This is a genomic window from Spirosoma aureum (assembly GCF_011604685.1).
In the GTDB taxonomy this organism is placed as follows: domain Bacteria; phylum Bacteroidota; class Bacteroidia; order Cytophagales; family Spirosomataceae; genus Spirosoma; species Spirosoma aureum.
This window is the reverse complement of the sequence record NZ_CP050063.1, coordinates 4,448,821-4,564,163: the sequence shown is the minus strand read 5'-3', so window position 1 is coordinate 4,564,163 and position 115,343 is coordinate 4,448,821. Positions and strand designations below refer to the sequence as shown.

At 48.4% G+C, this 115,343-nt stretch carries 87 protein-coding genes (2 of these 87 only partly in view); 39 read left to right on the top strand and 48 right to left on the bottom strand.

The features are described from left to right. Positions 1-1,779 carry the 3' portion of a sensor histidine kinase gene (locus G8759_RS17955; protein WP_167210330.1) on the top strand. It extends 1,209 nt beyond the left edge of the window, so 1,779 of the gene's 2,988 nt are visible here — the last part of the coding sequence; its start codon lies off the left edge, out of view; it ends in the stop codon at positions 1,777-1,779. Between the two features lie 193 nt (positions 1,780-1,972). On the opposite strand, the gene G8759_RS17950 is transcribed toward G8759_RS17955, so the two are convergent. From G8759_RS17950 to G8759_RS17925, 6 genes are all read right to left on the bottom strand, one after another. After that, positions 1,973-2,422 (bottom strand): hypothetical protein, encoded by a 450-nt coding sequence (locus G8759_RS17950; RefSeq protein WP_167210328.1) that lies wholly within the window; start codon positions 2,420-2,422, stop codon positions 1,973-1,975. Positions 2,423-2,514: 92 nt separating this feature from the next. Then, a complete protein-coding gene (locus G8759_RS17945; protein ID WP_167210325.1) occupies positions 2,515-4,977 on the bottom strand; it encodes an outer membrane beta-barrel protein in 2,463 nt (820 codons plus the stop codon). Between the two features lie 293 nt (positions 4,978-5,270). Next, positions 5,271-6,341: a M23 family metallopeptidase gene (locus G8759_RS17940; protein WP_167210323.1), complete on the bottom strand. Its 1,071-nt coding sequence runs from the start codon at positions 6,339-6,341 to the stop codon at positions 5,271-5,273. 98 nt (positions 6,342-6,439) lie between these two features. Beyond that, entirely contained in the window at positions 6,440-7,396 is a 957-nt protein-coding gene (trxB, locus tag G8759_RS17935; RefSeq protein ID WP_167210321.1) for a thioredoxin-disulfide reductase, read from the bottom strand. A 200-nt stretch (positions 7,397-7,596) separates the two neighbouring features. After that, positions 7,597-9,603: an OmpA family protein gene (locus G8759_RS17930; protein WP_167210319.1), complete on the bottom strand. Its 2,007-nt coding sequence runs from the start codon at positions 9,601-9,603 to the stop codon at positions 7,597-7,599. Continuing rightward, complete coding sequence (locus G8759_RS17925; protein ID WP_394353256.1) at positions 9,558-10,208, bottom strand: 7-carboxy-7-deazaguanine synthase QueE; 651 nt, start codon at positions 10,206-10,208, stop codon at positions 9,558-9,560. The genes G8759_RS17930 and G8759_RS17925 overlap by 46 nt, the downstream gene beginning before the upstream one ends. Before the next feature lie 196 nt (positions 10,209-10,404). On the opposite strand from G8759_RS17925, the gene G8759_RS17920 reads away from it, so the two are divergent. Continuing rightward, positions 10,405-11,457 (top strand): SMP-30/gluconolactonase/LRE family protein, encoded by a 1,053-nt coding sequence (locus tag G8759_RS17920; protein WP_232073857.1) that lies wholly within the window; start codon positions 10,405-10,407, stop codon positions 11,455-11,457. A 14-nt stretch (positions 11,458-11,471) separates the two neighbouring features. On the opposite strand, the gene G8759_RS17915 is transcribed toward G8759_RS17920, so the two are convergent. Continuing rightward, entirely contained in the window at positions 11,472-11,840 is a 369-nt protein-coding gene (locus tag G8759_RS17915; RefSeq protein ID WP_167210314.1) for a VOC family protein, read from the bottom strand. Between the two features lie 161 nt (positions 11,841-12,001). Between G8759_RS17915 and G8759_RS17910 the strand changes: the two genes are divergently transcribed. From G8759_RS17910 to msrB, 3 genes are all read left to right on the top strand, one after another. Continuing rightward, positions 12,002-12,499, top strand: coding sequence for a MarR family winged helix-turn-helix transcriptional regulator (locus tag G8759_RS17910; protein WP_167210312.1), 498 nt, complete (start codon positions 12,002-12,004; stop codon positions 12,497-12,499). Between the two features lie 147 nt (positions 12,500-12,646). Beyond that, on the top strand, positions 12,647-14,533 hold the full coding sequence (locus tag G8759_RS17905) for a heparinase II/III domain-containing protein (protein WP_167210310.1): 1,887 nt from the start codon (positions 12,647-12,649) through the stop codon (positions 14,531-14,533). A gap of 38 nt (positions 14,534-14,571) precedes the next feature. Next, a complete protein-coding gene (gene msrB / locus G8759_RS17900; protein WP_167210308.1) occupies positions 14,572-15,084 on the top strand; it encodes a peptide-methionine (R)-S-oxide reductase MsrB in 513 nt (170 codons plus the stop codon). A 120-nt stretch (positions 15,085-15,204) separates the two neighbouring features. Here msrB and G8759_RS36190 read toward each other — a convergent pair whose 3' ends face one another. Continuing rightward, the gene (locus tag G8759_RS36190; protein WP_262890614.1) at positions 15,205-15,339 is read right to left on the bottom strand and encodes a hypothetical protein; all 135 of its coding nucleotides are present in this window, start codon (positions 15,337-15,339) and stop codon (positions 15,205-15,207) included. Positions 15,340-15,351: 12 nt separating this feature from the next. Between G8759_RS36190 and G8759_RS17895 the strand changes: the two genes are divergently transcribed. Beyond that, positions 15,352-15,768 carry an element excision factor XisH family protein gene (locus tag G8759_RS17895; RefSeq protein ID WP_167210306.1) on the top strand — a complete coding sequence of 139 codons (417 nt, stop codon included), beginning with the start codon at positions 15,352-15,354 and terminating at the stop codon, positions 15,766-15,768. After that, the gene (locus G8759_RS17890) at positions 15,756-16,097 is read left to right on the top strand and encodes a XisI protein (RefSeq protein ID WP_167210304.1); all 342 of its coding nucleotides are present in this window, start codon (positions 15,756-15,758) and stop codon (positions 16,095-16,097) included. Before G8759_RS17895 ends, G8759_RS17890 begins: the two co-directional genes overlap by 13 nt. Positions 16,098-16,104: 7 nt before the next feature. Here G8759_RS17890 and G8759_RS17885 read toward each other — a convergent pair whose 3' ends face one another. Continuing rightward, on the bottom strand, positions 16,105-17,166 hold the full coding sequence (locus tag G8759_RS17885) for an NAD-dependent epimerase/dehydratase family protein (protein ID WP_167210302.1): 1,062 nt from the start codon (positions 17,164-17,166) through the stop codon (positions 16,105-16,107). Between the two features lie 103 nt (positions 17,167-17,269). Further along, positions 17,270-19,222, bottom strand: a complete 1,953-nt coding sequence (locus G8759_RS17880) for a KUP/HAK/KT family potassium transporter (RefSeq protein ID WP_167210300.1) — start codon at positions 19,220-19,222, stop codon at positions 17,270-17,272. Between the two features lie 199 nt (positions 19,223-19,421). Here G8759_RS17880 and G8759_RS17875 point away from each other — a divergent pair, with 199 nt between their 5' ends. The 5 genes from G8759_RS17875 (at position 19,422) to G8759_RS17855 (ending at position 26,420) form a co-directional block, all read left to right on the top strand. Beyond that, entirely contained in the window at positions 19,422-20,162 is a 741-nt protein-coding gene (locus G8759_RS17875; protein ID WP_167210298.1) for a DUF2064 domain-containing protein, read from the top strand. Between the two features lie 160 nt (positions 20,163-20,322). Continuing rightward, the gene (locus G8759_RS17870; RefSeq protein WP_167210295.1) at positions 20,323-23,385 is read left to right on the top strand and encodes a TonB-dependent receptor plug domain-containing protein; all 3,063 of its coding nucleotides are present in this window, start codon (positions 20,323-20,325) and stop codon (positions 23,383-23,385) included. A gap of 231 nt (positions 23,386-23,616) precedes the next feature. Continuing rightward, positions 23,617-24,825, top strand: a complete 1,209-nt coding sequence (locus tag G8759_RS17865) for an ABC transporter substrate-binding protein (RefSeq protein WP_232073856.1) — start codon at positions 23,617-23,619, stop codon at positions 24,823-24,825. Then, positions 24,809-25,666, top strand: a complete 858-nt coding sequence (locus tag G8759_RS17860) for an ABC transporter permease subunit (protein WP_232073855.1) — start codon at positions 24,809-24,811, stop codon at positions 25,664-25,666. The genes G8759_RS17865 and G8759_RS17860 overlap by 17 nt, the downstream gene beginning before the upstream one ends. Further along, positions 25,656-26,420 (top strand): ABC transporter permease, encoded by a 765-nt coding sequence (locus G8759_RS17855; RefSeq protein ID WP_167210291.1) that lies wholly within the window; start codon positions 25,656-25,658, stop codon positions 26,418-26,420. The genes G8759_RS17860 and G8759_RS17855 overlap by 11 nt, the downstream gene beginning before the upstream one ends. A gap of 79 nt (positions 26,421-26,499) precedes the next feature. On the opposite strand, the gene G8759_RS17850 is transcribed toward G8759_RS17855, so the two are convergent. After that, a complete protein-coding gene (locus tag G8759_RS17850; RefSeq protein WP_167210289.1) occupies positions 26,500-27,960 on the bottom strand; it encodes a M20 family peptidase in 1,461 nt (486 codons plus the stop codon). Positions 27,961-28,416: 456 nt separating this feature from the next. Between G8759_RS17850 and G8759_RS17845 the strand changes: the two genes are divergently transcribed. Further along, the gene (locus G8759_RS17845) at positions 28,417-29,175 is read left to right on the top strand and encodes an ABC transporter ATP-binding protein (protein ID WP_167210287.1); all 759 of its coding nucleotides are present in this window, start codon (positions 28,417-28,419) and stop codon (positions 29,173-29,175) included. Here G8759_RS17845 and G8759_RS17840 read toward each other — a convergent pair whose 3' ends face one another. The 9 genes from G8759_RS17840 to G8759_RS17800 all read right to left on the bottom strand — a co-directional run bounded on the left by G8759_RS17840 (position 29,176) and on the right by G8759_RS17800 (position 43,302). Continuing rightward, a complete protein-coding gene (locus G8759_RS17840; protein WP_167210285.1) occupies positions 29,176-30,138 on the bottom strand; it encodes a hypothetical protein in 963 nt (320 codons plus the stop codon). It abuts the gene before it with no gap. Between the two features lie 664 nt (positions 30,139-30,802). Beyond that, the gene (locus tag G8759_RS17835) at positions 30,803-32,332 is read right to left on the bottom strand and encodes a TROVE domain-containing protein (protein ID WP_167210283.1); all 1,530 of its coding nucleotides are present in this window, start codon (positions 32,330-32,332) and stop codon (positions 30,803-30,805) included. Between the two features lie 201 nt (positions 32,333-32,533). Beyond that, on the bottom strand, positions 32,534-33,346 hold the full coding sequence (locus G8759_RS17830; RefSeq protein WP_167210281.1) for an endonuclease/exonuclease/phosphatase family protein: 813 nt from the start codon (positions 33,344-33,346) through the stop codon (positions 32,534-32,536). A 38-nt stretch (positions 33,347-33,384) separates the two neighbouring features. Then, positions 33,385-34,611: a metallophosphoesterase family protein gene (locus tag G8759_RS17825; protein ID WP_232073854.1), complete on the bottom strand. Its 1,227-nt coding sequence runs from the start codon at positions 34,609-34,611 to the stop codon at positions 33,385-33,387. Between the two features lie 125 nt (positions 34,612-34,736). Continuing rightward, positions 34,737-36,467 (bottom strand): RagB/SusD family nutrient uptake outer membrane protein, encoded by a 1,731-nt coding sequence (locus G8759_RS17820; RefSeq protein ID WP_167210279.1) that lies wholly within the window; start codon positions 36,465-36,467, stop codon positions 34,737-34,739. A 22-nt stretch (positions 36,468-36,489) separates the two neighbouring features. Next, positions 36,490-40,083 (bottom strand): SusC/RagA family TonB-linked outer membrane protein, encoded by a 3,594-nt coding sequence (locus G8759_RS17815; RefSeq protein ID WP_167210277.1) that lies wholly within the window; start codon positions 40,081-40,083, stop codon positions 36,490-36,492. Between the two features lie 36 nt (positions 40,084-40,119). Continuing rightward, on the bottom strand, positions 40,120-41,130 hold the full coding sequence (locus tag G8759_RS17810; RefSeq protein ID WP_167210275.1) for a FecR family protein: 1,011 nt from the start codon (positions 41,128-41,130) through the stop codon (positions 40,120-40,122). Between the two features lie 95 nt (positions 41,131-41,225). Then, positions 41,226-41,807 (bottom strand): RNA polymerase sigma factor, encoded by a 582-nt coding sequence (locus tag G8759_RS17805; protein WP_167210273.1) that lies wholly within the window; start codon positions 41,805-41,807, stop codon positions 41,226-41,228. 160 nt (positions 41,808-41,967) lie between these two features. Then, a complete protein-coding gene (locus G8759_RS17800; protein WP_167210271.1) occupies positions 41,968-43,302 on the bottom strand; it encodes an Nramp family divalent metal transporter in 1,335 nt (444 codons plus the stop codon). A gap of 213 nt (positions 43,303-43,515) precedes the next feature. On the opposite strand from G8759_RS17800, the gene G8759_RS17795 reads away from it, so the two are divergent. The 9 genes from G8759_RS17795 (at position 43,516) to G8759_RS17755 (ending at position 54,322) form a co-directional block, all read left to right on the top strand. Further along, a complete protein-coding gene (locus G8759_RS17795) occupies positions 43,516-44,169 on the top strand; it encodes a metal-dependent transcriptional regulator (RefSeq protein WP_167210269.1) in 654 nt (217 codons plus the stop codon). 108 nt (positions 44,170-44,277) lie between these two features. Next, positions 44,278-45,354: an LptF/LptG family permease gene (locus tag G8759_RS17790; protein ID WP_167210267.1), complete on the top strand. Its 1,077-nt coding sequence runs from the start codon at positions 44,278-44,280 to the stop codon at positions 45,352-45,354. A gap of 79 nt (positions 45,355-45,433) precedes the next feature. Further along, positions 45,434-46,366: a DMT family transporter gene (locus G8759_RS17785; RefSeq protein WP_167210265.1), complete on the top strand. Its 933-nt coding sequence runs from the start codon at positions 45,434-45,436 to the stop codon at positions 46,364-46,366. Positions 46,367-46,376: 10 nt separating this feature from the next. Next, positions 46,377-47,807 carry a DUF6056 family protein gene (locus G8759_RS17780; RefSeq protein WP_167210263.1) on the top strand — a complete coding sequence of 477 codons (1,431 nt, stop codon included), beginning with the start codon at positions 46,377-46,379 and terminating at the stop codon, positions 47,805-47,807. 146 nt (positions 47,808-47,953) lie between these two features. Further along, entirely contained in the window at positions 47,954-48,436 is a 483-nt protein-coding gene (locus G8759_RS17775) for a glycosyltransferase (protein WP_232073853.1), read from the top strand. 251 nt (positions 48,437-48,687) lie between these two features. Continuing rightward, positions 48,688-50,373: a hypothetical protein gene (locus G8759_RS17770; protein WP_167210261.1), complete on the top strand. Its 1,686-nt coding sequence runs from the start codon at positions 48,688-48,690 to the stop codon at positions 50,371-50,373. A gap of 108 nt (positions 50,374-50,481) precedes the next feature. Continuing rightward, entirely contained in the window at positions 50,482-51,450 is a 969-nt protein-coding gene (locus tag G8759_RS17765) for a glycosyltransferase (RefSeq protein WP_197933028.1), read from the top strand. A gap of 57 nt (positions 51,451-51,507) precedes the next feature. Continuing rightward, the gene (locus tag G8759_RS17760; protein ID WP_167210259.1) at positions 51,508-52,800 is read left to right on the top strand and encodes a glycosyltransferase family protein; all 1,293 of its coding nucleotides are present in this window, start codon (positions 51,508-51,510) and stop codon (positions 52,798-52,800) included. After that, complete coding sequence (locus G8759_RS17755) at positions 52,790-54,322, top strand: MBOAT family O-acyltransferase (protein ID WP_167210257.1); 1,533 nt, start codon at positions 52,790-52,792, stop codon at positions 54,320-54,322. The genes G8759_RS17760 and G8759_RS17755 overlap by 11 nt, the downstream gene beginning before the upstream one ends. A gap of 128 nt (positions 54,323-54,450) precedes the next feature. On the opposite strand, the gene G8759_RS17750 is transcribed toward G8759_RS17755, so the two are convergent. From G8759_RS17750 to G8759_RS17735, 4 genes are all read right to left on the bottom strand, one after another. Beyond that, a complete protein-coding gene (locus G8759_RS17750; protein ID WP_167210255.1) occupies positions 54,451-56,163 on the bottom strand; it encodes a GMC oxidoreductase in 1,713 nt (570 codons plus the stop codon). 84 nt (positions 56,164-56,247) lie between these two features. Further along, complete coding sequence (locus G8759_RS17745; protein ID WP_167219060.1) at positions 56,248-56,763, bottom strand: gluconate 2-dehydrogenase subunit 3 family protein; 516 nt, start codon at positions 56,761-56,763, stop codon at positions 56,248-56,250. A gap of 123 nt (positions 56,764-56,886) precedes the next feature. Next, positions 56,887-58,419 (bottom strand): M20/M25/M40 family metallo-hydrolase, encoded by a 1,533-nt coding sequence (locus G8759_RS17740; protein ID WP_167210253.1) that lies wholly within the window; start codon positions 58,417-58,419, stop codon positions 56,887-56,889. Between the two features lie 25 nt (positions 58,420-58,444). Next, positions 58,445-60,001, bottom strand: coding sequence for a serine hydrolase (locus G8759_RS17735; protein WP_167210251.1), 1,557 nt, complete (start codon positions 59,999-60,001; stop codon positions 58,445-58,447). A gap of 165 nt (positions 60,002-60,166) precedes the next feature. On the opposite strand from G8759_RS17735, the gene G8759_RS17730 reads away from it, so the two are divergent. Continuing rightward, a complete protein-coding gene (locus tag G8759_RS17730; RefSeq protein WP_167210249.1) occupies positions 60,167-61,672 on the top strand; it encodes a M28 family peptidase in 1,506 nt (501 codons plus the stop codon). 74 nt (positions 61,673-61,746) lie between these two features. On the opposite strand, the gene G8759_RS17725 is transcribed toward G8759_RS17730, so the two are convergent. Beyond that, a complete protein-coding gene (locus G8759_RS17725) occupies positions 61,747-63,084 on the bottom strand; it encodes a DUF3300 domain-containing protein (RefSeq protein ID WP_167210247.1) in 1,338 nt (445 codons plus the stop codon). A 323-nt stretch (positions 63,085-63,407) separates the two neighbouring features. Here G8759_RS17725 and G8759_RS17720 point away from each other — a divergent pair, with 323 nt between their 5' ends. The 6 genes from G8759_RS17720 to G8759_RS17695 all read left to right on the top strand — a co-directional run bounded on the left by G8759_RS17720 (position 63,408) and on the right by G8759_RS17695 (position 70,657). Then, positions 63,408-64,583 (top strand): serine hydrolase domain-containing protein, encoded by a 1,176-nt coding sequence (locus tag G8759_RS17720; RefSeq protein ID WP_167210245.1) that lies wholly within the window; start codon positions 63,408-63,410, stop codon positions 64,581-64,583. A 196-nt stretch (positions 64,584-64,779) separates the two neighbouring features. Beyond that, complete coding sequence (locus G8759_RS17715) at positions 64,780-67,455, top strand: MGH1-like glycoside hydrolase domain-containing protein (protein ID WP_167210243.1); 2,676 nt, start codon at positions 64,780-64,782, stop codon at positions 67,453-67,455. 139 nt (positions 67,456-67,594) lie between these two features. Continuing rightward, on the top strand, positions 67,595-68,164 hold the full coding sequence (locus tag G8759_RS17710) for a GNAT family N-acetyltransferase (RefSeq protein WP_167210241.1): 570 nt from the start codon (positions 67,595-67,597) through the stop codon (positions 68,162-68,164). Positions 68,165-68,295: 131 nt separating this feature from the next. Beyond that, on the top strand, positions 68,296-68,844 hold the full coding sequence (locus tag G8759_RS17705) for a Sua5/YciO/YrdC/YwlC family protein (protein WP_167210239.1): 549 nt from the start codon (positions 68,296-68,298) through the stop codon (positions 68,842-68,844). 80 nt (positions 68,845-68,924) lie between these two features. Beyond that, positions 68,925-70,442 (top strand): CCA tRNA nucleotidyltransferase, encoded by a 1,518-nt coding sequence (locus tag G8759_RS17700; RefSeq protein ID WP_167219058.1) that lies wholly within the window; start codon positions 68,925-68,927, stop codon positions 70,440-70,442. Between the two features lie 8 nt (positions 70,443-70,450). Continuing rightward, complete coding sequence (locus G8759_RS17695) at positions 70,451-70,657, top strand: hypothetical protein (RefSeq protein WP_162384027.1); 207 nt, start codon at positions 70,451-70,453, stop codon at positions 70,655-70,657. Positions 70,658-70,696: 39 nt separating this feature from the next. On the opposite strand, the gene G8759_RS17690 is transcribed toward G8759_RS17695, so the two are convergent. Both G8759_RS17690 and G8759_RS17685 read right to left on the bottom strand, forming a co-directional pair. Beyond that, on the bottom strand, positions 70,697-71,512 hold the full coding sequence (locus tag G8759_RS17690) for a M23 family metallopeptidase (RefSeq protein WP_167210237.1): 816 nt from the start codon (positions 71,510-71,512) through the stop codon (positions 70,697-70,699). Between the two features lie 102 nt (positions 71,513-71,614). Beyond that, the gene (locus G8759_RS17685) at positions 71,615-72,463 is read right to left on the bottom strand and encodes an AraC family transcriptional regulator (protein WP_167210235.1); all 849 of its coding nucleotides are present in this window, start codon (positions 72,461-72,463) and stop codon (positions 71,615-71,617) included. Positions 72,464-72,621: 158 nt separating this feature from the next. Here G8759_RS17685 and G8759_RS17680 point away from each other — a divergent pair, with 158 nt between their 5' ends. Then, a complete protein-coding gene (locus G8759_RS17680; RefSeq protein ID WP_167210233.1) occupies positions 72,622-73,614 on the top strand; it encodes a phytanoyl-CoA dioxygenase family protein in 993 nt (330 codons plus the stop codon). Positions 73,615-73,622: 8 nt separating this feature from the next. Here the strand turns inward: G8759_RS17680 and porG are convergent, their stop codons facing one another. The 6 genes from porG to G8759_RS17650 form a co-directional block, all read right to left on the bottom strand. Next, positions 73,623-74,294 carry a type IX secretion system protein PorG gene (gene porG, locus G8759_RS17675; RefSeq protein ID WP_167210231.1) on the bottom strand — a complete coding sequence of 224 codons (672 nt, stop codon included), beginning with the start codon at positions 74,292-74,294 and terminating at the stop codon, positions 73,623-73,625. Positions 74,295-74,297: 3 nt separating this feature from the next. Next, entirely contained in the window at positions 74,298-75,320 is a 1,023-nt protein-coding gene (locus G8759_RS17670) for a DUF6089 family protein (RefSeq protein ID WP_167210228.1), read from the bottom strand. A 191-nt stretch (positions 75,321-75,511) separates the two neighbouring features. Further along, positions 75,512-76,387, bottom strand: a complete 876-nt coding sequence (locus G8759_RS17665; RefSeq protein WP_167210226.1) for an NAD kinase — start codon at positions 76,385-76,387, stop codon at positions 75,512-75,514. Positions 76,388-76,487: 100 nt separating this feature from the next. Further along, positions 76,488-77,156, bottom strand: coding sequence for a CBS domain-containing protein (locus tag G8759_RS17660; protein WP_167210224.1), 669 nt, complete (start codon positions 77,154-77,156; stop codon positions 76,488-76,490). A 158-nt stretch (positions 77,157-77,314) separates the two neighbouring features. After that, positions 77,315-78,130, bottom strand: coding sequence for an alpha/beta fold hydrolase (locus tag G8759_RS17655; RefSeq protein ID WP_167210222.1), 816 nt, complete (start codon positions 78,128-78,130; stop codon positions 77,315-77,317). Between the two features lie 13 nt (positions 78,131-78,143). Continuing rightward, complete coding sequence (locus G8759_RS17650; RefSeq protein WP_167210220.1) at positions 78,144-78,758, bottom strand: anthranilate synthase component II; 615 nt, start codon at positions 78,756-78,758, stop codon at positions 78,144-78,146. A 220-nt stretch (positions 78,759-78,978) separates the two neighbouring features. Here G8759_RS17650 and G8759_RS17645 point away from each other — a divergent pair, with 220 nt between their 5' ends. Together G8759_RS17645 and G8759_RS17640 are read left to right on the top strand one after the other, a co-directional pair. Further along, complete coding sequence (locus G8759_RS17645; protein ID WP_167210218.1) at positions 78,979-80,292, top strand: NAD(P)/FAD-dependent oxidoreductase; 1,314 nt, start codon at positions 78,979-78,981, stop codon at positions 80,290-80,292. Positions 80,293-80,395: 103 nt separating this feature from the next. Beyond that, positions 80,396-81,889 (top strand): flavin-containing monooxygenase, encoded by a 1,494-nt coding sequence (locus G8759_RS17640; protein ID WP_167210216.1) that lies wholly within the window; start codon positions 80,396-80,398, stop codon positions 81,887-81,889. 5 nt (positions 81,890-81,894) lie between these two features. Here G8759_RS17640 and G8759_RS17635 read toward each other — a convergent pair whose 3' ends face one another. After that, a complete protein-coding gene (locus tag G8759_RS17635; protein WP_167210214.1) occupies positions 81,895-82,068 on the bottom strand; it encodes a hypothetical protein in 174 nt (57 codons plus the stop codon). On the opposite strand from G8759_RS17635, the gene G8759_RS17630 reads away from it, so the two are divergent. After that, positions 82,067-82,888, top strand: coding sequence for a hypothetical protein (locus G8759_RS17630; protein WP_167210212.1), 822 nt, complete (start codon positions 82,067-82,069; stop codon positions 82,886-82,888). The two genes, G8759_RS17635 and G8759_RS17630, sit on opposite strands and share 2 nt — an antisense overlap. A 42-nt stretch (positions 82,889-82,930) precedes the next feature. Here G8759_RS17630 and G8759_RS17625 read toward each other — a convergent pair whose 3' ends face one another. Continuing rightward, on the bottom strand, positions 82,931-83,878 hold the full coding sequence (locus G8759_RS17625; protein ID WP_167210210.1) for a hydrogen peroxide-inducible genes activator: 948 nt from the start codon (positions 83,876-83,878) through the stop codon (positions 82,931-82,933). A 132-nt stretch (positions 83,879-84,010) separates the two neighbouring features. Between G8759_RS17625 and G8759_RS17620 the strand changes: the two genes are divergently transcribed. From G8759_RS17620 to G8759_RS17610, 3 genes are all read left to right on the top strand, one after another. Beyond that, positions 84,011-84,799 carry a hypothetical protein gene (locus tag G8759_RS17620; protein ID WP_167210208.1) on the top strand — a complete coding sequence of 263 codons (789 nt, stop codon included), beginning with the start codon at positions 84,011-84,013 and terminating at the stop codon, positions 84,797-84,799. Positions 84,800-84,939: 140 nt separating this feature from the next. Next, the gene (gene hemH / locus G8759_RS17615; protein ID WP_167210206.1) at positions 84,940-86,001 is read left to right on the top strand and encodes a ferrochelatase; all 1,062 of its coding nucleotides are present in this window, start codon (positions 84,940-84,942) and stop codon (positions 85,999-86,001) included. Positions 86,002-87,147: 1,146 nt separating this feature from the next. Continuing rightward, the gene (locus G8759_RS17610; protein WP_167210204.1) at positions 87,148-92,973 is read left to right on the top strand and encodes a hypothetical protein; all 5,826 of its coding nucleotides are present in this window, start codon (positions 87,148-87,150) and stop codon (positions 92,971-92,973) included. Positions 92,974-93,074: 101 nt separating this feature from the next. On the opposite strand, the gene G8759_RS17605 is transcribed toward G8759_RS17610, so the two are convergent. From G8759_RS17605 to G8759_RS17595, 3 genes are all read right to left on the bottom strand, one after another. Next, positions 93,075-93,662 (bottom strand): carboxymuconolactone decarboxylase family protein, encoded by a 588-nt coding sequence (locus tag G8759_RS17605; RefSeq protein ID WP_167210202.1) that lies wholly within the window; start codon positions 93,660-93,662, stop codon positions 93,075-93,077. Positions 93,663-93,748: 86 nt separating this feature from the next. Beyond that, entirely contained in the window at positions 93,749-94,303 is a 555-nt protein-coding gene (locus G8759_RS17600) for a peroxiredoxin (protein WP_167210199.1), read from the bottom strand. Positions 94,304-94,595: 292 nt separating this feature from the next. Next, a complete protein-coding gene (locus G8759_RS17595) occupies positions 94,596-95,645 on the bottom strand; it encodes a hypothetical protein (RefSeq protein WP_167210197.1) in 1,050 nt (349 codons plus the stop codon). A gap of 229 nt (positions 95,646-95,874) precedes the next feature. Between G8759_RS17595 and G8759_RS17590 the strand changes: the two genes are divergently transcribed. Then, positions 95,875-96,858 carry an OmpA family protein gene (locus tag G8759_RS17590; RefSeq protein ID WP_167210195.1) on the top strand — a complete coding sequence of 328 codons (984 nt, stop codon included), beginning with the start codon at positions 95,875-95,877 and terminating at the stop codon, positions 96,856-96,858. A gap of 68 nt (positions 96,859-96,926) precedes the next feature. Here G8759_RS17590 and G8759_RS17585 read toward each other — a convergent pair whose 3' ends face one another. Both G8759_RS17585 and nadE read right to left on the bottom strand, forming a co-directional pair. Next, complete coding sequence (locus G8759_RS17585) at positions 96,927-97,820, bottom strand: DMT family transporter (protein WP_167210193.1); 894 nt, start codon at positions 97,818-97,820, stop codon at positions 96,927-96,929. Between the two features lie 15 nt (positions 97,821-97,835). After that, positions 97,836-99,965 carry an NAD(+) synthase gene (gene nadE / locus G8759_RS17580; RefSeq protein WP_167210191.1) on the bottom strand — a complete coding sequence of 710 codons (2,130 nt, stop codon included), beginning with the start codon at positions 99,963-99,965 and terminating at the stop codon, positions 97,836-97,838. A 492-nt stretch (positions 99,966-100,457) separates the two neighbouring features. On the opposite strand from nadE, the gene G8759_RS17575 reads away from it, so the two are divergent. Beyond that, positions 100,458-101,957 (top strand): capsule assembly Wzi family protein, encoded by a 1,500-nt coding sequence (locus G8759_RS17575; RefSeq protein ID WP_167210189.1) that lies wholly within the window; start codon positions 100,458-100,460, stop codon positions 101,955-101,957. Positions 101,958-101,988: 31 nt separating this feature from the next. On the opposite strand, the gene G8759_RS17570 is transcribed toward G8759_RS17575, so the two are convergent. The 8 genes from G8759_RS17570 to G8759_RS17535 form a co-directional block, all read right to left on the bottom strand. Continuing rightward, positions 101,989-102,945: a phosphatase domain-containing protein gene (locus G8759_RS17570; RefSeq protein WP_167210187.1), complete on the bottom strand. Its 957-nt coding sequence runs from the start codon at positions 102,943-102,945 to the stop codon at positions 101,989-101,991. Between the two features lie 136 nt (positions 102,946-103,081). Then, positions 103,082-104,356 (bottom strand): DUF5690 family protein, encoded by a 1,275-nt coding sequence (locus tag G8759_RS17565; RefSeq protein WP_167210185.1) that lies wholly within the window; start codon positions 104,354-104,356, stop codon positions 103,082-103,084. A gap of 79 nt (positions 104,357-104,435) precedes the next feature. Further along, positions 104,436-106,685, bottom strand: coding sequence for a TonB-dependent receptor (locus G8759_RS17560; protein ID WP_167210183.1), 2,250 nt, complete (start codon positions 106,683-106,685; stop codon positions 104,436-104,438). Between the two features lie 200 nt (positions 106,686-106,885). Further along, entirely contained in the window at positions 106,886-107,407 is a 522-nt protein-coding gene (locus tag G8759_RS17555) for an HD domain-containing protein (protein WP_167219056.1), read from the bottom strand. Between the two features lie 57 nt (positions 107,408-107,464). Then, positions 107,465-108,385 (bottom strand): metallophosphoesterase family protein, encoded by a 921-nt coding sequence (locus tag G8759_RS17550; protein WP_167210181.1) that lies wholly within the window; start codon positions 108,383-108,385, stop codon positions 107,465-107,467. Positions 108,386-108,410: 25 nt separating this feature from the next. Next, positions 108,411-109,493, bottom strand: coding sequence for an alkaline phosphatase family protein (locus G8759_RS17545; RefSeq protein WP_167210179.1), 1,083 nt, complete (start codon positions 109,491-109,493; stop codon positions 108,411-108,413). Positions 109,494-109,545: 52 nt separating this feature from the next. After that, a complete protein-coding gene (locus tag G8759_RS17540) occupies positions 109,546-111,144 on the bottom strand; it encodes a SusD/RagB family nutrient-binding outer membrane lipoprotein (RefSeq protein ID WP_167210177.1) in 1,599 nt (532 codons plus the stop codon). Positions 111,145-111,187: 43 nt separating this feature from the next. Further along, positions 111,188-114,508, bottom strand: coding sequence for a SusC/RagA family TonB-linked outer membrane protein (locus tag G8759_RS17535; protein WP_167210175.1), 3,321 nt, complete (start codon positions 114,506-114,508; stop codon positions 111,188-111,190). A 297-nt stretch (positions 114,509-114,805) separates the two neighbouring features. Here G8759_RS17535 and G8759_RS17530 point away from each other — a divergent pair, with 297 nt between their 5' ends. Further along, positions 114,806-115,343, top strand: partial view of a glycoside hydrolase family 95 protein gene (locus G8759_RS17530; RefSeq protein ID WP_167210173.1) — the 5' portion only. 2,000 nt of this gene lie beyond the right edge of the window; only the first 538 of its 2,538 coding nucleotides appear in the window; it begins with the start codon at positions 114,806-114,808; the stop codon falls past the right edge of the window.

Here is a 115,343-nt window from a genome sequence, read left to right as displayed (position 1 = left end):
TGTGATGCCGATGGCGTTTTCAAATTCAGTAGCAGTCAGATCAACAAAATAACGTCGACCGGAAAATTCTGTTCGGCCTTCCTGGAAGATACCCTTCACGACATCATTTGGATGGGCAACCGGGAAAAATTATTTAGATACCAGCAGGGTCAATGGACGACGATTGATTCACCCCCGGCTATGGCCGTCGATGATATCCTGGCCCTGTATCAGGACAAGCAAAATCGAATATGGATTGGCACGTACGGTCTACGCATTTTCGACGGTAAACGCTGGACGGATGTGTCTAAAAAAACAAATACTGAACAGGTATTTATTCAGTCCATAAAAACTGACTCCGAAGGCGCTATCTGGGTGGGTACGATTGGCAAAGGCATCCGCAAAATAAGGTTAGACGAGAAGGGAGCCATCGTTTCGGTTGAGACAATTACGACACGCCAGGGTCTACAGAATGACAGTGTCCTCGATCTGGAATTTGATCATGAAGGGCAATTATGGGTAGGATCATTTGGCGGTATTATGCGTATTGACCTGAAACGGCCTAAAGAAAAAGGGCAGTTCAGATCCCGAATTTTTAACCGGAATAGTGGCATTCTTGACAATACATGGCAGATCGTATCCTTCCTGAAAGACAATGACGGCAACCTATGGGCAGGCACTTCAAAAGGAGCCATGCGGTTCGTTCTATCAGCAATTCCAAAGACTTCGATGAGCCCTCCAGTCCATATTGTTTCAGCTCAGTTGGCGCAAAACACGCATGAACCGTCGACCGGTGCCAGCACTATAGTTGCCAACGAGGAATTGCCTTATTTTCAGAATTCGCTCAATTTTCAATTTACAGGTATCAGTTTAAGCGACCCATCCGGAATTCGTTATACCTATAAGCTCGCTGGCCTGCCCGGAGCTTCCTGGTCGGCATTGTCGAGCCAAAACAGCATTACGGCCAATAACCTATCGCCAAATGCCTATGTTCTGCACGTAAAAGCCATCAATGCCGATGGGGTAGAGAGTCGTCAGGAGGCAACATTTGCGTTTACCATTACTCCCCCTTTCTGGCAAACCTGGTGGTTCCGTAGCCTGCTTGCCTTATTGGTAGCCAGTGCAATTTGGGCGATCGTTCAGATTAGAATTCGCTTCCTGAACGAAAAGCATAAAACAGCGCTCCAGATTAGCGAGTGGAAGCTAAAAGCGCTCCAGAGTCAGATGAATCCGCACTTTATTTTCAACTCCCTCAATTCCATTCAAAATTTCATTATTACCAATAAAGCGATTGAAGGCGTGAAATATCTCTCTAAATTTTCTAAACTAGTCAGGAAGATTTTAGAGAATTCGAATTACCAGCAAATGAAACTAGAGCAGGTGATCGAAACCCTGAAAATGTATGTCGAACTGGAAGCCATGCGGTTCAATAATGAGTTTAGTTATCAATTTATTATCGACGACGCGGATAGTCTCTATGATACGTTACTACCGCCCATGCTGTTTCAGCCTTTTGTGGAAAATGCGATATGGCACGGATTAATGCCCAAAACTGGCGACAAACTACTCCGCATACAGGTTGAAAAACAAGCCGATACCCTACTTTGCATTATTGAAGACAATGGTGTTGGTCGAGCCAAAAGCAGTAAAAAAGAAGGACACACCTCCCGTGGTGAATCGATCACCAAAGACACATTCGATGCCTTTAATCAGCAGATGGGGAAAGAGGCAACGCTGACCATCATTGATAAAGTAGAACCATTGACCGGTACCAGGGTAGAAATCAGAATTCCTCTGTAAACAACCTCTAAACAGTCAGACTACACGAACGAGTGCAAGAGCTTATTGACAAAGATTTGTACTTGTTTCTGAGTTCACTTTCATCAAGTTGATTTAAAATTGGCATTTAGAATCATCAAAATGCATAAGCGGCTCGCTATGACCTCCTTTCGAACGACTAATCAGCTCTTACCAACTGGTCAAAGTCAATCCATTATATGTGAACGCTGTCGATCCATTCGTATGCTTTTTGTGGGTCAGTGAAAAAGTGTTCATTTTCTCTGCCAAAGCGTTGTTCGTAGGCATCAATCTTCGTAGAATCCTGATGCGTGTGCGCAGCCGCCATGCAGGTAATTCCTCTGGTATTCGTGAAGCGCATATTGGCGGCCTCCCCGAACAAATCCACGTAGCCGACTTTCCAGCCGTATCGGGCTAATGTTTCCGGAATAATTCCCCTAAATCGTTTGTGGGTAGCGATATCGGTTGCCGTGAAACCATGGAGGTTAACAAAAATCTTGAAACTACGGTGATCGCCTATTTGGGACAGCGCATCCTGAAGCGATTTCTCCCAGAGAACTACGTCAGTTTCTTTAATGTCTCCACTGAGTTGAGTGATTATTAGTTTTTTACCTGGGTACCATTCACTCATTGCCACTTTAGTCATAGTAAAACCATTTATAGTTGATAGGAACGATCTGATGAACACCTCACTTGACCTGTTTTGGATCTAGTGTTTCCGGATCGAAAATTTATTCATTAGTTTATGCGACGTTGTTCATCTTCGGAAACCGTTCGACGGTTACCAGCACCTTTGATCTCCCGATTACCAAAAGTGTACGTAAATGTCAGCCGGGCAACGCGGGTTTCGCTGTAGGTCGCAAAGTTGAAATCCATATTCTGGAATTGAACCGTTCCCCGAAACCGTTGCGTCTGGAACAAATCGCTCCAGTTAAATCGTAACGTCGCTTTCTTTTGCCAGATGCTTTTCTGAACACCAACGCTTAGTTGACCAAATGCCTGCATTTTATTCTGGCTATAGACATAGGGCGAATTGTAAGATGCTGACAGTTCGGCTGTGATTCCATTCGCAAAAACGAACGAATGATTACTATTCAGATTCATAGCTAACCAGCTATAATCCAATGGAGTACCGCCGATTTCGGCCTGATAGGCAGTATGAAATACGCTCGCCGAATTTCGGGATGACCACCAGGGCGTAATTCGGATGGGAGCACTCACATTGATACTCATGTTCGTTTGCTCGGCCAGGTTTGTAAACGTGATCCGGGTCTCGCCCGTTGCATCGTTCTGTTCATTAATATCGACAATTACGTCTCGGGTTCGGTTGTAGCCAAAACTAATCGTCGTTTCTTCTTTATAACTGTAGGCAACCTGGAAGGCGTCAGTGAATTGAGGTTTCAGGTATGGGTTCCCCTGCTGATAGGCGTAGGGGCTAAATATTCGGATGAACGGATTCAGATACTGGTAATCCGGACGGTCGATTCGACGGCTAAACGAGTACAGAAACTGATGTTTATCGCCCACCGTTCGTGTAAGCGACACCGTTGGGAACAGATTCAGATAGGTTCGGTCAACGGTATTCTGGGCTGTAACCGAATAAGCTTCCGTCTGCGTTCGTTCTGCACGAATGCCCACCTGTAAAGTCCAGTCGGTCCAGGTACGACGACCCGTAAGGTAGGCTGCGTGGATGAGCTCCCGGTATTCGAACTGATTTGTTCGACCGTTATCTACCTGCCAGGGAACATTTTGCCCATTTTCAACACGTTTAGTCTCAACCAGCAAATCGTTATTCAGCGTTACATAACTGCTTTTCCATCCTGCCTCAAGCCTCGTTTGCTTATCGATGGGGTGACTATAATCGGTTTTTGCGGCTCGAATCAGCGCCTTTGAGTTTGTAGTCAGTCGCTGAAAATCCCGTGGCCCTGTTTCTATTTCCTGGGCATTCAGAAAGCGCGTTTCGAACTGCTCGGTCGGCCGAAACGACGCATCTGAATAATCGACATCTACCATAAGCTCCCGCCCTTTACCACCCCGACCTGTCGTGTCGAATCGATGCCGGAAATTCAGGTTTGCTGCCAACCGATCAATGCTCCGTTTGTTGTCATTCTGCGTTCGCTCTGAGGATGTCAGAACGCCGGATTTGAAAATGTCACTTTCTGTTCCTCCCTGCGATTTGTTACTGACGTTTGTGCCATTCAGCAAAACACCGATCGTATTGCGTTTATCCAGCGAATAATCAGCACCCAGCCGGAAGGTATGGGTCGTATTCTGAATGGGTCGATAGCCGTCCTGCCGGATTAGCGTAGGTTGCGCGGCTGATGCAAACCGCCGGTCAATGGTAGCCACTGACCAGTAATCTCGCTGGTCGAAGGCATAGTTACCGAACAGGCTCCACTGGTCTTTTCGGGCGTTAAGCGTAAGTGCCGTATTGTATTTCAGGAAACGCCCCTGCCCCACCCCGGCGGTCAGATTGCCGTTTAGCGGCTGACTCGATTTGTTGCGTTTCAGGCGAATATTGATAATGCCAGCCGTTCCGGCAGCATCGTAGCGAGCGGGTGGATTCGTAATCAGCTCAATGGTCTCGACGGTATTACTGGGGGTATTACGCAACAGATCCAGAACCTGATTGCCAGACAGGTAGGTCGGCTTCCCGTCGATCATGACCAGCACATTTTCACGTCCTTTCAGGCTAATGCGGTCTGACTGAAGATCGACAACAACGCCGGGTGCCTTTTCGAGCACTTCAAGTGCCGTTCCGCCACTCGCCACAATACTATTCTCGACGTTCAGTATCGTTTTGTCTATCTGCTGTTCAATGAATGGCTTTTGTGCTTTTACGGTCACATTGGTCAATTGTCGGGTTTCTTCCTGCATGGTCAATGGCAACAGCTGGAGTTTCCATTGCTCATCACCAACTGTGAATACTTCGGAATAGACTTTCTGATAGCCCACCTGTGAACCCGCCATGCGGTAGGTTCCGGGCGGAATTAATTCCATTTCGTAATGCCCCCGCTCATTACTGACAGCCCCTTTCACCAGGGTGGAGTCGGTGGCTTTGAGCAGCAGTAGGCTCATCATGCCTAACGGTCTACCACTCGTATCCTGCACCGAACCCATAACGATGCCAGATTTTGACTGTTGAGCCCATAGATCGCCTGGAACTAAAAGAATAACGAGCGCAAAGAGAAGTATCTTCATTATACACCAGTAAAGCAGCCCACTTATCGCCCTATGCGATTTTGATTCAGGCGGCTATTTGCTGGATAAAACTAGTCGTTCACCGGCTTCTGACCAGACAGCTTTGGCCCAATTGTCCAATTTTTCGACTGAATTGAGGAAGACGCTTACTGAAATGAAGCCATCAAATTCAGGGGCAGTGCTCATTTACTACGTAACGGGTCAATTTTAGCTGCCTCAAAAACAAGAAAAGGCCTACTCGCCCTTTTAGGAGGAGGAGGCCTTTTGGCAGGCATTATAAAATTTATGATTCTCTAATTCACTCTCAGTTTTTGCCCAGGCCGGATTCGCGACCGCGATGAAAGGTGATTTTTACGAGTCAATGCTGATACGGACATCCCATAGCGACTGGCGATTGAACTGAGTGTCTCGCCCGAACGGACGCGATGCAATACGGTTCGTTTAAATCGTGGCCGCGAGCTGGATTCGGAGGATGCCGAACGGCCTCCACGGAGATAATCCCACACGGACCCAGTCAACAGAAAGTGATCAGAGATGATCGAATTTTCCGGAAATGAGTAAATGTTTAATGGACTGAATGGGTTGCCTTCGTAGCGTGTTTCAAAGTGCAGGTGAGCCCCATAACTTCGGCCCGTATTGCCGCCTAACCCCACCTGATCACCCGCTTTCACGAGTTGATTCGTTTCTACGGTTTGCTTGGACATGTGCCCATAAAGCGTTTCAAGACCGTTGTAGTGGCGAACCAGTACATAGCGGCCATATCCATTACCATCCCAGCCGACTACGCGCACGATACCATCAAAAGCAGCGTAGACCGGATCGCCGGTTTCCAGATCGAGATCAGTGCCTGTATGCCAGCGCCCCCACCGATACCCGAAGTTTGATGTCATTTTCCCTTCGTTCAATGGAGCTGACCAGTAGCGGTTTGCAGGCGGGTCATAGAGTTTAATATCGATAGCTTCGTTAAACTCAAGTGGGTTAATATTATACGGGTCAATGGTTCGGGAATCCCAGACTGCGTAATAATCAGCGATTTTAACCCACTCATTACCAACAAGGACTGAGTCAATTACTTCAACAACGCTGGCTTCACCCTGGTCAATTGTGCTGGTATCTTCACTAACGACCTTATTAAGTTCTTTTTTGGGCTCAAACTGGCTATTAAAGCGCAGTTGGGTAGCTTCCTGCTCGAATGGGTCATCCGCTTTTTGAGGCTGTTCGACGACTGGTGCATTCGGGTTAAATTGATTTTTGGGCGTAATCGTAAGGTTTTTCTTAAATCGCCCCCGTTCCTGGGCCTGTGCCGTTACGGTAAAACACAGGCAACTGATGGCCAGGAGCCATCGAACAGCCGTTTTTCTCATCAGCATCAAAGATGAGTTTTCAGATGTTAATTTTTAGTGGCTGACGCATGCTTTCGGGTGCACTGGCCGCTGAAAATTAACCTCTGAAAACTAGTAAGTTAATGAACAAGTTGTTGTTCCTGCATTTCTACTGTGACCAGATAACGTTCAGCGTCGAGTGCGGCCATGCAACCCGTTCCGGCTGCCGTTATGGCCTGACGATAGACGTTATCCTGGGCATCTCCGCAGGCAAAGACACCGGGTATGTTGGTTCGGGTACTTCCTTTTTCTGTCAGGATATAACCACTCTCATCCATCTCAAGGTACTCCCGAAAAATGTCCGTATTTGGTTTATGACCGATGGCTACGAAAAAGCCGGTCACGTCTAAAACGCTTTCTTCGCCCGTTACAGTATTCTTCACCCGAACGCCCGACACTTCGTCGTCACCAAGCACTTCTACGGTTTCGGTGTTGAACAGAATTTCGATGTTTGGCGCGGTTTTTACGCGTTGCTGCATGAACTTCGACGCCCGCATTTCGTCACGCCGAACGAGCATATATACTTTACGGCAGAGATTAGCCAGGTAGCTGGCTTCTTCGGCTGCCGTATCGCCCGCACCGATTATGGCCACATCCTGCCCACGAAAGAAAAATCCGTCGCAAACAGCGCAGGCAGAAACGCCCCGGCCATTTAATCGCATTTCTGAGGGCAACCCCAGCCATTTGGCCGATGCACCCGTCGAAATAATGACGGAATCAGCTGTTATTTCGTGTTTATCATCAACGATTGCCCGGTGCGGATGCCCGGAGAAATCGACGCTGGTCACCAAACCATAGCGAACATCCGTACCAAATCGGCGGGCCTGGTTTTCTAAATCCTGCATCATCTGTGGCCCCTGAACACCGTCAGGATAGCCCGGAAAATTATCAACCTCGTTGGTAATGGTTAATTGGCCACCAGGCTGTGGTCCCTGATACATAACGGGTTTCATGTTAGCCCGCGATGCGTATATAGCAGCTGTATAGCCAGCCGGGCCGGAGCCGATGATCAGGCACTTTACGTGTTCGGAAGTCATGTGATTGGCACTAAGTTGTCTTCTTTATAACAAAATACCGTTCCCTAAAAAGAGATGGTATTTAGACAACATACACAAAATTGAAAAAAATCCCGCAGGAAAGCAAAAGAACGAACGGAAAGGAGCACCGTATAGCGGTTTCTGGATGTCCCTAACCGAACGCGTTCTTCTCCATGCTCCCCGCCCTTGACTTTCAGACCTCAAAGCACTCGCCACTCGATCCGCCGATTTAGTCGTCGGTTTTCGTCGGTAGTATTCGGCGCCACGGGGCGGGTTTTGCCATAGCCAACCGCTTTAATACGACTTGGATCAATACCCGCTTTGGTTAGATAAGCCACGACCGACTGCGCCCGCTTTTGAGAAAGCGTCAGGTTAGCGGTTGCTTCTCCCTTGTCATCCGTATGTCCGGCGATTTCGATTTTAACCGTTGGACTTGCCTTCATGAATGCCGATAACCGGTCGAGTTCTGTGCGCGACTTTTCGGCGAGGTCATACCGGCCCGATTCAAAAAAAAGATTATTCAGTGTTTCTTTCGCTGTCTCTCCGGCTACTGCCGGTTCAAGCGGAACGTTCAGCGACATTCCTGTACTGGCTTCCCGATCAGCTTTAGGCTTCTGGGTGAAGTCGAAGGAAAGGCTCTTGAACAAGTAGCCAGGAACACTCACGTATAGGGCGTATTCTCCCCCGCTGGGCATAACAGCCGTATATTGGCCGGTCTGGGCGTCGGCATGAACCCGCGAAACAATTTGATTGGTCTTTAAATCAATTAATTCGACCGTAGCAGCCAATGGCTTTTTCGTTTTTGCATCAGCCACCACACCCTTTAAGTAACTAACGGGCTTTACCCGCTCCCGTAAAGCCTCTGGAAGTTCGAAGGCATACAACCGGGATTTCTGGGATACGCCATCTTTCTGTTCCTCAAACGAGTAATAGGCCCGCTTTCCATTGGCCGCCACGAACAGGGATGCCTGATCTTCGGATGTGTTGATAGGATAGCCTAAATTTGTTGGTACCGTCCAGCCTGTTGTGGAGCTGTCGGACACAAACAGGTCATAACCTCCCAAACCAACATGACCTTCTGATGCAAAGAAAAGGCTTTGTCCATTCGCATGAATAAAGGGTGAGGCTTCATTGAAAGGCGTGTTGACAGGTACGCCCATATTGACCGGTTCCTGCCAGTTTCCTTCGGTATCGAGATCACTGCGCCAGATATCGCGTCGTCCTTTGCCACCTGGCCGATCAGAAACGAAATAGAGCCGACGCCCATCGGCCGATAACGAAGGCTGTGATTCATAAAAACGGGTATTGACCGTAGCACCAAGATTTTCGGGAGCCGACCAGTCATCCCCGGTTTTACGGCTCAGGTACAGATCACAACTACCAAAACCTTTTCGCCCCTGACAGGCCGTGAAAACGATCATCCGACCATCGGCGGAGAGGCTGGCCGTGCCTTCGTTATCAGGCGTATTGATACCGGATGAAATAGAAGTCGGGGGCGACCATGTTTCGCCATTAAACGTTGCCGTCATTAAATCTTCATCGCCTTCGGGTTTCAGTGCCGTAAAGACAAGTGTTTGTTCATCAGCCGTCAACACGGGAAAATACTGAGAAGGGGTTGTCTGGAGGACCGACGACAGCGGCTTGGGATCGACCGGTTGTGGGTGCTGAATAGCTTCCTGGGCAAAGCGGGCGGATTCAATCTGCCGACTAACGCGCTGTCCCTGAGCCGACTGAGGAGGAAACATCGTCTGAAATTTCTCCAGATACGGTAAGGCTTCGGCATAACGACCAAGCCGTAGCAGCGTATTGCTCAATGACTGATATGCCGTTCCGGATGCCGGGCTGTCGGGTTGAAGCCGTATCGCGTTCCTGTACGCAGCTATAGCGGGTTCGTAGCGCCGGGCGAATTCATAAAGCTGCCCCAGTTTCAGGTAAGCATCCGTAAAATTGGGGTCCTGCTTAACGGCCTGTTCCATATATGGAATGGCCTCGTTCGCTTTTCGCTCGCCAAACAGCTTAATGGACTGGGCGTAAAGCTCCTGCGCCTTTTTATCCTGTCCGATAGAACAATGGATAATGAAGAATGAACAATGAAAAATCAGGATTGTATAACGGCTTATACGAGCCATTGTCCACTGTCCTTTATTGGTTATCCGGCGATTTACGGAATGTCCAGATACTTGTGTGTCTGCAACGATATTTGCCATTGCGGATGATCTTTAACGTAATCAACGATGCGAGGCAGCATTTCATTGGAACGACTCCACTCAGTTTGCAAAAAGAGTTTGCAATCGGGGCGAAGATGCGGCACGAACGACTCGGCAAACGCAAAGTCGGACTGGTTGTAAATGATCACTTTCAGCTCATCCGCCTTATCAAAAATAGCCGGATTGGGCTTCTTGAATTTTTTGGGAGAAAAGCAGATCCAGTCCCACGAACCCGTTACGGCCTGGCATACGCCCGACGTTTCGATGTTTGTTTGGAACCCTGCCGTCTGTAGCGCATCCGTTAGATCGGTCAGGTCGTGCATGAGCGGTTCACCACCCGTAACGACCGCCATCCGGCCAGGATAGTGTAACGCTCCATCCACAATGGTCTCAATCGTTAATTTTGGGTGTGCATCGGCATCCCATGATTCTTTTACATCGCACCAGTGGCAACCGACATCACAGCCACCGAGCCGGATGAAATAGGCAGCCCGCCCTGTATGTGCGCCCTCACCCTGAAGCGTATAGAATGCCTCCATGACAGGTAGTGTAGCCTGCATGGAATCGACAGCCCCTATTTCCTGTTGTTTCTGTTCCAAAAGCATACGGCAAAGATACGCACTTATAGCCCAGACTTGTATGATTTTTGCATCCAGATTGGTCCTGCTATTCAGGCGTGATCAGACCAACATGTTTTGTTTTGTGAACCATATACGGGTGAAGTCGTTACAATAGCATCCTCTGAACTGCATGTGTATGAAGCCGTTTTCCCTATTGCCCTGCCTACTGTTATGTAGCTTTATGGCCAATTCCCAGGTAAAACCGTCGGACTCCGGCCAATCACCAGAACTCGAAACTGTTGCCGAGTTTGGTAAACACCAGCCGATTGGTGTCGGTGTATCGAAGGAAAAACGCATTTTCGTTACGTTTCCCAAAAATTCCGACAATTATGACTACGGCCTTGCCGAAATTGTCAACGGACAACGACAACCCTACCCCAACGAGGAATGGAACAAGTGGGATTCACTGAATCCGCAGAATCGCTTTATCAATGTGCAGGCTTTATTTGTCGACCAGACGGATGCACTTTGGGTACTCGATCCGGCCAGCCCTTCTGGCATGCCTGCTTTTCCAACGGGCATAAAGCTCCTGAAGATAAATCTGGCAACCAATCAGGTAGAGAAGATCTATCGATTCGAGGACCAGCCCCGCGAGCGTATGGGTCTGAACGATGTTCAGATTGATTCACGCCAACAGATCGCTTACCTGTCGGACCCCAGACGGGCAGCCATCCTTGTGCTGGATTTAAAATCGGGAAAGAGCCGCGCCGTACTCGAAGGCGATAAATCGACCAAAGCCGATCCGAATTTTGTATTGACGATTGACGGGAAAGAAGTTAGGGACAGCAAAGGAACACCGTTCAGTAGCAATGTAAATGGCATCGCTCTCACTACAGACTTTGCCTATCTTTATTTTCGCCCGATTACGCAAACTAACCTATATCGGATTGCGACAAAATACCTGACTGACCCGGCACTTAGCCCAGCTGAAGTTGCCTCACACGTTGAAACAATGGCCGAAACGGGTGTATCTCATGGTATGGTAGCCGACAAAGCAGGTACTATTTACCTGACCGATTCGCCCCGTAAAGCCGTTCGTTATTTCACAGCTGACCGCAAGCTCAAAACCCTGGTGACCGACAACCGCCTGCTTTGGCCCGACAGCTTTGCCGTGGGTCCGGATGGCTATCTGTACCTCACAGCGGCTCAGATTCAGCGGACCAAACGCTATAACAATGGTGAAGATAAGGTTGACTACCCGTTTCGGCTGTATCGGATGAAATTGCCGAAGTGACGCACGGTTAATCATCAGATTACACTGAGCACTTCTACGAGAAAATTTCCCGGAGCCAACACATAAAATGAGGTCGTTCCCCGCCCGCCCCACGTTTTGGGCTCGTGCTCAAGCGACACACCGTCGGCCTTCATCCGGGTGTACGTCTCCATAACCTGCTCAGGCGTATCGACAACCATACCTACGTGGAAATCAGACGGATACTGCGGGATTTGATTCTTAGTAAAATTGCTTAATGCCAGAATAAATCCATTTTTACCCATCAGGATAGCCAGGGCATCTTTTCCTTTCACGTCGGTGCATTCAAAGCCAAAATACGTTTCGAAGAAGGCTCGGGTTTGTGCTACATCAGGCACAGCTATGTTTAAGTGGCTTAGGGTCATGGTCGTTTATACGTTTTTTCGAAGACAATAGTAGTCATAATTGTTGACTATATAGTCAACAATTATGACTACTATTGTCTTATTTATTTAAAACAGAAATTAACTTCTCGAAAAGTAACTGAGCAATACAGGTCCTTTCGGCAAGTTTAGAAGCCTATTTTATGGAGGATCAGGAACAAATCCAGTCAGAATTAGCGGCTTACATGCGTACGAATGACCGCAACTGGGCACGGCTGATGTGGGCCGGTAAGCGTTTGTTTGAACGAAGCATTCAACAAGCTATGAACGCGTCAGGTATTGGCACGTTCAAACTATCCTATATACCTTTTCTGGCTAGTATTAGCCTGAAGAGCATTACCAATCGTGAGTTGGCGCAGCGGGCCAAAGTTCCCAAACAGGCGATGAGTCGAACGGTAAAGGAATTAGAGGAACAGGGTCTTATCTGGACTGAAAAGAATCAGAAAGACGGTCGGAGTGTAAAAATAAGCCTGACTATGGAGGGCCAAAAACACTTACTGGCTATTAAGCGGGAGCAGCATCGGCTAATGGATGAATATAAACGAATTGTGGGTGTAGAACATTTTGACATCGCCGTTGATGTCCTTCGTCAGATTATTGCTTACCACGAATCGCTTGATCAAGCGACTGATGACGAATAAACGTTGAGTTTTTATGAGCCATAACGCACTGAAATACTGTCGGCAGGCCTGGCCCTTTCCAGCCAGAAAAATAACGTTTTCAAGTAAATAAATGCCCTTTTCAACTTATCATCGTCGACTAACTTCTTATTGAACTGCGCTTCCGTTATGAAAACGGTTACTTTATTTCTGACATTTATTGTCGTCCTGGGCCTGTCATTACCGTCTGTTCGGGCACAGGTCGATCATCTGGCCACTACGCCTAAATTACCTGATCACCCGCGAATTTTATTGCTTAAGGGCGAAGAGGAAGCGATAAAACGGACAGTAGGAACGGATAAAACCTGGAACAAACTCCATCAGGCGATTCTAACCGAATCGGATGTATTACTCGAAGCCGCACCGCTGGAACGGATTCAAATTGGCCGTCGCTTACTCGATAAATCGCGGGAAGCGTTGCGCCGACTGTTTTTTCTATCCTATGCCTGGCGAATGACTCATCAGGATAAATACCTGAAACGCGCCGAAAAAGAACTGCTAACCTTGTCGGCATTCAGCGACTGGAATCCGACCCATTTTCTGGACGTAGCCGAGATGACGATGGCCGTTGCCATTGGCTACGACTGGTTGTACAAGGATTTACCCGATCAATCCCGGTCAATCATTAAGGAAGCCATCCTGAAAAAAGGCATTGAACCGTCGCTGGATTCGAAATACAACAGCTGGCTGAAAGCAAGCCACAACTGGAACCAGGTCTGTAATGCCGGAATGACCTATGGAGCCATGGCGATTTATGAAGACCAGCCCGAACTGGCCAAACGCATCATCAATCGATCCATCGATTCCATCGTGTTACCCATGGGCGACTATAACCCCAATGGTGCCTATCCCGAAGGATATGGCTATTGGGGTTACGGCACCAGCTTTAACGTTATGTTTTTAAGCGCCATTGAAAAAGCATTGGGCACTGACTTTGGCTTATCGACAAAGCCCGGTTTTCTACAGACGGCCGGGTTCATGGAAAACATGACCGGGCCATCCAGCAACGCGTTTAATTTCTCTGATTCCGGACTTAACGGAGAGCTACAACCAGCGATGTTCTGGTTTGCCCAAAAGCAGAAAAACCCTTCACTGCTTTGGGTAGAACGGAGTCGGCTGATAACCAGCGATGCCCGGCAACACATCAAAAACCGGCTGCTCCCGGCGGCCATTCTCTGGAGTAACAGCGTTGGCATCACGACCATCAAGGAACCCGAATCAACGATGTGGGTAGGTATGGGCAAAACGCCGGTTGGTCTCATGCGTACTTCCTGGTCTGATCCGAACGCGATTTATGTCGCTATGAAAGGTGGGAGTGCCTCAACGAACCATGCCCACATGGATATTGGCTCTTTTATTATGGAAGCGGATGGCGTTCGCTGGGCGATGGATTTTGGGATGCAGAACTATGAAACGCTGGAATCGAAAGGGGTGGATTTATGGAACGGCAAACAGAATTCCCAGCGCTGGCAGGTATTTCGATACAACAATTTCGTGCATAATACTCTCACGATCAACGATCAGCTTCAACGGGTTGAGGGTAAGGCACCGATCACTGGCTCGTCGAGTAAGCCCTCGTTCATGAGCGTCACTACCGACCTGACCGACATCTATAAAGAGTCACTGGCAAGGGCCAACCGCGGGATTGCGATCGTCAATAAAGACTATGTTGTTGTTCGGGATGAACTGGAAACTCTTCCGATGGAGACTACCGTCCGATGGACAATGCTTACACCAGCTACAGCAAAGATTGTTGGAGAAAACAAAATAGAATTGTCAAAGGATGGTAAAACATTGATTCTTCAGGTTCAGGAACCGGCAATAGTCACGCTAAAAACCTGGCCAACCGATCCAAAACATGACTACGATGCGCCTAACCCCGGCACTACATTAGTTGGCTTTGAAGTCAAACTTCCCGCAAATACCAAATCGGCAATCACAGTTCTGCTGATTCCGGAAAAAGCAGTGAAGAAAACGAATACTAACGTGCAACCGTTACAGCAATGGCCCCATTGACCGCTTTAGTCAACCGGTCAATTTAATGGGCGATTTCTATGAAGCAGAATAGTCTTTTCGTTTTCACGGCCCTACTGATTGCAGGAGCGATCTGGCTGTACGGTTTCTACTTTGCTACACCTAAGCCCCCACACCATCTACCCGCCGGAGCAACCTCCCCGAACGGTCGGCGGGTTGAAAAGTCGGATGCTGAATGGAAATCCATGTTAACCAGGTCGCAATATACGATTACTCGTGAGCGGGGAACCGAATGGCCCAATAGCAGCGAACTGACCCATGAACACAGGCCGGGAGCTTATAGCTGCGTTTGCTGCAGGAATCCTCTTTTCTCATCCGCGACCAAGTTCGATTCACGGACTGGCTGGCCAAGCTTTTATGCGCCGATCGTACCGAATGCCGTTTATTCGGAATCCGACGGTTACCGTACCGAAATTCGCTGTTCCGTCTGTGACGCTCATCTTGGTCATGTTTTTAATGACGGACCAGAACCGACAGGGCTGCGGTATTGTATGAACGGGGTGGCAATGGTGTTTACAGCTACAAGCCGGTAAACTGGTTTTGGTATTTCCTCCCAAATTGATTTAAGCTAATCTCGGTTTGATTACAAGACAAAGCCCACTGAACTGATTTTGTATTCATCAGTTCAGTGGGCTTTACGTATTAGCGCTCTCTTATTTCAGAATCGGCTCCAGAGCGGCCCGGTTTGCATCAAGCCAGGCATGGATGTCGGTTACGATTTCGCGGATGCCCAGTTGCGATTTCTCAACTTTATCAAACCAGGATTCGGAAAGTGGTAATTTCGGCAAAAAAAATTGACTATGCCTGCCAAAGACGCTTACCATGATATTGTTCGTACTGCTCTTGAGAAAGAATCGTGGCAGATTACCCATGATCCGTTACGACTTGTATTAGGACGAAGAAAAGGCTACGTCGATCTGGCAGCCGAAAAATTATTGGCTGCTCAGCGCGGAACTCAAAAAATTGCCGTTGAAATCAAAAGCTTCTTAGGTGCGTCAACATTGGATGAGTTCGAGGATGCTCTTGGGCAGTTTTTGATTTACAAGGTAGCACTGGAAACTGATGAACCTGACCGCAAACTTTATCTGGCGATCCCAGCCAGCGTATATACCGATTTTTTTGATGATTCGTTTTTTATCGGCATCTTAAAACGATACGCCGTGCTATTGCTTATTTTTGACGAAGATCAGCAAACAATAATCCAATGGATAGACTGAAAAAGCATAAAGCAATCGTTCGGCAGATAATCGAAGAAATTGGCCGTATGACTCCATCTGATGAGCAGTCGGAAACGCAGGTCATCATGGACGAGGAGCGTGGCCATTATTTACTTTTTTCGATAGGTTGGGGCCACAACCGCCGGGAGTATGTACCGTTCGTCCATCTAGACGTAAAACCAGATGCCAAAGTATATATCCAACATGACGGTACGGATTTGAAAATAGCTAACCGCTTAGTTGAAGAAGGGATTGAAAAACAGTACATTGTCCTTGCTTTTCAATCCCCCAACCGCCGGAAACTTATTCCAGATTTTGCACTTAGTTAGTATGTTACTATCGCAATATCGGCTCCAGAGCGGCCCGGTTTGCATCAAGCCAGGCATGGATGTCGGTTACGATTTCGCGGATGCCCAGTTGAGGTGACCAGCCGGTCTTCGCTGTTACATTCGTATTGTCGGTGATGTAAAGTCGGATATCGGCCGCCCGGTTTTCGGTTACCTCCTTAATCGGGATGGTTTTTCCGGTTATTTCCTGACAAATTTTGGTCAGTTCCTGTAACGATGCGCTACTTTGAACTCCGCCACCGGCGTTCAAAATATCACCGTTGACTTTATCCAGGTTATGTAACTCCCAATCGATCAACCGGTATAGATCGTCGATATGAAGCATATCGCGGGTTTGTTTACCCGTTCCGCCGTAGCCGATATAGGCCAGTTGTTGCTCAAAATAGTGCTTGGCGATCCAGAGAACCATGACACCCTGATCGACCTTACCCATTTGCCACGGACCGGTAATGACCCCACAGCGATTGATAACCGTTTTCAGGCCATAAAACTCGTTGTATTCCTGAATCAGCAATTCAGAGGCAAGTTTCGTTGTGCCATACAGCGACCGGGCACCATCGAGCGGGAAATTCTCGGCAATTCCGCGCGACGATACCCCCGCTACTGGTTGATCATCAGTCAATACGAAGCGGGTCTCGGCCTCCTCGAAATTCAATGTTTCGATGGTTTTGATCGGGTAGACACGGCTCGTCGAGAGAAAAATGAAATTGGCTTTGTGCTTCAGTGCGTAGTTCAGGCAATTGACCGTACCAAAGAGATTGGTATTGATGAGGTAATCGGGTGTACCATCCAGACCTGCCAGTACGGATGGCTCAGCCGAGGCTTCGATGACCGTATCGACGGCGGGTAATGAATCGAAATCTTCCTTGTTTCGAATATCGCCATGAACAAAGTCGATGCCGGCTGCTTTGAGCCGCGCCAGGCTCAGTTCTGAACCGCGTCGTTTCAGGTTATCGAGCGCAAAAATCTGGTAATCAGGGTAGTTTTTTTTGAGTGCAATAGCCAGCGATGAGCCAACAAATCCGGCCCCGCCGGTGATCAAAAGTTTCATAGTTTATAGTTTACAGCTTACAGTTAGGGGTTCATCGTTTTTGCAATCAGTCGGATTAGCCAACGCGCTTTTTGCTCAAAACTCTGACCCGAAAACTATACACTCAGGATGCGATTCGTTTAAGTTTAACGTTTTCAACTGGCCGGATAACCAGCGGTACTTTTTCGATTTTAACGGAACTGCTATCCAGCCCAAACCAGCGATCTTCGGATGTGGTGAAGCCTTTGATGCCGAAGTAAAGGTTCATGATAAATCGTTCGCGGACGGGCAGTTCGTTCTCAAAGGAGAGGAATTTTTCCAGTACCACGAACCGAAAATCACCGATAACGTTCTGACCCCGAAGTGATTCGTAACGGCTGGTAATGTCCACTTCTTTATTTTTCACCATGTCTTCAATTACTTTCCGGAAGAACAGGTTTATCCGTTGCTCGACCCGAAACCCAAGTTTGAATGTCACTTTATAGGCATCATCCGGAGCGATGGTATTCACTTTGTATTCCATCGTATAGGGATCGTCGGTGATATCGACATGGACAAACCAGTAGATATCAGCCCGTTTAGGTCGTTTCTGGAAGATCGAATAAATAATTTTAGATTCGATCTCCGATTGCCGGGCCGCATTACTCATAAAGACAAGATGGGTAGCGTATTTCGGAATACTGATGTCGCGACTCAGTTCTTTGATTGCCTGCACATAATGATCGATCCGGACGTATTCGGTCAGGCGGAGTTTGATCTGGAACGCCTGTAGCCAGATGTACATGACGCTCGCAATTGTAAACCCAATCAACAGTGATACCCAGCCACCATGCGGGAATTTGATCAGATTGGCGACCAAAAACGAGCCTTCGATACCCAGATAAACGGTCAGAAAAAGGACAACGCCCCAGGCCTGGTATTTCTTTGTATACAAGTAATACGACATCAGAAGTGTAGTCATGAGCATCGTTAGCGTAATGGCCAGACCGTAGGCTGCTTCCATATTCGACGACTCGCGGAAGTAGAGAACGACACCTACACAACCAGCCCAAAGCAACAGATTAACGCTAGGCACATAAAGCTGGCCTTTCTGAACGCTTGGATATCGCAGTCGAACTTTAGGCCAGAAATTCAGACGGATGGCCTCGCTGATGAGTGTAAACGAGCCACTTATGAGCGCCTGACTGGCAATAACCGTAGCAGCAGTGGCAATTACGATTCCAATAGTCAGGAACCAGGGCGGCATGACTTCATAGAATGGAATGCGCGCTCCCAATACTTTTCCTTCCTGGCTTACCAGCCACGCACCCTGACCGAAATAATTCAGGATCAGGCAGGTTTTAACGAAAACCCAGCTAACCCGAATATTCGCCCGGCCGCAGTGGCCCATGTCGGAATAGAGCGCTTCGGCCCCCGTTGTGCAGAGAAAAACCGACCCCAGCAACCAAAAGCCACCCGGATATTCTGACAATAGCCACCACGCATAGTAGGGATTAAGAGCCGCCAGTATGCCTGGCGCCTGCGCAATCTGAACAATGCCAAGGGTGCCCAACATGACAAACCAGACCAGCATGATCGGTCCGAAAGCTGTACCAACTACGCTCGTGCCAAAGGCCTGGATCAGGAACAGAACAGTCAGAATAGCAATAACGATCTTGATAATCAGCACTTCGGTTATTGCGGGATACAGCAACCGAAGTCCTTCTACAGCCGAAGAAACCGAAATAGGCGGAGTGATAATTCCATCGGCAAGCAAGGCTGAGCCACCAATAATGGCTGGTAGTGTAAGCCACCTGGCGTGTCGGCGAACCAGTGCATACAAAGCAAAAATACCACCTTCACCCCGGTTGTCGGCCCGTAGAATCAGGATTACATACTTAACCGTCGTTTGTAGCGTCAGTGTCCAGAACACGCACGAAAGAGCGCCCCTCACAACATCGGCCCGAATGACGTTCCCAGCTCCAATAATAGCCCTGAGTGTATACAGGGGCGATGTACCAATGTCACCATAAATAATACCCATTGCTACCAGCAGACCGGCAGCGGTGACAGAGTCCAAATGCTTCTTATCTTCCATAAAAAGGGCTAACGCCTTGTCGTTTTACGAGCGGGTCAAAACGGGGCAAAGATAGCCGATGTTTAGATTCATCAGCGTTGGTTCCTTCGAAAGTTGATATTTTGTCTGCCCTGCATGAAAACTAACCATCGAGCCATTGCGTAGGTTTACCATAAACAAGGTCTGAAGACCTGAAATTAGATTGTTAGTTTGTAACTGAATGAGTACTCGCTACCCTCGAACGGCCGTCCTGCTATTTATCTTACCGGCACACCTCGATGCTGCCCGCAAACGGCTTGCCATCGGTCAGCGGGCATCGGAGAGTAAAGGAACGCTACGCAATAGGGCATTTTGGGTTGCCATGCAACAGCTGGCTGTTGCAAAAGTACGGGCTGCCGGACTAACCTGTGTACATTCAACCGAAATAGTATCAACCACTGATTATTCGGCACCGTTTGGAGCACAATTGAGCAATGCCGTACAAGCTGTGCTAACGAAAGGCTTCGATCAGGTGATTGTCATCGGGAATGACTGCCCCGATCTGAGGGTTAGTGACCTGCGTGCAGCCGCTAATGCGCTGACTCATGGCCAGTTGCCGGTTGGTTACGACCAACGGGGAGGTGTTTTTCTCTTTGGCCTTGATCAGCGGATTCTGGAAAATCGTCCAGCTCATTTATTGGCAAACCTTCCATGGCAAACCCCACAACTCGGGGCCTCGCTGGCGAATTTCCTAAGCAATTCGTTCGATGGAGTAATGACTCTGTCAGCTATCCGAACCGATTGGAATAATCGTTCTGATCTACGGTCAGGAGTCTGGCTATCAGGCGCCTTTAGCAGTCTGGCACATAAAATATGGGTACTGATCGTTACGGCTTGGGGCCCGTTCAACACCCTTGTTTATCGTTCCATCAACAAGGCAACGCATTCCTATGGTCTGCGCGCTCCACCCGCTTCCTGCTAATCAGTTTTTTTAATCGCCATTGAACCGGTGTAGGGAGTAGGTCATATAGGATCTAAGCTCACCTACGACGGTCCTGTGTCAGTAAATAGACTGCGTAGTATCTACTCAAGCCGATTCAGTCACGCTTTACCTTGATTATTTATTTACCCCAGTACAACCTATGAGAAATTTTTCTCTTTTCTGGCTCATGATGAGCCTGGCAATAACAACTGTTGCCCAAACTGCCGACCTGGATGTTAGCGTCCGTGAGCTAACCCGTCAGCAGGCAAGCGCCGGTCAAACGGTTTATCTCGAAAATCCGTCTATTGGCCTTACTCTGTCTGCACAAACCGATGTCAATGGGAAGGTTTTATTTCGTTCGCTTTCTCTAAATGGAGTCTATCGGGTCTACACCAAAGAAACCGACCAATATGCCGAAACGAACGCCGAAAACATCATTCTCCGGGCCAATTACCGGCGGAGCGTCACGTTGCTACTACCCACAAAACGCGAAATCAACTTAACGGAAGTGAACGTCAGAAGTACGAGTGCTTCCCGTATCAATACGACCAACGCTGAAGTATCGTCGGAACTGGATGGCAAAAAAGTGGAAGAATTGCCCGTCGAAGGACGCGATATTACCCGTGTGTTGTATCGACTCCCGAATGTGAGCCAGGCAACGGGTTTCTTTGCCGAAGCCCCAAACGTGAGTATCAACGGTGCCAATGGGCTTTTCAATAACTACATGATTGACGGGATGGACAACAATGAGCGTTTTCTGGGCGGTCAGAAATTCGCCATTCCCGTTGGATTTACCAGAAATGTGACAGTGCTGACCAATAACTATTCGGCCGAATTCGGAAATACGGGGGGCGGTATTATCAACATCACGAGTAAGTCAGGCAGCAACGAAACCACTGGCGAGATCTTCCTGTTAAGTCGGCCCGGTTCCGTGATCGATGCCCAGACAAGCTATCCATTACGCGATCTGTCGGGCAATCAGGTGAAAGATGGATTCGCCCGCTACCAGGGCGGTTTTGGTATCGGTGGCGCACTGGTCAAAAACAAAACGTTCTATTACCTGAATGCAGAACACACAACCGATGTTAAAGACAATCTCCTGACCTCGCCCCAATTAGGTGTCAATGAAACGGTGCGCGGCACCAATCGATTTACCTATATTTCCGGGAAACTGGATCAGTTCTGGACCGATCGCTTTAAATCTTCGTTGCGGGTAAATATTGGGCAGGTAGCCATTGGGCGTCAGGCGGGTGGTCTTACGGGCGGTATCGCCTTTCCGTCGGCAGCCAACGCGCAGGACCGGAATTCAATGCTGATAGCCTCACGTAATACGTATACCACCGCCCGATTCGCGTCTGAAACCAACATCCAGTACAGCAGCTTCCGCTGGAATTACGCCCGCGCAACGAATCCAGACAGCCCCGACGTGACGGTGCTCAATCCAGCTGGCCAGGGCATTGCCTACCTTGGCCACCCCGGTTATCTGTTCGATTCCCACGAGAATACACTTCAGGTCCAGCAAAAGGTCTCCTTTTATCGCGGTAATCACACCATCCGGGCTGGTGCCGAGATCATCTGTGCGCGACATCGGCTGTTCGGGGGCGGCAATCCCAATGGTAGTTACACCGTTCAGTTAACGGCCGCCCAGTTAGCCGGACTCCGCGAACGAAATCTGGGAGCAGCCCTTAGTCCTGCCGACATCCCGGCTGATGCTAAAGTGCTCGGCTATTCAGTTGAACTACGTCCGGCATCATTCGGTACAACCCAAACCATTTATACAGCTTATGTTGAAGACCAGATCACGGCTGGCCCGCGCCTGAACCTGACGCTGGGTCTGCGCTATGATTACGATAATCTTTCGAAAGGTGGAGCCAGTTCGGGCGATTTCAACAACATTGCTCCGCGTGGCAGTTTCAATTATAAACTCAGTGGCCGTTCGTCCGTTCGCGGTGGTGTCGGGCTGTTTTACGACAAGATTTTGTATACTGTCTATAGCGATGCCCTACAGCAGAATAATACGGGGGCTGACTTCAAACGGCAATTGCAGTATTTTGCCGAGAAAGGCATTTTACCCGCCAACACAGACCTGAACCGGGTGACGTTTGACGGCAATCAGACGGTTGGTCCCGGCTACAACAGTGCGGGGCAGTCGTTCGGTTATTTGAAGGGGCCATCGGCGGCTTCATTTGCCGGACAACGGAATAACTTCAGTGGCGAACGTCGTATTCTGAATCCCAGTGGCTATCAGAATCCCTACACGTTTGAGTCAACGCTTGGCTATCAGTACCAGGTGAGTGACAAGTTACTGTTTTATGCCGATGTGGTTTACAATGAGTCTTATAACCTCTTCCGTACCACAAACCTGAATGTCCCGTCGGCCTGGGATTATAATGTGAGCGCTCAGCAAAAAATCGCCCGATCGACCGATGCAGCTAACCTTACCCGGCCCGTGCCCATCGCCAACAGTGCAGGAACCATTAACGGTCAGATGCTAACGGGTGTTGCGCAGAGTGTGGTAATGACCGAAGACAAGGGGCGTTCGCGCTATACGGCACTGAGTTTGAATTTACAGAAAGAACGGGCCAGCGATGCCTATGCTTACCGGCTTATTTACACGCTTTCGCGATTGTATAACGACACGGAAGATGTCAATTTCCGAGCGATGGACGCTAACAATTTCAGCGCCGAATGGGGCCCATCCGTGAACGACAGGCGGCACATTATCAACGGTATTTTTAACTACTATGTCGGCCAGCGATTTACGGCAACACTAGCCGCTTTACTTCAGAGTGGACAGCCAATCAACCGAATTCCCGACGCGACAAAATACGTAGTTGTCGATCAGAATTTAAAGCCGCTGCTTGGTCCCGATGACAGGCCACTAACCAGCAGTGATCTTAATGGTGATGGCAGTGCCTTTGGCGATACGTACAATGGGAGCACCGACCGTCAACCCGGCGAAAGCCGCAACTCAGATCGGCTACCCTGGTCGAAGGTGATTGATGTAAGCCTGCAATACAACCTGCCCGTGGGCGCTAAAACCCGACGGATTGAAATCCGGGCCGATATTTTCAATGTGCTGAATACCAATAACCTCAGTGGCTACCCAAACAATGCGACGCAAAGCAACCAGATTCAGGTTGGCCCACGTGGAAGCGGTATTGTGCAACGAAATGCAGGGCCACCACGCCAGTTTCAATTTGGTGTACGGTATTTATTTTAACAAAAATGACAAACCGGTACAAACCAAACGTCGCCTTCATTCGTAAGTACGGCTTCCACCAATCCTCCTATCTGGTTTTGTTTAATTAGGTGTGTTTGAGCAGACGGTCCGTTCACTGAGCGGACCGTCTCTATTTTTGCGAAGCGACCGGCATTTTATTTACCTTGTCAGGTTGGCCTTCCTGTGTAGTTTACAGCGACAAGTTCTCCGGCAATGTTTACCATTTTTTCCATGAAGAGAAGCATTTTTATCGTCTTTTTGATCGGAGCACTTCGCTGCTCATCGTCTGAACAACGAGATCCGGCCACCATTCTGAAGCAATCCTGGGAACAAATAGAGGAACGCGGTCGTGACCAGCCAGTCACGCTTTTTATGTGGCTCGGCGACCCATATATCAATGATTACATGAACAAATATGTTAAACCAGCGATAAGGAAGCGATACGGTATCGACTTGCAGATATCTGCCGGTCAGGGCGCACAGATTGTGCAGACATTGGTAGCCGAACACGACGCGGGCCAACCAAGCCAGATCGATCTGGCCTGGATCAACGGCGAAACGTTTTACCAGCTTCGGCAGATCGATGCCTTACTCGGTCCTGTAACGGATAAGTTGCCCAATGCCCAATACATCGATTTCTCGAACCCATTTATTGGCACCGATTTTCAGCAACCTGTTTCCGGCATGGAATGTCCGTGGGGAAACGTGCAACTGGCCGTTATTTACGACTCTCAGAAGGTTCCGGCCCCGCCAAAGTCGTTTGCCGATTTTCCGGCTTATATAAAAGCACATCCCGGCCAAATGACCATACCCAATGAGTTTACGGGAATGACACTCCTGAAATCCTGGATGATTGCCCTTTCGGGTGATCCGAAACTGTTTCAGGGTAAGTTTCGCGAAGACGTTTATACCAAATGGTCGGGCGAACTTTGGAAACAGCTCAATACGTTAAAACCGTATTTCTGGAAACAGGGGCAAACGTTTCCAGAACAACTTTCAACATTGCACCAGCTGTTTGCAAACGGCGAAGTCGCTTTTACGTTCTCCAACAATGATGCTGAAGTGGACAATAAGGTAAATCTTGGTTTTTTCCCAAAAACAGCCCGTGCCTACGTGCCCGCACCCGGCACCATTCAGAATTCGCACTATATGGGCATCATCAAACAGGCCCAGCACCCCGAAGCGGCCATGCTGGTAGCTAACTTCCTGATGTCGCCGGAAGCTCAATTGAAAAAAATGGACCCTAACGTCTGGGGTGATCATACGGTGCTGGACCTAAAAAAACTCCCTGCCAGTTACCGCGCCAGGTTCGAGAATTTACCGACCCGCCAGCATGCTCCCAAACGCGAATCGATTCTGGGAATGGCTTTCCAGGAGCCCGCGCCGGCGTATATGACCAGACTTTATAAAGATTTCCGGACTTATGTTATCGAGAAATAATATAATTCGGAAAGGTACACTTGTCTTCTATGCCTTATTCATTTTAGGCTTTCCGCTGGCAGGACTGTTCAATGCCTTCAGTACTAGCATTGGTCTGACAGGTCCATTGGCCACAGGGCTTACCGGGCGATACTGGCAACAACTTCCCACTGAAGCATCGCTGCTCTTTTCGCTGGGCTTTAGCCTGTACGTGGCGATTATTTCGGTAGGACTGGCCGTAGTGATCGCACTGGCTCTGGTTCTAAAACGGCAGTCTATGCTGAAACTTACCCCCTTTCCGACACTCCTTTACGTGCCGTTGCTGTTTCCGTCGCTGGTGGTGGCGTTTTATCTGTTTCAGTTGCTGAGCGGGTCGGGCTGGCTGTCACGAATTACCCACACAATCGGCCTGACCAGCACACCAGACAATTTTCCGGCAATGATTCAGGATAGAATTGGTTTAGGCATTATTCTGGCTCAGGTCGTCTTGGCATTTCCATTTTTCACCCTCCTGTTCCAGTCGCTCTACGACGACGTCCGGCTGGACGATCTACGAAATCTGACACGAACATTGGGCGCAACAGAAAGTCAGTTTCATCGGCGAGTGGCGGTCCCGATTCTCCTTCAGCGGGCGGCTCCTACGCTGGTTCTTTACGGTGTGGCCGTATTGGGAGCCTACGATATTCCGCTGTTACTTGGCCGTACGTACCCACAGATGCTATCTGTATTTATTACGACGCGACTCCAGCGGTTCGATCTTGCTGAATTACCAACAGGATATCTCATTGGATTTTTAAGCACGGTCGTACTGATGGCCATTATTTTCTGGGCAACCAAATTAACCCAACGCCATGCGATCTAACCCAACCCTGACCAGTCTATTGATCGTGGTGTTCGGGCTGCCATTTGTCTTACTGGGTTTACTGGCACTTGGTCAGTACTGGCGGTTTCCGGACATACTTCCACCCACGTACTCCTTCGACGTGCTGGCAAGGCTACTCTCGGTCGATGGCGAACTGGGTATCGGCTTACTTCTGAGTTTGTTTATTGCCACAACAGTCTCCATTTTGTCAACAGGATTGGGCTTTGTTATTGCCCGGGCGGTGGCACTTTCCAAGCACCCTGCCCGATGGATTACCCTGAGTTACCTCCCCTATGCGCTGCCGCCAGTACTGCTGGCGGTTCTGATACAGCCTTATTTTATCCGGCTTCACTTATCCGGTTCGATTGCAGGGGTTATCGTCGCCTTACTGTTGATCACGATTCCCTTCTGCACGCTGTTTTTTCGAAGTTTCTGGGGGCAACAGGCTATTCAGTATGAGCAATTAAGCCGAACGCTGGGCTGTTCACAACGACAGGCTTTCCTGCATGTTTTGTTGCCGCTGGCTCGTCCACTGCTCATTACGTGCCTGTTCCAAAGCTTTCTGCTCGCCTGGTTCGACTTTGGTTTAACGAACTACCTCAGTGTCGGAAAAGTCCGGACCCTGACGGTTCAAGTCTATCTCTTTGTCGGTGAAGCCAACAGCAGGCTGGCCGCTGTAGCCGCGCTGTTGCTGCTGCTGCCTGCCGCGTTGCTGTTGTGGCTGAACAAGAAGGCAATTGTCAGGCAGATTTAAATAGTCGTTTATGACTTCAGGAAACCGCTTACAGCCGGATCTGCCAGCCGTAAACAAAAACGCTCCAGCAATCCCCAATTTATGACTGGCTATTTTTAATCAAAGCCACATAAAATCGGATCATGTTTTGATAGTCCTTAACACCAATTCGCTCGTTTGTTCCGTGAATCGTTTGCGTTCCTTCGTCGTTCAAAGGCAGGGGTGAAAATCGATAGATTGCGGTTGATAATGCGGAATAAAACTTGGAATCCGTAGCACCAAGCATAATATACGGGGCAACGGCTACATCCGGGAAAACACTTTTTATCGTTTTATGAATCGTCAGGAAAGCAGGCGTTTCAGGATCAGATACGGCGGCCGGATTATTCCCCTTGCCCAAAACACTGACCGTAATGCTATCATTTTCGATAATTTCTTTCACTCGTTCAATTACTCCTTCGACGGTATCTCCGGGCAACAACCGAAAATTAATGGTCGCCGTCGCATCAATGGGCAACACGTTATCTTTAGCACCAGCCCGGAAAATGGTAGGGGCCGTTGTTGTCCGGATGGAAGCGTTACCTGATTTTGTCTGGGCCAGTGTCTTTTCAATTAGCGGAGCAAACAGCCATTGGTTGGCAAAGACAATTCGCTGCCCAAATGATACCTCCGAGGCCAGATAATCCAGCAGGTGATCGACACCACCGTTCAGGCGGGCATGAAACGGATGTTTTTCCAGTTTGCTGATGGCTTCGGCCACCATTCCGATGCTGGTTTGCGGAGGAGGCATCGACGAGTGGCCGCCTTTTCCAACCGCTGTCAATTCCAGGCTCAGGTAGCCCTTTTCGCTGATTCCGATCAGCGCTACCGGTTTTTGCATTCCTGACACACCATCGGTTTTAATGATTCCCCCTTCATCCAGAATATATTCCAGTGAAACTGATCGTTTTTTCAACGCTGCGGCAATCGTCTGAGCACCGAGAAAGCCTGCGGTTTCCTCATCGTGTCCGAAGGCTAGAAACAGGGTGCGTTCGGGCTGGAAACCGCTTTGTAACAAATATTCGGCCGATTCCAATAACCCGATTACACTCATTTTATCATCGAGTGTTCCGCGACCATAGAGGTACCCATCCTCGATAACGCCGTCGAAAGGTGGTTTCTTCCACATCCGTTGCGTTCCCTGAATTACAGGTACCACGTCATAATGACCCATCAACAGGATCGGTTTCAGGGACGGATTGCGGCCTTCCCATTCAAAGAGTAGGCCATATTGATTAAATGTTTCCTGTTTTAGCCGTTGGTGAACAAGCGGAAAGGAGGCCTTTATATAAGTCAGGAATTCATCAAATTGAGTAGTGTCTGTCAGTGCGTAATCTGTGTACGAAACGGTGGGAATTCGAATGGCTCCCGCCAGCCGCTGAATTGCCGAATCGGGAACATGGATCGGAGTTGCTGGTGGTACGTTTGTCAATTGATGCGAGGTCAATCGGATTGTATTCACGAGCAAGACAATAATGAGTAGTCCAAGCAAAACTACCAAAGCACGTAACACCAGTTTCATTCTAGTTCAGGTCAGTTGAAGTGAAGGTGCAATAAGGCCAAAAAATCGATATGTAGGCTTCAATTTGCTTTAAACCAAGTTTTTTCCTTATATTGTTCATCTTGTACAGGTTACCTACCAATCCAGATAAGGCGGAAAATCGTATTCCCATTCATCAGAACGTTCGCAGGATGCTGTGCCACGTTTCTTTGGTGACGCAAGAGGTAAGCGCGGCACGGCTACTGCGAACGTTCTGATGATTTTTTTCGAACTGAACTCTGCCTAAATTTTCTAAATCAATTGCTGGCCATCTCGGCAATTAAGTCCCCACAAAACCCGCTTCGCGACAACTCCTGCCCTACTTATAAACACATGGCGACCAGCCGATCTACCTGTTGTATGACTAAGCGACATTACTGTAAGCTAGTCGTTTACCATGAGCCCGCTGGTCAATGAAAAATGTCTTATTTTCGCATTATGCTTGACGTAACTTCCCTGTCAAAACAATTCGGTCAAACGCTTGTCCTGAATAACCTTACATTCGATCTTCCGGCAGGTCAGGTGATGGCAGTTCTGGGTCGGTCAGGCTGTGGCAAGACAACCTTACTAAAAATTCTGGCCGGACTCGAAACGCCGGATACCGGCGAGGTGCGCATGGATGGGCAAAGCATTCTGAGCGTACCTCCGGAACTTCGTCAGGTCGTTTATCTCTATCAGGAACCGCTATTGTTTCCGCACCTGAATGTATTTGAGAACGTAGCGTTTGGGCTTCGTATCAGAAAAGTAACGAACGAACAGGTCGATCACCAGGTACATGAACTACTGGCCGATCTGGAACTTAGCAATCAGGGAAAAAAACAACCCAGTCAGTTATCGGGAGGGCAACGTCAGCGGGTTTCGTTCGGGCGCGCACTGATCATAAAACCCCGGCTGTTACTTCTTGATGAGCCCTTCGGTAACCTCGATGCGCAAACACGCGCTACCATGCAAAACCTGTTCGGGCGGGTGGCCCGGCAATACCAGATGACAGCCCTGTTCGTCACGCACGACAGCCGGGAAGCCCTGACCGTCGGCACCTCTTTCGGATACCTCGACCAGGGTGTTATGACTTCCTATGAATCGGTAAGCGATTTTGTCAATGACCCACGTACGGGCGTTCATGCCGAACTGGCTTTTTGGGAATCCGTGCAGTTAAGGGGCCAGAAGGCAGTTTCTTCCAGAATCCCATTGCCCTGATTACCTGTTAGCCAAGTTACCCGTTTCCTTCCTGAAAATTCCGTTACGCATGAGCATGAATACCAGAAAGCCAAAAAATAGTGGGATAAAAAGTCGGATGTAATCAGGAGGGAAATCGACCGACATAAAATCATTCATCGACTCATCATAATATGCCTGCAGTGAGCCGGGAGGTTTTAGCGCGTCAAAATCATCGCTACTGATTGGAATGATGCGTTCCTGTTGCTGATATAGTATCCTTGCGCGATACTCATACCACCCAGAGCTGGTTCTGGAACTTCGCCGATGAGAAATTCGCTGCGTATCCAGCACCTGAACGGTTACCGGATGCCCATTCCGTTTCAGGGCCTGATAGTACTCGTAATATTTCCAGCTATCGTAGGTAAAGAAAATACAGGCGATACAAAGCACAATGACAAGCACGATCCGGGCTATATCCTGTAAAAAAGTCAGCGGCAGAATCGTTACCAGAACACCCGTAATGACAAAAAACGATGCCGTTGCCAGTACCAGACATAGCAGCAGAAGGCGATTTTCAGTGCTAAATGTACTTACCGTGCTCCAATCGATCAGGCGCGATTTTAGAGTAGATCGATTAAAATGAACACCACTATTTGGCTGTCGGAACGCATCATAACGAGGGTGATACAGCAGTGAGACGTCATCACCCGACCCAATAAACACGCTGTCCATAACGAACCGGATTGGGTAGTCTTTATGGTTGTATCTGACTGTGAGGTAGGTGCTGTTGCTTAATATATCGCGCCAGGATTTCTGTTGCTGGTTCGCCTGAACAACAGGTACAGATACGAGCTTTCCTTCTTTCGTAAATTCATTCTGCTGTTGCTCTTCTTCATAAAATCCCCAGCAAACCCAGGTTGCCGCTCCCAAAATGACGGCCAGTACGACCGACATAATGAACGTATAGATTCGGCCTAAGGTAGCAAAGAAGTCTTTGAGCATCCTGGTAGAGCATTGACGTAACGGAACATGTCAATGCTCTAAAGTTAGTTCAATGCCAAACCCGCTTCAGCAGGAACTTCGTGAACGGTAGGATGCACTGAGTGTATTGATGATAAAACAACCAAACCGGGCAATAAGCGTAAAGACAACGTGAAGGTCGAAGTAAGTCTTTACTACGGCACCGGTTTGATCGTTTAATAACAGCAAGGCAACGGGCGAAAAGAGTATGGCGCTCTACCCAACTGAGCTACACTGGAAGTTATTCAATGGCCGGACTCGAACCGACGACTGCCGATTAAAAGTCGAAGTAACTCTTCTCTACGGCACTTGCTAATAGCAATACAGGGCAACAGACAAATAGGGTTTATGCTCTACCCCTGAGCTACAACAGAGAAATCTGTTGGCCGGATTCGAACCGGCGACCCTATCGACCGAAACGAAGTAACCCTATTTTACGGCACCTGCATTGTTTAAACGAACAGGAGTTACAAACGAAGTGAGCATAGGGCATGGCAAGCCGGAGTCGAACCGGACCATCTCGCTTCATGGTGTAAGCCACATGATTCCTCCCCTGGGTGCTACGAAGTAACTCACCTCCACGACATCCTGTAAACCTCTCCATAAACCTATAAGGTCTCAAAGACCTTATAGGTTTGGTCTGATATCAAAGCACAATTTCGTCAATTGCACTTAGCGTTGTTTGGCCCTCTTCGAGTGCCTGTAATACATCGAATACCTTATCCGACCAGCCAGCAATCAGATAGACATCGTTTGATTCTACCCGTAATGGCACCTGACCATATCCCGCCAGATCGAACAAATACAATCGGGCATCGGGAAACAGATTTTTATACTGGGCCCATTTTGCCGCCATCGTGTTGTTCACAGATTGATTATTGGTAGTGCTATCCCACAACTGCGTATCCGTAAAAAGCATGACCTTGTCGGCATTGTATTTCCGCTTGATCAGATCATTGAGAACCAGATACCCGTTGGTTGCATAGCCAACCTCTCCCTCCCGTCGATAAAATTCATCGACGTTGGCCAGAACATGCTGTGAGGGCAGAGTGACTGTTTTCCAGCTGTTACCGAACATTCCGCTCAGCACGTTCTTACATTTAGCCTGTAGGAGCATTCCCATCAGCAGCCCAATGTCATACAACAGCACTTTGCTCTTGGGCGAAACAGCTTTCTGCATCGAGCCCGACACATCGCAGGCAACGACAACACGCGTTTGCGATCCGAAACCACGCAGGTTAGCCACACTTGCATAAACAGCGGATTCGAGCGCTTCAAGGAGCATTGGTACATGTCCAAATGACAGGGCTTTCAGTTCACGGTAAGCCGACAGGAAACGAAATGGCAATTGCTTCGCGTTGCGGACGGCTTTTTCGTCAGCCAGTAATGAACATACCTTTTCGACATGCATTCCGCTGATTCCGGCTTCGAGCATGTTCCGAAGGTTTCGCAGTGTAGCCATATAACCCAGCCGACCACTGTCGATCAGTTCTTCCCATTTAACTCGCACAGCTGCGTTTTTTTCAGCCTCAGATGCAAATAACACCTGCCCTAAGGCACTTAACTCGGTTTCCCAGGTATACGGTGTGTTCAGTGAACCGGCAACAATTTTATTGAATACGGCTTGCTGGATTTCATTCTTTGCTTTCGGATGAACCAGAAACAACGCATCACGAAGTTTAACCGCCGTATCTTTATTGTATTTGGCAAACTGGTATTCATCAAACTTGTTGAATGCCGTTGCCAGTCCTTTTTGCATCTGCTTGGAGAGACGGTTAAGTTTCTTGGTTCCTGCTCGCTGATTTGTCACCTGATAATAAGCCAGCAATTCAGTTATCTCGTCGGGGCGCTGCACAGCCCGACCAACTGCCTGCCCGACCAGAGCGTCGCCGTTGTGGACTTTAGCCAATTCGCCCAACAGCACAACGGGGGCCGAACGCAGGTACATCTGCTCCCGCACATATACAGCGAGTTTAGCCACAAATACCGGGTCAACCTTTCCAGTCAATTCCTGAATCCGGGCGAGACGCTGGTCCGATTTTTCATAGTGCGAATCGTTCAGCATTGTCGTCACTACGGCCGAATACAACTCCACCTCAGGCGTCAGGGCATACGCTTTGGCCCCTTCATTGTTGAGTGTCTGTGTGGCATTGCGGGTAAAAAAGTTGAATTTCATGATCGTCGGCGTTTGTTTGATAAACTTGACGATACAAAGGTTTCAGGCATCTGCGCAGTCTTTTTGCGCAGATGAATTTTTTTTTCAGTATTTCTACAAAAAGCTGCTGTAGAAATACTATTTAGCTCAATTACAGGATCTTGTACGACCAAAATGGGTATTAAACACAATGACGTCGGCAATTTCCACCTTATTAAACTATCATTTGACGCTCAGTTCCACCAGTACAGGCAGATGATCTGATGCATATTGCTCATCAATTACCTTAGTAGATATGCTTTTGAATGTAGCATCTGGTTTATACATGATAAAATCGATGGTTCGGTTCGGATTTACGACCGGTATGGTAGGTAAACACGTCTGACAGCTTCTGGTAAAATTCTGGTCGAGAAGGCTAACTACTTTACTATCAGGCAGTGCGTTAAAATCACCTCCCAGAATCATTGGAAGCCCATTTTCTTTAAAATTCCTGATAATCAACTCTGCTTGGGTCAGTCGGTTGGGTTCTTTCAAATCCAGATGGGTGCTGGCAAAAATGATCTTTTTCCCTTTTGCTACCTCTACCGTAATGGCCGCTATGGTCCTGACTTCCCCTCCTATTGCTGGATCTATTGGTAGAATAAACCGGGTTGAGTCAAGGATTGGAAACCTGGACAGGACGGCAACGCCATAATCGCCCCCCTGGTGATCGATGGCTTTCGAAAAAAAGAAATTCATTCCGGTCAGCCTAGCCAGTTCTTTAGCCTGGTTCAATCCTTTTCCGGAACGTTCTGTATTTACATCGACCTCCTGTAGCGCCACAAAATCAGGTTTTTCAGCCGTAATGACGCGGGCGATGGCCGCCACATCAATTTTAGCTCCGGCCGATGGCGGATTACAGTGATGAATGTTATACGTCATCACTTTCAGATTCTTTATTTTTTTCGCTGGTTGTTTTGACTCCGCCGATGGGACTTCGATGGCGTAGGTAGCTACTGAAAAAAGGAGAAAAAATAGGGTAAGAATTGTTTTCATACTGTTGGGTTTGTCAATTGGCCTGCTAACAGACACTATTAGCTTCGTGCTTTTTTCGGGATCGTATATTTGCCTACTACTTCTCCATCGTCACGGATCATTTTCAGATTAAGCTCTTTGGTGGTAGCGTGTAATTTGATTAGCGTTCGGTTGCCTTCGATCGGACCACCACCAATCACGATCGGATAATTGTGCGTTGCATCAGGATCATGGGTGCCATAACGATGCGTATGACCCGAAAGCTGAAGGTCAATTTTTGCCTTATTCAGCAACGGGCCGAAAACTTCACGACCATGCATAGGGCCATGCCAGTCGCCGGAATGATAGGGAGAGATATGGATCAGGACAATCCGGAAAGGCGCATTTTTAAAGTCATTGCTTTCAATTTCTTTTTCAAGCCACTTTTTCTGGGTTTCCCGGTACCGATCAAAGGCCGACAAGCCGCCATATTCAACACTGTCGTCGGCTTTGTCCTCTCCCGAATCCAGAATAACGAACCGAACGGGTCCGCGCGTGAACGCAAAGTAATACTTGCCATCGGGATAAGCATAGTAGGCTGGAATGTGTCTGGAAAAACTGCCCCGGCACTCATGATTGCCCTGGGTCAGGATAAAGGGCATTTCGGTAGCAAAAATATCGACCGCAGGCTTGATCAGATGCTCGACCATTTGGTTTTCTTCCGTAACCCAGTCGAAGCAGTCTCCGTTGAACACAACAAAGTCATAATCCCGTTTATTGCCCGTATAACCGTGACGGTACAGTAATTGGGGAATGATTTGAGGTCGGTCATGAATGTCGTTAAAAACAACTATTTTGAACTCTTCCTCATTCTCTGCCGGTGTTTTAAAGCCATACAATGGGCTGGTGATGGTTTCACCGAACTCAACCTTTGAGCCTTTATAGCCTAGAATCTCGGTAGAAACGATCCGGTACTTGTGATCAGTACCGGAATTAAGACCGGAAAGGGTTATTTTATTGATTCGGTTATTCGCTTCAATCAACCCATTATTATAGCCAAAATCCCGTTTACTGGTAAATGAACCGGCTCCATACTCTACCCAGCTGAAGCAGTTTTTATGGGTAATCCACATGATTGTCACTTCATTCGTGCCCATATTCTGAAGATAGGGGCCAACCACGAAATGGTTTTTCTCCTCGGCAGGAACGGTAGCCGATTCACTGGCTAATACGGGAGCGGCAGGAAGCAGACTAAGTGCCCCGATCTGCGACATTTTTTCAAGAAATGACCGTCTGTCTGAAAGCATTTGATAGGAAGGAATTAGAACGATACCGTTTTGATTTATACGACAACAGATCGTAGAATGTATTTACTACGATCTGTTGTCGTACTGTTCATAACCAATGTATAAACCAATTTTACTGATCCAGCTTACTCCCAGTTAGGATTCTGCGTCAGTTTGGGGTTTAACAGACGCTCCTGGGTAGGAATCGGATACAGGTAATCACGGGCTTCGTTGAATTTTTTGTTGATATGGCCATTGACCACAATGTTGCCGCCCTTGTTACCATTTTCGAGCAATATTTCGCTGCCTAATTTCAGGAGTTGCGCTCCCGATACGTTCGGCTTATTCCCTTCATAGATAACCAGATCTACTTTTCCATTCTTGTCCAGATCAAAACTGCCGACTCCCGGAAAATACATCCCCTTAAAGACTTTGGTTAGAAGTTGTCCTTCTTTCCAGCGAATGATATCATCCCAGCGAAAGAAGTTCTCCATAACCAGTTCAACGCGACGTTCCCGACGGATTTCCAGAATAACACCGGCATTGCTTCCTTTCAACTGTGCGTATTGCTGCGCCTGATACGGATCGGGACTGGCGTTGGCAGCAGCCAGATTGATGTTTGGCATACCAACACGGTCGCGGGTCAGTTTTGTCGAACGGTCCAGATCGTCCTGGGTCAGCGTGCCCCGTTCAGCTTTGGCTTCCGCAAAATTCATCAGTACCTCTGCGTATCGAAAAATCGGCATATCGGTAATGTCCTTGCTGAACGTATCCCACTTCGGTGCCGAAACGAACTTGATCAATTGATAGCCCGTAACCGTAGCCCCAAATTCAGGAACCAGCGGAACCGATTCACCAATCCGGGTATAGCCAGGTGTTCGGATGGTCTGTGCCAAACGGGGGTCACGGTTTTGTACTTCATCGGCAAATTGCATTGTGTCGTAACCCTTAACATCCGTAAAACGCGACCCATCGGCCATCAAATAACTGTTTACCAGCTTCTTCTCCAAACCAGGCTTGCCGTACGAAGCCGTCATCGTGTAGTAGTTCAGGTTATGATAAACTTGTAATTCGTCGCTAAAATCCCGGGCCAGAATCACCTCATCGGGAATCGCGTTGTCTGACGAAAATAGCTTGAGATAAGCGGTAGATGGCGTGGCTTTATAAATCGTATAGCCACTGTTCTTCATCAAATCATCGGAGGCAGCGATGCATTCATCCAGAAACTTATCGGCATTGGGCAGACTATACTCGGGGTGATATTTCCGGAACGTGCCTTCGTATAAAGCCATTCTGGATTTTAACGCAAGTGCCGTCCATTTGGTAATGTTGTTTACCTGTCGGGAAGCCTCCAGATTGGCGATCGCGTAATTGATATCGGCCATCACCGAATCCATCACGACCGTACGCGGATCGCGTGCTTTCGTCAGCATTTCCTGATCCATCACATCAATTGGACGCGAATACCAGGGGACGTCGCCAAACCGTTTGACCATGCCAAAGTAAAAATAGGCCCGGAAAAAGCGGGCAAGGCCATTGTATTTGGCAACGGCCTTTTTATCGGGACATTTACCCGAATTGGCCAGAAAATAATTGATGTTCCGTAAGTTACCCCAGCTCCATCCACCACCGCTGGTTGGCACGACCCGTGTTCCCTGTAGTTCGTCGCGAAGGCTGTTCTTCACCACATTATCGACGTCCTCATTGTAGACATCTTCGGCCGTGGGCAGCGCATTGTAAAATGAATTTGTATAAAGCAGGAGATCGTTTTCAGTATTGAAAAAGGTCTCAGGAGAAATAGCGTCCTGAGGCAGCAGGTCCAGATTACAGGACGCGAGGCCCAGTGCAAGGACTATGAAACTTATGATTTTTTTCATCGAATTACGGATTAAAATCGATTTAGAACGTGATGTTCAGACCAGCGGAAAATGTTTTGGATAAGGGGTACGTTCTGCCGTTTGTCCCATCACCGTCAAGTTGTTCCGGATCTATATACTTGGATCTGAGGGGCGTATAGGTCAGCAGGTTTTCACCACTTACATAAATACGAGCCCTTGGCACTCTGATTCTTTTGGTGAGCGTTTCCGGGAATGTATAGCCAATGACCACATTTTTCAGGCGGAGGTAGCCGACGTTCTGGATGTAGCGGTCGTTAGCTGCGTTCAAATCGCCACCACCATTCAGGGCGGTATAGCCTCTCAATACCGGGAAATAAGCATTTGTATTCGTTGGTGTCCAGACATCATCTTCAAAATTCTCCGGAATGAACGAATAGTATGGACGCGAGTATGGTCCCCAGAATTTATCGGCATTATTGCCCGGATACCAGTTTTTACGAAGAATGCCCTGCGCCAGCAATGACAGGTCGAGGCCGTTCCAGGTGGCACCGAGGTTAATACCATAGCGGTACCGCGCCCGGTCGTTACCAATTACTTTCAGGTCACCATGATCGGCCAGCGTATTGGCACCCTGATCAATCTTGCCATTCCCATCCCGATCAATAAACTTAAGATCACCCGCCTGTAATTTGCTCCAGTCGCCGGGCGCACTCAGGCGTTGTTTATTGACAATGGTCTGATCAACCTTATAGGCCTGTGCTTCATCGTTGGTTTTGAAGAATCCGTCGATGGAATAGCCCCAAATTTCGCCAATGGTTTGCCCTTCATACCGACTTGACAGAATCTTGTTGGGGTTGTCGTATTTGGTGATGATTGATTTGGAATCGGAGAGCACGAAGGAGGCATTATACGCCAATGCTTTACCAGCCACTTTAAACTGATCCCGCCAGCCGATGGATAGCTCGAAGCCTTTGGTTTGCAGATCGCCCGCATTTTTGGTTGGAACCGAAGCACCATAGACCGAAGGCAGCACCTGACCCGGAACCAGCATGCCGGTCGTATTCCGAATGTACGCATCGAAGGACAGATTCAGGCGATTTTTCAATAGGCCTGCATCTACGCCGATATTCGAGGTCGTCGCTTTTTCCCAGGTCAGGTCCGACGAAATTGGGTTCGGGCTATTGACATACGAAGGCTTTTGTCCATTCGTTATCCAGCCTGATTGAGCCGTTGGCATGATGGGCACGTACGGGTAATAATTGGCCGAAACAATGTTGTATGGGTCGAGTTTGTTGCTGGGCGTAGGCGGTAACTGATTGCCCAATGTTCCGTAAGAAGCTCTGATTTTTAAATTATCGACAACGCCACGAATTGGATCAAAGAACCCTTCTTCACTAACTCGCCAGCCCGCCGACACTGATGGGAAGAATCCATACCGTTTGCCTTCGCCAAATCGGGATGTTCCGTCATAGCGGCCATTGACTTCCAGGAGGTATTTGCCGAGGAAATCATAATTCAGGCGATAGAAGGCGCCAAACAAAGCATACTGGAAAGCATCACCGGCCGATAATTGCTCACCCGTTCCCAGATCTAGATCGTTGAGGCTTTCGGAAAGCAGATTTTTACGGGCACCAAATAACCGCTGGTGTTTCCGGGTCTCATAGTTTATACCAGCCGTTGCTCCGAACGAGTGTTTGCCAAACGTTTGGTTATACGATGAATACACATTGGTGGCATTCATGGGGTCAAACCAAAGAGTCTTTTTGTACTGATCGGTGTTGTAGTTCGGTACCGTAGTCAGGATTCCTGGCTGGATGGAATATTGAGCAACCGCAGCCCGGTACCACTCATCGTTGATGTAGAATGAAAAGGAGTAGTTAGCTACCAGGTTCCAGTGTTTGGTGAAGTCAATGGTAACTGAGTTGATCGTCGTGAGTTCGTGAATCTTTTTCTCCCCTCCCGCTACTCCTTTTAGCAAATTGGCGAACAATCCATCGCCAATGGAGTAGTTGTTTTTCAACGTGTTATAGGTAGCTGTGCCATCTGGATTGAGGGGTGCGTAAGCGGGTAGAGCGTGTACTGTAATCCCCACGAAGTTGGCATTCGCACCACCTTCCAGACCTGGATATTTGTACTTCGAATCGAAATACTGGGTGTTGTTGCTTACTTTAAGCCAGGGTGTCAGTTGCGCGTTTATTTTGCTGCGAAGGGTGTAGGACGTGAATTTATCGGTGTTGATCCGCATGATCCCGTCCTTTTCAAAAACTGACCCCGACAGAAAATAATTGATCTTATCGGTTCCGCCGGATAGGTTGATGTTATGCTGCCGGGAAGGCTCCGTCATGTTAAACAGCGTATTCCACCAGTCATAATTTCCGTAATAGTTATAGATATCCTTGCCATTGACGTTCTTGACAACCGTCCAGGGCCGGGCAGGGTTCTCGACTTTGTCGTACCGACGTGCTTCCAGCTCCTTGTAATCTTCTTCTGAATAGCGCGTGTAACTGTTACCGGTTGCCCGTGTAAACGCTTCGTCATTCATGCGCACGTATTCGTACCCATTGGTCAAAAATTTGGTACTGACGGTCGGGGTCGACCAGCCAAAGTTGTTGCTGTACGATATTGTCGTTTTGCCATTCTTGGCCGTTTTGGTCGTTACCAGAACTACCCCAAACGCACCACGGGCACCATAGATAGCTGAAGCTGCTGCATCTTTCAGAACGGAAACTGATTCCACATCGCCCGGATTGATGCGGTTAATATCACCCGGAATACCGTCAATAAGTACTAAGGGGCCGCCCCCGTTGATCGACGTTTCGCCCCGAACATTCAGCGTTCCCCCGGCCCCAGGCTGGCCAGTCCCAAACGTAATATTCAGGTTTGGGACCATACCCTGAAGAATCTGGGACATATTATTCAGTGGGCGATTTTCAAGATCCTTCGCCAGAACCTGAGAAACAGCCCCCGTCAGATTCACTTTCTTCTGCGTTCCATAACCCACTACAACGACCTCATTCAGAGCATTATGCGTTTCTTTCAGCGATACGTTAATGGAAGCCTGACTGCTGTTGACCGGAACATCCAGTGTTTCGTAACCGATGAAGGAGAACGACAGGGTCAGGTTATCGCCAGTATCCGGAATAGTTAAGGAAAAACTACCATTCGCACTCGTCGTTGTTCCTCTCGTGGTTCCTTTCACCACGATACTAACGCCCGGCAACGGCTGATTACTGGCAAAATCCCTCACCAGTCCTGACAGAAGCCGTTTGGGCTGTTCAAACACAACGGGCGTATTTATCTGGAAAACCGGAACCGATATCAGGTTGCTTTGGGCATCAACCTTTTTTAGAATAATCTGCCCATTGATGACCTCCCACGATACATTCAACGAGGAAAACACGCGCTGAAGCACACTCGATAACCGTTCATTGCGGGCACTAATCGAGATCCGTTTATCGGCCCCAATCACGCGGGGGCTATACACGAATCGCACATCAACGGCTTTTTCGAGTTGCTGCAATACGGTTCGTACCGTTTCGCCTTCGACCGTTATAGAAACCGGTCGGCTCATCAGTTCCTGCGCCGAAATAGACACAGCATGGACTAGACTACCACTCAGCAAGACGCTGATCAGTAGCGAAAGTAAACGTTTCATAAAGTGTAACAGGTTGTAAGTAAGTTGTTTTTGGTTTTAAAGACAGCCGCGACCGCTGATTCGGATATGAGTACCGTTGGTTTGATAAGTGGCTCCAATAGACAGACAGATCATGTCTAGTTGGGCCTGAAGTGATTGATGAGCCAGATTGGCCGTTAGCGTGCAATTGACGAGTGCCTGCTCGTCGAAGGAGATGGTTACACCATACACATCGTCCAACTCCCGAAACACCCTGGCGATAGGTGTATCATCGAATACAAAATGCGTTTTGATGGCTTCTGGCCGGAGTACCACCGGATGATCGGCCAACGATTTTACGATCCGGCTGTCGGCCCGAAAAAATGTCGCTTTCTCGTTGGGCTTCAAGATCACATCCGACGTTGTTGTCTGATTATCTGTCTGGCGGTAAACGGCCACCCGACCTGTCCGAACCACAACCTCGGCAGTAGGCTTACCAGCATGAGCCACAATGGTAAAACTGGTGCCTAAAACTTTTGTCACCATCCCATTGGCATAGACCAGGAACGGGCTCTCCGGATTTTTAGCGACCTCGAAAAAAGCCTCACCAACCAAATGCACCTCCCGGCGATTTCCGGCAAACCTAGCCGGATACTGTACACGTCCACCCGATTGAAGCGTAATCGTACTGCCATCGCTCAAGGCCACCTGAAGTGGCTTGCCAGACTCATTCGTTTTGTCAATTAATTGCGATTGACCTGATTGAGCAGCAAGTTTGTCTGAGTCGGATTGCGACGAACGATTCATTAGAAAATACCAGCCAAGTCCGACACAAAGCAGTACGACAGCAGCAGCGGTTAACCGATAGAAAGCCATCGGCATACGGCGAATCGTTGGCGTCTGGGCGATCTGTGGGGCTAATTGCTGCCAGTACTGATCGATAAACGCTCGTTTATCGGAAGCAGCCAACGCAGGTTCTTCATCCCCGTCTAAAGTGTCATACCACGCTTCGACCTGCTTCCGTTCATCGTCGGTCGCTTCGCCATTCTGGTATCTGGTCAGTAAATCCCGGAGTGTTTGTGGGGTCATTGGTCCAATCGGCAGACCTGTGTCGGTTTCAGCCGGATTCAGGGGTTAGACGGACAACCCGAAAAATACCCTAAGACCTCAATGTTATGCTTTTGTTAACGACCTAAAATAATTGTCAGCACAATAGCTGTGGCATAGTCGTGTAAATGTGCCCGCAGGAAGGTCAGCGAACGGGACAGATGGTATTCAATGGTTTTTTCGGACAGATCAAGTCGTATGGCGATTTCGCGGATGGTCAACTGCTCGAAGCGGTTCAGGATAAACACTTCGCGCGTTTTGTCGGGCAGTTGCTGCAAAGCCAGATTGAGCGATTCGGTCAGTTCGCTAAACTCAACGGTCTGTGCCGTACCAAGCGAATCGGGTGAAGCGGTATGAATAAAATGACTGGCATACTGTTCACCCTGCAACTGCGTACGAACATGGTCGATAATCAGGTGTTTAAGGGATGCCGTCAGGTAAGCGTTGGGATTACTGATCAGGAGTGTACTGCGTTTTTGCCACAGTCGAAGGAACAGTTCCTGAGCGATGTCGGCAGCTACATCTTCATCGCGGAGTTTGCGTTTTGCCGTCGTAAAGAGAGTATACCAGTAGCGTTCATACAACGTCCGGAATGCCTCCTCGTTGTCATAACGAAGCAGGGCTACTAATTCGTTATCACTTAGCTCTTGCTCAGACATAGCCGCAAAATTGGCAAGGGCAGAGCAGTCAACAACCAAACGTGCGTTAAATTTCTGTGAATTCTCTTCCGATTCAGACCGATTAGTAAAGAAGCCGGCAGAATGCGGAAACTGCTTTTTAGTCGCTGCATTCTGCCGGCTTCACCAATGACTCCTCTTATTAAAACAAAGTATCCCAGAGAAGATAGCCATTCAGGCCAATAATGATTACGGCAACGGCCCAGGATAATACATTTATCCAGCCCGGATTGACGAAACGACCCATTTTAAGTTTATCACCCGTGAACGTTACCAGCGGCACAACGGCGAAACTCAATTGCAACGACAAAATGACCTGACTAAACACCAGCAGTTCAGATGTTCCGCGTTCGCCATACAGAATCGCCACAATCAATGCCGGAACGATGGCAACCAGCCGCGTTATAAGCCGACGTAGCCAGGGTTTGATTCGTAATTCCAGAAAACCTTCCATAACGATTTGCCCGGCCAGCGTGCCCGTTAGTGTCGAGTTTTGTCCCGAAGCCAGTAATGCCACCGCAAACAGTACGCCCGCCAGTTTGACCCCCAATATAGGATCGAGCAGCCGATGAGCATCCGTAATGTCGGCAACGTGTTGATTACCCGAAAAATGAAAGGTCGCTGCTGAGAGGATCAAAATGGCCGCATTGATAAAAAATGCCAGAAAAAGGGAAACCGTTGAGTCTATCGTTGCGAATTTAATAGCCGATTTACGTCCGGCATCGTCACGGCCAAAATCACGGGTTTGCACGATGCTGGAGTGCAGGTAAAGGTTATGCGGCATTACGGTTGCCCCCAAAATCCCGATGGCAATGTAGAGCATACCGGGATTCGTGATAATTTCAGTGCGGGGTAACAAACCCCCAACGACTTCGGCAACCGCCGGATGCGACACGAACAGTTCATACCCAAAACAACCGATAATCAGGAAAATCAGGCTGGCAACGATCCGCTCTATGGTCTGAAAACCTTTGTTCTGTAGGTAAAGCAGTAAGAGTACATCAAGAGCCGTAATGAGAATACCGACCGTTATCGGCAATCCAAACAAGAGATTCAGGGCAATGGCTGAGCCAATCACCTCGGCCAGATCGGTTGCGGCAATGGCTATCTCGGCCAACAACCACAGCCCGATCGAAACCGGACGGCTATAATGATCGCGACAGGCCTGTGCCAGATCCCGGCCCGTAGCAATGCCGAGTTTAAGCGACAGGTGCTGAAGAAGAATCGCAAACAGGTTGGAGATCAGGACGACCGATAACAGACGATAGCCAAACCGGGCTCCACCCGCGATATCGGTAGCCCAGTTGCCAGGGTCCATATACCCTACGGCAACCATCAGGCCAGGCCCAAAATAGGCCATCAGTGTCTTGAAAAATCCACTGTTTTTAGGTACGTGAACAGAGCTATGAACATCCGCCAGAGAGTTTCCTGCGTTGTCCTGCTGCCATCCTTTCATAGTTGTATTGGTTGCTTCCATTCGATTGCAAACATTGGGTGTAGACGATTTTGGCTATTGTGTTAAAAATCAAACAAACAATACACAATCTCTACTAGTTAACGCTCAAAGATAAGGATTGTTGAAATATTTTTTTAGACTTATCTAAATTTTTAGAAAGTTTAACATAAAAACTATCTTTGCCCGTAAACTGTTTCATGCTACTCAGTCGTTTTTATTGAGTAGCCGTTGTTTATGCAGTCATTCACGGAAGAAAATTATTTAAAGACGATTTATTACCTCGCCACTCGTCAGGAAGGTGAAGTAAGCACGAATGCGCTCGCTGAAATGACGGCGACTAAAGCGGCTTCGGTAACGGATATGCTGCGTAAACTGGCCGACAAGCAACTCATCCATTACAAAAAATACCAGGGTGTCAGGCTAACTGATGAAGGTGAACGACTGGCCCTCCAGATTATCCGACGCCATCGGCTCTGGGAGGTTTTTCTGGTCGAAAAGCTGGGGTTTGGCTGGGATAAAGTGCATGAAATTGCCGAAGAGCTGGAGCATATTCGTTCAGACGAGCTGGTAAGTCGTTTAGATACGTATTTAGGCTGTCCACAGTTTGATCCGCATGGCGATCCGATTCCTACACCTGCCGGGCAGATGCCCCAAACTGGCTATCGTAAACTTTCTGACGTATTAACCGGCCAGGATGTTCGGCTGATGGCTGTACTGGAACACTCGACTGAGTTTCTGCAACACCTTGACCACTCGCAGTTAACATTGGGATGTACAGTGACTGTTACGGAAATCAATTCGTTCGACAAATCGATCCTGTTGCAGATTGCAAGCGGCAAAATCCTTTTTGTGAGCCACGAAGTTGCCAAAAATTTATTAGTGAGTTAATTCGTTCACCGTTTATAGTTTACGGCAGGCTGAAGCGCCTGAAGCTGTAAACAACCCAACGTGTCGGTTTTAAACGGTTCGCTGTTTTGAAAGTCGACACCAAACAAAATGAAACTATTAGACTGGTATATTTTAAAACGTTTCCTGCAAACCTATCTCTTCGTGGTCATGGTCATCGTGCTGATCGTTGTCATGATCGATTACACCGAAAAAGTGGATAATTTCCACAAAACCAAGGCACCCGGCAGCGAAATACTCCTGAATTATTACCTCAATTTTATTCCTTACTGGGCCAATTACATCAGCCCGCTAATGGTCTTTATTGCCACCGTATTTCTGACCTCACGACTGGCCGCCCGAACGGAAATAATCGCCATTCTGAGTAGTGGGGTTAGCTTTATCCGCCTGCTTTTCCCGTACGTTCTCGGCGCATCGGTGCTGGCCGTACTGACCTACTTTATGGTCAATTATGTGATTCCCAAAGCGAATAAAACGCGAATTGCCTTCGAAATAAAATACATTAACGACGCCTTTACGTACTCCCACCGGAATGTCCACATCAAGATTGCTCCCAATACCTATGCGTACCTGGAAAGCTACAACAACCTGAGTAACACGGGCTATAAGTTTACACTTGAGCGGGTTGAAGGGAATGAGTTAAAGCAAAAACTTACGGCCGACCACATCGAATGGGATGCTAAGAAGAAGAAATGGGGCGTCTATGATTACAAGATCCGGACAATCAATGGCTTACAGGAAACACTCACGCCCGGCACCCGACTCGACACAACCCTCAATCTGAAACCCGACGATTTCAGCTCGGATTTCAACCTGTATGAGACGCTTACCCGACCGCAGTTAAATAGTCAGATCGACCTGCTGACAAGCCGGGGTTCTGATGGAGTAGAAACATATCTGCTCGAAAAATACAGCCGGGATACCCGTCCTTTTGCGATAATCATTCTAACAGTCATAGGCGTTATCATGTCGGCTCGTAAAAGCCGCCGGGGGGTTGGCTGGCAGGTGGCATTGGGGTTCTTTCTGGCCTTCACCTATCTGCTCTTTTTCATGCTGGCCAAAGGCATTGCCGAGTCAGGCAACCTGAACCCAATTGTGGCAGTCTGGCTACCAAATGCTATTTTTACGCTCATCGGTGTTTTTCTGTACAATACGATACCGAGGTAACCTCTTAATGTATGACGAAATACAGGTACTAAAAAATTAGACATATTCATTTTTTAGTACCTGCTTTGTCAAGTCCGGTATGTCGCAAAAGCCTGCTCTTTCTGATTATTTTCAGCTCCACTTCATTGTTGTCATCTGGGGGTTTACGGCCATTCTGGGTAAACTCCTGGAGCCGCTCGATTCGTCGGCAGTAGTCCTGTTTCGAACCCTTCTGGCAGTAATCGGACTTGGTGTGGTGCTGGCTGTTCGCGGGCTGAATCTGCATGTTTCGCCCACCGACCGATGGCGGCTTCTGGCCACTGGCGGAATTATTGGGTTACACTGGGTTTTATTTTTTGCAGCTGCCCGACTGGCTAATGTATCGGTTTGTCTGGCGGGCATGGCAACCAGTTCACTCTGGGCCAGTTTGCTCGAACCCTTGATCCTACGCCGACGGGTGCAATTGATTGAGGTTATTCTGGGAGCGGTCGTCATGGCGGGTCTGTATCTGATTTTTCAGTTTGAATTCGACAAGGTGGCTGGCCTGATTGTTGCCATGCTTTCAGCCATGCTTTCTTCATTGTTTACGATCATCAACAGTCGATTTACGCAACGGTATGATGCGTTGGTTATTTCGTTTTACGAAATGGCCGGAGCACTGGTTGCTGCCTTTGCATTATGGCTGATAGTGCGAAATACGGATACGATGGCCGTGGATCGGGTTATTCAATATATACCCGAAACACCCCTGCAATGGCTCTGGTTACTGGTGCTGTCATTGGTCTGCACCGTCTATGCGTACACAGTTGGGGTGAGCCTGTTACGAAAATTTTCACCCTACATGGCTGTATTAACCGTAAATTTGGAGCCAGTTTATGGAATTTTACTCGCTGTGTTAATTTTTGGAAACTCCGAACGAATGACAGCTGGCTTCTACCTGGGTACGCTGGTCATTCTGGCCGCTGTGGTCGCATACCCTCTCTGGACCAATAGACCCAGGAAAGTTAAACCACAACTGCCTACACCGCTTTAATAGCACGTTCATGACTACTTCTTCGCCATCAGCGCGTTCTGTTACTATTGTACTTCTTCTTATTGCGTTTGCCGTTTCATTACCGCTAATCGTATTATCATTCTACAATCATCCTTCGCCCACCGACGATTATTGCTTTGCCAATACGTCGATGCGGTATGGATTCTGGGAATCTCAGCAGATCTATTATGATGGGTGGAGCGGCCGCTTTTTTCACAATTTCCTTGTTCACGGAAGCCCGCTGACCTTCGGCTGGTACGATGGCTATAAGATTTATCCGGTTGTATTGCTCGGATTGCTTGCCCTCAGTTTCTACGCGTTTGCCAGCCAATGGCTGTATCGCTCCTTTACGTTCAGCACCAAACTAGCGCTGGCATGTGGGCTCTTTGTGGGCTTTGTTACAACCCTGGTCAGTTTATCGGAGTATTTGTACTGGTATGCCGGTATGGCTTGCTACAGCTTATCCAGCGTCCTTCTGCTATTCTTATTATCCGTTTTAATTGCCCATCAGCGACGTGGTTTTGGCTGGCAACCGGGTTATCTGCTCCTCGAAAGTCTACTGATCATCTGTATTATTGGATCGAGTGAAACAAGCATGGTAATGGCGATGTCCGTACTGGGCATGATTGCTCTGGGCGATTTAGTCCTGCGCCGTCGGTTGTCGATCCCAACCCTGATCCTATTGGCGGTGGGTGTTTTAAGCTGTTATTACCTGATCTCAGCACCGGGAAATGCCGTTCGTATGGGTTCGAATCCTAACAGCCGGGATATTCCTCTGACACTACTATCGTCGCTCAAGTTTGCGGTTGGATACATTGCACGCCAGATTTTTCTGACGCCTTTACTACCGCTGTCGCTGTTGTATTTTCCTATTGCGAGCCAGCTGACAGCGAATCGCCCCTTACCAACTTATCTCCGGATTCACCCGCTATTGGCTTTATTACATGGTTTATTAACCGTATTAGCGCTAATCTCACTTCATTTCTATGCAGTCGGAATTGCGCCCGCTTATCGGCTGGTGAATCTGATCAATCTGGTTTTCTGGCTTAGCTGGGGCTACAACCTGACAATTTGGGTCGCGATTCTACAGGATCGGATACAACCTGTTACATGGCAGCGCTTTTCGCGTCTTATTGTGGTCGTGTCGCTCGGCTGGATAGTCCTGGCAACGGGATTTGGACCGGTGTTACCAATGGCTTATGGAGACTGGCTGAGTGGTCGCGCTGCCCGTTACAATCAGGCAATGCAGGAGCGATACAACCAAATGACTCAATCGACCGACGACACCGCTTTGGTCACTCCCTTACCAGTTTATCCAGCATCCATGTTTATGGAAGATGTCAAAGAAGACCCTAAACACCTCTGGAATCGCTGCTGGGCCGATTATTACCACAAAAAAACGATTGTGCTCAAAGAAGAACCTATATCCTCCACACATTAAACAAACCCTCTTTCACTGACCAGGCCGTTTAAATTAATTTTCTGATTCGCTTAACTGACCAGCTCTGGGTTAACGTGTCATACTAATTTTCTCTTTTTAACAATAACAACCATGCTACATCAACAACCACCGCAACTCATGAATTCATGTCATCAATTTGTATCATTATCCCATGTTACAACGAAGCCCATCGACTCCCAGTAGACGTTTTTCTGTCGTACGTCCATCAGATTTCAACGGTACATTTTTGCTTTGTCGATGATGGCAGTACCGACCTGACCGGATTTTTGCTGGAAACGATGCTAAGGCAATACACCGATCGGATTGACACCCAGAGGCTGGCTAAAAATGAGGGCAAAGCCAGGGCCGTTCAGTCAGGCATGTTGCTGAATATGTCGAAACCTTTTGATTACCTTGGTTTCTTCGATGCAGATTTAGCGACTCCCCTTACGGCGATCCACGATTTAACTGAGGCTCTCGATACCAATCCATCGCTTGACATGGTTATGGGATCGCGGATCAAACACCTTGGAACCGATATCCAGCGCGATCCATACAGGCATTATGCAGGACGTATTATAGCAACAGTGATCAGTAACATCCTTAAACTTCCCGTTTATGACTCCTAATGTGGGGCTAAATTATTTCGGTATGGTATTGTAGAGCGTTTATTCCGGGAGCCATTTATCAGTCCCTGGCTGTTCGATGTAGAGTTACTGGCCCGGCTTATTCAGCACCATGGCCGTTTAAACGTATTAAGTCATGTGGCCGAGCAGCCCCTGAAACAATGGACGGAGCAAAGTGGCTCACATATTAGTTCAGATTATCTATCTAAAGTATGGTACGAATTGTATCGAATTCAACGAACTTACCGAAACGTATGACTCAGTTTTACCGACTATTGGCATCACCTCCCCTTACCATTGCCCTACTGCTGTTGCCAATTGTCGGTTTCTTCGTTTATTTCTTTGCCCTTCGTTATAACATTCCCTGGTTCGATGATTTCGAGAATATACCCTATTTCCTGGATCATTTTCTGAATGCATCGTCCGTAAGCGATGCATTCGCAGCCTTGCTTCGACCTAATAATGAACACCGTGTTGTGTATGCCCGACTGATCGTTTTAGGGCAATATTTTTTGACCGGTGGCCTTAATTTCGCTAACCTCATGCTTTGGGGAAATGCCGGACTTATCCTGATTTTTTATCTGCTTTATCGTGCTTTAAAGCAGCAGGAACTGCTTTCAAAGCAGGCTATGGTCGGACTTCTGCCCGTGCCCCTTCTACTGTTCACGGCCCAGAGTTACATCATGACGTTCACGGCCATTTTTTCACTTCAATACCTGGCCATTATTACGCTTGTGGTGCTGACTCTCTTTGTGTTGGCCACCGATCGACCGCTTTATTTATGGATAGCCCTAGGTCTTGGGTTATTAAGTACGTTTAGCATGGGTAACGGCTTGTTGCTTTGGCCAGCCGGCGCGGCTATGTTACTACTTCAACGTCGCTGGCTTGGGCTAGGTATCTGGATTGTAGCGGGCGCAGCCAGTGCGTATCTGTATTTTCTGGGTTATCCGGTTCAGCAAGGTAACGATGAGGGTTTTTCATATGTAATTCAGCATCCCTTACAAACGATAGCCGGTTTTCTCATTTTTGCGGGTAGTGTGTTCGATGTCCTTCCGTCGATATCCGAAAAATACCGGTTTTATCTACCCTTTGTAGCCGGACTCATTCTGGTACTCGGCCTTAGTTACTGGCTCCTGACAACCCTTTTCCGTTCATCAAAAAACAAGTCTTTTTTTGATGTGTTTATTGTCGGCTGCCTCCTTTTTCTGCTGGCAAACATCGCCCTGATTGCGTTTTTCAGGCTCCGGTTTTATTTCGGTATGGCGCTCCATATTCCGTACCGAATTTATGCCCTGGCCCTGTGGTCGGTTGCCAGTGTGCTATTCTTCAGTCGTTTGTCGGAGACGCTGCGAGCCAGGTTATGGCCCGCCGTTTGGTTGCTATTCCTGGGCCTTAATGTTTTCACCTATTATACGTATCTGCCCGAAGCTATCGAACGGAGAAAACAGATGCAGGCACTGTCGTTCAACCAGTTACATTCAGATATTGGCCTTGGAGGAACCCGTAATACTGAATTGGCCCGCTACATATCGAATCTGACCAGCATGATGCGTGACCGGGACTGGTACCATCTGCCTGATCCGGCCATTACGCCTTCAGAACGACAGCTACTCAGGCCAGCCGGTATAACGACAGCGCTGACCCCATTTCGAATTACCCAGAAGCCCGATTACATTATTGTTGACGGCGATGATCCGGCCTATAAAGTGGGATTAAATACGGGCAATTATATCATTATGAAATCTGCTCGCTATACATACCTGGTATTTGCTCCAAAAAACCGACCGTTGACCATTAAACCCTGGCAGGTAAGTCCAGGGTTTTCGGCCGCCCTGCCTGTTTATATGATGCAGCCGGGTCGATATCAAGTTGGACTTTTCAAAACACAGCCCGATCATAGTGACATTCTGTTTGGTAACCAGTTCATTGATGTACCCTAGAAACCCTACTAATTCGAGTCTTAAACTGCCTGATCGTGCTATACGCTAAGTCATCAGGCAGTTTTTTGGATTAAAAGCCTATTTTTGCCGCTCAAACCACCCATCAAGTTGGACAATACAACCAATTCACTGCCGGACCGGATCAATGTTGTCATTCCTCTTTTCAATGACTGGCTGGCAGTAGGACTACTTCTCGAACGCATTCGGTCGGTTGTAGACGCACCGCTACAAAACCGGCTAGCCTTTTTAATTGTAGACGATTGCTCGGCCATAAATTACGATACCCTGCCCTCGGGCATCGGAAAATCGCTATCGATTCTTAGGCTCTATCGGAACGTTGGCCATCAGAAGGCCATTGCCCTCGGTCTGGCCTATCTGGCCGATCAAACCGACCAGTACCCGACTATCGTTATGGATTCCGACGGCGAAGACCGGCCTGAAGATATCGTTCAGCTCGTACAGCGTGGTATCGAAAAACCAGGGCATGTCGTTTTTGCACATCGTGCCAAACGCCATGAAAGCCTTACTTTCCGGGTCTTTTATACCGTCTACAAATCCGTTTTTCGCCTACTCACGGGGAAGGTCATTACCTTTGGTAATTTCAGCCTGATTCCGGCTACCCAACTTCGGAAACTCGCTCATGTTTCCGAAATATGGAATAACTATCCCGGTGGGGTTATCCGATCACGACTACCTTATACGGCCGTACCGCTCGAACGGGGACGTCGGCTGGCAGGTGAATCAAAAATGAATTTTGTGTCGTTGGTACTGCATGGCCTAAGCGCCGTTTCGGTACTCATCGACACAACAGCCGTACGACTGGCTCTGTTCTGTGTCATGATGGTTGTCGCTTCCATCTTTGGCATCAGTGTTTTATTGTATCTGAAATTTTTCACCAGTACATCGATACCGGGCTGGACAAGTTATTTGACATTCTCTTTTCTGATTGTCATTTTACAGGCCTTTCTGATTTCACTGTTGCTGGTATTCATTGTTCTTTCTTACCGGATTCAGCCACAGTTTATTCCTGCCAGACAGTTCAATGATTTTGTCGAACGGGTTGAGCGCGTGTATTAATCACAACGGCTTCTCGGTTAATAGCTATTGGTACGTCAGCATACTGAAAACTAGTTTATGAGTATTGTCTATATTAAAACGGCGGTTTCTGTTACTCTGGCGCTTTTGCTGATTGGACTATTGTGGCAACGCAGTACGCTGACAGCCCTGCTGCAACGAGCAGGAACGTGGGTTCTTGATGTCTGCTGGATCGCCCTGCGACTGGTTCCGTTTCTGGCTACCTACATTGTTATGGGCTACCAGCCCCAGTCAGATGTGGCCACATTTTACTATCCGATCGGCATGTCGGCCCTGGAGGGAGGCATTCCCTACCGGGATGTATATAGCTGTTATTCGCCCCTGTTTGGTTATTGGCTGGCTCCGTTCCTCAGCCTCTGGAGCGACATGCGCATGGTTGTACTGGCGATGATGGTTGTTGAGGGTTTAGCTGTGCGGCTAACGTTCCGCCACTATCAGATTCAGGAAACAATGGGACAACGCCTGTTTCGCGGAGTATTCTATTATTTTCTGCCGTTGCCTTTCGTAATGTGCGTATTTAGCGGGCAGGAAGATGTCATTCTCTGGTTATTTGCGTTGCTGGCTATACCGCTCATGCAATCAAGACCCTTCCTGGCCGGACTTGTACTAGGCTTGGGTATGCTCGCGACCAAAGCCGTATTTATTCTGTTGCTGATTCCGGTTTGGTTGTTAACCCTTCGGAATGCAAAGTTCGCGGCCTGGTTCACGGCTGGCCTGGTGACTGTTGGGTTGCCGGTTGCCCTATTTATTTTCTGGAAAGCGGGTTTGTTGTTTCTGGATCAGCAATCGCACGAAGGCGACTACCTGAAAGCACCCAACTGGCGATCGATATTAAATCCATTTTTGAGTGATGGTTTGCGGTCGGCGGTTGGTATCTGGAAATGGGGAGGGCTGATCCTGACTTTATTGATCATGTTACAGGGCGTATGGCGCATTCACAAGACCCGCAGTAACTGGCGCTATCAGGATTACCTGCCTTTTATCTACATCCTGACCTATAGCGCCATGAGCGTACTGCAACAGAATGCGATCAGTAATTACGCCTATCTGTTTATGCTGCCATTGGTGTTTACGATCACCGACTTTCGACGGCTGTGGTTTTGTGTAGGGCTGATTGGCTTTAACATTCTGGCTGCCATTCATCCGTCGTTATGGTGGCGGCTTGGGATGCCCTATTATGATCGGCTCTCGGCCCTCGCCAAGCCAACGGCGGCTCTGGAATATTCTATTGAAATTCTGATATTCATTGGTTTTATCTATTACGCCATTCAGGCAATGAACGCGCTGCGCCGACCCAAACCGGTTGCGCAGGCAGAACCATATGCTGTTTAACTCACTTCAGTTCTTACTATTTTTCATTGTTGTTACGCTCACCTACTTTGGTCTGAAGTGGCAGGGGCGTTGGATGTTGTTGCTGGTAGCCAGTTGCTACTTCTACATGGTCTTCCGGCCAGCCTACATCCTGATTCTGTTTGCAACCATTGTTATCGATTACATCGCAGGTATCTGGATCGAAAAAACGCCCGGAAAAGCCCGGAAGTGGTTGCTGATCGTATCGCTGGTGACCAATATCGGGATTCTTGCCTTCTTCAAATACCTCGGTTTTTTCACCGAGAATATAACATGGCTGTTTGAGCAGTTGCATATGCCGGAAGTTGCTGACCGGGTCTTTAGCATTGGCAATCGCCTGTTCGTTAAGGTGCTGCGGTTGTTTGGCGAAACCGGGGTTTCATCATTCAAAGAAAACATGAGTATTCTGCCCGTTGGCCTCTCATTCCACACGTTTCAGGCCATGAGCTACACCATTGAAGTGTATCGGGGCAATCATAAAGCGGAACGACATTTCGGGATCTATGCGCTTTATGTCATGTTCTACCCGCAGTTGGTAGCGGGCCCGATTGAACGGCCCCAAAATGTGCTGTGGCAGTTTCATAAGCAGTTTCCCTTCGATGCCGAGAATGTAAAGGCAGGGCTAATGCAAATGGCATTCGGCTTCTTCAAGAAAGTTGTCATTGCTGATCGGCTGGCCATGCTCGTCGATTATGCTTATGGCAATCCGTCTTCCCACAACGGTCTGACGCTGCTGGCGGCCACATTTTTCTATACCATCCAGATTTACTGCGATTTTTCGGGCTACTCGGATATAGCCATCGGCGCTGCGCGTGTCATGGGCTTTACGCTCATGGAAAACTTCCGTACTCCTTATATTGCCCAATCGATTTCAGAATTCTGGCGACGCTGGCACATTTCGCTGTCAACCTGGTTCCGGGATTATCTGTACATACCACTCGGTGGTAACCGCAAGGGCGAATTCCGGCAGTACCTGAACATGCTGATCGTTTTTCTGGCCAGCGGTCTCTGGCACGGCCCCAACTGGACCTACGTCATCTGGGGTGGTTTGAATGGCTTCTATCAGGTTCTGGCCGTTCTGCTCGATAAGTTACTGGCTCGCCTGGGGTTCAGCTCGACCCCACCGCGCATGGTCACCTCCCCTGCCAACGATACTCAAACTAATCGATCACCCGTACGGGTAGTGATCAATGTGCTCACTACATTCGTTCTGATCATGCTTACCTGGGTCTTTTTCCGGGCCAGGAGCGTTGGGGATGCCTTTGTCATTTTAAGTCGCATTGCCACACTATCGCCCAGCGACCCCATTGACAGCCCAATGAATGCCACCGAGATGTGGTTCAGCATGGCCCTGATCGTATTTCTCCTGATAAAGGAATATTTCTACCTCTACATTCCAACACGCAACACTTTTCGGTTTGCGGTATTGTTCGTCTTGATTACGTTCGTGACTTATCTGTTTGGTGTCTTCTCGTCCAACCAGTTTATCTATTTCCAGTTCTGATCAGAAGCCTGAGTTACAGATTTGCCATTCGGGATTGGCAAATCTGTATGTTTAGACATTCTACTAATAACTCAAAAGCCGCCCACTCTAGTCTGTGGACGGCTTTTGCCAATAGGGTAAACTGTTTTCTAGACTAATCCTTTCTTCATCGCTTTCACTGCGTAATCGGCCGAGCGGGCTGTCATCGCCATGTAGGTTAGCGACGGGTTCTGGGTCGATGTCGATGTCATGCAGGAACCGTCGGTCACAAAAACGTTCTTGACGGTGTGGAGTTGATTCCATTTATTGAGCACTGACGTTTTAGGATCTTTCCCCATGCGGGCGCCACCCATTTCGTGAATATCCAGACCCGGATTCCGGTGATCATCACGGACACGAATGTTGGTAAAACCAGCAGCCGTAAACATCTCGGTCATTTGCTCCTGATAGTCTTTCACCATCTTGTCGTCGTTATCGTCATAGGCAATCGAGATTTTCAGCTGTGGAATGCCGAATGGATCTTTCTGGGCAGAATCGAGGGCGACATAATTCGTTTCTTTCGGAATGGTTTCGCCCATCATGTGCGAGCCAACATACCAGCCACCCAATTCAGGATTCAGCAGATTTTGCTTCAGATCAGCACCAATTCCATTCTGATTCGCCCGGGAAGTACGGCCAGCCGAGAACCCAGCCGCATAGCCCCGTAAAAAGTCGGTCTCCTGCTTATAAACGTTCCGGAAACGGGGAATGTAAGGACTATTCGGCCGCCGACCGTCGGTTGTCGAATCGAGATTTCCATCGTACTGCGCCGAAATGCCTGCCCGGTAATTATGGAACGCCACGTATTTACCAAGTACTCCGCTATCGTTCCCCAATCCGTTCGGAAAACGGTGCGATGTAGAATTCAGCAACACTAGATTTGAGTTTAATGCAGCCGCATTCAGGAAAATAATCCGGGCATAATACTCCTGCATCTGTTTCGTATTGGCATCAACGATCCGAACGCCCGTTGCGCGGCCCTTCTGCTCATCATAGATAATTGAATGCACGACCGAATCAGGGCGCAGCGTCATTTTACCGGTTTTGGCAGCCCAGGGTATGGTTGATGAATTACTACTAAAATAACCACCAAATGGGCAACCCCGCTCGCAAATGGTGCGGTGTTGGCATTGTGCCCGACCCTGCTGAAGATGAACTGGTTGTGGCTTGGTAATGTGAGCCGCTCGGCCCATTATAACATGCCGGTCTTTGTAACGGCTGGCCACCTGCTGTTGAAAATGTTTCTCTACACAATTCCATTCGTGAGGGGGCAAAAACTCACCGTCTGGGAGCGTATCCAGGCCGTCTTTATTGCCGGTAATCCCAGCAAATCGCTCAACGTAGCTATACCACGGAGCCAGATCAGCATACCGAATTGGCCAATCGACAGAAAAACCATCACGAGCAGGACCGTCAAAATCGAAATCGCTCCAGCGCTGCGTTTGTCGCGCCCACATCAGCGATTTACCGCCAACCTGATAGCCCCGAATCCAATCGAATGGTTTTTCCTGTATGTAGGGATGCTCAGCATCTTTCACAAAAAATTGTTGTGTCCCTTCATAAAACGCGTAGCATTTGCTGATGATCGGATTGGCATCCTTAACCTCTTTGGTCAGCTGTCCCCGGTGATCAAACTCCCAGGGCTGCATCATCGTTGTGGGGTAATCAGTAACGTGCCGAACGTCGCGGCCCCGCTCCAGAACAAGGGTACGAAGGCCTTTGCCCGTTAATTCTTTAGCTGCCCAGCCACCACTAATACCCGATCCGATTACGATCGCGTCGTAGGTATTTTGCGCCCTGGCGTCAATATTCAGGTTTGCCATGTTATAAAAGTGATAGACACAGGCTACTGTTGGATCAGTATAGATTCCTACATCCAGAATCCAACCTTACCCTCTACTATCGAATTACTTGGTTTGAGAAACGGCTTTGGCAGGAACAGGTACACAGCCATAATAATGGCCGGGAATCATCTGGTAATGGGTCAAGTTCGTCATTACGTATTCGGAGTTCATGTATCCCCGCACGGTCAGTCCCTTCACCATCGAATAAAATTCTTTCTGAGCAGGCTCTGTAGACTGCGAAAACTGGGTCAGCAAGGCGGTGCGCTGGGCGGTATCACCCTCCCGAAACGGTTTACCGAAGGCTTTCTGCGCTTGTTCCTCGATTGCGTTGAGTCCATTACGGAACGTTTCCTGGGCGGACTTATCATAGCAATCGGTCACGATTTTCTGAATAAACTGATGGACATTCAGGGCTTTAGCGCCTGGCGTGTCAGTTGTGGGAATAATTGTTTCGGCAATGTCAGCGAGCAGGTCGTCTTGCCCGGATGTGAGAAATGGATGGGTTAACTGGACTGTTTCGGAGGTCCAGTTAGTAGCCCAGGCGGGCAAACTGATGAGACCACCAGCCGCTACAGCTATTGATTTAAGCGCAATACGTCTTTCCACAGCAGGTTATGATTCAGTTCTATTTGCTCTTTCAAAGATACAAAATCAACGAAATTAACGCACTATTCTTATAGCCCGAAACGGTATAAGAATCGTTTAATTAATCTGCATGATAGCTGCCATGGTTTCGATCCCATCCCAGAGATACTGAACCAGCACATTCTCGTTTTCAGCATGCTGGTTGTTGTCGTAGTTGACAACGGGCACCGATACTACATTGGCTTTCAGCACATTCTCAAACAAATACAAGGGCAGGCTCCCGCCCGACGAGGGTAACAACACGATCGGTTCTGAGGACGTTGATTGTACAGCCGCAACCACACCCTGGGCAATTGGTAAATCCATCGGTGTCCGTTGAGCGTTGTAGCCAATACCAGCCGTAATTTTAATGAGCTTTGGGTATTGCTGGCGTTCGGCATCGGTTGGGTCGCGGTCGAGAACATGATAACCTTTGCTGCTAATATGGTCTTTAACCCGCTGCATCTGCCGGGCCACATCATTACCCCGAACCAGACGCAGATCCAGCACCGCTTCAGCCTTCGCCGGAATGACATTACCGGCCATAGCACCCACATTTGCACTTTGAATACCATTAATATTCAGCGTAGGAATCATCAGCAGTTCCTGAAATGGTGCACCATTTCCGTCGGGTTTAGCAATGCCAAGCTCTTTTTTCAGAGCGGTTTCCATGTTAGGCAATGCAGCTATTGCCTGTTTTTCGCTGGCCGTCAGTGGTGTTACATCGTCGTAAAACCCTTTGATCAAGATTTTTCCGTCTTCATCTTTCATACTCGCCAGCAGACTCACCAGCCGTTGGGCAGGATTGGGAGCCCAGTTTCCATAATTCCCGCTGTGCAGGGGACGTTTGGGGCCGAACACCGTCAGGTGCATGTTCACATCGCCCCGAACCCCAAACTGAACGAGTTTTTTCCCTGAAACATGGCGGGGTCCGTCGGCAATAATCCAAAGGTCGCTTTGCAGTTTATTCTGGTGCTTCTGTAAAATATCGCCCAGATGTGTTGACCCAACTTCTTCTTCGCCTTCGAAAAAGAATTTCAGATTGGCGGTGGGCTTGCTATTGCTTTTTACGAGCGCATCATAGGCATTCAAAATCGTCATTACACCCGCTTTATCATCGGCACTTCCCCGGCCCGTGAGCCGCCAGGCCGGATTAATGGCATCGCCGGCTTTGTGGGTTGTAACGATGGTGCCACCCTGTTCAACAGGTGCCGTAATGAACACCGGCACAAAGGGTTGTAAGCCATCGGCCCATTGCTTTGGATTGACCGGCTGCCCGTCGTAATGCGCATAAAAAATCAGGGTTTTCGTTGCACCTGGTACTCTTACTTCACCAAACACCGCCGGATTGGTTCCGGGTTTAGTACCATCGAGCAGCGTTGCCGCTATGCCCCGTTGTTTCATCATCTGTACGATGAATGCCGCATTTTTGTGAATATTGGCCGAATCTGACGATACATTGGGGATACTGACAAACTGTCGATATTCGTCCATCAGAATCGTTTCACGACTTTGTCGATACTGTCGGACCCGCTGTTGAGTAGATTGCGCACTGGTTACGGCGAAACAGGCACTGCTGAAAATGATCGAGAGTACAATTTTTAGGGACATAAATTTTCAATTGGGTTGTCTAATTTTACTTACCGCCTGCTACACCTTTATCCACTGCATCCGGTACTTTTTCCAGTTCGGCACCATTCCAGCTCAGCCTCGCCACTTTACCCTGTCGATTCAGTATAAAACTGACCGGATCATTACCATTCCAGAATTGATCATAATTCAGCCGGAAGGTATCAAAATGCCAGTGATCTAGCTTACCCGTCATGACTTTGTTTAGCGATACATAGAGTTTGCCGTCCTGAATGGTAATGTCGGCTTTGCCGTAAAGCGGGCTACTATAGCTTCCGATATAGGCCGTTAAGGGTAAAGATGGCTTTGTGTTAAGCACGCGGGTACTATCGGATTTGCGCTCAGCAAGTTTCGCTTTCTGTTTAATGTTGCCGTATAATTTTAGAAACTCTGCACTCCAGTCACGCGATGCGCCCAAAGCAAATTCATCAAAAGCACGGTACATAATGGCATGGCGGAGTTCGGCATGGTCAAGATTACTCTGCACATAGACGGCTAACTTCTGGTCGGGCAGTTGGCCATGAATAGCGATCATTCCGGTCAGACTTCCCGTATGAAAATTGATGTGATGACCGCGATAATCGTGCTGAAACCAGCCCAGACCGTATGTTTTCCAAACCGGTTTTGTGAGTTGCTGGGTAGGATAAAACTGACTATCGGTCACAAATGCCTGTGGTTTGAACAACTCGGCCCAGGTTGCGGGTTTCAGCAGTGTTTTTCCCGCATACCGACCACTATCCAGCATGCACTGCATCCAGGCTGATATATCATCCGGGCACGTCCAAACCGACCCTGCCGGACCAACCGCATCGACCAGCCCCTCTTCGAGTCGACTGTTGACGACCCGAATGGTATCTTTTACCTCGATGTGTGGTTTAGCGCGGTTTGCATCGGTCACTTCCCGAAATAAAGCCTGTGTCCGACGCATGTTGAGCGGTTCAAAAATACGCTTGCGAATAAAGGTTTCCCAGGGGATTCCACTCGCCTTTTCAACCACTTTCCCGGCAGCCAGATACATGATATTCTGGTAAATAAAGCTCGATCGAAACGAATAGGCTGGTCGAATGAGCCGCAATCGATGGAGAATCTCATCTGATGGAATCTGCATAGCTGCCCATAAAAAATCGGCATTACCGACACCCGTATTGTGAATGAGCAAATCGCGCACCCGCAACTCACGCGTAACAGTCGGATCATAAAGCTGAAAATCAGGCAGGTAGTTGGTAACAGGATCATCCCAGTGGAGCCTCCCTTCATCGACGAGCATGCCAAGGCAGGCCGCTGTCATGGCCTTGGTTGTTGATGCCATTGCAAAAAGCGTCTGCGTATCGATCCGTTCAGGCTTGCCAAGTTCACGGATACCGTACCCTTTTTTGAACAGGACACGACCCTCTTTAACGACCGTAACGGTGAGACCCGGCACCTGCCAATTGCGCACAGCCTGCTGCACATAGCTATCAAAGCGAGAAACAGGATCAGGCGTGGTTTTCCTGGATTGAGCAGTAAGTGGCTGTATAGTAAAACCACCAAAAAGCAGCATAAAAACGAGGTAGATCTCTTTCATGTCGGGTCTTTATTTTGCCAAGATAGTAAATTGTCATTGTTGAGGCATAATTCGCTAAGTCTCACTTTAAGCAGAAATTTATAATATCCGTCCGGGTATAAAGCCCGATGTAATGCGTCTCTACGTAGATTTGTTCTACCCCAATCATCGACGTATAAAGAAATAATGATTTACCTGAACTACAACAAGATTCGGCCACTGGCAACCGCTATTCTGATGGGTATGCTATCCATTAGTAACACCCTCAGCCTGGCCCAGTCGAAAGCTTCCCAAACCGGCAATGCGGTAGGGGCCATAAAAGAAAGTGATATCAAACGCGATCTATTTGCATTGGCTGGAGACCATTTCCGGGGTCGCGAGGGTGGATCGCTCGATGAGCTGAAAGCGTCGGTCTGGATTGCCGACCAGCTTCGGGCAATGGGTCTTCAACCCGCGGGTGATGATGGCACGTTTTTTCAGTTTTTCCACATCCAGCGTACACGTATTACCGAAACCAGTCGATTAGCCATCGGTACTCATCAGCTCATTCACGGTCATGATGCGTTTCTTCTGGCTCCTGCCATTGCCTCTGTCGATGCACCCCTGGTGTTCGCGGGAAAAGGTACTCCCGAAGATCTGGCGAAAATAGATATTAAAGGAAAAGCGGTGGCACTGGAGTTTTCGGGAACTCCCCCGGCGGAGTTGAGCTATCGGCGGTTCCTGCTCGGCACCATGAATCGCAAGGCGGCTGAACTCGTAAAAGCGGGTGCACTGGCTGTTGTGTGGGTGTCGAATTCAGATGCGCAGTTCTATTTTGATCGCTGGACAACCGGTCTCGAACGCGGTCGCTACGATCTGCCGGGTGGCCCGAACACCCGCGTCTTCTCGCAGGCTCCAACCGTATGGTTACCAGCCAGCGCTCTGGAATGGGTTAAGCAACCCGGTCAGCAGTTTACCAATGTCGTCAATGTTGAGAGTTTCAATTATCCGTCGGTCAATATCGTTGCCAAAGTACCCGGCACTGACCCGAAACTCAAAGAGGAATATGTATTGTTCAGCACCCATCAGGACCATGATGGCGTTCGCCGGGCGGTGGCGGGAGACTCAATCTGGAATGGGGCCGACGACAATGCCAGCGGTTGTGTTGCCACGATGGCAATTGGTCGGGCATTCGCCCAGAAACCCGGCAAACGTTCGGCACTCATTGTCTTTCATGGTGCCGAAGAACGTGGCCTTTTAGGGTCCCGCTATTATGTGGAACACCCAACCGTGCCCAAAGGCTCTATCGTAGCCGTTCTCAACGCTGAGATGATTGGTCGAAATGCGCCCGACAGTGCGGCCATTCTGGGCCAGCAACCGCCCCATCGAAATTCAAGTGATCTGGTCAATGCAGCCCTGGCTGTTAATCAGACAGATGCTCACTTTAAACTCGATACCCTTTGGGACAAACCAGAACACCCGGAGGGCTGGTACTTTCGTTCAGATCACCTCCCCTACGCCCGCGCTAATGTCCCCGCAATTGCTTTCACGACCCTGCTCCACCCCGATTACCATACCCCTAAAGATGAGCCTGATCGCATCAATACAGCGAAAGTAACGCGCATTGCAAAGTGGATTTACCTGACTGGCTGGGATGTAGCCAATCGCCCGCAGCGTGTACGTATAGACGAGGGCTTTAAACTGGAGCGGTAAAGTACAGCAGGCAGTGTGCAGTAGTTGGACATTGACCAAAATACCGCACACTGCCTGCTAAGAACTACCTATTTCTACCGGCGGCCTCCGTGAAAGCCACCGCCACCAAAGGATCGCATACCGCCCCCACCCCAGGACTGAGCATGGTAAGCTCCGGCATTAAAATTCTGATACCGGGCGGTTGGTGCACTACGCGTTGTGTTCGCCCAACTACTGGGTCGGTTATACTGACGGGCGTTGGTTAGCCAGTTAGCACGTGCATTAATGAATCCGGCCGTCGGAGCAAAAGCCCGATGAGCAGCGGTCATAAAACCAGCATTACCCGACGTCCAGAAGTGATGCTCACCCATGTTGTGGGAATAGTAATTATTGAACCGGTTATACAGGTGTGGGTAAGCAAGGCGACCCGGTCCAAAAAACCAGTTTGAGAAGCCCAGCGATGGCAGACCAAAAAGAACCATATTCCCACCCAGACCATAGTAAAATCCGGTTCCGTACCACCAGGCCGATGGATACCACATAGGTGATGAATACCAGTATGGATAGCCAAACCAGTATGGATACGGATTCTGATAATAGTATGAACTGTTTACCCAGGCCGGATTTGGATTAATACCCGTATTATAGCCATTGGCTTGAGCATAGGCTTGCCCGGCCTGCTGCAACTCCTGCTTAGCCTGAGGATCTCTGTTTAATTCATTCTGATAATCAGCCAGTTCCTGCTGATTCTGAACCGTCAGGCTATCGTGTAAGGCAGTCAGATCGTTGGTGACCTGTTCAGGATTCATCCGATAGGCATTTCCTAACTGAGTGGTCTTATCAATCTGATCGGTGAGCTGTGTGAGCACATCGGGCATATCAAGTAGTTGCCGAAATGCATTTTGGGTCGTAACGTCCAGTGGCGCGATGAGGTTATCAAACGCCTGTTGTGCCTGCTGATTCAGATTGTCGACCTGTAGCAGATCATTGTTGTGATGCCGGTAAATCTTCCAGGCAGATTCCTGCAGATCGGTCGGCATAGTTTTGGTCAGATTTTTCACCGACGATTCATCAGAGCCAGCGGGCAAGGTGGCTAATGCGTGCAATACGTCGGGATAGCGAGACAGATCATAAAACCAGCCCTGCTTTTTCTGATCATACGACTGAATCAGATTGTTGAAAGCCTGCTGACTGGCAGAACGCTGCTGAGCCAGACTGGTTAATACCTGTGGTTGCTCACTAGCCAATAATATCGACCGGCGAACATCGTCGCGATAGGGAGCAATAGCCGACACAATCGTTTGATCGTTGTCGTTTCCGGCTTGCTGCTCGTTTCCCGTATTCTGGGCAATGGTGGATTGCCATCCTGCGACCAACAGCCCCAATGCAAGCAGCATGGTTTTGGCCGGGACAAGTTGGATGAACACTTTCATGATTGATAACTTATTTACGTACGCTAAAAACGATCTTGTTTATGCGGCAATGGGCTAGTCTGGTGTCACGAAACGTTGCTCAATTTACCGGGCATCGGGCTGGTTCATTGTCAATGCAAACAACATTCGCAGACCTAAAAAAGAGATAAAAGCCGGGTTAATGTTTAGTTAAAAAAGTATGATCTCGAAAAGAGTATTGGAATTGAGCAAAAAGAGGTATCTTCTGACTGATGAAACGATCAGATTCTCTCTAAATCTCCTAACTTCGATCTTTGGTTTTTCGCTCGGATACAACCCTGAACTGAACTCTTTCATCACAACGCATGACGCTGCCTCTTTTCCGGAAGCTTACCTTCTATTTACTAGCGCTGGCTACGCTAACGGCCTGCCATCGGCAACTTCCCAAATCAACGGTTTACTTCCCGTCCAAAGGCGATAATTGGGTTCACCTGGCTCCTGAAAAAGCAGACATGGATGCGGCTTTGCTGGAGCAGGCTGTAGCCTTTGCCAAAACGCAGGAAACAACCCAGATGACCCCTAATTTCTCAACCCAGGAAGAGATATTTGGTAAACTACTGGGTCCAATGCCTACCAGCCGGGCTGCTACCAATGGCGTTGTGTTACGCCACGGATATATTGTAGCCGAGTGGGGCGATACGCAACACCCTGACCCAACCTATAGCGTAGCGAAAAGTGTTTTGTCTACCCTGGCCGGCATTACGATAGAACGCGGTATGATTCCCGACATACATGATCCGGTAGCCAAGCTCATTCATGACGGCGGCTATGAATCTGATCAGAACAAGGCGATCACCTGGGAAAATCACCTTCAGCAAACTAGCGAATGGGAAGGAACCTTATGGGGCAAAAACAGTGATTTTGTTGGAAAGGAAGCATTTGGCAAAGGAGAGCGAAAACCCCGGACCCTTCAGAAACCCGGCGCTTTTTATGAATATAACGACGTACGCATTAACCGAATGGCTCTCTCTCTACTGCGCCTATGGAAAAAGCCACTGCCTGACGTTGTTCGCGACGAAATCATGAACCCAATCGGTGCATCAGATTCCTGGCGTTATGTTACCTATCCAAACGCCGTTGCCGACATAGATGGCAAACAAATGCCGTCGGTCAGTGGCGGAACCCGCTGGGGTGGCGGTTTGTGGATCAGCGCTCTCGATGAAGCCCGGTTTGGTTATCTCTTCCTGAGGCAGGGCCGTTGGGGCGATCGCCAGATTGTGTCGCCTGCCTGGGTTAAGCAGGCAACAACGCCCAGCCCGGTTGGTCCGGACTACGGGTATTTGTGGTGGCTTAATACGGGAACGAGCCAAACCGGCAAGAAAGCCTGGCCCGACGCGCCTACGACAAGTTTCGCGGCTATCGGAGCAGGCTCAAACACAATATGGGTCGATCCCGAACACGATATTGTTATCGTATGGCGTTGGCATAATGGCAATCCAAACGAATTGATAAAGCGTGTGCTGGCTGCTGTAAAAAAATAACGAGACCAGCAGCTAAATTAATAGTCTAAATAAGATGCATTGGCATGTTACTAAGTAAACATACCTCCTAATCAAACAGTTAACTACTGAATTTAGGTTTTCACTGTTTACTGTTTTTAATGTATCAACACAGGTTTAGCACTATTTTTGACTAACATCAATTACATAAAATTTCAAAAGCCTACCGTACAATACAATGCCGACAGCTGAACGCGAACGAATTTACGAGCGAGCCGATAATAAAGGCTGGAAAAAATGGGGGCCCTATCTATCTGACCGTGCCTGGGGTAGTGTTCGGGAAGACTATAGCCCGTACGGAGATGCCTGGAACTACGTCACACATGATATGGCTCGTTCCCGCGCCTATCGCTGGGGCGAAGAAGGTATTGGCGGCATCTCCGACAATAAAGGCCACATCTGTTTCGCACTGGGTTTCTGGAACCATAAAGACAATATTATAAAAGAGCGATTTTTCGGCTTATCGGGTCCGGAGGGAAATCATGGCGAGGATGTGAAGGAACTGTACTATTATCTGGATAGTACGCCAACACATTCATACATGAAAATGCTCTATAAATACCCTCAGCAGGAGTTTCCTTACAACCGGCTCGTCATCGAAACATCGCGACGAGGTCGGCAGGAGCCCGAATTCGAATTGCTGGACACGGGTATTTTTGACAAGGATGAGTATTTCGACATTTTCATTGAATATGCCAAAGCCGATCAGAACGACTGGTTAGTGAAAGTAACAGCCCATAACCGTTCTGCTCAGGCAGCCCCGCTCACGCTGTTACCAACCATATGGTTCCGAAATACCTGGGCATGGGGTTATGAACAATACAATGCCAGGCCGATGCTTAACGGTATCGGGAACAAACAAATTGAAATTAACCACAAGCAACTAGGCAAATATAAACTCTATTGCGAAGACGCCGATGCGCTTCTATTCTGCGATAACGACACCAATACGGATCGGCTTTACGGTCGGCCCAATGTGGCCAAATATCCGAAAGATGCGATCAACAATTTTATCATATCGGGGGGCAAAAAAAGCTTTATAAATCCGAACCAGATTGGCACCAAGGCCTCGGCTCACTATGTACGCCAGGTACCGGCGGGTGGCAGCGTCAGCATTCGCCTTCGATTTAGTGATCAAACGATACTAAATCAGCCTTTTGCCGATTTCGACGATATCTGGAACAAACGGTTAGATGAAGCCAATGCGTTTTTTGGCGACCTCCAGAAGAATGTTACCGATCCAGAATTACTGGCCATCCAGCGGCAGGCCTATGCGGGTATGCTCTGGAATAAACAGTTTTATTATTATAACGTCAATGAGTGGCTTAAAGGCGATCCCAAAATGCCGGTGCCATTTCAGGGACGCGTCTATGCCCGGAACGAAAGCTGGCGGCATATGTACACGGCTAATATCCTGTCGATGCCCGACAAGTGGGAGTATCCGTGGTTTGCGGCCTGGGACCTTGCCTTTCATACGTTGACACTTGCCCGGCTCGATCCGCATTTCGCCAAACGCCAGCTGGCTGTTATTCTACGGGAGTATTACATGCACCCAAATGGTCAGATTCCGGCCTATGAATGGAATTTTAGCGATGTTAACCCACCCGTACATGCCTGGGCAACCTGGAAAGTTTACGAAATTGACCGCGACCTTAACGGCGTCGGTGACGTAGGTTTTCTGGAGCGTGTATTCCATAAATTACTCCTGAATTTCACGTGGTGGGTCAATCGAAAAGACGTGGCGGGTAACAACATTTTCGGTGGTGGCTTCCTTGGTTTGGACAACATCGGCGTATTTGACCGCTCGCAACCATTACCCATGGGTGGCCGCATTGAACAGGCCGATGGTACGGGCTGGATGGCCATGTATACACTGAATATGCTGCGGATTGCCTGCGAAATTTCGTTGACACGCCCGTCTTATCAGGATATGGCCAGCAAGTTTTTCGAGCATTTTCTGCACATCGCATCGGCTATGAATAACCTCGGCAAGCAGAACATCAGCCTGTGGGACGAGGTCGATCAATTCTACTACGATGTGCTCCATACACCGGACCAGAACGCCAGACTGCTCAAAATCAGGTCGATGGTAGGATTGATTCCGTTGTTCGCGGTTGAGATTCTGGACGAAGCACTGCTGTCAAAACTCCCTGACTTCAAACGTCGGGTCGAATGGGTTCTGACGAATCGGCCTGATCTGGCTTCGCTCATTTCACGCTGGCATGAACCCGGAAAAGGGGAAACGCACCTCTTGAGTTTGCTGCGTGGTCACCGGATGAAAATGATCCTGAAACGGATGTTCGATGAAACCGAATTCCTGTCTGATTATGGAATCCGCGCCTTATCGAAATACCACGAAAAAACGCCTTACCAGTTTGAGCTGAACAGTGAAATTTTCCAGGTACGCTATGTTCCGGCCGAATCAGAAATGAGCATGTTCGGAGGCAATTCCAACTGGCGGGGCCCAATCTGGTTTCCGGTCAACTTTCTGCTGATCGATTCGCTGTTTAAATTTTACCAATATTATGGCGATGACTTTGAGGTCGAGTATCCAACCAATTCGGGACAGGTAATGAGCGTCAAAGAAGCGACCGTTCTGGTAGCAGAGCGGCTTATCAATATTTTCCGTCGTGGTGCCGATGGACGTATTCCTGCCTATGGTAACGAGGAAAAGATGCAGAAAGGCAAGCATTTTGACGGGCTTTATTTATTTTATGAATACTTCCACGGCGATGTTGGAGCAGGCCTTGGTGCCAATCACCAGACTGGCTGGACTGGCTTAGTTGCCGATCTGATTGAGTATTGGTATAAGTACCAGTCAGAAAGTGTAGCAGCGGTTAGCACCGGAAAATAGTTTTCAGTGAGCAGTTGGCGATTAGTGACCTAAACAGTTTACGTTACTTAGGTCGCTGGCCGCCTACTGAAAACTGAAAACCGGTCACTGAAAACTGCTTACCGCTTGCTGCCCATTCCTCCAAACGTTTCGCTTCATCATGTCGCCAATTAGCACTCCTCGCTTAACCTTATTACCCATCGATCTTCCGACCTACGAAGCTCTTTTTATTGGTCCGCCTGAACTTAGCCAACATCTGTCTATTCGTGTACCCGATGTGCTTAGCGAATTCGGGATGGATATATTCGATTATACCCAGGCGAAGGTGATCGAGGATCATAAACAGGGTCCCTGGTGGCTTTATTTTTTTATTCATCGTGATGATAATGCGTTGATCGGCGTAGGCGGCTATAAAGGAATGCCCGACGATACGGGCATGGTTGAAATCGGCTATGAAATCTATCCTGACTACCGAGGACAGGGATTAGCGACTGAAACAGCTCAGGGACTCATTAATCGGGCATTCGAATATCCGGAAGTAATGCTGGTAAAAGCCCATACGCTCGCCGAAATGAGTGCCTCCGTGCGGGTGCTGGAAAAATGTGGCATGGTATTCAACGATGCCTTCGACGACCCCAACGATGGCCCGGTCTGGCAGTGGCAGGTTAAACGGTCGTATCTAAATCGTCTCGTTGTCTCTTCTCCCCCGACCAAGTCCTCGCAGCAATAAATGCTCAAATCGCCGGGAGAGTTGAGTCAAAAGCGAGTTTTCTAACGATATAATCAAGTTTACACGAGCCTCAGCTAAAGTTCGTAACCGTGTTTTTATAAACTTGCCGTATTTTTGTGGATTCATTCGTCATGACCACAAGTATCCGCGATATCGCTTATCAACTCCGGCAGGGGCAGTTTATTGCTCTTGCCGACGAAACGGGCTGGTCTGTTGCTACAGATCCGACCAATGATGCTTCCGTAGAGCAATTGCTTACTTTTCAGACACTTATGCCCGACGGCCTGTATCCAACCGTTGTCATTCAGAATGCCGATCAACTGGGATTGTACGTGGCGAAACTGCCCGACATAGCCTATGATCTGGTTGAGTTTGCCGAAAATCCGTTGACTGTGGTTTATGAACAGGGAAAAAACGTATCTGCAAATTTATGGCCGTCGTCAATAATACCCTTTTCGGCAGGTGAAATTGCGGTTCGGCGTACCTTAAGCGCCGATGTTCAACGACTGATTGGCGGGTTCGGTCGCGGCCTTTTAACGATTCCGCTCGAATCACTAACTATTCCTCCGAAAGCCATAGAGGTTATTAAAGAGCGTTTTGGCGTTTTACCAGCCATGCCCCGACGACCACGCATTATGCGACTAGGCGTTGGAGGAGAGGTAAGTTTTATTAGAAAGTAGGTTAGGTTTTCAGGATAACGTTTTGGCAGTCCATTGTTACAGCTGACTGCTCCATGAACCGAAAGCCACAGACCCGTATTATGAATTTCAGCGACACCCTACATAAAAACCCAGTCTTTAACATCATCGCCCGTGAAGCTGGCAATCTCGGCGTTCAGGCCTATGTTATTGGCGGGTTCGTACGCGACCTGATTCTACAAAGACCATCAAAAGATATTGATGTTGTCTGTATCGGAAGCGGAATTGCACTGGCCGAAGCCGTTGGAAAAGCCCTTCGTACCAAAGTTTCGGTTTTCCCTAATTTTGGCACAGCGATGCTCCGAACATCCACTGATCAGGATCGCGATGGCGGAGCCGATTGGGAAGTCGAATTCGTAGGTGCTCGTAAAGAATCGTATCGTAGCGAATCGCGCAAGCCGATCGTGGAAGACGGCACGCTCGAAGATGATCAGAATCGCCGGGATTTTACGATCAATGCCATGGGTATCAGTCTGAATCCGGGCAACTTCGGTGAACTGATTGACCCATTCGATGGCTTGAAAGATCTCAAACGCAAGGTTATCCGAACACCACTTGACCCCGACATTACGTTCTCAGACGACCCGCTGCGGATGATGCGCGCCATTCGATTTGCGGCCCAGTTGAACTTCGATATTGAACCCGATACGTTTGATGCCATTGTGCGCATGAATGAGCGAATCAGCATTGTTTCGCGCGAGCGGGTGACGGATGAGTTGAATAAAATCGTTCTGGCTCCCACACCGTCGTACGGATTCAAGTTACTGTATCATGCTGGGTTACTGGATCGGATTTTCCCTGAACTGATCGCGTTGAAGGGCGTTGAAACCATCGAGGGTAAAGGCCATAAAGACAATTTTTACCATACGCTGCAAGTGCTCGATAACATCGCCAATCGAACCGATAGATCCCCGATACTAAGCGATAATGAGCTTTGGCTTCGCTGGTCTGCGCTGTTACACGACATTGCCAAACCCGCTACCAAACGTTTTGATCCCAAAGTCGGCTGGACATTTCATGGGCATGAAGATTTGGGAGCCCGGTGGGTTCCGGGTATTTTCCGAACCATGAAACTACCGCTCAATGAGCACATGCGTTATGTCCAGAAGCTCGTTCGGCTGCATCTACGCCCAATTGCGCTGACGAAAGAGCAGATTACAGACTCCGCCCTTCGCAGGCTTCTGGTAGATGCAGGCGACGATCTGGATGGACTGATGGCCCTTTGCCGCGCCGATATTACGTCAAAAAATTACGAGAAGGTCCAGAAACACTTACGCAATTTCGATAAGGTTGAGCGAAAGCTGCACGACCTTGAGGAACGCGATAAACTGCGTAGTTTTCAGCCGGTTATTACGGGCGAACTGATCATGGAGACGTTTAATCTTCCGCCGTCCAAAGAGGTTGGTGAGATTAAAACCATCATTCGGGAGGCTATTCTGGACGGTGTCGTACCGAATAATCTCGAATCGGCTTTCCCACTACTGATTGACGAGGGTCATAAACGCGGACTGTCTGCGGTGAAAAACCTTTCGGAGTTAAAGCTTAGTATCGTATCAACTGAAGATGATAAATCTGTATAACTGAACCAATGGAGAACCGAACCAATTTCCGCCGTTTCTTTGGCGCATCGCTCACTATTCTGGGCGTTGTCGTTATTCTTTTTGCTTTGATTGCCTTTTTGTCTAACAATAAACCCGTTTTAGGCCTTTCCGTCTCAAAAGGAGAATCAGCCGCTCCATTCATTGTCGGTATGATTTTCCTGATTACAGGTGTAAATCTGGTACGCGAATCGTAGTCTCCCGTAAGCAGTTGCAGTACTTCCATAGCAAACTGCTTACTTAGACAATTGGGCCATTAAGAGCCACTGATAGGTGTTTAAAGGTTGTGGTAATCCATCCGGCTGAATCTGAAGATACATCAGGTGAAGGTGTGTTGGTGATCGGGTTTTATAGGCATTAAAGCCCGATCGGCCCATTTCACCGAGCTTCTGCCCAGCTTTTACCCACTGCCCCGGCGACACATCGACATGGTTGTTGTGGGCGTAATAGAATAAGCCATGTAAAATGGGGTCATAAACCCAGATCCAGTTTCCTCCCCGATAATCGGAGCCGGGGTGCCAGTCGGTTTCGATAGCCAGTACCAATCCACTTGTCATGGCCAGAATATCGACCGGCTGTCCGGTTCGGTCGTCGTTCGTGTCCTGATTACGATCAACAATAAAAATATCCTGCGCCGGATGGCTGCCGCGCACATTGTAATCGAAAAGATCGAAGCCATTTCCCCGATAACCCTCCCCGCGGGAGCCGCCAATTGCGCTCTTTGTATAGCCTCGAATCGGAAACGAAAAATAAGTACCCGTCCGTAGTAGGCTATCTCGCTGCAGGCTGTCGGAAGGAATGGTTTCTGAGCTGAGGAAACGCTCCTGCAATCCTTTCATTATTGATCTAAATTCTAACCGGGCCGAGTCAGGCGATACGGCCTGCTCCCGGATTTTTGTATACAGCGTCTGGTATTGCTGGCAATAGTCGTAGAGGGTAGGGTCGCTCGAATTGCCGGTAACTACCTGCGACGACGCTACGTTGATTCCTCCTACCAGCACAGCCGCCATCAAACCTGCTACCTGCATGAACGAAGTTATATCAATCTTCACTAACTCATTTTTTCAGTTACGCCCTCAAAAATACGCAAAGTCAGCCTTATGCGTATCGCTTACTTTCATGAACAGGAAGTTGTACAGGATAAACCGTCTATTCTAGTGAGTTATGTGCCTTTTTTTAAATCGCATTGGATTTTCGCCCGTCACCTTTTTAAACGTTTTATTAAAATACGATACACTCTCGAAACCGCTGGCGAAACAGGCTTCGGTCACAGTATGATCAAGTAACAGCAATTTTTGGGCCTGATTGACACGATATTGATTAAGAAACTGAGTAAACGTTAATCGGGTCATTTTTTTAAAGTAGCGACAAAAAGCGGCTTCCGTCAGATTCACGAGTGCAGCCATTTCTTCAATATCAATCTTGCGCTGAAAATTTTCGTCAATGAACTGGTGAACACGCCGAAGCCGCTGTTGCTCCTTCAGATTGTATTGGTTTTCGACCGGTTTTTCATTCAGTAATGTCATTTCATTGCTGGTGGCCAGGCGCTGAAACAAGCTGATTAATGACATTAAACGCTCAAAATGCGATAGATTGGCTAATTTCTCCAGTTGCTCCCCCACAATTCGCTTCGTTTCGCCATAGAATGAAACGCCATTACGAGCCAGTTTAAACAGCCGGGCAATGTCCGAAAATTCAGGAATTTTCAGAAACTGTTCGCCCAGAAAATCCTCCTTCATCTGTACAACTACCTTTCGATGGTCCGTTTTGACACCATAATCAAAATTCAGATGCGGAATATTTGGACCAATAAATACTAAATCGCTGTCTTCATACCGGGAAATATGATCACCCACATGTCGATTACCGCTGGCACCAGTAATGTACACGATTTCATACTCTGGATGGTAATGCCATAGGAAAACATCACTCAGATGAGGAGTCAGCAGGATATGAAATGAACTGTTTGCATCAGGATTGATTTCTTCGAGCTTAACCTTCATTGCCGTGCCTATTTTGTTCAAAACTATACTCCTGCCCTAGTCAATAACAAATTTAGAACAATATAGTACAAAAACTGGCCATCATGGGAGTAGAAAACAGGCTACGAGAAGGTCTAATTTTGTCTTATCAGATACACGCAAAATCCTACGATAAATACATGGAAACCCCACAGACAATGGCCCCAACGGCAGCGCCTGCCACCATGATTCCCGATAATGCCCACAAAGACATTCCGGGCAATCCATCGACTGCTACAAGCAGCAAAATTAAACTGAACGACCGCTCAGGTGCTGGACAACCCCTGCGCGTCTTGTCTGAAGCCGACTGGCGGTTCTGGATCGAAAACGGCTATATCGTCATCAGACAGGCTGTACCCAAAGAAAATGCAGAGCGACTCGCCAAACTCCTGTGGGAATTCGAAGAAAAAGACCCCAATAATCCGGAAACATGGTATGCCCCTGCCCGCGCCGAAATGAAAATGAAAGAGCTGACCAACAGCGGAATGGTTGAGCTTTATAATCATCAGTTTGAATGGGACAATCGGCAATATCAGCGCGTCTACGATGCCTTCGTCGATATCTGGGGCACGGAAAAGTTATGGGTAACCATTGATCGGGCCAACCTGAACTTTCCAGTCCGGCCGGGTCACGAGTTTAAAGGGTTCATCCACTGGGATTATGATCCGGAAACCAGACCACAAAATGTGCAGGGCGTACTGGCGCTGGCCGACCAGACCGATGAGAATATGGGCGGATTCCAGTGCATTCCGGAGCTCTACCGAACCTACGATACCTGGAAACAAACGCAACCCGCCGACCGCGATCATTTCAAACCCGATACTACGGGCTTTGAACTGGTTAAAGTAAAAATGGAAGCGGGCGATTTGCTGATTTTTAACAGTACACAACCTCACGGTATCCGCCCGAATTTATCAACGGACAAAGTTCGAATAGCTCAGTATATTTCAATGATGCCTGCCCAGGAAGACGATGAAGCATTACGGCAATGGCGGATTAACTCCTGGCGCAACCGGCAGGCACCTGAAGGCTATGCATTCCCCGGCGACCCGCGCAACTGGGAAAAGACTCGCTACCAGACTGCCCAATTAACCGAACTGGGCCAGAAATTATTGGGATTGCGAAAGTGGTGAGCAGGCAATTAAGGACAAACGATTTTATAGAATGTGTAGCTAACCGTAATTGCGGTATACGTATAACTATCATTCAGGGCAGGATTACCCTGAGCCAGCTTATTGGTAGTTATTCCATAGGTTCGTTCACCTAAGCCATCTAGATAATCGTTGTTTGTAAATCGCGTCCCAAATTCAAGTCCAACACTCCAGGGACGTTTTATTTCATACTTGACACCAATACCTAGCGGGAAATTTAAAAGTGCGCGGGCTTTAACTACCGGGTTCGTATAGCTATAGAGCCCCAGTCCACCAAAAACATAAGGTGTCCAGTTTTTAGCTTTTGGCAACGGCTTATAATTCAGGAAATTGTATTCCATATCGATGGTTGCTTCGCTACTTGTACTCCTGAACGAATAGTTACGGGCCTGCTGATACGGGTCTTTGCTGAAATGATCTTCGGCCTGGAAACTGCCGATCGCCACTCCTAACCGCATTGAAAACGAACGCGTTGCATTATACCGAAAAAACAGATTCGCAGCCGGACGATAAAAGCGCGGATTCAGGTGCGGTGATACATCACCCTTATAGAGCATACCACCCAGGCCACCACCAACCTCAATTTTCTGGGCCTGAACGCTGTAACTGATAAAAAGCCCGGCTACAACCAGCCGGGCTATATGAATTTGTCGTTTGCTCACAGCCTACTTAATGGGCGGGCATTTAATCTTGCCCGGAATGATGTAGTGAATCTGGAAACTCGTTAATATATATCCATCCTTCAGAAAACCCAGGATACTACCTGGTGCTCCGCGAACAGGTGTTTGCAAGGCCGCTAACACATCCGTCTGGCTTTGTCCGCCAGCTTGAAATAAGCTTTCTAGTGCCGCATATCGGTCTGGTGCGTCTTTCAAACGGGCAGCAAACCGCTGTTGTCGGCGATCGGCCATTTTAGAAGCGACCCCCGTTAAAACAGCAGGGTCAGCATAAGGACCGCCTACATCATCCAGATAGTCGGTAAAGGTATAACGATACCCTATTTCAAAGCCAAGGTTAAAGTTTTCGTTTAATCGGTAGCGTAAGCCAAAACCGACCGGAATAGCTGCCGTAACAAGCGAGTAGGGCTTATCATAACCTGGCTGACCCTGGCCTTCCGTGTGCAGGGGCTGTAATTTTACCCACTTCTGCGGTTCATATTCGCCGGCATCGGTTCCGGCTGGTGTTCGTGCTTCAGGACTATGTGCCAGCAGGGCTATTCCACCAAAAATATAGGGTGTAAATTTAGCCCGAACGTTCGAGTTGCGCCCATCTGCTACGAAGTTATAGATTCCGGTGATGGCAAACTCCTTTAGGTCGTTACGAAAATGCAGGTTCCGAGTGTACTGAACCAGGCTTTCTGTGCTATTGTTGATACTTCCCTTATTGAATGTATAATCATCACCCGCAATCCGTGCCCATGTAAATGCTGCCCGCGCAGCAAAATGGGGCGTAAACTGACGTGTGTAGCCAAGTCCTACATTCCAGCGAGGCATGATGTAGGTTGCCTTAAAAAATTGCCGATAGCCCGCCAAATCGCCGTAGTAGTGGGAAGAACCAACACCAAAACTAATCGACGAATAAGGGACAAATTGGGTGTTAGGCCGACGCTGGGCCTGACTGTCTGACGAGTTGCCAAGAAAAAATAGACTTGCCAGAGCACCCGCTGTCAGATAATGATATCGCTTCATGTGGTTAAGTTTCGTGAATCAACCGGGTTGGCCCGAAGGTCAGCCATTTCCGAAACGGCTATCACACCGGTTTTATTGGGAAATGCGACCGAAAAATATATTATGGATTAGCAAAGAGAGTGCCAAGAATCCGCAAAACAGGCTATAATGTGCTGTTTATGGCTACATTATTCTAAATTGGACCATTCCCTCTAATTTCTGATATCCCAGCCCCAGTTCAATTTACTGCGGAGTGTATTCAGGAAATTATCATCGCTAAGTTTAACGAGACGGGCCTTAAACGCTTCCTTCTGTACGCTGATACGGGCCGACACGTCAACCGTAAATGAGCGGGAATCCAGAGCCGCCAGAAAGTTTCCACTTCGGCTTTCTACTTCAAACGCCAGCTGACAGCTATCCATCACAATCATTGGCCGAACGTTGAGGTTGTGCGGGCTGATGGGCGTAATGATGAAATTGTTAGTTTGGGGAAGAAGTACGGGACCTCCACAGCTGAGCGAATATCCCGTTGAACCCGATGGCGTTGACACAATCAAACCATCGGCCCAATAGGAGTTTAAAAACTCACCATCCAGATACGTATGAACCGTGATCATGGACGATGTTTGTGTACGTGTAATCGTGAAATCATTCAGGCCGAAGGGCAATCCACCGAAAATATCGGGATTTGAGCGGACACCTACTAAAGCGCGCTCATCGATACTATATTGCTCATTAAACAACGCATCGATCATTAGTCGAATCGAGGACGGAGCCACAGTAGCCAGAAAACCCAATCGTCCTATGTTAATGCCAACAATTGGTATCTGATGAGGCCCCACATGCGTAACGGCGTCCAGCAGCGTTCCGTCGCCCCCTAAACTGAAGATAAAGTCGACATCGGCAATGCCCTCGTCGGTCTGATAGACGGCTTCACTATTGTGAGACACAGCTGCGCCGTCTAAGAATTCGCGGTAAACCTGGGAGAGAACAACTTCGACCTGGCGCTTAGCCAGTTCGTCAAACATGGACTGAATATACGGCCGGGCTTTTTCGGGAAAGTTGCGTCCGTGAATGGCGATTTTCATGAAAAAAAGTTTTCACCGGGTCGCCGGTGCGGTCTTCTGTCTTCAGTTTTCAATGGTGACTAGCTTACATCTGAAAACCGAAAACTGAAAACTTTAAAACCTATGTATTGAGATAACGTAGCAACGAATCGAGCCGCTCCTGATCAATGCTTTCAACGGGTGCATTGGCAAAGGCTGCTTCGATTTGATAGCCGAATCGTTCGAGCGTTGAAATGACTGGTGTGATATCCCGGCGGTTTAATTTGAGGGTCAGTCGGGAACGGTCGGGCATACCATAGGCTGCACTTGAAAAATAGCTGCTTATGATTTTAACATTGTTCGACTCAACCAACCGACTAATTTCAGCCATCGAGTAATCACGCTCATTGAGGCTTAGAATCAGAATGGCACCTGCCTCCTGAACACCAAGTTCCTGCGCAAATTGTTTCAGCAATTCATTGGAAGAGATCGTCCCCGAAAATTCACGGCCTTCATTCAGAACGGCCACTACATCCATTCGATTCTGAAGAATTAGCCCCATAATCTCAAACAGATGCTGATCTTCATAAACGTATATCTGCTCAAACAGGCGCATTACATTGCTCAATGGCTGATCGCCATCGGGAATATCCATCAGTAACTCTTCACTAACCACGCCCCGGTAATCACCCTGGTCGATCAGTACGAGTTGCCCGATACGGTGCTCCTGCATCCAATCCAGCGCCTGCCCGACAGAATCGGTCGGTTTCAGGGCTGGAAGCATCGGGTCTATGAGTTCGGCAGCCAGCATACGAATTGGAATTAAAAGAAACTGTGTGGCAGAAAACTACGGAAATTATACCATAGTTTCCAAAACTTAGTAAAAAACAGTTTAGCAGGGTCGGAAGTAATCAGATCGTTATCAGATTTTAGTGTATTATTCCAAGCCAAAACGGATTCCGGGCCGTTTTATTGAAAACTACCCACTGTCTGCTCCCGATTTCCAACCAGCAATTGTTCATCAATAACCGGGTGCCTTTCAAGCCAATTGTTCAGCAGTTCATTGAACCGGTCGGGATGCTCCATCATGGGTGCATGACAGCACTTATCAATAAAATGCAGTTCAGAATTGGCAATCAACCGGTTAAACTCATAACCAACTTCAGCCGGTGTTATCGTATCGTTCAGCCCCCAGACCAGCAACGTTGGCACGTTGATTTTGTATAAATCTTTAGCCACATTATTCCGCTGTGCCGACTTGGCAATACCCACAATGCTCATGCATTTTGGAATACTGCTCGTGATCTCGAATACTTCATCGACCAGGTCTTTCGATGCTACTTTCGGATCGTAGAACGTATAGGCCACGCGCTCAGAAATGTAGTCGTAGCTGCCACGCTTGGGAAACGACCCGCCCATGCCATTCTCAAACAAGCCCGAGCTTCCGGTAAGAACTAACCTTTGTACCTGATCGGGATGCTTGAAACTATACAGTAACGCAAGATGCCCACCCAGCGAATTACCGAGCAGGGTCAGGTCGGTCAATTGTTTATGAGCCAAAAATTTCTCAATAAATGCCACCAGGCCTTCCAGACTGGCTTCGCGCATGGGCATTTCATAGATCGGCATCAACGGAATAACCACCCGGTATCGGTCGGCAAAACCCTGAATAACGCCATCCCAGTTACTTAGAGCACCAAATAGGCCGTGTAATAACAACAATACATCACCCTGGCCTTCGTCTACGTAGCGGAAGCCCGCTTCCTCCCGAATCTGATAGTTCATACAATAGCCCTAATTAATGCAGTAACCCGAACATGGCCGACTTTTCCTGCTGTACTGTACTAAATTTTAAAAAATTAATCCAATTTGACAAAATTGGCACGCCAAATTCTGTTAAAGCCGCTTCAGGATGGAACTGAACACCCCATATTGGCAACGACCGATGCCGCATTGCCATTACCTCCCCATCCTCCGTTACAGCCGTATTAACGAGCGTATCAGGCAAATCGCGGAGGAGCAGTGAGTGATAGCGGGTCACATCAAATTGCCGGGGCAAATTCCGAAACAACTGATCATCAGCCTGCACCCGAATGCGTGAAACTTTACCATGCATGGGTCGGGAAGCCGGGGCCAGGGTAGCTCCGAAAAATTCGCCGATAGCCTGATGCCCAAGGCAAACCCCCAACATGGGCAACTGCTGGTAATAGTGTTCGATCACCTCCATCAATCGACCCGCTTGCCGGGGTATTCCCGGACCAGGCGACAGCACAATTCCCTCAACCGACCGCTTCGTTAGCCTACTCATCGATTCGTTATTTCGCACAACCTGACAGCTGGCTCCTGCCTGATGCAGATAGTCTATCAGAGTGTACGTAAACGAATCGAAATTATCGACTACTAACAGATTCATACCCATATAACACAATCTGTGCGACAAAATTAATAGTTTCTAAAAAAAAGCATCAACCCAATTTTAGTAGTATCTGATTATCAGAATATTATTTTTTTATTATCTTTAAATTATGCTATATATCTAAAAAAAATACCAGACAATTCGCTTCAACTACACACGTTAGGTCGGTGGAAAGGCTAATTTTGGCCTTTATTCAACACGCAAGAACACGTTCTATATGCCTACGAATTTGCCCGATCAGTCATTAGTCAATCCGGTGGGCTCGCCCAGCGTGGACTCGCCGGTTGTTATTGTTGGAGCCGGAATAGCCGGTCTTAGCTGCGCTGTTTATCTCAAACAAGCAGGTATTAAGGCATTGGTAGTTGAAGCGACTGATGGCGTAGGCGGTCGCGTTCGAACGGATGTTGTTGATGGATTTCGGCTCGACAGAGGGTTTCAGATTTTATTAACCGCCTATCCAGAAGCCCAGCGTCTACTAAACTACGATGACCTCGATCTGAAACCATTCCGGTCGGGCGCGCTCATTCGGCACCAGAGCGAATGGCTTACGTTGCTGAATCCGTTTCAAGAGCCACTATCCGCCTTTCGGACACTCGCATCGTCCGTCGGAACAGTCGGTGATAAACTCCGTATTGTCGACTTGATTCGCCGGACTCAGGGGATCTCTATAAATGAGTTGTTCCAGCAGACGCCAACGACTACGCTGGCCTTTTTGAAGGAAACTGGATTTTCAGATCAAATCATCGAGCGATTCTTCCGGCCATTTTTTGGCGGTGTTTTTCTGGAAGATGGCCTAACCACATCAAGCAATTTTTTCGAGTTTTGCTTCCGCATGTTTTTTACGGGCGATGGGGCCATACCAGCACAAGGCATCGGTGCTATTCCGAACCAGCTGGCAACTCGTTTATCCCCAGATCAGATCAAACTTAATAGCCCTGTGGCGCGTATTGTTGGCAATTCGGTTCATTTAACCAATGGCAATTCCATCAAAGCTGGTGTTGTGGTACTGGCGGTTGATGCCGCTCAGGCTGCCGTCTTACTGAATCGCCCCGCCCCCTCCGACCAATCGTTTAACCAGACAACCTGTACCTACTTCGCGACGAATTCGGAGCTTCCCGGCGTATCAAAACAGAAACTACTCGTATTAAATACAGATCGAAGCTCGGTGGTGCATAACCTGGCTATTTTGAGTGATGTGTCGCCGGAATATGCATCGGCAGGGCAAACGCTCGTTTCGGTCAGTACTCAGGGTATTGAAACGGTCAATGCAGCCGCGTTGACCGAACAGATACGGGCAGAACTGACGGGTTGGTTTGGTGATGAGGTAAAATCCTGGAAGCATTTGCGAACCTATCATATCCCTCAGGCTTTGCCGAGCTACCCACCTGATCGGGCTGGTACAGACGCGATTCACGAATTACTGAAACTGGGCGAGAATCTCTATCAGTGTGGTGATCAAACTACGTATCCATCCCTGAATGCGACCATGCAAACGGGTCGCCTTGTGGCAGAAATGATCCGAAAACAGTAACGAGAGTTCAGGCATTATTGAGCCTGATTATCAATTAACCTTCGTATAAGCGATAACTGATGACGTAGTGTTTATGTGTCAGCAGTTGTATTGACAAAAACCTATGAAAGCAGACATTGACGTGGCAATAATCGGCGCAGGTTTTGCCGGAATTGCTGCGGCCATTCGGCTAAAAGAACGTGGAAACACATCCTTTGTACTTTTCGAACGGGCCAGTCAGGTAGGTGGTACCTGGCGCGACAACATCTATCCGGGCTGTGCCTGCGATATTCCTTCTCCGCTTTACTCGTTATCGTTCTCACCGAACCCAAACTGGTCACGGACGTATTCAACCCAACCCGAAATCCTGACCTATCTCAACCATGTAGTTGAGCGGTATGAGCTGAATTCCCAGATTCGGTATAATACAGAAATTAATCGCACCGAATTTTCACCGTCAACCGGCATTTGGACGCTTACCAGTAAGATGGGCCAATCAACAACAGCCCGTGTCGTTATCATCGCCGTTGGTCCCCTTAACCGACCTAGTTATCCTAAACTGAACGGATTGGATACGTTTAGGGGCAAAACATTTCATTCGTCTAAATGGGATGCTACGTACGATCTCACCAACAAACGGGTTGCCGTAATTGGTACAGGGGCAAGCGCTATTCAGTTCATCCCAAAAATTGCTCCTCAGGTAAAGCAGCTTACTGTTTTTCAGCGAACAGCACCTTACGTATCCGCACGAAATGACCGGGCCGTATCATCGATTGAACAGCAAATTTTCCGACGGTTACCCATTGTGCAGAAAGCCTACCGCTCGATGATTTATTGGCTCAACGAAGTTCAGGGCTTCGCTTTTTTAGGCAATAAAACCTTTAATAAAATTGGCACGAATCGGGCGTTGAAGCATCTCAAAACATCGATAAACGATCCTGTACTCCGACGAAAGTTAACGCCTGACTATACATTAGGCTGTAAGCGTGTTCTGATTTCGGACGACTATTACCCTGCCCTTAATCGCCCGAATGTTGCGCTGGTGACGGATGGGATCGCAGCGGTTAATCCAAATTCGATTGTCGACAAATCCGGACTTGAGCACCCCGTGGATGCCATTATTTTCGGGACGGGGTTTGTCGTCGGTGGTGTCATCGGCACGATGACGATTTCAGGTCGTTATGGTCAGAACCTCTTTGATGACTGGTTAACGAAAGGAGCTGAGGCTCACTACGGAATCACTAATTCAGGTTATCCGAACTTACTGTTTTTGGTTGGCCCAAACACGGGCTTAGGCCATAATTCGATTATTCACATGATTGAGTCACAGGTAAACTATGTACTCGACTACCTGAATCTGCTCGATAAAGCCGGAGAAGGGGCTTATCTGGATGTTAAACCAGGAGCACAACAACGTTATAATGACATGATCCAGCAAAAATTGGCCAACACCGTTTGGGCATCAGGGTGCCAAAGCTATTACCTCGACTCCAGAGGAAAAAACACGACGATCTGGCCATCGTTGACAACGACTTACCGAAAAGCGACCCGACAGGCTAATCCTGCCGACTACGACGTCGTTTTCAGTAAACAGTCTTCGCCAGCCGTACCTTGTTAATCTCCTTACGAAAGTGCAGCATAAGGCGAAATAATGATCTTCATTCGGCTCCAATACGGCATATGGACTATGGCCTGGAGTTGCTTGATATTAACAGGCAACTCTAGGAAAAATCCCGGCTTCCAGCGTACTTCGTGAACCAACAAGCGATCTCCTGGCTTTGTTGCTTTTTTATTCATGCGTGGAAATGTGTTGCTCCGTTATGCTCTGCCGTTACTGATTGCCCTGCCGATTGGTTTCCTGATTCTTTACCCGCAGTTGGTTCGGTGTATGCGGGTGAGTCACTCCACTGAATTTCAGACACTGGCGGGCCTGAAATCGATCTATATCAGTCAGACAGCAACGCTAAAACAGCACGCGCAACTCCGTCGAAACGTTCATCATGCCTATGATCGCATCCGGCGATTCTGGGGAGGTCGACGTGGCCAGGCTATCCTGATTTACTGCCCAACCCAGGGCGAATACGAACAGTATTGCATTGGCGGAGAAGGAGCCGGGTGCAGCCTTGGCATGCCCTGGGGAGACTCTTATCTTGTGTTGGGACCAGACGGAAACAATACCGATGTGATTGCCCACGAACTCTGTCATGACGAATTATTTGCGCGTCTGGGCTGGTGGCGAGTCAAGCGACAGATTCCCCAATGGTTCAATGAGGGGCTGGCCTTAATGGTCGACTATCGGTTCAGTCACCCAGCCGTTTGGGAGCGATCAACTGATTGGCAACGTGACTCTACCTATATGGGCGACGAGCCTTTGAAGTCCTATCCGGGCCAGCCCATGCTTAAACTCTCGGATCTGGAAACCACCCGTGACTTTTTCGGGGGCGATTATAACAAGGTAATGCAGGCGTACCAGACGGCCGCAGACGAAGTATCCCGGTGGCTCACTATTGTTGGGCAACCGGGAGTTCCGGCACTGGCCAATGCACTGGCCAACGGCGACGATTTCAGGAATGCCTACCAGCAGTTAGAACGAGAGAAACGAAGAAGTCGGCGGTAGCCAATAGTCAGTCGACAGGATGCAGTTACCGCCGAAAACTGACTACGACTTACTCAGTACGTCAACGACCTTTCCTGATGTTGTTTCGTCTAAAAGTTCTTGCGGTAAGTGGCCCATGATCTCATGTTTTAACGCATTTATAAGTTTACGCTTCAGGAAACTACGGTGCATTACCAAACTTACTTCGCGTACGGGTTGAGGAGCGCTGAACGGCCGAATACGGGACCGACGGTTTTCCTCCATATCAAAAGTGGCGAGGTAGGGTAAAAGTGTAAACCCGTCCTGCTTGTCAATCAGTTTGATGAGTGTCTCAAGGGAGCCCGTTTCATAGCGTAAGGCGGTTCCGTTGGCTTTCCGGTCAGCCCCACAAAGGTTCATTACCTGATTGCGGAAGCAATGGCCTTCCGTCAACAGCCAGAGTCCATCCGTATGAAGATCCTGCGAATCAACATAGTCAGCACTGGCAAGTGAATGCGAATCAGCAGCATAGACCACAAATGGCTCTTTGAACAACGGGATTTCGGTAATGCCATTTTCCAATAAAGGTGTTACCACCAGGCCCACATCAATAAGGCCATTCCGGAGTCGTTCGATAATCTGTTCTGTGACCAGTTCCTGAATCTGAACGGATACTGACGGGTATTTCTCAATAAATTCGCCAATAAAATAAGGCAGTAAATAGGGAGCCAGTGTAGGAATGATACCAATACGCAGCTCGCCCTGAAAATCATTTTTCGATTCACTTACGATTTCGGGTATTCGACGGGCAGCCCGCAACACCTCCCGCGCCTGAGCCAAAACAGCCTGCCCGGCCTCGGTTGGCACGACTGGCTGTTTCGATCGGTCAAATACCAGAATACCGAGTTCATCTTCCAGTTTCTGGATTTGCATACTTAACGTTGGCTGAGTAACGTGGCAACTTTCAGCGGCCGTTGCAAAGTGTCGGTGCGTATCAACAGCCACAATATAATCAAGTTGTGAGAGAGTCATTGGCCTGAAACAGGATGTCGATCATGGTGTATTTACATCCTACATAATTAAAATTGATGCAAAAATAAATCTTATCGAACCAAACAACAGCCCTATGTTCTATTTTTGTTAAAGAAACTATTTCGCTATCTCATGAGGCTCTATTCCTTCCTTTTATTTTTTGCGCTTATAGGTGGGACTATAAGTTTCGCTCAGTCGAAGAAATCGGCGAACCCACCCGCTCAGGGCTTCGATCTGGCTGGTTCAGACCCAAAAGCGGTGCTGCTTGCCGATCAGGTCATGCAGGCTATGGGCGGTCGTAAAGCCTGGGACAATACACACATGGTAGCCTGGAACTTCTTCGGAGTACGAAAACTCGTGTGGGACAAATGGTCGGGCGATGTGCGCGTGGATAATCTGCGCGACGATCAAACCATAATTTTGAACATCAATAACGACAAGGGTAAGGTATTTCGTGGCGGAAAAGAACTCACTGATCCCGATTCGGTTGCGAAGTATGTTAAACAGGGGAAAGGAGCCTGGATCAATGATTCATACTGGCTTTTTATGCCCTTCAAACTTAAGGATTCAGGGGTAACCCTTAAATACCTGAATGAAGATAATACGAAAGAGGGTAAACCGGCCGATGTGATCCAGATGACATTCAAGAACGTAGGCAATACGCCTGACAACAAGTATAAAATCTGGATCGATAAGCAATCTCACCTGGTGACACAATGGGCGCACTATCCTAAATATACCGACGAACAACCACGCTTTACGCTTCCCTGGGCTGATTACCAGCAACATGGCGGCATTTTACTGTCGGGCGAACGTGGTGAACGCGACATTACGGATATTATGGTTTTTACGGGCTTACCGGGCGAAGTCTTTAGTGAGTTCACTCGTACCGATCTAAGCCGGTATCCGCAGGCTAAGTAATTTCGGAAAGACAAAATGCCGTTCTGTTACAGGACAACCTTTACCTTTGTTGGTACTCAGCTGACTTGTTCCAAAGACTAACCGATGTATAGTTCTGGCCGGTCAGCAAACTAATTTTTAACATTACGGTTTTCCTTAAGATGGAATCACCTGTTTTACAACCACCCGTTGCCACGGTGAAAACAGTAGGCAAAACGGGCGTTCTACTTGTTAATCTCGGTACACCCGATAGTCCGTCGGTACCCGATGTCCGAAAATATTTACGCGAATTTCTCATGGATGGTCGCGTCATCGATATTCCCTATATCCAGCGATTTTTCCTGATCAATGGTATTATTGCGCCTTTCCGGGCACCTAAATCGGCCAAAGTGTACAAACAATTATGGTCAGAAACGGGCTCACCCTTGAAATACTACGGAAACGTCGTTGAACGGGAGTTACAACATGTACTGGGCAATGACTATGTTGTAAAGCTGGCGATGCGCTACCAGAGCCCGAGTATTCAGGCGGGTCTGGACGAATTTCAGCAGCTGGGTTTACGCGATATCGTCGTGGTTCCATTTTTCCCACAATATGCATCAGCATCAACGGGATCGGTTTACGAAAAGGTCATGGACATTGTGAAAAGCTGGCAGGTAATTCCAGCCGTCCGATTTATTAACCGGTTTCTGGAACATCCTAAATTCATCGAGGGCTTTGTTCAATTGGGTCGTAAATACATGACTACCTACGAATACGACCACATTATTTTTAGTTACCACGGTCTACCCGAACGCCAGATTACCAAGGGCGATGTAGCTCATACGGTTTGTCAGTTCGGTACATGCTGTGAATCATTTCATGCCCAGAATCAGCATTGTTACCGGGCTCAATGTTTTGAAACAACCCGCCTTCTTGTTCGTGAACTGGGCATTCCAGAGGGAAAATATACCACCTGTTTTCAATCGCGATTGGGCCGTACGCCCTGGATCAAGCCTTATACCGACGATGTTATTCGCGAATTGGGTGCTAAAGGTATCAAGAGTGTTCTGGCGTTCTCTCCATCTTTTGTTGCTGATTGCCTTGAGACAACCATTGAGGTCGGCGTTGAATATAAAGAGTTATTCGAGGCCTCTGGCGGTAAACACTGGCAGCTGGTAGAAAGCCTGAACGACAATCCATTATGGATCGAAACACTGGTTGATCTGGTTAAAACAGCCTAATAGCATGAACAGGCTTAAAGAAAGAACACCCCATCACGAGCATTGATGGGGTGTTCTTTCTTTAAGCCTGTTCGTTTACTGATTTGTGAACGATCGAAGGATGTTACCGATAGGCCAACCACCACGAATAGGATCTAAACCTTCTTCTTTATTTAACCCCTTTTCTTGGTGGTCAGCTGAGCGCGTATTTAAGTTCTCTTACCGTTTAACCCTATGCTAAAGATCATCTTCTTAGGACCACTTGCCTCTACCTTATTCAAGATCGCCTTCACATATGTTACCATTTTATAATATAAATACATTTATGCTTTCTGACAAAATCCATGCCATTTACTAAGATTCAATAATAATCTCTTCTGGTATAACATATGTCACAAGTTGCAAATATGAATATGTGCTTACTATTTCCAAAATAGCAAGGTTTATACGGTCTTACTCTTCTCTGTTTCATGTATTACCTACTTGAAACAATGTGTACCTACCCTGAACCACGACAATTCTATACAGTTCACCGTCAGGCCGGTTAGTACAGCGAATTTGGGCTAGATATGAGTCAAGAGCATTATTTTCGCGAAATTTATAACTTCCATAGATATCATTACCCGTTTCATATTTTGAAAAATACCGCCCTTGAACGGTACTCCATTCATGAAACTATAAGGTTAGCCTTATTCTGGCCCATTTAATCTGATTATAGGTAAATCCGGCGTTTAGAAGGCTCAGATTAACAATAAATTAACCATGTTGTAGCTATACATACAATTTTAATAACTTGAATAGCCATCATTCAGCCAATTAAGCGACTAGTAACATTAAATAATATTAAGCCTACTTAAATAGTAAATTTATTGAAAGAGATATAACGTTACAAATGGTCACAAAAAATAAAAATATTACTGGTACTCACTATTTAATCAGAATTAGCACATACACCTAAGTTAACGATTTCATGAAGTTATTAATAAATTACTAATTAAGTATATTCTCGTTTCATTAATTATTTCTTACCATTTCGTACAAAACCGGTACAAATTTTGCTACGGACCTATCAGTGCCTAGTCATAGGCTTGCTTACCAACTAGCTTTATCCAACTTATTATGAAATTAATCTTTTACAATCTGAAAAGATGTATTACCGGATACTCTTTGAGCTATTTTTGCCTACTGTTTCTACTAGCACTCTCGTCGTACAGCCTGCCTATCACAAAAAAGCCACCGGGGCGTAGGCTGGTTAGTGTTACACCCCGGCCGACTCCAGTTAATTTATTTACATATCATAATTTTGCTAATCTATCGGATCGGCAAAGCCTTTCACCCACTGATAACGATCCGATCCGGTTCAGCCTGAGTATCAATAAACAGTCTATACGGCTGGGCGAAACCATCGATCTGACGATCAAAGCCGAACTGCTTACAATATCCCCGAATTTACTCTTTCATTTACCTGGCTCTAACACGTATCGATTAAAACTTATACTCCCTGCAGGTTTTGAACAAACAGGAGGTGACTTTGTCGATTATATCGGCGCAGAGTTGTCTTATCCAGCGCGGACTGAAGCAACGTATCACATCATTGGGCATTTTTCAACGATAACACCTGGCACTTCTTTTCGGCTATTGCGCAGTCATGGTCAGGCCGATGCACAGAGCTTGTTTGTAGAAAAAGCATTGGTTAACCTAAAAGAATTAACCACCCAAAAGGCAGCGCTTCGTGAACCGGCAAACGATGCCAATAACCAGACTAATTCTGCCTCACCTACCTTATACGTTGTTACGGATAACCTTGTTACTGACAATACCGCTAAAGGCGCGAGGGTTGCCAGTCCTGATTATCGGGGCTTTCTGGAGTTTGCCAACTGTGATGTTATCGGTGGCTGGGCCATCGATGTGAATTCTCCGAAACAATCGGTAGATCTGGACATTTACATCGACAACACTAAGGTAGCAACCATCAAGGCCGACCAAAACCGTTCAGATGTTGCCAAGACATACAATGTCAGTGGTTTTGAATTATACGGCTACCGCTGGAGTCTGCCCGAAAAGTACAAGGCCAATAAATCCCTGAAGGTTTCGGTTCGGTTTGCCAATAGCAACACGGATTTAATCCAGAGTCCAACCAATACCCCCGTTTGCCCTGGGACGTCCCCTGGAACAGATCCATCTGATCCATCTGGAACCCCTAATTATCGGGGGTTCTTAGAATTTGCGAACTGTGATGTCATTGGTGGCTGGGCTATAAACCTCAATTCGCCCAAGCAATCCGTAAACCTCGATATTTACATCAATGATGTTAAGGTGACGACCATCAAGGCCGATCAAAATCGTACGGATGTCTCAAAGTCATTCAATGTCAGCGGATTTGAACTATACGGTTATCGTTGGAATTTACCCGACCAGTACAAAAATAACTCGCCCCTTAAAATTGCGGCTAAAGTAGCTGGAAGCTCCTTCGAGCTAACCCAGAGCCCTTTGTCAACGCCGAGTTGTCCCGGATCATCTACCCCTACCTGTGCTTTTGATGTATCGGTTAATTCAGTCAATGCTTCTTGTGGAGGTTCGGTGAGCCTCAATGCTAATTGCTCAGGTCCTAACTGTGATCAGGTCAGTTACAGCTGGACTGGCAATGGTATCAGCCAGCAAGGCCAGACTCTCAACCTCACGGCCCCTTCCGCCAACGGAACCTACACGTATACAGTCACCGCCACTCGGCCGGGCTGTGCCAGCAAAACCGCGACGGGAACCGTCACTGTTAGTGGCTGTAACACACAACCCTCCTGCGCCTTTGATGTGTCGGTTAATTCGGTCAACGCTTCTTGTGGCAGTGCCGTGAGTCTGAATGCCAATTGTTCGGGCCCCAACTGCGATCAGGTCAGTTACAGCTGGACTGGTAATGGCATCAGCCAGCAGGGCCAAACCCTCAACCTGACGGCCCCCTCCACCAACGGTACCTACTCTTACACTGTCACCGCCACGCGTAATGGTTGCACCAGTAAAACCGCCGTTGGCACTGTCACCGTTGCTGGTTGCACACCCACTCAGAACTGTGCCTTTGATGTATCGGTCAATTCGGTGAGTGCCACTTGTGGCAGTGCCGTGAGTCTGAATGCCAATTGTTCGGGGCCCAACTGCGATCAGGTCAGCTACAGCTGGACTGGCAATGGCATCACTCAACAAGGCCAAACCCTCAACCTCACGGCACCCTCCACCAACGGCACCTACTCCTACACCGTTACGGCAACCCGCAATGGCTGCTCCAGTAAAACCGCTGTTGGCACTGTCACCGTCAGTGGCTGTAATGCCCCCGCACCCGACTACCGCAGCTACCTCGATAATGCCAATTGCAACGCCCTCAACGGCTGGATCCTCGATACCAAAGCCACCCAGAAATCCCAGAGCGTCGATGTCTACATCAATGGCACCAAAGCCACGACCCTGCTGGCCGACCAGACCCGTACCGATGTCGCCCTGGCTTACAACACCAATGGCTTTGCTCAGTTCGGTTATAGCTGGTCGATTCCCGACTCCTACAAAACCAACGCTCCGCTCACCATTGCGGTGAAGGTGGCAGGCAGCACCTTTGAGTTGGCGCACAGTCCCATCACTACCGCCAGCTGCCCGAGCTCGACCTCCACGGCCAATTGTGCCTTTGATGTGTCGGTTAATTCGGTCAACGCTTCTTGTGGCAGTGCCGTGAGTCTGAATGCTAATTGTTCGGGTCCTAACTGTGATCAGGTCAGTTACAGCTGGACTGGCAATGGTGTCAGCCAGCAGGGCCAAACTCTCAACTTCACCGCCCCTTCGGCAAATGGCACCTACTCCTACACCGTTACGGCAACCCGCAATGGCTGCTCCAGTAAGACCGCAACGGGCACAGTGACAGTCGATGGCTGTACCCCGACCCAGAACTGCGCCTTTGATGTGTCAGTCAACTCGATGAGCGCCACTTGTGGAGGAACGGTTAGTCTGAATGCTAATTGCTCAGGTCCTAACTGTGATCAGGTCAGTTACAGCTGGACTGGCAATGGTATCAATCAACAGGGACAAACCCTTAACCTGACCGCACCCTCTGCCAATGGCACTTACTCCTACACTGTCACCGCAACGCGAAACGGTTGTACCAGCAAGACGGCAACGGGCACAGTGACAGTCGCGGGTTGCACACCCACTCAGAACTGTGCCTTTGATGTGTCGGTCAACTCAGTGAGTGCCACTTGTGGCAATGCAGTGAGTCTGAATGCCAGCTGTTCGGGTCCCAACTGTGATCAGGTCAGCTACAGTTGGACTGGCAATGGCGTTACCCAGCAGGGACAAACCCTTAGCCTCACGGCACCCTCCACCAACGGCACTTACTCCTACACTGTCACCGCCACGCGAAACGGTTGTACCAGCAAGACGGCAACGGGCACAGTGACAGTCGCGGGTTGCACACCCACTCAGAACTGTGCCTTTGATGTGTCGGTCAACTCAGTGAGTGCCACTTGTGGCAATGCAGTGAGTCTAAATGCCAACTGTTCGGGCCCCAACTGTGATCAGGTCAGCTACAGTTGGACTGGCAATGGCATCAGCCAGCAGGGACAAACCCTTAGCCTCACGGCACCCTCCACCAACGGCACCTACTCCTACACCGTTACGGCAACCCGCAATGGCTGCTCCAGTAAAACCGCTGTTGGCACTGTCACCATCAGTGGCTGTAACGCCCCCGCGCCCGACTACCGCAGCTACCTCGATAATGCCAACTGCAACGCCCTCAACGGCTGGATCCTCGATACCAAAGCCACCCAGAAATCCCAGAGCGTCGATGTCTACATCAATGGCACCAAAGCCACGACCCTGCTGGCCGACCAGACCCGTACCGATGTCGCCCTGGCGTACAACACCAATGGCTTTGCTCAGTTCGGTTATAGCTGGTCGATTCCCGACTCCTACAAAACCAACACTCCGCTCACCATTGCGGTGAAGGTGGCAGGCAGCACCTTTGAGTTGGCGCACAGTCCCATCACTACCGCCAGCTGCCCGAGCTCGACCTCCACGGCCAATTGTGCCTTTGATGTGGCGGTTAATTCGGTCAACGCTTCTTGTGGCAGTGCAGTGAGCCTGAATGCCAATTGTTCGGGTCCTAACTGTGATCAGGTCAGCTACAGCTGGACTGGCAATGGCGTTACCCAGCAGGGACAAACCCTTAGCCTCACGGCACCCTCCACCAACGGCACCTACTCCTACACCGTTACGGCAACCCGCAATGGCTGCACCAGTAAGACAGCCGTTGGGGTTGTCACTGTTAGTGGCTGTAGCACACAACCCTCCTGCGCCTTCGATGTGTCGGTCAATTCGGTCAACACTGGCTGTGGAGGTGCAGTAAGTCTGAATGCCAACTGTTCAGGACCCAATTGCGATCAGATTACTTATAGCTGGACAGGTAATGGCATTAATCAACAAGGCCAGACCATCAACTTTACGGCACCGTCGACCAATGGCTCCTACACGTATACAGTCACCGCCACGCGAAACGGTTGTACCAGTAAGACCGCAACCGGAACTGTTACAGTCGATGGGTGTACGCCACCATCTAACGAAGATTACCCCATCTTAAATAGCCCTCAACCGGATGATAAACGACCCATCTTGCAGAATGAGCGGGTTCGGGTTGCTATCGATCTGGGCGTTGGTGGTGTTGTTCGGGAAGTAACCGATCTTCAGGTTGGCGAAAACATGATTAACTGTTATGTTAAATCAAATGGGAAACGTGATCCCGGTCGTGATGATCAGATTTCACTCTACAGTCTCCCCGATGCTAATACAGGATGGACTCAGAATGGGAAGCGGGTATTGGATGACATCGGCTACAACCCCGTACAGGGAGGAAGCATTGCTGGAGACTACTCGCCTATTCTGGGATATGGACGCACGGATAAAATGCTTTACTGCAAAACTCGTGGTTTGCATTGGGGCTTGAGTAACGAACCCGGCGATTATATCGTTGAGCAGTGGATTCGTCTGGAAGGCAACATTGTCCGGCGACATGTACGGATTACAGGCAGCCGTCCTGACCAGACCAAGTATGCGGATTCTCGTCAGCAGGAGCTTCCCTGCACGTATACCAGCAGCATGTACTACCAATTCTATGTTGTGCAGGGCGATCCGTATACCAATGCTCCTCTGGTCAATGTGAACGCGATTCCCAATATCGGTGGCAGTGGCAAAAGCTTCAACCAATATAATTATCAGGGACATATGGGGCCATATGACATCAGTGCCTCAGAGCCATGGATTGTAGCTGTTCGGCCTAATACAAACCGGGGTCTTGCCCTCCATACTCCCTACTCACACGAGTTCAAGGCGGGTCTGTTCGATAGCCCTGGTATTGGCCCTCCTGAATCGATCAACGCCGGCTATATTGCCAACACGGTGAACATGATTCTGGACCCTAATGGCGTGTATGAATTTGACATCAACGTGGTGGTTGGTACACTGGATGAAATCCGCAACACTATTAATACACTGCCACGTTCAGAAACCAAGCCTAATTATGTTTTTGCCAATAGCCCAACGCGCAAGGGTTTCACATATCGTAAAGGATACGATCAGGGATTCCCGGTTGGCGATGAACTGGTGATTACCCCAACCGATCGACGCTTCCGGTTGTCATCGCCCCAAAAAGGCTATAAAACAGCGGAGTTTGGCACGATATACGTTCGGATGCGGGCCATTACACCAGAAACGCAATTATCACTGGACTGGAAAAAGGTAGGTCAGTCGGAACTGGAAGCGGAGCAATCCAATCAGGCCATACGGTTCAACATTATACCCGACAACCGGTATCATACCTATGCAATCCCGGTAAAAAATAGCGCTCAGTGGAATGGAATAGTCAATTCGTTCACCATTCGCTATATAAACCCGACCGAATCGGGCATCCAGGGACAGCAATTTGGGGTTAAATGGATTTCCGCAACTGATCTGGGTGATCAATAAGAGTCCGCAGTAAAAACGCGTAAGGGGGATAGAGGAACGACGAGGCTTACTGCTTCCGTTCTTTTATCCCCCTTACGCGTTTATGACTCGTATGATTATCCTTACAAAACGGTGATCAACCCTTTGATCACAGCCGCTAAACGGATCGCATCGAAAACACGCGGCTCGCTGGCACCGTGTTTCAATACACTTTCTTCGTGCGACCGAACGCAAAGTTCGCAGCCATTGACGGCCGACACCACCAGACTCATTAGCTCAAAAAACTCCTTACCCAGCACCGGATTCATCATGATGCTCATCCGAATTCCGGGTTGAGTTTGCTGATAATAATCTTTGCTGACAAAGTGCCGGAAGCGATAAAATACATTGTTCGTGCTCAATAGCGATGTACAGGCAACTGTTTCAGCAACCTCGGCATCAGAAGCACCCTCCTGTTTAGCCACCGTTGTCAGGGAGTCGATCAGCGGCTGGTATTTTTCGTTAACAGCGATCGACAGAGCCAATAACAGGGCTTCTTTTTTAGTCAGCGTCTGGGTGCTATTCAGCACATTACCAACGTTGATTTTCAGATCGCGCAGGTAGCGATGATCCGTCTGGGCTAATGCCTCCAATACAGGATGCTCGCCAGTAGGTTCGAGACCGACCAGACCCAGCAACGACGTAACGGTTTCGTTTTGTGTAGTTGTCATGATTGAATTGTCGACTGACTGAATGGCTGAATGATTGGAAAGATTCATAATTCAATCAGTCAACAATTCAGTCAGTCAATCATTAATTAAGCGGTCAGCGTAGCTTCGCCTTTCTGCCAGTTGCAGGGGCACAGTTCGTCCGTTTGAAGGGCGTCAAGCACGCGGATTACCTCGTTGACGTTACGACCAACAGAAAGATCATTAACGTTTACCCAACGAACAATACCCTGTGGATCAACGATGTACGTAACGCGATACGCAACCTTCTCATTGGCTTCCAGAATACCCAGCTCTTCGGCCAGTGATTTCGATGTATCGGCCAGCATCGGGAACTTCAGACCACGCAGATCGTCGTGGTTTTTACGCCAGGCCAGGTGAACGAATTCGCTATCGGTCGAAGCACCGATGACCATCGTATCGCGATCCTGGAAATCGTCAAACTTTTTGTTGAATTCAGCGATTTCGGTTGGGCATACGAAGGTAAAATCCTTTGGCCACCAGAACATCACTAACCACTGATTCGCATTCTTGTGATCGTCCGACGAAATTTCGTAGAACTCATTGTCTTTATCGAGCGAAACAACAGCCAGTTTTTTAAAATCCGGGAATTGCGAGCCGACAGAAATAATTTGATTTTTCATAGAATTAATTCAGGTTGTATATCAGTTCAAATCTTATTCAAATGCAAATTAAAGCAGTGATCTTCTGGAAACGATATTGTTATTATCGATAGATGATAGATAGAACAACATCATTTTTGAGTAAATAAAAGGCATTCAGATGATTAGCCAAATATTAGCCACAATGAAACGGTTCGTCATCTTTAAAGAATAATACTAGTAGGCAGGAATATACAATTTATAATTTTACTCATATATAAAAAAGCCAGATCAGTGAAGTCACTAATCTGGCTTTTACAGGATCTATCGTGAGTTAAGCTGCCATCTGCAACTGCGAATCCTCATCGGTGGTAAGCATAGGCACAATGAGGGTATTCATTCGCTCCCGCACAAAGCTCTCCTGGAGATAGGAAGGAAGCTTGGCCACTAACTGTCGGTAAGCCTCAACCCCCAGCGCCTTGGCAATGTAAGCCTCATGAACGGCATTGACGTGCGCGACAATATTCACAAGACTTTGATGAAAGAGCTTAACATCGATCTCAGAATCGACAAACCGTTCAATTTCCCGGTTGGTCGATGAAATACGAAGTCGGCTCAGCATGTCGAAATAGGTGGTATACCCGATCTGCTTTGCCAATTGCTTATACTGTTCGACACTAAATTTCTGTAAAATTTCACCTGTTTTAGGGCTACGAAGTGCCGTTTTCGGATTCGTCTGAATCGCATTGCGGAGTGCCTTAATACGCTGATCGCGGGTAGTTTTAAGAAACTGAGCCAATTCAGCCTGAACTGATCCTTCGCGTGACGGTAACAACAAATCCGTTTTAGATGCTACGGAGAAGCGTTTGGCCATTGGCAGCCGTTGTATTCGGTAGCTATTGATCGGACCCAGTGCGTAATAGCCAATAGAAGCCGGATAATAGCCCCGTACGACCATATTACCGATCCGCTTACGGATCAACTCTTCATTACTGACATTGACGCCCTGTACGGCCAGAAATGCCCTTGCACTAAACAGGGCGCTATAATAAGCTTGCGGAAAAGTCCAGTGTAGTGAGCTTTGCAGATATTGTTCATCGTTAACAACCGGCGTTATACGCAGAGCGTATTCGGCACTCCAGCTGTTTAGCAACAATTTCTCCAATGCTTTATAACTGGCGTCGGTTACAGACCCGTGGAATTGCTGAAAAATCGGAAACTTCGATACATCGAAAAGGTCGTTCTGGTGCTGGATATGGTAATCCATAGCAAAAAAATGGTTCAGAAACACCTGTGCCGGAATTGACTTCCGCCAGTTGTCGTCGAGCGGCAAATTGCCCGCTGAATTCGGTGCAAGGGGTGCCTGAGCGTTCGGGGAATGCATCGTCACGTTAGTTATCTGTGTCATATTTTATTAACGAAAATAGTGTGTTTGACGTTCATTTTCCGTCAACTATTTTCATTACATAACTTACTGTAATTCAGATAGTTAAATAACAATTTTTACCCCTCAAAAATAGCTCAGAAACAAGTCCATTCCGATCCAAGCATTAGGTTGTTTTTTACCGGATTGAACGTACTTTTGGGCTTTCTTTTCGCGTTGTTTCTTAACAATGAAACGAACCTATTCAATATTTTTTGCCTGTATCCTGTGCTTCAGCAGTTTCCCATTTATCTCGAGTTGGGGGCAGTCGAAACCCCAGGCGGTTACAACCACGGCTCCAGTTTCTCTTTCCATGGAAGGAACAATTGTTGACGATGCCACACGCGAACCCATTACCGGGGCAACGATCTCGGTTAAAAACCAGTCGGGTACATTCAGCGATAAACAGCGGACGGGTCAGGATGGTACATACCGGCTCATTCTCAGCAAAAATGAGGCTTATCATCTTTCTGTGGTAGCCAATGGGTATGAGCCCTATGATCAGGAATCAGCGCCTACCTCGGCTTATACGAACAAAATTTCCAAACTGATCAGCTTGTATCGCCTTGGATCTAAGCCCGTAGCAGCTACCACCAGCCCTGTCGTATCGGCTTCATCCAGCCCAAAGCCAGCCAGAACTGAACCGGCCCAAACGGCTTCGTCGACTTCGTCAACCACGTCGACTCCACCGGTTACCCTCCCAACCGTGGCCGTAACCAGTAACCGTTCGGCGGGTAGCAGCGTACCAGCCCCAACCGAGCGGCTTACACCCCCCAAAACGCTTGATGCCAAGGTTACCTATACGCCACCACTGGTTGTAGCGCCCAAAGGCAAAGCCACTCAATTGCGTGCCCTTCAATTTGTACAGAGTAAGTCTGATCTGCTCCCCGATGCCCAGCCGATGCTGGAACAGGTATTGCAGTTTATGCAGCAGCACCCTACTGCCGAGATAGAACTGGCTGGCCATACAGACAATCAGGGTGATTTTGATAAAAATGTTGAGTTGTCGAAAGAGCGGGTGGAGGTTGTGAAAGCCTATCTGGTACAAAGTGGTATTTCAGCCAGTCGCATCACAACACGTGGCTATGGACCTACACGCCCGATTGCCAATAATAGCTCAGAAGCAACCCGCAAGCTCAACCGACGGGTAGAAATGATTGTCCTGAAACAGTAGACAGACTTAGGCAATATACGATCTGGTCTTTGCCAGCTTTCCACTGCCTACTGAAGACTGTCTACTGCTCACTGATTTTTTTTCCGTCCGAGCCACAACCCACCAATTACCAGCGCCGTACCCACAACGGTGTATAACGTGATCGGTTCGCCCATAAGCAAATAGGAGTACATAAAACCAAAGATCGGGCAGAGAAACAGCCAAAGCGATGCCCGGATGGGGTCTTGCCGCACCAGGAAAAACCATAATTGCAGGGCCGCAACCGATACGGGTAAAATGAGCCAGAAAACCGACGCCCAGAATCGCAGGTCATAGTGTGATGAACTAAATTCGTTTGGGTCGAGGACAGCCATCAAACATGTAAACGGCAGCAGCAACAAACCTCCTAGAAGTACCTGCCAGCCGTTGATGACAAGACTGGGCAAACGCCACTTAATTCGGGCATAATAGACGGTTGCAGCCGAAACAGAAATCATCCCTCCTAATAAAATCAGCAAACCGTCGACTGTAGCATAGCTGTTCAGCAGCAGTGGATAGGTGGCAATTCCGATACCCAAAAGGCCCAGCAATAGCCCGCCGATTTCGTTCCACTGCGGTATTCGGCGCAGCCAAAGAGCGGAAAGTAAGGCAATAAACAGCGGGTTGGTAGCTGTCGATAAGCTACCAATTCCTGCCGATACCTGTTTCATCGCCAGAACGAACGCGCCGAGGTAAAGGGTCGTGTTCAGTAGGGCAAAAATGGTTAACTGCCGCCATTCGGTAGCCGTTGGCCAGGCTTTTTTTAGAGCACCTGTATCGCTATGCTGAATACCATAGGCAAACAGGAGCATCCCACCACCGGCTACGAAAAAACGAACATTAGCTAGAATGAGCGGATGAACCGATTGAACACCAAATTTTGTCGCAGCCGAAGCCGAGGCCCAAAGAGCCGCAAAGAGAAGACCGGGAATGAGTTGTCGCAAAATTTACCTGTTTACCTAAAACCCAATTTTACCCCTGCCTGGATTGCCTTTACGACTGGCTGGCTTTCGATCAGTGGCAAAATCGCGCATCTCGGCTAACTCTTTCTCGAAACCTCCCGACAAAATCGGGAAACGGCACCACGAACGCGGATCGAGGTTATGGTCGTCGAGGTGAAACGACGGTGCGTAGCGTTCACGCTTCCATTGATTACGGCTCCAGAGTTTGAAAAACCGTTCGACCCAAACCAGCAATCGTTCGCGGTCATAACCGGGACTTCCCTCTCGCTCTGCGTAACGAACTTCCACGAGCTTTAACACCTCTACCGGCGGCTGTTTATCACGAATAGCAGCCTCTTCAATCGAGTTCAGCACATCGTATGGCATCAAATCGTCTTCGTCGGTCTGCTTCTTGTCTAACGGGCGCAGTTCGGCGGTCGGTTGCAGGTTGTTTACGGCGTGTAAGCCTTTTACCTTGATGAGCTGGTCGGATGTTGTCGGATCGTTGGTAGAACCCGTGCGGTCGGCCGGGGTCGATTCATTTTTGATGTTCAGACCGACGGTTTCGAGCCAACGCAGCCAGCCCCGCAGAAAATGCTTGTCGATACCCGTAATTGGACTGATACTTCCTGCGGTGTCACCATCCATAGTAGCGTATCCAACGGCCGCTTCCGACCGATTCGACGTACTCAGCAGCAGCGCATTATTGAGATTCGCCATCATCCAGATACCCGGAGCACGCACCCTCGCCTGAATATTTTGCAGTGCCAGATCGTCGGTATCCCACGATAATTTACGCCCCAATTGCTCTTCGATCAGGCCACGGTATGTCTCGACCAATCCATTGATATTGATATTCATGAACGTTGCGCCAATATCTTCGGCAAGTTCTTTTGCTGAATTAAAGGTATCGTCCGATGAATTTTCGGTTCCCTGATACATCACCGTCAGTAATTTACCTACCATTTCTTCCGGCGTATGGCAATCCTGAATCGCTTTTATGTAACTGAGTTTTTTCTTGACACCTTCCAGACCGAGATTCTGAACGGCCATCCGAATCATGAGGTAGACCGTTGCAGCAATGGCCGATGAATCGGCGCCACCGCTCAATGACAACACGTAACCCTGCGAACGGCTCTTACGCAGGTAATCGAAGAGCCCAAGCGCCACCGCCCGTGCAAACTCTTCTTCTTTGAGATAACCGCCCCGCTCCCAGGCTTCCAGTTCTGCTTTCTGAATAACGGGCGCAATATCGGGCCAGTCGAACCGCTCCGAGACACGAAGATTGGGATAGGACAATGAGAGATTTGCCCGGTTCTGGGTCTGATTCAACCGTGTTGCTTCAACATCGACAACTGCCGGAACGATCAGGAAATCCTCGTAACTCAGGCGCGGCCCTGAAACCAGCAATTCGCCATTCGAGGCAACCATCGCGTCGCCGTCGTAGATCATCCGGCCCGCTTCATTACCCAGCATATTGCTGTAGATATAGCTTACGCCAAACGCACGCGATGCATCGACCACAAACCGTTCGCGTACCTGCGATTTGAGGAAGGCAAAATGGCTGGCTGTCGGATTGAGAATAATATCGACACCCCGTTCGTAGAGGATACGGCCAGGGCGGTTGGCAACCCATGCATCTTCACAAATTTCAAATCCGATCCGTATGCCCGATAAATCGAAAACAATGTCCCCAAATGGATACGAAAAATCGCCATGCGACGAACTGCTGATTTTGATTTCATCGCGAACGTAGGCTGGCCAGGGCTGAAACCAACGCGTTTCGTAATGCACACCATTATTGGCCATGTATTGCTTGGCCGCAAACCCCAATATGCGCTTATTGGCAATCAGACAGGCGACATCAAACGTGCGGTTGTTGTGGCGAAGTGGCAAACCAACGGCAACGGCAATATCGCTGGTATACTCGACTATGTCCAGCAATGAAGCAACGGATTGATCGATGGTGTTCTGGGCAAAAAATGCATCCTCACATCCGTATCCTGAAATACAGAGTTCTGTCAGGCACAGCAGGCTAACTTCCTGACGTTTAGCCTCTTCAATGGCGTTAATGATATTCTGTTTATTGTGTTCCCAGGCTAGGGGTATCTGGTTCAGCACCCCGGCTGCTACTTTCAGAAGTTTCATGTATTATACTGGCGAAAGAGCTAAAGAGTAAAAGAGTGGTTAAGCTCCATCCTCCATGCTACATTATGATCATGCAAGGATAACAAAGTTGAAGTAAAAATAGATTGCAGACTCGCTGATTCAATTGAAATAAGCCAGTAATGTAAACCTTCACACGAGTATCCGTAATCCTCGAAGTTACCATACTAACCGCAAAGAGGATTATGATGGCAACTCTAACGGTAATTCCAAAATCAGTAGACTCAACGTTTTTTGTCATAGCAAGTCACCTATTAATAGGTGCACGGACAAGTGAAGAGCTCAGCCAAACAAAAGCAACCAGTTCACACTATAATCTGTATTGCAGTACCATGCAATCATCCGAAGAATCTGCTACATTTACCGTTACATGACATACGTTCATTGTTTCCGGAAAGCCCTTGTTATCGTTGCCGTATAACGAACCAATAGAACAACAATTTCTGCAACTAACACGATCGATTTTAATTCAGCATGACCAGATGGGCACGAATCTCAACCGTCATCACTTCGGTGATTCTAGTCTGGTTATTGAAAAGCCTCCCATCGATTGCCCAAACGACTACTTCACCCCTACAAATCCAACTCGAAACGGGCGGATTTGCCGCCACGAACCAGGTTACACCCTTCTGGCTGCGAGCCAATCAATACGGCGTTGTTCCGTTAAAGACGCCATTGGCTACGTTTCAGATTAGGCTGTCGAAAGACTACAAGCCTATCGATACGACCCGGCATCGGGCGAACCGATTGGATTGGGGATTTGCTGTAAATCCAATCGCCAATGTGGGCAACAGCAATCAGTTTTTACTACCCGAAGCTTATGTTAAACTCAACTATGGAGCCGTAGAGTTCTATGCCGGACGTCGCCGTGAGCTGATTGGCCTGGGTGATTCGCTGCTGTCCTCTGGCTTTATTATTGGCTCCGGCAATGCCATTCCAATTCCTAAAGTGCAAATTGCCACATTGGGTTATGTACCCCTGAAATTTCTGAAAAGCTTCGTTGCCCTTAAAGCTGGTTACGCGCATGGATGGTTTGCCGATACGTATGTCAGGGGTTCGTATCTGCACCAGAAGTACATTTACCTGCGATTTGGGAAGCCTAAATCAACCCTTAAGGTACATATCGGCATGAACCATCAGGTTCAGTGGGGCGGACAGGCCGACTACCTGCGTGGCACACCACTGGCTGTGGATGGCCATTTACCTTCTTCGTTTAAATACTATGGCAATGTTGTTCTGGCCAATCGGCCCAGCGATTACGAAAACGCCGACTACACCGATTTCGACGGTACTTACCGCATTGGTAATCATGTCGGTGGTCACGATTTTGCGGTTGAGCTAACGACCCAGCGCGAAACAATGCTGATCTATTATCAGCACCCATTTGACGATGTATCGGGGCTCCTTTTCCAAAATCTACCCGACGGATTGGTCGGCTTCAGTTGGCGACGACATCCCGGCAATGCGGAAAAACGGTTTAGAGTCAGTCGATTTGTGGCCGAATTTCTGACTACGATGGACCAGAGTGGCCCTACATTCTGGATTCCGAACTCCACGTTCCAGGGTGCCGATAATTATTTTAATCATTCGCAATATTGGCAGGGCTGGTCGTATAAAGGGCGATCAATCGGTACGCCGTTCATTGCACCCGAAGACGAATTAAAACCTGAACTTACTCAAACTGCGGGTGCTTTTTTCCCGGACAATCGGGTTCAAATGGGCTACCTGGGCGCAGAAGGATGGTTCACAAACCGACTTCAGTGGATAGCCCGGCTGGCTTACAGTCGGCATTACGGCACCTACGCTAACCCGTTCAATTCGGGCTTGGAACAGATATCGCTCCTGCTGTCAGCCCAAACTTCTCTTTTTAAATCAGGCAAGACGCAGCTGCGGACCAGCTTTGCGCTTGATCAGGGCCAGGTTTATCCTGAAACGATTGGCGGTTCTATCAGTCTTTTACATAAGTTAAAATGATGCCGATAGGGATTTTGGCAACCTACTGCTCCTAAAAATCGCCGTAATCAACCTGCACACACGTCAGCCCCAGCGTTCGACGCCACATATCGACAACCTGCTGGCGATCATCAATAACCAGTTCAACGGAATACCGTCCGGCAATGTGCTTTTCGAATAAGTCATACTTAAGAATAGAGTCTTTTTTCTGGTTGTTTTCTGGACGCATAAAGAGTTCGTAATCAGACTCCACCCAGCCAAAATATTGATTTAGCCAGGTTATTGTTTCGGATCGACAGACAGCGTCACGGCCGGAAATGAATACAATGACATCTCCTGACGACCGCAGGGCCTGAACCAACCTGATAATGGGCCAATTGGGCGTATCGACCCCAACGCGATGCCAGTCGAAAGGTGATCGATCTCCTCGTAGGGCCACTGTACCATCGATATCGACCAGCACACAACGTGGCAACGACGGGTTGGTATAATGACCTTCCTGAATCCTCTTAGCTACCGGCTTTCGGGTCAGCACTTCCGTTTGAAATTCGAAATTTTTTTTGAGCGCTTTAAGTTGTTCGGCCTGCCGACGAATTACGGCCTCCCCTACCGAATCTGACCGATTCTGATCACGCCGAATGCACTCTTCGATGGGTGTTTCAATCAGTGCATACCGAATTTCGACTTCAGGAAAACGACTACTGATCAATCGTCGGTAAGCATTCAGGTAGCTTAGTTTCAGGTTTGTGTTGTCGATCAATACATGCCAGCCCTGCGCCAGTCCTTCCAGAATAGCCGTTTTCTGTAGCTCATTGACAAGTAATTCGATGCGATTTTTTTCCTGATCTGGCCAGGTTGCCCAGTAATCGCCCAGGGATACAGGGAGTAGTCCACGCCGTAGATCGTCTCGGTTAACGCGTAACCAATTCGAATTTTCGGAGCAGAATCGCCGGGCAAATGTCGTTTTACCACTGCCGCTCAGGCCAGACACTATCAGAACGTGTTTCATTCGTTAATAGGATGCGTTGCCAAAGATGTACAGGCATGGAATATGAACATAAAAAGTCCAGCATTTTTCCAAATGCTGGACTTCTAAGCCCTACAATCCGTACGGGTTTTGATCTGCGATACTCACTTAAGATTGCTTATACCCCGGAGATAGAGACTAATTTTTCTTCTTTCTGAAACCGACCTTTGAAGTAGATGAATGAGCCAATCACCAGCATGACATACAACACGGCCATGATGTATGCTCCGTAGATGAAAAACTCGCGGTAACTGATACTGGCATGGCCAAAGTTCTTATACAACAACACGCATACACTGCCCAGATAGCCGTACCAGTCGGCCAGCGTTACGATAAAGCCGACCGTGCTGACGTATCGAAAGCTGGCGATCAGCCGCTCAAAGTAAAGGCCATTGCAGGGTACGTAGGCCATGTACAAACCTAACCCCGTGAGAAGGAACCAGTTACCAGCCGACAGCACGCCCGTAGAGTATGCGTATGTGCTCAGACCGACCATGGCTCCACCCGCCAGCATCAAACAGTTTAGCAAAGCAAACGCCCTGAAGTTGTCGGTCACACGCTGAAGCAGGGCCATCACAATCAGTATACCAACGGCGACCAGTGTTTCGGTTTTGGCAAAAATACCCGGATTGTCCACTCCGGCATCTTTCAGAATCTCCGGGCCAAAATTATCCCGGAAGTCGCGGAAGGCAGACAGCAATACGTACGATGCAATCAGCAGGATCAATCCCGGCCTGAAGTTCCGCACAAACGCCCTTCGTTCGGCCGCATCCATCGGTTTTCGTTCCGTACGCAACGCACGGTCTTCATCAGTAGGTGGGGGTAGCAAGGTGAGTGCATAGATGGAAACCAGCATGGGCAAAACAAAGAGCATGCCCGTTACGAACGGTAACCAGAATTCGGTTACGCCCCAATCTGCCTTGATCGTCAGGGCGACCGTTTTCACGAATCCTGATGCGAAAATAAAGGAAGCGGTCAGACCGGCTACCAGCGCGTCGGTCTGCCGACGCCCCTCCAGAAAACCAATCATGGTGCCATATACCATGCCCAGCGGTAAGCCATTGAGGAAGAGGAAAATAATATTCCAGGGAGCCGGAACCAGCGCAAAACCAAGTAGAGCCAGTAAAGCCACTAAGACAAAAAAGAGAATATTGATGGCCCGGCGCCCCGGAGACATTTCAGAAACCACCTTCACGCCAATTCCTTTCGATACGGCATAACCAAACACCTGCGCCGTTACGAGCCATATTTTATAGCTAACTCCGGCAAAAAACATACCCTCGAAGGTAACTGCTGTTATGCCCCTTCGGAAAGCATACATGCAGGCGTAGGAACAGAAGGCAGCGGTTGCCCCAAAAAGAACAAATGCAGTAGGATTTCGGAGAAAACGCATTGAGTGTTGATGTAGGCGATGTTCGATAACATCCAGAGGTAGATTCCTGGCATTAAACTACGAACTTCAACTGAAAAACTCATAAACTAATTAAAAGCGATGCCCATGCACTACGCCCGACACCATCTATACCCGAACCATGTGTCCGGTAGGCTTCATTGGTAAGGTTCTGAAATTCAGCACTGAGTGTTATTTTTTGCCACCGGTAGCCACCGTTCACATTAATTACCTGCCAGGCTGGGGTGCCCCCTTTGGCAATACGATTATCGTCCAGATCGGCCTGCGATAGCCGGGTCTGTGCACCCGCCCAGAGTAGTTCAGCCCTTGCCCACCAGTTGGTTTGTGGCTGATAGGTTAGACGAACCCGGCCATTGAGAGGAGGAATTCTACGAAATGGCTCATTAGCGCTGCTATTCTGACCGTATGTGTACGTCACTCCGGCATTAGCCAGCCAGTTCGTTGCGATTTCACCCTCGACCTCAGCTTCAATGCCCTGGGTGACTCCTTCGGCAATGTTCTGCTTCAAATAGACAGGGTAGCCCTGAACCGAATCCATCCCGGTTTGAACAAGGCTGATAAAATTGGTTAATTGATTATTATACACCAGCACCGTTGCGGAAAAACGCGCCGTTCGGATCTTTAAACCAATTTCTTTATTGAGTGATCGCTCCGGTTGAAGGGTATTATTGATCCCTTCGTACCGATAATCAATCATTCCACGAGCCCCCAGATCATTTACGTTGGGCACTCGGAATGCAGACTGTATCGATGCTACGACCCGTATCATTGGCATCACGGCATACGAAATTCCCAGATTTCCAACCAGCGTAGACGGGCGAATGATGGTTTTGCCCAGAGGAGGCTCGGTCGTTTGAACCCAAAACATATTGTAACGCCCACCACCCGTTAACGTTAGTCGGTTAAACGACAGCGTGTGGAGCGAAAATGCGGCCAGGCTGTTCATAGAAGCCCGATCTGGATATAAGCCACGGTTGGTGGTTACGGCTCCGGTCTGTGTATTTACCGCTTCACCACTGCTTCGTACGCGATCGTAGTACCACTCTAGTCCACTCTGCATTTGCCAGAATCGATTGGGATTCGCTTTGGCCAGCAGTGTCAGGCCAGTAGTTGTCGTCTGATCGCGTTCCTGGTTCGCCGAAAAACTACCGTTCATCTGACTCTGTCGCCCCTCCGTCAGCCGTTGCCACGAGGCAGTCAATTGCACCGATCCCAGAAACCGTCGGTTATAAAATCCTTCCAGGCGGGCATAGGCCAATTGCCTACGTTGCGGGTTAAACCGATAGTAGGCATAGTCTTCAGAGCGAACCTGGTGATAGACAGGCACGTTATCCAGCTTACCATGTTGATAAGCAATCGTTGCAACGTATCGATTCGACAATCGAAACAGAGCCTTTATATCGCCCGAAATCTGGTTGTAACCCGTTGGACTTTCACGGCCCAGTCCCTTTCCGGCAACCAGATCGCCAAATGATCGATAGGCAAATCCACCCAGAAAGGCGAAGGAACGCGTTCCATAGCCTAACTCAGCCCTACTGGAATAATCCATACCTTGGGTCATTGCTTTCGCAAACAAACTCCCCTGAAACCTGGGCTGATCGGAAAACTGAGGGATTTTGGTCAATACATTGACCACCCCGCCAATCGCATCAGACCCATAAGCAACGGAACCAGAGCTGCGAACAACTTCGATTTGGCCCACGCTCTGCGGATCAATCGTATTTAAGTACGGATTTGGCCCCGAGCGGGTTATGGCATTATTGAGCCGAATCCCATCGACCAGTAACAGCGTTTGCTGGCCGGTCAATCCTCTAATAAACGGCGCTCCTCCTGCATGATCGGTTTTCTGAATCCAGACACCCGTTGAACCAAACAGGGCTTCCGAAACTGTCCGTGGAGGTTGCTGCCGTAGATCCCGATTCGATACGACAGTGGTTACCTCCGGCCGGTTAAAATCTGGCGTTTCTGCCCGCTGAATGCTTGTAACTGTCTGTTGATTAAGTTGAACGGCACTTGCCTGCAACCGAATGGTCGTGTTTACATCAGCACGGGCACCCATTGTTATCGGTTCTTCGGCCAGCTGATAACCGACTGAACGAAGACGCATCAAATAGCTTCCTCTGGGCACATTGTAGATAATAAAATACCCTTGTTTATTTGTTATTGCCCCTTTGGTAGTCTGTAAAAGTTGCACAGTAACACCCGGCAGAACTCGATTTGTGCGGGCATCACGAATAATACCTGTCAGGGTTTGCGCATTACAAAAACCAAGCGTTAAATAAAATAAAATAACGTATATACGTTTTTCCATATACTTTATATTCTATATTTTATTAAAAATAAAAAATAAAATACAAGTATAAGCGAAATAAAATCAAACCTAGTTAACGGTAGAATAGCTACTTACAATTACACTATTTTACCAAAATAATACAATAATATGACATTTATTATCCTACTCTGGTTCTGCCGATGGGTTCTATAATGTATTCCTAACGCTAACGAACTCATCTACATAGCCAGGTAATAGTCAATTCCTGGTGTAGGCAAACCGGGTATTTTAGCCTGTTCGTCCCAGGATCGAAGCTGTAGAATACCTTTGAAATATGGGTTGGTCTCAAAAGCAGCGGCTTCGTCCTCCGACATCGGCCCGCCCTGAAATTCCAGCGTTTTCAGACTGGCGTCCGACAGCCGAGCGAAATATTTCGGATTTTTGAAGACCAGATACCGCTTGGCATTAACGTGATTTTCAATCAAATGAGCTACTTTCTCCGAGTAGCCAAGCTGCCTCAGGTAGTCGGCGCCAAGCCGCTCGTGGTCAATCGTTCCGTAACCATCCATATACCCTTCAGCCGATTCGACCGGCAATAGATGGCCAATATCATGCAACAGGGCGGCTTTTATCGTGTCGGAGTCCGCTCCGGCCAGTTCAGCCAGCTGAGCACATTGCAACGCATGTTCGAGCTGCGTTACGGGTTCCCCAAAGTAGGCATCATTACCGCTTTGGGCGAAGAGGTTAATTAGTCCCTGCATATCAATCATGAATGATGTATGAATTGAAAAATAAATCATTCACCATTCCAGCTACATTTAACTATACTGAACGTATGTTCGCTCTACACTTCCATCGTCGTACAAATCGATCAGCGCATAACCGGCTTTGGTTTCATGGAATGTATCTGTCTTCCACCAGTTACCGCTCACGGCTCCGTTGCATAGATAAGCGACGCCATTATAATCGACCCGGTCGAGCAAATGTGTGTGGCCGCTCAGCGCAGTCTTTATGTTCGGATACTGGTAAAAAAGCTTTATTAATTCCGCCGAGTCCGTGTGCATCAACCCACCCGTAATAACCGTTGGGTCTTTTTTAGGTTCGCTGTCGAATGTAAAAACCGTACTTGTTAGAATTGGCACATGCGATAGCACTAAGATAGGCGTTTTAGGGTTGGTTTTCGCTAAGTCCTGTTTTAGCCAGTCGAGTTGTTCTGCATCCAGAAAAGCGGTATACCAGCTCCCATCGGATTTCGGCTGCACACTGTCAAGCACAATAAAATGCCAGCCGTTCCGGTCAAACGAACGATAACGGTTGCTAATCTTCATCTGCTCAACGGCCCATTTCTTGCCATAAAGCGGCTCACTTTTCGCCTTCTCAAATCCCCACACATCGTGATTTCCGATGCAATGTTCAATAGGCAATGCGTTATCGGATTTTATGACCTGATGCCAGACATCCCATTGTTTCTGTACCTGATCGCGGTCCTGCACCAACGCATCCATAATTGTGTCGCCCCCGTGCATTAGAAAGACCGGCTTATCTGCCTGGTTCTGAATATGGTGCAGGCATTTGGCAATTTGCTGCATGGGCTTCGATTCTGGCATGATGTGCGTATCGCCGATATAGGCAAAACGAACAGAACGCTTTCTGGCCTTACCAGCAGTTGCTTTCAGGGAAGTCCCGGCGGTCGCAATGGGCAGCAGACTGGCTGTTTTGAGGATTGTTCGACGATTCATGTCTTTGGTAAAATTTCTCAATTGATCACCGGCTTTTACTGATAATGCCCTCAACCGGTTTGCCGACCGGATGATCGCTTTTAAACTCCATGCCCAGCAGTTGGGCCAATGTGGCAGCGATCTGATTCTGAAACAGAACAGGGCCGTTTTTCTGCTCACCTGTTGAGGCAACACCCGCTCCCATAGCTGCCATCCAGATCTGATACGAATCGGCGGTTTTGGTACCGTGATCTTTCCAGCGGGCTTTTGGTGTATGCCCTCGTCCATGATCTGTCGTTACTAACATTGCTGTTTTTCCGGCATATTGCGGCATCCCTTGCAGTAGTTTCCATAAATCCGCAAGATACCCATCGATCGACTGAACCATGCGCAGATGATCGAGGTATTGCCCGGCATGAGCCAGATCGTCGGTCTCGTCGAACGATAAAAAAAGCACCCGAGGCTGGTTTTGCTTGACGTACTGCCGGGCCGAAAAATAAGTCAGGAAGTCGGCACGAACGCCATCGCCAAATTCGCGGGGATACAGCGTTGTTATGTCACGAAGCAACGAATCTGTTGCCGAATGAGCTTGTGTTGGCTCGTTAGCCGAACTGGCGTAAATGCCCGTTCGTTTCTCATTAACGGCTGCTTCAATAACGTCCCACGATGAAAACACGGCCACTTTTCCGGTCAGGCCTGGCTGTTTATTCAGAAACTCCAGTACCGTTTCGTTCGGGTTGTCGATTTTGTCGTTCGATTTGATCCGGTCATCGGCATATCCACTCAGAATTTCGTTGTAGCCCGGATAACTGAACCAGTGCGGATTCGACACATTCACACGGCTCCCCAACTGCCGGTTTCCATACAACTGCCCTTGCTGACCGATGGTATTCCAGAGAAATGGCGTAAGTTTTTTCCGTCGCTCGGTGGGTGCAACGGCCCAGAATTGCTTCTTTGCAGTGGCAGTATCGCGACTGTATACCGGATCGAACAACAATGTTGAATCGGCCCCATTAAAAATTTCCTGCCAGCGAACACCGTCAAGGGTAACCAGCACTATATTCTGAGCGGGCTGGGCAATTACCGGGCTGCTGAACAGCAAGACTAGTAAACAAAGAGTAAGTCGCATTAATGAGAAGCAAAAAGGCCCGTGCTTCTAATTGCACGGGCCAGTCAGGGTTTTATTTTAAAATCCACATAGCGGCATTTATATCATCATTACCGCCAAACTGACTCGTAATGGCCGCAGAATTATTGGCCGCATTATACGATCGCTCCGTAGACGGATACTGCCAGCGCAATGGGATTCGGGTGCTGTTTCCGGTACCGGGTCCAACCAGGAATGTAGGTACCCCCGTCCGACGCTGGTTATAGAACGCTTCGAGACCGGCCTGCTGGAAGAACGCCAGGTATTTCTGCGTCAGTACCTGCGTTAGGCCAGCGGTTGTATTACCGGCATATTTTACGGCTGGCTGAGCGTAATAATCAGCAAAACTAACCAAAACCTGATAGGTGTTGAACACTTTATAACCCCCATCGGCCGAGAAAAATACATCGTTACTACCATCTTTCAAGCCATAGAAACCCCACGACGCCTGAATGCCTTTTTTGTAATAATCTTCAGCACTTCCCGTAGCCCAGCCACGATTAATGCCTTCGGCAATGGTAAATTGCAGCTCAGGATAGCCGATAATGACGTATGGTTCAGCCGTATAGGTGCTGTAATAATGCTTCCGATTCTGGAACGAGTAAAGACCCTGATTGGCGTTCGTTGACATAACGGCCAGATCTTCGCCCGATGATGCACCGACGAATGCCGCAAAATCAGTTGGTTTGACACCTGCCGCAACCTTAGCTGTGGCGGGTTCAGCGACAACAAACGTACGGGGATCTTTCAGCGTTGTCAGCGTACCCAGATACGTAGCCGCCATATTCTCACGAGTAGCGTTCTGGCCGAAATTATCCGGATTACGGGGATACTTATTGAACTGGCTGTTATAAACAAATTGCAGATTATCGTCCATCGAACTCAACACCGGATATTTGGTGGGGTTATTGACGACATCCGCAAACCGCGCTTTTACATTCAGGTCGGTATCCGCTTCTTTCTTGCTCAGGCTAACCAGCACCCGCAGTTTGTAGGTATTGACCACCTTCTGCCACTTGCTGAGGCTATTTGACAGGTAAATATCGCCTGCAAGGTTATTATCGCTTTTCGCGATCAGGGCCGTCAGGTCCGTGTTTGCATCGTCAAGCCATTTGAGAATCTGCACATAGGTGTCCTTCTGCGTATTGTATTTGGGCGTTTGGTTAGCTTCTCCCAGCAGCGCTTCCGTCACCGGGATGTCACCCACCCGCTTGGTCATGTTCTCGAAAAAGAACGCCCGGAAGAACTTGCCCAGTGCCGAATAGGGATTGACATCGGGAAGACCCGCTTTTTTAGCCTCCTGCTCCATTTTCACAACGTTTTTCAACGTTGTATAGTAGAGATCTGTCGATGTCCAGGCATAATCGTTCGTGGCATAGTAATTATAGTTACTCGCATAAAACTGGTTCCAGCGTTGCTGATCGCCCCACCCGCCATTGGTCACACCATGATAACCCGTTGGGCTACTGTTGCTGTTGTACATATCGTTCAGAACGCCACTGAAAACCAGCGAAGCCGGTGCGCTGGTAGGCCGGTTCGGGTCCTGTTCGAGTTCACCAAAGGGCTTTTCGCAACTGGTCAGTGTCAGACCAAGGATGAAAAGCGGGAAAAGAATGTGTTTATGAAGTTTCATAATTTTTAGTCGGCAGTGATCAGTCGATACGAAAGGACTGTGATTAAAATACTAGGTTAAGGTTGATCCCGTACCGGCGTGTAGTTGGTGTTTGCAGACCAGAGATACCGCCCGTCAGGTATTGATCGAGGTCAATATCTTTGTATTTGGCGAAATAGAGCAGGTTCCGTCCGACGACCGATACGCTGGCCTGTTTTACACCTACCCGTCTCAGCAGATTCTGTGGCAACGAATAACCGATTATAACCTCGCGAAGCTTGGCAAAACTCCGGCTCATCAGGAATGATTCGGTAGCGCCATAAACACGGGCAATGTAGTCCTGCTCGTAGGTTTTGATCGTGTTTGGCGCATACTTCAACTCGCCGTAATTCAGCACGTTGCCGTTTACATCGTAATTGATGCTGCCACTGGTCAGCACGACACCATCGCCCACGTAGGATTTGATACCCTGCACGTCGTTAGGCCGGGCAGCGCCCAATGCGCCCTGTACGGTTTCGATATGACGACCTCCCTGAAAGGTTTTCTGCCGAACGTAATCGCCAATAACCCCGCCCACGCGACCGTCGAACTGGAAACTAAAGGTGATGTTCTTGTAGCTGAACCGGTTATTGAGCCCCCAAACGAATTTTGGATTTACATAGCCCAAAAACTGCGAAACCGGATTCACAATGGGTCGACCGCCGTCATCATTGATCAACTGCCCGTCGGGTGTCCGCACCAGCGCGCTCGAATAAAACCCATCCGTACGGTCGCCAATGTTGATAAACCGGGAGCCACTACTGCTGCCGACAAAATAGCTGGACGCCAGGGTATTGATGCCGCCCTCCGGATAGACTTCTTTCAGGCGTTCGGTAAAGGTCGAATAGTTGGCCACGATGTCCCAGTTAAAACCTTTTGGCGAGCGAATCGCCTGCCCCGTCAAGGAGATTTCACCCCCTTTTTTCTGCGTACTGATTCCATTCACCAGTCGGCCCGTGTAGCCCGTTCCTTCCGACGATGGCAGTGTAAAAATGCGGGGGCCATCGTTGCTGACATAATAAGCACCATCCAGTACCAGTCGGTTGTTCAGGAAGCGAATATCAAGACCAACTTCCGTCTGTGAGGTCGAATTGGGTTTCAGATTGGGGTTATTGAGGGTATTGGCGTAATAGGCTGCTGGCTTGTTATTGTATGAAAGCGGCAACGTATACACGGCTGAATTCTGGTACGTTGGACCACCATACGATGAATTGTAATCCACCCCATAACCGAGCGGAAATGAAGCCCCTGGTGTAGAGCCGATGGTCGATTGTGTCAATCCATCCTTCACGTTTGCATAGGACGCCCGAACTTTCAGGAACGAAATACCAAGCTTTGCAGGCAACTGAACATAATCCGAAATGACGGTGCTCAGCGCTACCGACGGATAGAAATACGCATTGTTACCCTTCGGCAAGGTCGAGAGTTTGTCCAGACGACCCGTCGTGGTCAGTGTAGCATAATCGCGGAAGGTAAAATCGGCCGAGTAATAGGCGGATAATACCCGCATGTCTGACTGAAAGTTCGAAGCAATAACCGGATTTGACGAGTTCGCGAAATTATATACGCCCGGTACGTTCAGGTAGTTGGTACTGGCAAAATCGGAATTGTAATTAAAAATCCGGGCTTCACCACCAATCAGTGCATTCAGGGCCAGATCGGGCGACACCTTTTTGTTGTACTGAAGCAGCAACTGGTTAATGTTATCGAACAGACTCCGGCGGTCTTCGCGGTAATCACCACGGGCTTCTTCGCGGCCATAGCTTGTAGCCGAATAAGGGAATTTCTCCGTACGCAGAATACTGTAGGTCGTCAGTTGGGTTTTACCCGTCAACTGCAATCCGTCGGCAATTTGGTAGCGCAGGGAAGTATAGCCGTAAATGTTGCTGTTATAATGGCCGCGCAGCCAGTATTTTGCCAGAAACCAGGGGTTGTTGTACCGCTGATATTCCGCATAGATCTGCTGCGTACCCTCTTTACCCGGCTGCCAGATCTGCTTCATGTCATCGATATTCCAGTCGGCACCACCCCAGGCAATAATGTTATAAATCAGCGAGTTAGGCCCGTAGTTTACATCCGGAAAATTCGGTGTATACTGACGGTTGTAGTTCAAACTCGACTCGAAACGTAGTTTATCCGAAAAATTATAACCGCCCGTAACATTGAAGTTCGTTACATTGAGCTTGGTGTTCGGAACCAGCCCCTGCTGGAAATTATGCGACAGTGAAAAACGCATATCATATTTCTCACCTGATGCGGCAACGGCAACGTTATTCGTTGATAAAACGCCGGTCTGAATAAACCGACGGAGATTGTCTTTACCGCGTGGTAGCAATGGAGTTGGCTGGCGGTTGCTGGTAAAGACAACATTATTGCCATCGGCTTTCCTGAAAGTGGTCGTGAACGACTGGCCCGGCACCACTGGACTATCGTATTGCGGAACCAACTGGCCATTCAGGGCTGGGCCCCAGATATCGTAATCACCGTCATTCAGGCCATTTCCTTTGCCATCACCAAACGCATATACGCCGTGATCACCGGGACCGTATTCGTCCTGCACCTTAGGAATGGCAATGAATCCCTGATCGACCATCTGGCTGGTGTTCACTTCCACCGAAAAACCCCGTTTATCTTTTGTACCACGCTTTGTCGTGATCAGGATAGCACCGTTTTTACCCCGAAACCCGTAAAGGGCAGAAGCGGATGCGCCTTTCAATACCGTATAAGTCTCAATATCATCGGCGCTGACGTTCCAGGTGTCGGACGTAATCGGAATTCCGTCAACTACGAATAATACATCCGTATTTCCGCGCAGGGAGATGTTCGGGCGGCCCAGCAACTCTGACGACGACCCGATGGTCAATCCTGCTACTTTACCGGTCAGCGAGTTGATCGGATTAGGCTCGCGGGCCTTAAGCAACTGCGTCCCATCGACCGTTTGAATCGCAACACCCGTTTGCCGGATGTCCTTTTTAATACCCAGAGCCGTTACGACGACTTCGTTTAGGGTCGATGTTCCTACCGCCAGCGATACATCGATGGCCGTGCGATTGCCAACTGCAATTTCCTGGGTTTCGTAACCAATAAATGAATAGGTCAGTGTACTGCTCGATGGTGTGTTAAGGAAATAAGTACCATCAGCACGGGTCGTGGTACCCGTAGTAGTGCCTTTCACCACAACAGATACACCAGGCAGGGGCTGGTTGTCATCGGCCGACAGAACGCGACCGGTGATCGTTTGCGCGAGTGCCGGTATTGCTGAAAGTAGCAGAGTAGCCAGAAACACCACTGACAGCAAACGCAATACGCGAATTAGTGGTGTTAAAAATCGTAGAGAAATCTTCATCCGTTTGCAGGTTAGTATTACTTATGTGATTACCTGCAAAAGTACGGTCGCCATATTACCTCAAGATTGACTGATTATCAACGATTTGTAAACACCCATCGCAAAAATTTCATAGGCCGTTAATATTTGCTTCCCGACGGTTTGTAACAGCCGGATATAGCTTCATTTGATTGTATGCCGGTTTTATCCATTCGACGTCCCTTATAATTCCTGATCGATTCAGGAGTAAAAAAGCGAATAAAGGAACTTAACATACAGGAAAGCCTGACCAATTCAGGCCGATGATACAACCCGTTCATGCTTACGAAAACAACGCATTTTTACCTAATTCTGCTTGCCTTCGCCCTACGTCTGTCAGATCCACTCACGGCCCAGCCGCTCAAATTGTGGTACAAACAACCCGCCCGCAACTGGAACGAAGCGCTGCCCGTTGGCAATGGTCGTCTGGGGGTTATGGTATTCGGCAAAGTGAATGAAGAATTACTTCAACTCAACGAAAGCACACTCTGGTCGGGCGGTCCCGTCGATCCGAATCCCAATCCGGACGCCAAAACGTATTTACCCCAGATTCGCAAGGCTTTGTTTGAAGAGAATTATGAACTGGCGACGTCGCTCACCAAAAAAATGCAGGGTCGCTATACGGAGTCCTACGAACCGCTGGGTGATCTACTAATTCGGCAGCCATTTAGTGGTCAGCCAACAACGTATTACCGCGACCTGAACATCAGCGATGCTACTGCCACGACTCGTTTCACTGTAGATGGTGTGACTTATTCACGGGAAATCTTCGTATCGGCACCCGATCAGGTCATTGTCGTTCGACTAACCGCCGATA

Excerpts from the sequence above, each read along its gene's own strand:
- G8759_RS17950 (WP_167210328.1), bottom strand. The coding sequence starts at position 2,422 with ATGACTAAAGTGGCAATGAGTGAATGGTACCCAGGTAAAAAACTAATA.
- G8759_RS17945 (WP_167210325.1), bottom strand. The coding sequence starts at position 4,977 with ATGAAGATACTTCTCTTTGCGCTCGTTATTCTTTTAGTTCCAGGCGAT.
- G8759_RS17940 (WP_167210323.1), bottom strand. The coding sequence starts at position 6,341 with ATGAGAAAAACGGCTGTTCGATGGCTCCTGGCCATCAGTTGCCTGTGT.
- trxB (WP_167210321.1), bottom strand. The coding sequence starts at position 7,396 with ATGACTTCCGAACACGTAAAGTGCCTGATCATCGGCTCCGGCCCGGCT.
- G8759_RS17930 (WP_167210319.1), bottom strand. The coding sequence starts at position 9,603 with ATGGCAAATATCGTTGCAGACACACAAGTATCTGGACATTCCGTAAAT.
- G8759_RS17925 (WP_394353256.1), bottom strand. The coding sequence starts at position 10,208 with ATGCTTTTGGAACAGAAACAACAGGAAATAGGGGCTGTCGATTCCATG.
- G8759_RS17920 (WP_232073857.1), top strand. The coding sequence starts at position 10,405 with ATGGCCAATTCCCAGGTAAAACCGTCGGACTCCGGCCAATCACCAGAA.
- G8759_RS17915 (WP_167210314.1), bottom strand. The coding sequence starts at position 11,840 with ATGACCCTAAGCCACTTAAACATAGCTGTGCCTGATGTAGCACAAACC.
- G8759_RS17910 (WP_167210312.1), top strand. The coding sequence starts at position 12,002 with ATGGAGGATCAGGAACAAATCCAGTCAGAATTAGCGGCTTACATGCGT.
- G8759_RS17905 (WP_167210310.1), top strand. The coding sequence starts at position 12,647 with ATGAAAACGGTTACTTTATTTCTGACATTTATTGTCGTCCTGGGCCTG.
- msrB (WP_167210308.1), top strand. The coding sequence starts at position 14,572 with ATGAAGCAGAATAGTCTTTTCGTTTTCACGGCCCTACTGATTGCAGGA.
- G8759_RS17895 (WP_167210306.1), top strand. The coding sequence starts at position 15,352 with ATGCCTGCCAAAGACGCTTACCATGATATTGTTCGTACTGCTCTTGAG.
- G8759_RS17890 (WP_167210304.1), top strand. The coding sequence starts at position 15,756 with ATGGATAGACTGAAAAAGCATAAAGCAATCGTTCGGCAGATAATCGAA.
- G8759_RS17885 (WP_167210302.1), bottom strand. The coding sequence starts at position 17,166 with ATGAAACTTTTGATCACCGGCGGGGCCGGATTTGTTGGCTCATCGCTG.
- G8759_RS17880 (WP_167210300.1), bottom strand. The coding sequence starts at position 19,222 with ATGGAAGATAAGAAGCATTTGGACTCTGTCACCGCTGCCGGTCTGCTG.
- G8759_RS17875 (WP_167210298.1), top strand. The coding sequence starts at position 19,422 with ATGAGTACTCGCTACCCTCGAACGGCCGTCCTGCTATTTATCTTACCG.
- G8759_RS17870 (WP_167210295.1), top strand. The coding sequence starts at position 20,323 with ATGAGAAATTTTTCTCTTTTCTGGCTCATGATGAGCCTGGCAATAACA.
- G8759_RS17865 (WP_232073856.1), top strand. The coding sequence starts at position 23,617 with ATGAAGAGAAGCATTTTTATCGTCTTTTTGATCGGAGCACTTCGCTGC.
- G8759_RS17860 (WP_232073855.1), top strand. The coding sequence starts at position 24,809 with ATGTTATCGAGAAATAATATAATTCGGAAAGGTACACTTGTCTTCTAT.
- G8759_RS17855 (WP_167210291.1), top strand. The coding sequence starts at position 25,656 with ATGCGATCTAACCCAACCCTGACCAGTCTATTGATCGTGGTGTTCGGG.
- G8759_RS17850 (WP_167210289.1), bottom strand. The coding sequence starts at position 27,960 with ATGAAACTGGTGTTACGTGCTTTGGTAGTTTTGCTTGGACTACTCATT.
- G8759_RS17845 (WP_167210287.1), top strand. The coding sequence starts at position 28,417 with ATGCTTGACGTAACTTCCCTGTCAAAACAATTCGGTCAAACGCTTGTC.
- G8759_RS17840 (WP_167210285.1), bottom strand. The coding sequence starts at position 30,138 with ATGCTCAAAGACTTCTTTGCTACCTTAGGCCGAATCTATACGTTCATT.
- G8759_RS17835 (WP_167210283.1), bottom strand. The coding sequence starts at position 32,332 with ATGAAATTCAACTTTTTTACCCGCAATGCCACACAGACACTCAACAAT.
- G8759_RS17830 (WP_167210281.1), bottom strand. The coding sequence starts at position 33,346 with ATGAAAACAATTCTTACCCTATTTTTTCTCCTTTTTTCAGTAGCTACC.
- G8759_RS17825 (WP_232073854.1), bottom strand. The coding sequence starts at position 34,611 with ATGCTTTCAGACAGACGGTCATTTCTTGAAAAAATGTCGCAGATCGGG.
- G8759_RS17820 (WP_167210279.1), bottom strand. The coding sequence starts at position 36,467 with ATGAAAAAAATCATAAGTTTCATAGTCCTTGCACTGGGCCTCGCGTCC.
- G8759_RS17815 (WP_167210277.1), bottom strand. The coding sequence starts at position 40,083 with ATGAAACGTTTACTTTCGCTACTGATCAGCGTCTTGCTGAGTGGTAGT.
- G8759_RS17810 (WP_167210275.1), bottom strand. The coding sequence starts at position 41,130 with ATGACCCCACAAACACTCCGGGATTTACTGACCAGATACCAGAATGGC.
- G8759_RS17805 (WP_167210273.1), bottom strand. The coding sequence starts at position 41,807 with ATGTCTGAGCAAGAGCTAAGTGATAACGAATTAGTAGCCCTGCTTCGT.
- G8759_RS17800 (WP_167210271.1), bottom strand. The coding sequence starts at position 43,302 with ATGGAAGCAACCAATACAACTATGAAAGGATGGCAGCAGGACAACGCA.
- G8759_RS17795 (WP_167210269.1), top strand. The coding sequence starts at position 43,516 with ATGCAGTCATTCACGGAAGAAAATTATTTAAAGACGATTTATTACCTC.
- G8759_RS17790 (WP_167210267.1), top strand. The coding sequence starts at position 44,278 with ATGAAACTATTAGACTGGTATATTTTAAAACGTTTCCTGCAAACCTAT.
- G8759_RS17785 (WP_167210265.1), top strand. The coding sequence starts at position 45,434 with ATGTCGCAAAAGCCTGCTCTTTCTGATTATTTTCAGCTCCACTTCATT.
- G8759_RS17780 (WP_167210263.1), top strand. The coding sequence starts at position 46,377 with ATGACTACTTCTTCGCCATCAGCGCGTTCTGTTACTATTGTACTTCTT.
- G8759_RS17775 (WP_232073853.1), top strand. The coding sequence starts at position 47,954 with ATGTCATCAATTTGTATCATTATCCCATGTTACAACGAAGCCCATCGA.
- G8759_RS17770 (WP_167210261.1), top strand. The coding sequence starts at position 48,688 with ATGACTCAGTTTTACCGACTATTGGCATCACCTCCCCTTACCATTGCC.
- G8759_RS17760 (WP_167210259.1), top strand. The coding sequence starts at position 51,508 with ATGAGTATTGTCTATATTAAAACGGCGGTTTCTGTTACTCTGGCGCTT.
- G8759_RS17755 (WP_167210257.1), top strand. The coding sequence starts at position 52,790 with ATGCTGTTTAACTCACTTCAGTTCTTACTATTTTTCATTGTTGTTACG.
- G8759_RS17750 (WP_167210255.1), bottom strand. The coding sequence starts at position 56,163 with ATGGCAAACCTGAATATTGACGCCAGGGCGCAAAATACCTACGACGCG.
- G8759_RS17740 (WP_167210253.1), bottom strand. The coding sequence starts at position 58,419 with ATGTCCCTAAAAATTGTACTCTCGATCATTTTCAGCAGTGCCTGTTTC.
- G8759_RS17735 (WP_167210251.1), bottom strand. The coding sequence starts at position 60,001 with ATGAAAGAGATCTACCTCGTTTTTATGCTGCTTTTTGGTGGTTTTACT.
- G8759_RS17730 (WP_167210249.1), top strand. The coding sequence starts at position 60,167 with ATGATTTACCTGAACTACAACAAGATTCGGCCACTGGCAACCGCTATT.
- G8759_RS17725 (WP_167210247.1), bottom strand. The coding sequence starts at position 63,084 with ATGAAAGTGTTCATCCAACTTGTCCCGGCCAAAACCATGCTGCTTGCA.
- G8759_RS17720 (WP_167210245.1), top strand. The coding sequence starts at position 63,408 with ATGACGCTGCCTCTTTTCCGGAAGCTTACCTTCTATTTACTAGCGCTG.
- G8759_RS17715 (WP_167210243.1), top strand. The coding sequence starts at position 64,780 with ATGCCGACAGCTGAACGCGAACGAATTTACGAGCGAGCCGATAATAAA.
- G8759_RS17710 (WP_167210241.1), top strand. The coding sequence starts at position 67,595 with ATGTCGCCAATTAGCACTCCTCGCTTAACCTTATTACCCATCGATCTT.
- G8759_RS17705 (WP_167210239.1), top strand. The coding sequence starts at position 68,296 with ATGACCACAAGTATCCGCGATATCGCTTATCAACTCCGGCAGGGGCAG.
- G8759_RS17700 (WP_167219058.1), top strand. The coding sequence starts at position 68,925 with ATGAATTTCAGCGACACCCTACATAAAAACCCAGTCTTTAACATCATC.
- G8759_RS17695 (WP_162384027.1), top strand. The coding sequence starts at position 70,451 with ATGGAGAACCGAACCAATTTCCGCCGTTTCTTTGGCGCATCGCTCACT.
- G8759_RS17685 (WP_167210235.1), bottom strand. The coding sequence starts at position 72,463 with ATGAAGGTTAAGCTCGAAGAAATCAATCCTGATGCAAACAGTTCATTT.
- G8759_RS17680 (WP_167210233.1), top strand. The coding sequence starts at position 72,622 with ATGGAAACCCCACAGACAATGGCCCCAACGGCAGCGCCTGCCACCATG.
- G8759_RS17670 (WP_167210228.1), bottom strand. The coding sequence starts at position 75,320 with ATGAAGCGATATCATTATCTGACAGCGGGTGCTCTGGCAAGTCTATTT.
- G8759_RS17665 (WP_167210226.1), bottom strand. The coding sequence starts at position 76,387 with ATGAAAATCGCCATTCACGGACGCAACTTTCCCGAAAAAGCCCGGCCG.
- G8759_RS17660 (WP_167210224.1), bottom strand. The coding sequence starts at position 77,156 with ATGCTGGCTGCCGAACTCATAGACCCGATGCTTCCAGCCCTGAAACCG.
- G8759_RS17655 (WP_167210222.1), bottom strand. The coding sequence starts at position 78,130 with ATGAACTATCAGATTCGGGAGGAAGCGGGCTTCCGCTACGTAGACGAA.
- G8759_RS17650 (WP_167210220.1), bottom strand. The coding sequence starts at position 78,758 with ATGAATCTGTTAGTAGTCGATAATTTCGATTCGTTTACGTACACTCTG.
- G8759_RS17645 (WP_167210218.1), top strand. The coding sequence starts at position 78,979 with ATGCCTACGAATTTGCCCGATCAGTCATTAGTCAATCCGGTGGGCTCG.
- G8759_RS17640 (WP_167210216.1), top strand. The coding sequence starts at position 80,396 with ATGAAAGCAGACATTGACGTGGCAATAATCGGCGCAGGTTTTGCCGGA.
- G8759_RS17630 (WP_167210212.1), top strand. The coding sequence starts at position 82,067 with ATGCGTGGAAATGTGTTGCTCCGTTATGCTCTGCCGTTACTGATTGCC.
- G8759_RS17635 (WP_167210214.1), bottom strand. The coding sequence starts at position 82,068 with ATGAATAAAAAAGCAACAAAGCCAGGAGATCGCTTGTTGGTTCACGAA.
- G8759_RS17625 (WP_167210210.1), bottom strand. The coding sequence starts at position 83,878 with ATGACTCTCTCACAACTTGATTATATTGTGGCTGTTGATACGCACCGA.
- G8759_RS17620 (WP_167210208.1), top strand. The coding sequence starts at position 84,011 with ATGAGGCTCTATTCCTTCCTTTTATTTTTTGCGCTTATAGGTGGGACT.
- hemH (WP_167210206.1), top strand. The coding sequence starts at position 84,940 with ATGGAATCACCTGTTTTACAACCACCCGTTGCCACGGTGAAAACAGTA.
- G8759_RS17605 (WP_167210202.1), bottom strand. The coding sequence starts at position 93,662 with ATGACAACTACACAAAACGAAACCGTTACGTCGTTGCTGGGTCTGGTC.
- G8759_RS17600 (WP_167210199.1), bottom strand. The coding sequence starts at position 94,303 with ATGAAAAATCAAATTATTTCTGTCGGCTCGCAATTCCCGGATTTTAAA.
- G8759_RS17595 (WP_167210197.1), bottom strand. The coding sequence starts at position 95,645 with ATGCATTCCCCGAACGCTCAGGCACCCCTTGCACCGAATTCAGCGGGC.
- G8759_RS17590 (WP_167210195.1), top strand. The coding sequence starts at position 95,875 with ATGAAACGAACCTATTCAATATTTTTTGCCTGTATCCTGTGCTTCAGC.
- nadE (WP_167210191.1), bottom strand. The coding sequence starts at position 99,965 with ATGAAACTTCTGAAAGTAGCAGCCGGGGTGCTGAACCAGATACCCCTA.
- G8759_RS17575 (WP_167210189.1), top strand. The coding sequence starts at position 100,458 with ATGACCAGATGGGCACGAATCTCAACCGTCATCACTTCGGTGATTCTA.
- G8759_RS17570 (WP_167210187.1), bottom strand. The coding sequence starts at position 102,945 with ATGAAACACGTTCTGATAGTGTCTGGCCTGAGCGGCAGTGGTAAAACG.
- G8759_RS17565 (WP_167210185.1), bottom strand. The coding sequence starts at position 104,356 with ATGCGTTTTCTCCGAAATCCTACTGCATTTGTTCTTTTTGGGGCAACC.
- G8759_RS17560 (WP_167210183.1), bottom strand. The coding sequence starts at position 106,685 with ATGGAAAAACGTATATACGTTATTTTATTTTATTTAACGCTTGGTTTT.
- G8759_RS17555 (WP_167219056.1), bottom strand. The coding sequence starts at position 107,407 with ATGCAGGGACTAATTAACCTCTTCGCCCAAAGCGGTAATGATGCCTAC.
- G8759_RS17550 (WP_167210181.1), bottom strand. The coding sequence starts at position 108,385 with ATGAATCGTCGAACAATCCTCAAAACAGCCAGTCTGCTGCCCATTGCG.
- G8759_RS17545 (WP_167210179.1), bottom strand. The coding sequence starts at position 109,493 with ATGCGACTTACTCTTTGTTTACTAGTCTTGCTGTTCAGCAGCCCGGTA.
- G8759_RS17540 (WP_167210177.1), bottom strand. The coding sequence starts at position 111,144 with ATGAAACTTCATAAACACATTCTTTTCCCGCTTTTCATCCTTGGTCTG.
- G8759_RS17535 (WP_167210175.1), bottom strand. The coding sequence starts at position 114,508 with ATGAAGATTTCTCTACGATTTTTAACACCACTAATTCGCGTATTGCGT.